We start from the raw sequence: 115,343 nt of genomic DNA on the forward strand, positions 1-115,343 counted from the left end.
GCGTTTGCCACCGGTTACGTGTCATCGGACTACGAGGACGTTTTCGCTTTTGCCCTGCTGGTCCTGATTCTTATCTTCAGGCCTGCCGGAATCATGGGCAAACAGCCCACGCAGAAAGTGTAGATAATCGCGCTGCCGCAAGGCGCGCAAGCAATACAAGGGATAAACCGTGAACAACAACGCAAAGGCTGACAAGGGCAGCCCCCTGGCCTTCTTCTCGGCCGGGTGTGACAGCGTGCCCCATGCGTTCAGGAGGTCCATCCTCGTGGCGCTGTGGTTCATGTTCCTGACGTTTCCACTCATGGTCATCAAGGTTGATACCATCAACAAGACCATTGAATGGCGTTGGATGAACCTGCTTTGGGTAGGCATCGGCTCGTTCGTGCTTTCATTTGTCTGGCGCTGGTTGCTCGAGCGCAAGGAAATGCAGAAGGATCAGGTAGCCACGGAAGGACCGGTGGAGCGTTTGCTTACGTCCGTCTCCACCATTCCGGCAGCCAGGTGGAGCCTGCTGGCCGTGATTGGTGCCGCAGCCGTGATATTTCCGCACATGGCGGGCATGTACCAGACCAACATCATGATTTCCTGCCTGACCTATGTTGCCTTGGGCCTCGGCCTGAACATCGTGGTGGGGCTGGCCGGCCTGCTGGACCTCGGCTATGTGGCTTTCTACGCGGTGGGCGCTTATGCCTATGCGCTCATGAACATGCATTTCGAGATCGGGTTCTGGACCATGCTGCCCATCGGTGCCCTCCTTGGAGCCATCTGCGGCATCCTGCTCGGTTTTCCGGTACTGCGCCTGCGCGGCGACTACCTGGCCATCGTGACCCTCGGTTTCGGGGAAATCATTCGGCTGGTGCTGGAAAACTGGGGCGATGTGACCATGGGGCCCAGCGGCATTTCCGGCATCGACCGGCCCATGCTCTTCGGCCACAAGTTCGGGGTCTTTGATTCCATCACCTTCATGTATTACATCATGCTCGGGTTGATGATCCTGACCATCTTCTTTGTGAACCGGTTGCAGAATTCGCGCATAGGGCGGGCATGGCTGGCCCTGCGCGAGGACGAGATCGCGTGTCAGGCCATGGGCATCGACCGCACCAAAACCAAGCTGATGGCCTTTGCCCTCGGCGCCACCTGGGCCGGCATGGCCGGCGTGGTGTTTGCGGCCAAGACCACATTCATCAACCCGGCCAGCTTCACGTTCTGGGAGTCGGCCATCATTTTGTCCGTGGTCGTCATCGGCGGCATGGGGTCCATTCGCGGCGTCATCCTCGGTGCTTTGGTGCTCATCCTGCTGCCGGAATACCTGCGGGCCTTTTCCGAATTCAGGATGCTCATTTTCGGAGCCACCATGGTTCTGGTCATGGTCTTCAGGCCGCAGGGTCTGATTCGGGCCAAACGCAAGGTCTATACCTATATGGGCAAGCAAACAGCGGGGGCGGAACATGGCTAGTCCCGTTCTCAATGTACAGGATATCTGCATGGACTTCGGGGGCATCCGTGCCCTCGACGAGGTCAATCTGGACGTGAACGCGGGCGAGATCGCTGCGCTCATCGGCCCCAACGGCGCGGGCAAGACCACCTTCTTCAACTGCATTACCGGCATTTACAAGCCCACGAGCGGCGACGTGCTGGTGGGGCGCGAAGGTGAAAAGCCCCGGCGCATCAACGGCATCAAACCGAATCTGGTGACCGAGATCGGCATGGCCCGTACGTTCCAGAACATTCGGCTTTTCCCGTCCATGACAACGCTGGAAAACGTGATGATCGGCACGCACTGCCGCACCAAATCCGGTATCTGGGGCGCTGTTTCCCACAACCGCAGAACACGGCGGGAAGAAACGGAAATCATCGAAAAGAGTTACCATCTGCTCGAGCTGGTGCACCTGAACGAATACGCCAACGAACTGGCCTGCAACCTGCCGTACGGCAAGCAGCGCAGGCTGGAGATTGCCCGGGCCATGGCCACGGACCCGTTTCTGCTGCTGCTGGACGAGCCCGCCGCGGGCATGAACCCGCAGGAGACCTCGGAGCTCAAGGATCTTGTTCTGGGCATTCGCGAGGAATACTCCATCTCCATCCTGCTTATCGAGCATGACATGAAGATGGTCATGAGCATGTCCGACCGCATCTTCGTGCTGGACTACGGCAGGCTCATCGCCCACGGCACGCCCAGGGAAGTCAGCGATGATCCCGCAGTGATCAAGGCGTATCTCGGAGAAGGGGACGACGATGTCTAGAATGCTCGAGTTGAAGAATATCGATACCTACTACGGCAACATCCAGGCCCTGTACGACGTCAATCTGTACATTGACCATGGCGAGATCATTACCCTGATAGGCGGCAACGGCGCAGGCAAGTCCACCACGCTCATGACCATCTGCGGGGTGCTCGATCCGCGCCGGGGCAGCGTGACCTACGAGGATATGGACATTACCGGCATGAGTGCGGAAAAGGTGGTCGCCCGGGGGATCTGCCAGGTACCGGAAGGTCGGCTCATCTTTCCGGAATTGACCATCTCCGAAAACCTGGACATGGGGGCCTTTCTGCGTTCGGACAAGGATGGCATCAAGCATGACCGGGAATATGCCTACGAGCTGTTCCCCATTCTGTATGAACGCCGCAGGCAGATGGGCGGCAACCTCTCGGGCGGCGAGCAGCAGATGCTGGCCATAGCCCGTGCGCTCATGGCCCGGCCCCGGCTTTTGCTGCTGGATGAACCATCCATGGGGCTGGCACCTTTAATTGTGCGTCAGATATTTGATATCATTACTAAAATTAATAAAGAATCGGGAACCACCATTTTTCTTGTTGAACAAAACGCCAACCTTGCGCTAAAGATCGGCCACCGAGGTTACGTAATGGAGAACGGAAAGATAGTGCTTACCGACACCTGCGACACATTGCTCGCCAACGAGGATGTGAAGCGCGCGTATCTCGGGCTCTAACGAACGAAGAACGGCCGGACGCAAGTCCGGCCTTAATCGTATGATAGGTTAAACAACCCGGAGGAACCAATGGAGAAGATTCTCGACAAGGCCCTTACATTTGATGACGTCCTCCTTCTTCCCGCCTATTCGGAAGTGCTGCCCGACTCCGTGGATACGTCCACGTACCTGACGCCTGAAATCAAGCTCAATATCCCGCTCATTTCCGCTGCCATGGATACCGTGACCGAAGCGCGCATGGCCATTGCCATGGCCCGACACGGCGGCGCGGGCGTGATCCACAAGAACATGTCCGTGCGCGAACAGGTCCGCGAAGTGGACAGGGTCAAGAAATCCGAATCCGGCATGATCCACAACCCCATTACCGTGCATCCCGACGATACGCTGGGCAAGGTCATGGACATCATGCAGGAATACCGCATTTCCGGCCTGCCCGTCGTGCGGGGCGAACATCTCGTGGGCATCATCACCAACCGCGACATCCGTTTCGTCTCCGAACGGGAGACCCCGGTCTCCGAGCTCATGACCTCGCGCGATCTGGTGACCGTGACCGAAGGAATTTCCACTGAAGATGCCAAGCGCAAATTGCACCAGAACCGTATTGAAAAGCTGCTGGTGGTGGACGATGATGACAACCTCAAGGGGCTGATCACCATCAAGGACATCAACAAGGTCAAGAAATACCCCAACGCGGTCAAGGACGGCTTCGGCCGCCTGATCTGCGGCGCGGCCATCGGCGTGGGCAAGGACTGCGAGGCACGGGCCGAGGCTCTGCTGCGGGCCGGTGCCGACTTTTTGGCACTCGATTCCGCACACGGCCATTCCCGCAACATTCTCGAGGCTGTAGCCATGATCCGCAGCTCGTTCCCGAAGGCCCAGATCGTGGGCGGCAACGTGGCCACCTACGGAGGCGCCAAGGCGCTTATCGAGGCGGGCGTGGATACGGTCAAGGTGGGTATCGGTCCCGGATCCATCTGCACCACCCGCGTGGTTGCCGGTGTGGGCGTGCCCCAGATCACCGCTGTCATGGAAGCTGCCCGCGCATGCCGTGAGGCCGACAAGTGCCTCATTGCCGACGGCGGCATCAAATATTCCGGCGACGTGGTCAAAGCGCTGGTTGTGGGAGCCAACTCCTGCATGATGGGTTCCCTCTTCGCAGGCACCGAGGAAAGCCCGGGCGAGACCATCCTGTACCAGGGCCGCACCTACAAGACCTACCGCGGCATGGGATCCATCGACGCCATGAAAAAAGGCAGCTCGGACCGTTACTTCCAGGAAAAATCCAAGAAGCTCGTGCCCGAAGGCATCGTGGGCCGGGTGCCGTATCGCGGACCGGTGGGCGAGTCCATCTACCAGCTCATTGGCGGACTTCGTTCCGGCATGGGCTATACCGGATGCCAGGAAATCGGAGAACTGTACGAAAAGGCCCAGATGGTGCAGATTTCACCTGCAGGCCTGCGCGAGTCCCATGTTCACGACGTGACCATCACCAAGGAATCCCCCAACTACAGGGTTGAGGGATCCTAGCCCAAAGGGTACGCTCTTTGCGGTAATCGGAGAAATATATCTATGCTGAATCAAGACAAGGTAGTCATTCTGGATTTCGGGTCCCAGTTTACCCAGCTCATTGCGCGGCGCATCCGCGAGGCGGGCGTGTACTCGGAAATCCACCCCTGCAATGTGGACCCGGCCAAGGTCAAGGCCCTCAATCCTCAGGCCCTGATCCTTTCGGGCGGCCCTTCCAGCGTGCTGGAGGGTGGTTGCCCGGATCTGGCTCCGGAATACCTCGAATGGAACCTGCCCACGCTGGGCATATGCTATGGCATGCAGTTGCTGGCCCACAAGCTGGGCGGCAAGGTGGTTTCGTCCAAGGACCGTGAATACGGCCGCGCCGAGTTCGAGGCCCTGAATGATAGCCCCCTGTTCGACGGCATTGAGAACAGCGACAAGCTGACCGTCTGGATGTCTCATGGCGACCGTGTGCAGTCCATTCCCGACGATTTCGAGATCATGGGCAAGACCGAGTCCATCGAATTCGCGGCCATGGGCAACCGGGAGCGCAAGATTTATGCGCTGCAGTTCCATCCGGAAGTGGCGCATACCGATCAGGGCGCACAGATCATCAACAACTTCCTGTTCAAGGTGGCCGACCTCAAGCCGTCGTGGTCCATGTCCTCGTTCGTGGAAACCTGCATCGAAGACCTCAAGCGGCAGGTGGGCGACGACAAGGTTGTGCTCGGCCTTTCCGGCGGCATCGACTCCACCGTGGCTGCCGTGCTGCTGCACAAGGCCATCGGCCGCAACCTGCACTGCATTTTCGTGGACAACGGTTTGCTGCGCATGGGCGAACGCGAGGAAGTCATCGGCTTTCTGGCCGAGCATTTCGACCTCAACGTCAAGGTCGTGGACGCAGCCGACGAATTCCTCGGCAAGCTCAAGGGCGTTACCGACCCGGAAAAGAAACGCAAGATCATCGGCTACACCTTCATCGACGTGTTCGATCGGGAGGCCAAGAATATCGATGGCGTCAAGTTCCTGGGACAGGGAACCCTGTACCCGGACGTGATCGAGTCCGAATCCTTCAAGGGGCCTTCGGCCGTGATCAAGAGCCACCACAACGTGGGCGGCCTGCCCGAGACCATGAATCTCGAACTGGTGGAACCACTGCGCGAACTTTTCAAGGACGAGGTTCGACGCGCGGCCTACGAATTGGGACTGCCCGAACACATCATCTGGCGCCATCCCTTCCCGGGTCCGGGTCTTTCCATCCGTATTCTCGGCGAGATCACCGAAGAGCGGCTGCAGATCCTGCGCCTTGCCGACCGCATCGTTCAGAACGAACTTATTGCCTCGGACTGGTATCGTAAGGTATGGCAGGGATTCGCGGTTCTTCTTCCCCTGAAGACCGTGGGCGTCATGGGCGACGGACGCACCTACGAAAACGTCATTGCATTGCGTATCGTGGACAGCATCGACGCCATGACAGCGGACTGGACCCGCCTGCCTTCCGAGGTGTTGGCGCGCATGTCCAATCGCATTATCAACGAGGTACAGGGTGTCAACCGTGTGGTTCTGGACATTTCGTCCAAACCGCCGAGCACCATCGAATGGGAATAAGCCGCACTCACTGCTTGCACAAGGAATTGATATGTTTGGAATTGGCGGACCTGAACTGCTGATCATCGTTGTTGTTGCCCTCATTGTCATCGGCCCGGCCAAGCTGCCGCAAATGATGCGCAGTCTCGGCAAGGGCATGGCGGAATTCAAGCGCATGAGCAATGACGTCAAGAGCACGCTCGATCAGGAAGTGCAGCAGGCCGAGGCTGATCTGCGCAAGAAAGAGGCCGAGAAGTCTCTTTCCGAGAAAAAATCGAAAGAGACCGCAGAGCCGCAGGAGGAACCCGCGAAGGATTCCGTTTCCGAGGCCGCGGAAAAGGCAGACACCGCAGTCAAGGCAGAAGCCGGTTCTGAAGAGCAGGGCAAGGAGAGCGCATGAGCGCGGATAATGAATTGACCCCCGGTTCCCCCGATCAGAAAGACAAGGATCAGGAAAACAGGAAACAGGACGAAACAACGCCTGTTTCCCCGGAATCGGAACAGGGCAATCCCGCAGAAGAGAATAACGGGGCCGGAGTCGAATCCGGCCCCGATTCCGTGTCTTCCGAAAACCCGGAAGGCACGGCATCCGGTGCCGATGCCGCTGATCACGCGGACGATGGTGATGATCCGCAGACGGAAGCCGCGGAGCCGGAATCCGGTGACGGTGGCGGAACCGATGGGCCGGACGAACCCGGCGACGGGGATGACGAACCGGACGAGGACGATTCCGAAGCCCAGGGCAGTGCCAGCATGGGACTGCTGGACCATCTGGGCGAGCTGCGCCAGCGTCTGGTGCGCAGCGTGCTGGCCACGGCCGTGGGCATGATCGCCTGCTACGGTTTTGCCGAAAAGCTGTTTGACATTCTGATGAAGCCCATGAAGGAAGTGCTGGACAAACATGCCGCCAGCCAGCTCCTTTTGCCCGAGGACTTCTTTGTCAACCTCCAGCAGTCGCTGGAGCAGGTGCTAAGAACCACGGATTTCAAGTATTTCGATCAGTTGCCCGTGTTCATGGGGGCGCTCAAGAAATCGCTCGGCCCCTTGGCCATGAGCGGCCATTTTCAGTACACCTATCCGGCGGAAGCGTTTTTCGCCCATATCAAGATTTCCATTGTGGCGGGCATTTTCCTTATGAGTCCCGTCATTTTCACACAGATATGGGGATTCATCGCCCCGGGCCTGTATGCGCACGAGCGCCGCTGGGTCATTCCCATGGCCATCGTGTCCGCCGTGTTTTTTGTTGCAGGTGGCGTTTTCGGATATTTCGTGGTTTTTCCGTTCGGCTTTGATTTCTTTGCCAGCTTCGCTTCCTCGGAAATCGCGTTTACCCCCAAGCTGAATGAATACCTGAGTTTTTGCCTCAAACTGTTGTTCGCCTTCGGTGTGGTCTTTGAATTGCCGCTGTTCATATTTTTCCTTGCGCGGCTTGGCGTGGTCACCTCCAAGGGATTGCGGAAGAAACGCAAGTATGCAATTTTGCTTGCATTTGTCACCTCGGCAGTGCTCACTCCCCCCGATCCCTTTACCCAGTGTCTCATGGCAGGGCCGCTGATCATTCTGTATGAGCTTGGCGTATGGGTGGCCTATTTCTTTGGCAAGAAGAAGCCCGCGCCCGAACCGGAGCCTGAAGACGATTCCGAATCCGGGCCCGCCGGGAACGACGACGCCGAGGAAGATGAGACCGTCGAAGACGATGGCAAGCCGGGCCAGACCGGAGATCAGGGGACGGAGACCAAGGACGAATAATAAGGCTCCGGGCCCGGCGAGTGGACTGCTCGGCGGGCCCGTGGCTTCGTAGCATATTTTCTTTTCTGGATTTTTCTTATATTGTCCACAAAAAGGAGGATACGGTGAGCAGCCGTGAAGCGTCCGTGAAGCGGACCACCAATGAAACCGATATCGACCTGCGGCTCGTTCTGGACGGGCAGGGCAGGGCTTCTGTGGGCACCGGGGTCGGGTTTGCCGACCACATGCTTGACCTCATGTGTTTCTGGGGCGGTTTCGACCTGGAACTGACCTGCAAGGGTGACCTTGAAATCGACAGCCATCATACCCTGGAGGACATTGCGCTCTGTCTTGGACAGGTGTTGTCCGAGGCCTTGGGAGACAAGCAGGGCATTGCCCGCGTAGGCTGGGCCAAGGTCCCCATGGACGAGGCGCTGGCCGAAGTCGTCGTCGATCTTTCCGGCCGACCGTATCTTGTTTACGAAGACGCCCTGTTGCCCGACGTGATTGCGGGAGACGAAAAGGACGTCTGGCGTGAATTTTTCAAATCGCTGGCGTACAGGGCAGGAATGAACCTGCATATCAAGTTTGAATACGGCCGCAACGGCCATCATCTTTTGGAGGCCGCGTTCAAGGCGCTCGGCAGGGCTCTCGGAGCAGCCGTGCGGCAGGAACGCCAAGGGGTTTCCAGTACAAAAGGGAGTCTTGACTGATGAAGCGACTCACAGCACGCGCCTGTATTCTGGTATTCGGCTTTAGCCTGTTGGTCATGGCCGGTTGCGGCAAGTCCCGGCCTGAAGTCACTGCCCCGCGCCCGCAGGGCAAGCTTGTGGTGGCCATGTTTACCAGCCCCACATCGTCCATGGATCTGCTGGCCGGATATCTGCCCGAGGAAGGCAAGCCGGTCGACCCCGAGGTGCTGGCCAAGCTGGACTCGGTTGTCCAGGGGGCGTTGAACGAACACGGAGTCATGAATTTCACGCCGGCGGCCGTTACACGGCAGTGTCAGAATGTGGTCGAGTTCAAGGATGCGGGTATTCCGCGCATGTCCGCATTCAACTATTGGGTCAACGTGGGCAAGTGCATGACCGCGGATTACATCCTCGTGCCGCAGGTTCTGTCCTGGCGTGAGCGCGAAGGCGGCGAAGGGGGCGTGAGAAGGCCTGCCTCCGTGACCATCGATCTTTACCTCATCAATGTGAAGGAGCGCACCATGTTGCGCGGCCACTACTCGGAGACCCAGCAAGCCCTGTCCGAAAACCTGCTGAATGCAGGTAAGTTCTTTGACCGGGGTGCCAAATGGGTCAGCGCGCTTGAGCTGGCCAAGGAAGGCATTGACGAAAAACTTATGGAAATCGGATTATGATTCTTTTCCCGGCTGTAGACATCAAGGACGGCCAGTGCGTGCGCCTTGCCCAAGGCAAGGAAGACCAGGTCACGGTTTTTTCTTCCGATCCCGTGGCTCAGGCGCGGCATTGGGCCGGACTCGGCTGCAAGTATCTGCATGTGGTGGACCTTGACGGTGCCTTTTCCGGCAAGCCCAAGAACTACCAGTTGATCAAGGATATCTGCGCGGCCATCGACATCCCGGTGCAATTGGGCGGCGGCATCCGCGACGTGGAAACCGCCAAGGCCTATGTGGAGGCCGGAGTGACCCGGCTGATCATCGGCACCATGGCTCTTGAAAGTCCGGAGTTGTTTGCCGAGCTTTGCGCGGCCCTGCCCGGACAGATAGGCGTTTCACTGGATGCCGTGGACGGTGCTCTCAAGAGCAAGGGTTGGGTCGAGGATGCGGGTCTGCGCATTGAGGATGTCCTTCCCCGGTTGGAGGAAAATGGCGTTTCCTTTCTCGTGTATACGGACATTGCACGGGACGGCATGCAGACCGGCGTGAACATCGACGCTCTGGAACGCCTGTGCTCCATGACCACCATTCCCGTCATTGCAGCGGGTGGCGTGCACACCATCAATGACATCACGAATCTGTATCCTTTGTGCAGCAAGGGCCTTGAAGGGGCCATTTCCGGTCGTGCCATATATGTCGGAACACTTGACGTGCGCGAGGCCAACAAGTGGATCGAAAGCAAATCCTGATCGTTTTATCCGTTCATGAAACAAGGCCCTGCATCGTGATGGTGCAGGGCCTTTTTGTGTTCTTGTGGTGTGTGCGATTCAGCGGCCCCAATCGCCTTTCTCTTCTATGCGAATATATTTCTGGAAGGTGTAGTAGAAGCCTGCCAGGGCGTTGCATAGCCCGGCCAGTCCGTCCAGAAAGCCGAGCTTGAGCAGGTAGAGTTTGAAAAAGCGTATTTTTGCGTGGGCCAGCGCGCGCACAAAGCCGCCCTTGCGTCCCTTTTCCCGCAGGGCCTTGGCACCTTCTTCGGCATAGTAGTTGATTTTTTCCATGTGTTCGAAAAAGGAATTATACGGATAGTGCAGGATGTCGCCGGAAAGCCTGTGCGTTTTCCCGATGGGTTCAAAATGGTAGTGTGCTCCGCTGGCCGTGACGTTCATGCGCCCGTTGCGGAATACGCGCAGCAGGTAATCCGGGTACCAGCCGGAATGTTTCATGAACCGGTTGAAATAGAAGGAGCTGCGTGGAGTGTAGTACCCGGCCACGTCTTCGTCTTTGTTTATTGCGGCGCGGATGCTGCTCCGGAGTTCGTCCGTAAGCATTTCATCCTGGTCAAGGCTGACGATCCAGTCGGAATCGATTTGCGCAAGGGCAAATTCGAACTGCTTGACCGGGCCGGGCCACGGACGGACTACCACTTCGGCGCCGCATTCTTCGGCTATGGCTGTGGTCTTGTCCGTGCTTTGGGAGTCCACGACCAGCAGGCGGTCGCAGAAATCGAGCGACTTCAGGCATTCCCTGAGCCAGCGTTCCCCATTATATGTCAGGACCAGACCGGTCACTGTTTTGTTCATGGTTTTCTCCTCAAAGGATTTGCGCGAAACAGTACAGATTTCCGCGTGAGGGGTCCAATATTGATTTGTGTGTTTGCCGGGGCGTTTGTATTTGTGGTACGCATTAATAATGAAAACCATTGTTTGTGCGGTCATTCTTCTTGCATGCCTTGCGATGCCGGTTCAGGCAAAGGCCGGGGGGCACCTCGTATTTGGTGTTTCCGAACAGATGGCTTTCAGCGACAACGCGCGCCAGCTTTTGCAACGCGTATATTCATCCCTCGGGTATACCTTGGAATTTCGTCCCATTCCCATGTTGCGTTCCCTGAAAGAAGCCAACAATGGCCGACTGGACGGGGAAATATGTCGCATGCAGGCGATTGCGTCACAGTATGCCAATCTTGTTCGGGTCGGGGTGCCGCTATGTACGATTCAGGTGGTTGCGGTTGCCGCACAGCCGCTGGAACTGTCCGGTTGGGAAGACTTTGCCGACCTTCGGGTTGCGCGTCGTCGAGGCGCTGTCGGGTTGAATTCCATGCTGCCGTCCGAAGCCACGGTCATGGTCGCCCCCGACGTGCAAAAGGCTTTGGATTTCGTTGCCGGAGGGCGTGTGGACGTTGCCCTTCTCGCCCGGTCCAACATCTACCCGTGGATGCACGCGTCCCAGTATAAGCAGCTGCATGTCATCCCCCTGCAGTTTGGCAGGATTAGCTTGTATCATTATCTGCACAAGGACCATGCCGATCTTGTCCCACGGGTCGAGTCCGCGCTTCGTGATCTTTTGTCCCAATGAGTTTTTTTTGTTGCTGTGGTTTTCCCAAGGCATGTGTTGTGGTATGCCATGCATGATCGTTGATTTGTCCAAGGAGGTAACATGATTCATAAGAGTAGAGCCTGGAGCCCGTATGTGGCCGGGGCCTTGAGCGGTCTTTTGAGCATCGCTTCGGTGTTGGTGGCGGGCAAGTATCTCGGGGCTTCCACGACTTTTGTACGGGCCGTGGGCATGATCGAGAGAACCGTTTCCGCCCCGTTGGTCGACACTCCCTATTTTCTCAAATACACGCTGGGCGTTGACTGGCAGTTCCTGTTCGTCACCGGAATCATTCTTGGGGCGTTCATTTCGTCGCGGCAGGACGGCTCCTTTCGCGTGCAACTGGTGCCGGACATGTGGCAGCGCAATTTCGGTCCGGGCGGGGTCTACCGGTCCATAATCGCGTTCGTGGGCGGCATGGTGGCCGTGTACGGCGCGCGGTTTGCGGGCGGCTGCCCCAGCGGTCATGGCCTTTCCGGGCTGACGCAGCTTTCGGTGAGCGGCTTTGTGGCTGCCGCGTGCTTTTTTGCGGGCGGCATTGTTTCCGCCAACATCATGTACGGGAGGGGACGCCGATGAAACCGCTGATAGGGCTTGTTACCGGAATCGTTTTCGGCTTTCTGCTCCAGAAGGCACGGGTGCTGCGCTATGACAAGCAGGTGGGCGCATTGCGACTCAAGGACATGACCATTGTCAAGTTCATGCTCGCGCACATCATGGTGGCCATGGTGGGCATCTATCTGTTGCAGGACATGGGGCTGGTCAAACTGTCGCCAAAGGCCACGGTGCTGGGCGCAAATATTTTTGGCGGCCTGATTTTCGGTCTTGGCTGGGGGCTGGTGGGCTATTGCCCGGGCACAGCGGCCGGGGCATTGGGCGAGGGACGCGTGGATGCGGTTTTCGCCATGCTGGGCATGCTCGTGGGCGCGTCATTGTTTGCCCATACCTATCCGTGGCTCAAGGCCACCGTGTATACATGGGGTGTTTTCGGCAAGGTCACGCTTCCGGTTGTGCTGGGCGTCAACCATTGGCTGGTCATCGCCGTGTTGCTGGTTTTGTATGCCGGGCTTTTGCGTTTTCTGGAGCGCAGAAACTTGTAGCCGTTTGCATCATCGGCAAAAAAAAACGGTCCGCATGTCGAAAGGCGTGCGGACCGTTTTTATTGTGAGATGAGGGATATTGTTTGAGCGTTCGGGAATTTTTGATGCATATTTTTTATCAAAAGACAGTTTGAATGTTTTCTGATGACGAATTGTGAAATTCAAACCGGTTTTTCTGGACCTTGTTTCCTGAAAGCGTTACGTGCATTGCGTTTTCGCAACGCACAACAAGGTTGAGAGCATTGAAGAATACGAACGCGAACCCTGTGGCCCTGGCCCCGCTGGGGCTTTTTCTCGTCATTTTTATTGGCACCGGTCTGTATCTCACTTCCCGCGGGACCGACATGGCCTTTTACCAGCTTTCCGCCACGGTAGCCATTCTGCCTGCCATCATCTGGGCCGTGGTCATGGGGCGCGGCAGGGTCTCCGAAAAGATCAACATTTTTCTTTCCGGTGTCGGTGACATCAATATTGTCACCATGTGCATGATCTACCTGCTGGCCGGGGGCTTTGCCTCGGTGGCCAAGTCCATCGGCGGCGTGGAGGCCACGGTCAATCTCGGGCTGTCCGTCATACCGGCCACCATGGTCCTGCCCGGGCTGTTCGTCATCGGCGGCTTTATTGCCACGGCCATGGGTACATCCATGGGAACCGTAGCGGCAATCGCACCTATTGCCGTGGGCGTGGCGGAAAAAACAGACCTCGGCCTGCCGTTGCTCATGGGCGCCGTTGTGGGGGGCGCCATGTTCGGCGACAACCTGTCCATGATTTCCGACACCACCATTGCGGCCACGCGTACGCAGGGCTGTGAAATGGGTGACAAGTTCAAGATGAATTTCATGCTGGCGCTTCCGGCCGCGTTGGTTACTGTCGGCATTCTGGCGTTTCTGGGTTCCGGTGGAGAAATTCTGGTGCACGGCAGCTATGAAATAGCCAAGGTCGTGCCGTATGTGGCTATTCTTATCATGGCCGTTGCCGGGGTGAACGTCTTCACCGTGCTTGTTTCCGGAATCGTGCTTTGCGGCATGGTCGGGATGACGTTGACCCCGGGATTCACTCCGTTGTTTTTTGCCCAGAGCATCTACGCCGGCTTTACCGGCATGCAGGAGATTCTTGTCCTGTCCATGCTCATTGGCGGGCTGGGTGAACTCATACGCCTGCACGGCGGTGTGGACTGGATCATTCAGTTCATAGGAAAGCTGACCTCGGGTAAAAAGAGCACCCGCTCCGGTGAGTTTTCCATTTCCTTTCTGGCGGTATTGGCGGATTTGTGCACGGCCAACAACACCGTGGCCATCATCCTCACGGGCAACATGGCCAAGGAGATTGCCAAGCGCGACAACGTGGACCCGCGCCGCAGCGCTTCGCTGCTGGATATCTTTTCCTGCATTGTGCAGGGGCTGATTCCCTATGGCGCACAGGTGCTTCTGGCCGGTTCCATTGCCAAGATATCGCCGCTTTCCGTGGCTGGTTCCATGTATTATTGCTTTGCCTTGGCCGTGTCTGCGGTGCTGGGTATTTTGCTGGGCTTTCCTCGGGCGAAATCCTAGCATATCAATGCCCTTCGGGCGGAACAGGGCGCAGCCCTGCACCCGCAAGGGACGTGTCCCTTGACCCTTTTCGGTTGCACATTCTGCGAATGCGCAACGGGTGGGTTCATGAGAAAAGGGTTGGAATGGCTCATAACGGTGTTGTTTTGTTGCAGTAAAATCAAACCGCCCCCGGCATCGGATGATGCCGGGGGCGGTTTGATTTGAAACGGTTGCTTCCTGTCAGTGCGGTACGCGTATGCGCGAAGCGAATCGCAGGACCGCACCGACAGCCAGCGTTTCCAAGGGGATAATCCTCTTTGGCGCCGGCGGCGTTTTCCTAGTGTTCCTGATCTTCATTGAACATGTGCACGTCCATCTGCGGGAAGGGGATGGAAACGCCCTGTTCGTCAAAGGTCATCTTGATTTTTTCCAGCAGGTCAAAGCGGATGGCCCAGTATTCCGATGTCTTGCACCATGGGCGCACCACGAAATTCACGCTGCTGTCGCCCAGTTCGGATACGGCCACCGTGGGCGCGGGCGTTTTCAGTATGCGTTCGTCCGCGGCCACGATGTCTTCCAGAATCTTTTTGGCCTTGGGTATCATGTCGCCGTAGCCGATGCCGATGACCAGATCGATGCGTCGGGTGTCGTTGGCGGTCACGTTGACGATGGTGCCGCTGAGGATCGATGCGTTGGGCACGATCACGCTCTGGTTGTCCGGCGTGGTCAGGTAGGTGTTGAAAATCTTGATGGCCTCGACGGTTCCCGAAATTCCGGCAACGGTCACATAGTCGCCCTTCTTGAAGAAGCGCAGCAGGATGATCATGACGCCCGCCGCAAAGTTGGACAGGGAATCCTTGAGTGCAAGACCGACGGCCAGACCGGCTGCGCCCAGCACGGCAAGGAAGGAAGTGATGTTCAGCCCCATCTGCCCGAGCGCGGCCACGATCACGGCGGCCAGCGCCGCGTAATAGGTGATGCTGCACAGGAAGGACGTCAGGGTTTCGTCCACGTTGCCCCTCAGCAGCGCCTTGCGCATCAGGGCCACCAGCCGTTTGGCAATCCAGCGGCCCAGTATGAATACGATCAGGGCCACGACAATGTTGACCCCGTTGATGCTCAGCCAGGTGATTGCTGTTTCCGTAAGTTCCCGAACGAATTCCGGATTCAGAATATTGTCCATGCACAGTCCTCCATTGTTTTCTTGAGTGCGTGTATAGCAGGAATCCGGGGCGGTTGTCTTTGAGAATGTGAAACGATGGGAAGGGCGGGGGATTTTTTAAGGCCGGAGAAATCGGGAGGAGCTGCCTCCTCCCGGTGGTGGTTGTCTAGAACGGCTGGCCGTTGTTGATTTGTACATAGCCAGCAGTATACAGAGAGGTGCCTGTTCGCTGATAGTAGCACACTGCTCCAATGAGGGCCTTGCCAATTTTGTCGTTGTTCGCCTTCCATTCAATAATAGCATATCCCATTACATGCCTTTGAGCCGATGTATCACTGAAGGCTACCCGACGTGTAGAATTTGCTGGGATTGAAAATGTAGACCCTGTAGAAAGATGCTTTGCTCGACTTGTATTGTATGCGCCTGTATAAATTTTGGCTTCATCACCGATATCATTACCATCGTGATCATAAAAACGAACAGTGCATTCTACCTCTTCACTAGTGATGTTTGATAAATATACTTGAGTAGCTATATATTTTAATTCCGCGTAGCAATAGTCTCTCATCGCTGGTACCAATGTACTACCGTGCGATTCTGCAAACGCGGTTGATGCACCGGCCATGACCATGAGCGCGGCAATCAGGAACATGAATTTTTTCATTAGAGAACTCCTTTGTGATTGAGTGTGAAGATGACCAGCATGTGCTGACCTGATAAAAATAAACAATATGATATTGTTTGTTATTATTCTTCGCAGCTTATGTAAAGGGTGCTCATGTGATCATATGAAAAAGATTGATGAATTGAGGGGTTTTCGCAGTGAACTCAAGCAATGAAAAAGGCCGCCGAGTCCGGGGGAAGGACTCGGCGGCCTGAGCATCCGGGTGTATGGAACGACGGGTTAATCGTTCTTGATGGTGCAGGGATCCTTTTCTTCGGGCAGCAGTTCGTGGGAGCTGCCGGGCAGAATCAGGTTCAGCACCACGCCCACGATACCGGCCAGGCCGATGCCGCCGAGGCGGAATTCACCGCCGAAGGGCAGGGACATGCCGCCCACGCCGAAGATGACGATGATGGCCACGATGGCGAGGTTGCGGGCCTGCATGAGATCGTTCCCGGCCTTGACCAGCGTGTTCATGCCCACCACCATGATGGCCCCGAAGAGCAGGATCATGATGCCGCCCATGACAGGTACGGGAATGGTGGACAAAAATGCGCCCAGCTTGCCCACGAAGGCCAGCAGGATTGCCGTGATGGCAGCCCAGGTCATGATGCCCGGGTTGAAAACACGGGTCAGGGCCACGGCGCCGGAGACTTCGGAATAGGTGGTGTTGGGCGGGCCGCCGAGCATGGAGGCCAGCGAAGTCGCCAGACCGTCGCCCAGCATGGTGCGGTGGATACCCGGGTCCTTGACGTAGTCCTTGCCCGTCACGCAGCCGATGGCCAGCACGTCGCCGAAGTGTTCGATGGCCGGGGCAATGGCCACGGGCACGATGAACAGAATGGCTTCCCACTTGAATTCGGGCATGACAAAGGCAGGGACTGCAAGCCACGGAGCTGCGCCGATGGCTGCGAAATCAACCACGCCCAGAACAAGGGAAATCACATAGCCGACCGCAATGCCGGAAAGAATGGGGATGAGCTTGAGCCAGCCCTTGCCCATGAGCGAAACCAGCACCGTGGTGACCAGCGCGGAAAGGGATATGGTCAGCGCCTTCCACTCCACCACCAGAACGGTTCCGTCTCCGGCCTTGCCCAGAGCCATGGTAACGGCCACGGGAGCCAGGATCAGGCCGATGACCATGATGACCGGACCGGTCACGATGGGCGGCAGCACCTTGCGCAGGGCTTCCACGCCAAAGGTCTTCACCAGTCCGCTGAGCACCACGTAGAACAGTCCTGCCGCGGCCAGCCCGGACATGGTGGCCGGGATGCCCCAGGTCTGCACGCCGTAGATGATGGGCGCGATGAACGCGAACGACGACGCCAGAAATACGGGCACGCGTCCCTTGGTCACGATCTGGAACAGCAATGTGCCCGCGCCGGCCGTGAACAGGGCCACGTTGGGGTTGAGCCCGGTCAGCAGCGGGACCAGAACCAGCGCCCCGAAGGCGACGAACAGCATTTGCGCGCCGAGAAACGCGTCCTTTGGTTTGAAACTGTACTCCGTGGAATGCACGTCATGCATCAGACAACCTCCTCCTTACCTCGCATGTTGATTGAAAGAAATCCCCCAAAAAAAGGGCACGCCCTTTAGCGTGCCCTACTTGGTGCCGAAAATCTTGTCCCCGGCGTCCCCGAGTCCGGGGAGAATGTACCCAACGTCATTGAGCCGTTCGTCAATGGCCGCCGTGTATATTTCCACATCCGGGTGTTTGCTCATGATGCGCTCGATGCCTTCGGGCGCACAGCACAGGAACAGGCCGCGGATTTGCGTGCAGCCGGCATCCTTGAGCAGTTCGATGGTGGCTTCCAGCGTGCCGCCGGTGGCCAGCATGGGGTCCAGAATCAGGGCCATGCGCTGCTCGATGTTGTTGGCGAGCTTCACATAGTATTCCACGGGCTGCAGGGTTTCCTCGTTGCGGTAAAAGCCCACGACGGAAACCTTGGCGCCGGGAACCATGTCGGTAACGCCGTCCATCATGCCCAGCCCTGCGCGCAGGATGGGAACAACGGTGATCTTCTTGCCCTTGATGTTGTCCACCTCGACCTCTCCGGCCCAGCCGGTGATGGTCACCTTTTCGGTTTCCAGGTCTTTGGTGGCTTCGTAAGTCAGCAGTCGCGAAATTTCCGTGGAAAGAGCGCGAAAGCGGCTCGTGGAGATGTCGTTCTGCCTCAAAAGGCCGATCTTATGCTTGATGAGCGGGTGCTCAACCAGATGTACCGCCACGTGTGCGCCTCCTTGGGAGTTTATATTTTCCGGGATTTATTGCGTTCAGATGCACAAAATTTCCCCCTTGTAAGATCAAGAGGCCGGGTCGGTCAAGAGGTGAAATGCATCTTACGTTTTTGTCATGATCTCCTGTTGTTTTACTTTCCAACTATTCCCGGTATATGCTGCCTGCATGATCAAAACGGGCCAAAAGCGGCACTGGCAAATACAGGCCGGAAACGAAGCATACGGCATGCGGCTGGACAAGTTCTGGGCCGGAGAACTCGCGGAACAGGGCGTTTCACGCGGGCGCGTGCGCGATTGGATAGAATCCGGCCATGCCCTTGTGGACGGTGCGGCGGAAACCAGGGGCAAGCGCAAGCTGGCCGGAACCGAACTGCTGGAACTGGCCGAGCCTGCAGACGCCGTGAACCCGGATGCGCCGCAGCCCGAATCCGGGCCGCTTCCGGTTCTTTTCGAGGATGACTGCCTGCTGGTCATCGACAAGCCTGCCGGTCTGACCACGCATCCGGCTCCCGGCTGCCCGGACAACACCTTGGTCAACCGCCTGCTGCACCACTGGCCGGACATCGGGGCGGACCGCTCGGGCATGGACCCGTCGCGTCCGGGCATCGTGCACCGGCTGGACAAGGGCACCTCCGGCCTCATTGCCGTGGCCCGCACCGAAGCCGCCCGCCTCACGCTGGCCTCGGATTTTGCCGAACGCCGGGTCAGCAAGGTGTATCTGGCCATCGTGCACGGGCGCCCCGAGCCGCCCGCAGCAGACATTGACGCACCCATGGGCAGGCATCCGTCCATCAAGACGCGCATGGCCGTTTTGCCCAAGGGCGGACGCGAGGCTCGCAGCCGCTACCGCACCCTGTGGACCGACCCGCTTGGCCGCGCCAGCCTCGTTGCCGTGCGCATCTTCACGGGGCGAACCCATCAGATTCGCGTACACATGGCCCATGTCGGGCATCCCCTGCTGGGCGATACCGTGTATGGCGATGCCACACGCATGGAAACCTTGGCCGAGACCATGCCGGATGTAACGGCAGAGCGGCAGATGCTGCATGCCTTCTGGCTGCGGATTGCCCATCCCGAATCCGGGGAGACCATGCGTTTTTTGTGCGAACCGCCCGAGGATTTCATGGGCGTGTTGCGTGGGCTGGGGCGCATATGCCTGCGTGTTGGGCTGGTGGGCATGCCCGGCTGCGGCAAGTCCACGGTGCTCGGCGTGTTGCGCTCCATGAGCATTGCGGTGTTCAGTGCGGACGAGTGCGTGGCGGAATTGTACGAGCCGGGGCATGACGGAGCGGAAATGATACGGGGCCGTTTTGGCGGACGGTATTCGCTGGAGAACGGCGGTGTGAACAAGCCCTCGCTGTTTGCGGCCATGCTCGAGGACGACGCTGTCCGGCGCGAGGTCATGGATATGGTGCATCCCATGGTCAAGCATGCCTGCGAGAAGTTTTTCGAGGACCATGCGCATGATTGTCTGGCCGTGGCCGAGGTACCCCTGCTGCTGGAGGGCGGCTGGCACGACGACGGCGTGGTGGACGAGGTTGTGTACGTTGATTGCCCGGACGAATTGCGCACCGGGCCGTTTCGCGAGTCTCGCGGGCTGGCTCCGGAAACGCTGGCCGCATTTGATTCATGGCAATGGCCCGCTGCTGACAAGCGTGCCTGCTGCGCGTGGGAGATCCGCAACCACGGCGACAGGGCGGTTCTGGAATCCGAAACGCGGCGCGTTGTGCGGGAACTGCGCGAGGCCGCGGCTGACAGGGGAGAAGCCCATGAACAGTGGCTGGAACGGTTGTGGCCGCAGTTGGCCGAAGAACTGGACGGTGAATCATGATTCCCCTGCATGACGACGTTCCCCGCGTGCACCCGCCTGTTGCGGTGGTGGTGCTTATTGTCATCAACGTCCTTGTCTTTTTGTACGAGGTCGGGCTGGACCCGCACTCCAAGGTGCGGCTTTTCCATTTCTTCGGCGTTGTTCCCAACCGTTTCCTGAATCCCGAGTGGGCTGCTTTCGCCGGTTATCCCGAGGCTTCGGTGGTTCCTTTTTTCAGCTACATGTTCCTGCACGGCGGCTGGCTGCACCTGATCCTGAATATGTGGATGCTCTGGATATTCGGCGACAACATCGAGGACGTGACCGGACACGGCTGGTTCGTGCTTTTCTATGTTCTCTGCGGGCTGGTGGCCGTGGGCGTGCATATCCTTTCGGATGCTTCATCCGCAGTGCCCGTGGTGGGCGCGTCCGGGGCCGTGGCCGGCGTCATGGGGGCCTATATGGTCCTGTATCCCCACGGCAAGGTGCAGGTGTTGGTGCCGGTGTTTTTCTTTCCGCTGTTCTTCAGGATTCCCTCCGTACTCTTTTTGGGCGTGTGGGGGGCGTCGCAGTTTTTGAGCGGGGTCTTGACCATTGCCAACGGCGCGGCCCAGTCCGTGGCCGTATGGGCGCATGTGGGTGGCTTTGTTGCCGGCATTGCACTCATAACGGTATTTCGCGTGCGCGAGCGCTGTTATTATTGTTATGACCCGGATTTCCGCGATTATGACAAGCCCACAGAACGCAGGTCATGATCTGGGTTTGGGTAGGGCGCATTATGATCTCGTAGCACCCGGCATCCTGTCCGGCCCCATGGCGTGGGCGATCAAGCCCGCGAACCTCTTCGCTTTTCCCTCCAGTGTGTACCGAAATTGCGCAGGCTTCCCTGTGGAAAAAATAATTTTTCTGTGGAAAACTTTGACAAAAAAGATGACCGACCGCTTGACTTGGGCGGTGCGCGGTTTATGCTATGATACTGGAACGAACCACCTATTTTCGTTCAAAAGGAGATTCTTTTCCCCATGAGTGTGCAATACAAGGATTACTACAAAATACTCGGTGTCACCCGCAGTTCCAGTCAGGACGATATTGCCAAGGCCTTCAAGAAGCTGGCCCGAAAGTATCATCCCGACCTGAACCCCAACAACAAGGGGGCCGAGGACAAGTTCAAGGAAATCAACGAGGCGTACGAGGTCCTCAAGGATCCTGAAAAGCGCAAGATGTATGACCAGTTCGGTTCCGACTGGGAACATGGTCAGAACTTCCAGCCCCCGCCGGGCTTCGAGAATATGCGATTCAACTTCGGCGGTGGCGGTGGTGGCGGCTTCGGTCAGGATCCCGGCGGGTTCAGCGACTTTTTCGAGACCATTTTCGGCGGTGGCGGCGGAGGCGATTTCCGGGGCGGTTTCGGCCGGGCAGGCGGTTTTCGCCAGCAGCCAAGGCGCGGCGCGGACTCCGAGGCCCTGTACGAGCTGAGTCTTGAAGAGGCCTATCAGGGCGGCAACAAGTCCATCACCCTGACCGAGCATGACCAGAGCGGCGTGCCCCGCACCCGCACGCTGGAAGTGCGCGTGCCCGCAGGAATCAAGGACGGGCAGCGCATCCGCCTGGCAGGGCAGGGCAATGCCGGCATGTCGGGCGGTCCGCGTGGTGACCTGTTCCTCAAGATCAGGCTGCTGCCGCATCACCGGTTTGCCGTGGACGGTGCCAACATCATCTATGAACTGCCCCTTGCTCCGTGGGAAGCCGCATTGGGCGCCACGGTTCGCGTTCCCACGCTGGACGGGCAGATCGACATGAACATTCCCGCGGGCATGGGGTCCGGCAAGAAGCTGCGCATACGCGGCAAGGGTCTTGGTGCCGGAGCGAAGCGGGGCGACCAGTTCGTGCGCGTCATGATACAGGTTCCGCCCAAGCTTTCGGACCGGGAAAAACAGCTCATGGAAGAGTTGGCTGAGGCCTCCTCGTTCAATCCCAGAGACAACCAGTAAGGAAGACCGTATGTCCACGACAAAAATCAAGCAGATGCTGCTCAAATTGCCGGGCCTGAACCTTCCGGAACGTTCGGAAAAAGTGGCTTGGGCCCAGATTGTGGAATTCACCGGCATCACCCCGTCCGGCATGGCCGAACTGATTGAACTGGGCTGGCTGGAACCGTCGCGCACCAGTGCGGACGAATATCTTTTCCCGTGCCGGGACGTGCTCCGCATCCAGAAGCTTTTGCGCCTGTGCAATGATCTTGAGATATCGGCCACGGGCGGCACCATTATCGTGGACCTGATGGAGCGGATCGAGGAATTGGAACGGGAAGTGGAAGAATTGCAACGACACTCGTAGGGCAAAGCGTTTGAGAATATTCCGATTCAGGAGGTAACGCATATGGACCCGAACAGATTTACACAAAAAACACAGGAAGCCGTTTCCGAGGCGCAGAACAAGGCCATACGGTCCGGCCAGCAGCAGATAGACTGCGAACACCTGCTTTTTGCCCTGGCAGCGCAGGAAAACGGCCTTGTGCCGCAGATATTGCGGAAACTGGGTGTGGAGCCTTCCGAATATTCCGGAGCCGTGGACGCCGAGATAGCTCGTCTGCCCAAGGTTTCCGGTCCCGGAGCCACTCCGGACCGCATCATGGTCACCGGCCGGTTGCAGACCGTGCTGGTCAAGGCCGACGACCACGCCAAGCGCATGAACGACGAGTTCGTGAGCGTTGAACATTTGTTCCTCGCGCTCATGGATGAACCCGCAGGCTCGGGCGTGGGCAAGGTCAACAGCCGTTTCGGCATCGACAAGGACAAGGTGCTTTCCGCACTGACTGAAGTGCGCGGCAACCAACGCGTGACCACGGACAATCCCGAGGCCACCTATGATTCGCTCAAGAAATACGGGCGTGACCTTGTGGACGAGGCCAAGTCCGGCAGGCTGGACCCGGTCATCGGCCGCGATGCCGAGATCCGCCGCGTGATCCGCATTCTTTCGCGCCGCACCAAGAACAACCCCGTGCTCATCGGCGAGGCGGGCGTGGGCAAGACCGCCATCGTGGAGGGGCTGGCCCAGCGCATCGTCAAGCAGGATGTGCCCGAGGGGCTCAAGGACAAGATAGTCTATTCGCTGGACATGGGCGCGCTCATTGCCGGGGCCAAGTACCGCGGCGAATTCGAGGAGCGGCTCAAGGCCGTGCTCAAGGAAGTGCAGGAATCCGCAGGCCGGATTCTCCTGTTCATCGACGAGCTGCACACCATCGTGGGCGCGGGCAAGACCGAAGGCTCCATGGACGCGGGCAACCTGCTCAAGCCCATGCTGGCCCGGGGCGAGCTGCATTGCATCGGCGCCACCACAACGGATGAGTACCGCAAGAATATTGAAAAGGACCCGGCTCTGGAACGCCGTTTCCAGACCGTCATGGTGGACGAGCCCACCGTGGAAGACACCATTTCCATTTTGCGCGGACTGCGCGAACGGTTCGAGGTGCACCACGGCGTGCGCATCTCCGACGGGGCCGTGGTCGAGGCTGCCGTGCTGTCCAATCGCTACATCTCCGACCGCCAGTTGCCGGACAAGGCCATCGACCTCATTGACGAGGCCGCTGCCCTGATTCGCACGGAAATCGATTCCCAGCCCTATGAGTTGGACAAGGCCAACCGCCAGATCATGCAGTTGGAGATTGAGCGAGAGGCCCTGAAGCGCGAAACCGACAAGGCTTCGCACGACCGGCTGGACAAGCTGGAGCGTGAGCTTGCGGATCTCAAGGAACAGCAGGCCCGGCTCATGACCCAGTGGCAGAATGAAAAGGGCGGCATTGAACGGTTGCGCACCATCAAGGCCGATATCGAGTCTGTGCGGCATCAGATCGAGGAGGCCAAGCGCGTCCACGACTACAACCGCGCCGCCGAACTGGAATACGGCCAGCTCAACGCGCTCATGAAGGAGCTGGAAGAGCGCAACAAGGCCATGGAAGAAGCGGGCGAGGGCCAGCGCATGGTCAAGGAGGAAGTCGGCCCGGACGACGTGGCGCAGGTCATTGCCCGCTGGACCGGCATCCCTGTTTCCAAGCTGCTGGAAGGCGAGCGCGAAAAGTTGCTCAAGCTCGGGGAGCAACTGCATGCCCGGGTCATCGGTCAGGATCAGGCCGTGCAGGCTGTTGCCGACGCCGTGCTCCGTGCCCGCGCCGGACTCAAGAATCCTTCGCGCCCCATCGGCTCGTTCATTTTCCTCGGTCCCACGGGCGTGGGCAAGACCGAGCTGTGCAAGACGCTGGCCCAGTCCCTGTTCGATTCCGAGGACAACATGATCCGCATCGACATGTCCGAATACATGGAGAAGCATACTGTGGCACGGCTCATCGGCGCGCCTCCGGGCTACGTGGGCTATGACGAGGGCGGCCAGCTTACCGAGGCCGTGCGCCGCAAGCCCTACAGCGTGGTGCTGTTCGACGAGATCGAAAAGGCGCACCACGACGTGTTCAACGTGCTGCTGCAGATATTGGACGACGGCAGGCTCACGGACAGCCATGGCCGCACTGTGGACTTCAAGAACACCATCATCATCATGACCTCCAACCTCGGTGCGCAGTACATGCTGGACGGCATTGCCGAAGACGGGGAGTTCAATCCCGGCGTGGAGGAACAGGTCATGGATACCCTGCGGCATCACTTCCGCCCGGAATTTCTGAACCGGGTGGACGAGAGCGTGCTGTTCCGGCCGCTGCTCATGGATCAGCTGACCATGATCGTGGAACTGTTGGTGCAGGGGTTGCGTTCGCGGCTTGAAGACCGCAACATCACGCTGGAGCTGAGCGACAAGGCCAAGGCGTTCATCGCCCAGTCCGCCTATGATCCGAGCTTTGGCGCGCGCCCGCTGCACCGTTATCTGCAGGCGCATCTGGAAACGCCGCTGGCCAAGCAGTTGATTGGCGGCGTGCTGGAAGACGGCATGAATGTCGTGGTGGATGAGCAGGACGGAGAACTGGTGTTCACGCACTGACTGTGTCCGCGCTTGGGAAATGCATGAAGATCACGGCCCCGCTTTCCGAGGAGAGCGGGGCCTTTTCATTGTGTGTTTTGCGGGCGGGAACCCGGTGTTCCCGCCCGGAGAGGAGGATTGCCGCCGTTGAGGGAGATCAGGCGGCAATCGCCTTGACCACGGGAAGCAGGGAATCGATGAGCGCGGCCACGCGGCCCCGTACCCCGGCAAGGTCGTCGCTGTTGGGACGGTCCTCGATGTTGCCCATCCTGCCCTGCGTGTTCATGAACTGCATGTTTTTGGGCACGAACGCGCCGGGCACGCACCATTCCGCGGCAATGGTCATGCCGAGATGATCGAAGAGCTGGCCCATGTATTTGACCGCCGGGACAGCCTCGGCCTCGCCCGTATGCGGTCCGGCATAGGTGCAATAGAGCGCCGCGAACTTGCCGGGAACGCGCGGGGAATTGGGCAGGATGCGTCCGGCCTTTTTGGCGGCTTCCATTTGCGCGTCCATCCATTTGAGCATGGCCTTGCCCGGCAGCCACGAGTACACGCCCGAACCCATGAATACGAGGTCGTATTCCAGCGGGTCGATTTCAGCATTGTCCGTGCGGATGTTCAGGGTGGTCACGGTGCATCCCGCATCTTGTGCGGCCTGGGTCACGGCGAGGGCGACCTTTTCGGTCTGTCCGTTCAGGGATGCGTATACGTTGAGTATCTTCATGGTTTTCCTTTGGTTGTTGCTTGTGATGCGCCGAAGCGCGGCCTCAGTCCTTATGGTATCGGACCAGATAATTGAACCCGAGGTCCGTGTAGCCTGTCCGCGAGAACCCGCAGGGCAGGGCCACGGCGTCCACGTCGCGCTCGGAAATGCGCATGGACAGGGGCGGTCCGAAATTCATTCTTTCCTTTTTGCATTCCAGCACGGCCACATGCCCCCCGGTTTTGAGTATGCGGTGCAGTTCCCGAAATAATGCCGGACCGTGGGTTTCGATGTCCATGCAGTGCAGGGATGTGGAGAGCAGGCACGTGTCCACGCATTGGTCGGGGAACGGCAGCGGCGCGCTCATGTCCTGCTCGTGGGTGGCAACGTTGGTTAGCCCGTGTTCCCGGCTTTGCTCCTCGACCACCCGGACCATGGCCGGATTCTGGTCCACGGCCAGCACAAGGCCGTCTTTGCCCACCTCCCGGGCCGCGCGCAGCGAATAGTCGCCCGGTCCGCACCCGAGGTCTGCGAAGGTCTGCCCGGGTTGCAGGGCCAATTCCCGGAAAACCTCGTCCGGGTCGTGCATGTGGTAGCTTGTGGGGCCTTTGCGTCCGTGTCCGTGCGTTTTTTTGCATGTCTGTCTGGTCATGGCGTGCTCCGTTGCCTACAGGTAGTGGATGAACGATTCGGTTCTGGTGGCGTCGTTTTCGTTTCTGTTGCCGTCAAAAGTCAGGGAAAGCAGCGGGGCATGTCCGTTGCCGTTCTGCGCGCCCCTTTGCAGGATACCCAGCGAGATGCCGGTGTTTTCATACATGGAGGACACGGCGATGACTCCCTGTGTGTCCGGCGGGCAGCAGCGGGCTTTGGCCGCCCGGTAGCGTCCGAACGAGCCCGCATAGTGGCCGAGTTGCGCGTCGGCCGCCGCAGCCAGTCGTTCATGGTCCGGCGCATAGGGGCTGGCTTCCTGCAAATGTTCGGACAAAACCTTCATTGCGTGGCGCAGTTCGTTCAGAAAGCGCAGGGCCTCCGGGGTGCGTCTGTCCTCTGTTTCCTGCGTGTAGTCGTTCCAGAAATGGTACAGGTTTTCTCCCAGCGGGGCCGAGGTCACGCGGTGCCCCTGCTCTTCCAGCCATTGCAACAGGCGGTCATTGAGCACGGAGTTGTAGAGCACCAGCGGCTCGCCGATGGCGAACAGTCGTTTGCCCTTTGCCGGGGCAGCCCGTTGCGTGCGGACTTCATTCGCCATATCGCACAGGGATTCCAAGGTCAGGGTCTGCTCGCGCACCATGGCCACAACGCGTTGAAGCATTTCATCGCGCACACTGGCCGGGGCCAGCAGCACCATGTCTCCGGCCAGCAGGCCGAGTTGCAGGGGGGTGGCCAGCGCAAGGGGCAGGCTCGGCGCGTCCTCAAGAAACGGCGAAAGCAGCTCCACGTGGCCCAAGCCCTGCTGGTCCAGTTTGGAGCGCAAAAAGCGGGCGTACTGTCCGTCCACTTCCGCGCCCTCGTTCTGGGGCAGCACCAGCACGGGGCGGCTGTCCGAAGCCATGGTGTTCACCGCCTGCTGCACGTCGCCCAGCAACGCGGCCATGGAAAAGTATTCGTTGGCCACGGTGTGTCTGCGTCCGGCCTCAATGGAGGCCGTGTCGGTTTCGGGCAGGATTTGCGTATCCCGGCCCGAGGCCGCAAGCTGTTCGCTGAATATTTGTGAATACGGATACAGGCGGGGCAGCAGCAGTTGTGCTTCCTGCGTCAGCGATTGCGGATCGGTCATGATGTTCACGAGCGGAGATTCGGGCAGGCCCGCAACGGTTTCGGGCGTGTTGCCGGAATTTGTTTCCAAACTGTTCACAAATGCTTCCACGCGGGTGATCACGCCCACGGCCGAGGAGTGCTCGTCCACCTCGATGGTCAGGTGGGGCTTGTCCTCCATGATGTCCCGGAAATAATGGCTCAGGACAGTGTCCGGACCGCAGCCGTGGTGGGTCAGGAATATGGCGTGCAGGTTGGGATGATGCCGCACCACTCTGGCGGCTTCCAGAATGTGCTGGCCAAAGGGCCAATACATGTTGGGGTGGTCGCGGAAGATATCCGCCTCCGGCGTGTCGAAAAACGGCAGGGTTTGATATCCCATTTCCGCCAGCCGGTCCGCTATGCCGAGATTCAGGGCCGGGTCGGCCACACCGTATATCTTGGAAATGAGCACGAAGGTTTTCTTTGTCGGATCCAGTGAAGCCATGGCTTCTTTCGCGCGCTGACCGATTCGCTGCTCAAAGGCGTGGTAGGATTCCATACCCTTTTGCAGGGCCTGCATGGTTTGCTCGGGCGTGCAGCCGAGTTGCGCGCCGAGGTCCATGAACATGGGGCGCATGAAGTCCGGCCCCAGATTGAAGGCGATGGTCGGGGCCAGCATCCTGATTCCCTTTTCCTCCAGCCGCATGGCCTTGTTGATGATCTTGAAGGCCAGCTGCATGTAGGCGCAACCATAGTTCTGGCGTGACTGGGAGCCGGGGTGCGCGACCGTGTACAGGTCCGGGAAGAACAGGTAGTCCACGTTTTTCTGCACGAGTTCGGCCGCGTGCCCGTTCATGAGCTTGACCGGGTAGCAGGTTTCGTCCAGCGAGTATTCCTGCGCCAATCGGATTGTCTTTTCGGATGTGGGTTCGGAAAGCACCACGTTGAGGCCGAGCGTCTTGAAAAAGGGGTAGAACATGGGGAACATGCCGTAGGTGAAGAGCGCCCGGGCCATGCCCACGGTTTTTTTGTTCGGGTCGGGTTCCTGTTCGTAGCCGTCGAAAATGAAGTCCTGAACGTCGCGGTTGAATGCGGATTCGGTTGCGGGCGTTTTTGCCTGTTCCTGATTGATGTGGGCGGTTTTTTCCTGCGGACTGAAGCCCTTGAACGCGGTCTTGGCTTCCTGCATCTGTTCGCGCGCGAGGATGGCCGCTCCGAACGCGCCGCTGACGCTGAAGAATTGCGGCACGATGACCGTTTTGTCCAGCACGGCCCGCAGCGCGTTGACCACGCCCTGATTATGGGCCACGCCGCCTTGAAACAGGATGGTTTTGCCGATGGGTTTCTGGCCCACCACGCGGTTCAGGTAGTTCTTGACGATGGAATAGCACAGGCCCGCGGCAAGGTCCTTGACCTCGGCCCCATGGGCAAGGTGTGCGGCAATGGCTGTTTCCATGAACACGGTGCAGCGTTCGCCCAAGGGAATCGGGTTTTGGCTTTCAAAGACCTTTTCACCGAGATCGTTGAGGTCGATGCCCAGTTTCTTTGCCTGTTCCTCGATGAAGGAACCGGTTCCTGCCGCACATATCTTGTTCATTTGGAAATCCGTGACAACGCCGTTGTTCAGGGCGATGAATTTGGAATCCTGCCCGCCGATCTCCATGACCGTGTCCACGTCCGGATTCAGGGCCAGTGCGCCCCGTGCCTGTGCCGTGATTTCGTCGCGCACAACGTCCGCGCCAACGAGCCTGCCGATCATGTACCGGCCCGACCCGGTGGTGGCCACGCCCGCTATGCGGATGGAATCCCGGAACTGGTCGTGCAGTTCACGCAGGCCCAGCTTGACCGCGGTGACCGGATCGCCCGAGGTGCGCAGATAGCGGTAGCCGATGATGCGGTTTTCCTGATCCGCCAGCACGAGGTTGGTGCTGGTGGAGCCGACATCGATGCCCAGCCAGCAATCGGTCAGTCCGGTGCCGTGAAGCTGCACGCAGTGGTGTTTGTTTTTTGCGTCATTGCTGCCGAAGCGGCCCAGCGGTTCAAGGGTCACGCCTTTTTCCGCGAGCAGGGGCAGCGGGGCGGTCGTTTCCAACGCTGCCAGCAGGGAATCCATGTCCAGCGCGAGCTGTTGCCGTGCCGCCAGCAGGGCGGTTCCCACGGCAGCAGCGGATTCACCATGGTTGGCCGTGACGAGTTGTTTTTCGTCAAGTTTGAGCACGAACCGCAACGCCTCTACCAGAACGCGGTTTTTGGAAACGCCGCCCGCGAACAGTATGGGAAGCGGCTTGTCCATGCCCCGCATGACCGCGCTCCGGTAGTTTTTTGCCACGGCATGGGCCAAGCCCAAAAGAATGTCGGGCACGGGAGTGCCTTCCTGCTGGTGGTGGATGATGTCCGTTTTGGCGAACACGCTGCACCTGCCCGCAATGCGCGGAACGTGCGTGCCCCGTGACGCCGTTGCCGCGTATTGTTCGATGTCTATGCTCAGCCGGGATGCCTGTTCTTCGAGAAAGGAGCCCGTGCCGGACGAGCAGCTCGAATTCATGGACACCTGCACTCCGGTTTTGTCGCTTTGGCTGAAATCCGTGACGTACTTGGCGCTTTGCCCGCCGATCTCAATGACGGATGCGCAGTTTGGGGCAAGCAGGAGCGCGCCTTCCACAAGGGCGGCCACTTCGTTGACCCCGGCGATGCCCTTGCCGCCCAGCATTTTCCGTCCGCTGCCCGTGATCGCGCCGTATTCGATGCGCTCCTTCCCGAGGGCTTCGCGGGCATCCGCGAGCAGAGCCTTGAGGGTTTGCCCGGCGTTGCCCCTGTGCAGTCTGTAGGCCGCGTGCCGGATGGTGCCGTTGGCGTCCGTGATCGCGATCTTGACCGAGGAATAGCCGATATCAATACCCATACTGAGCATGGTGCGCTCCTTGATTATTATAGTTAAGTTGCTAAACTGAAGTGCCAAAAAAAACGAATAGCATCAATGCACGGGGAGGCAGTGCGTCATGGCCGTTTTTGCCGACGTAAATGCACTGGTTGTCCGGCTTTGCAAATCGTCGGTGCCGTGTCAGGAGCCGAACAGTTCCTCCATGCGTTCATCCGCCACGCCTTCGATGACTGCCAGAATGGCCGAGACCGTGGCTATCTGCGGGTCGGAGAAATCTTCCAGTCTGCGGAACAAGGTACGCATGTGGCGTTCGTGAAATTTATCGTGCACCTTGAAGGCGTGCCATCCGGATTCCGTGAGAAATGCTTGGATTTCCTTGTTGTTGTCCGGCGCTTTTTCTCTGCGGGCGTAGCCTTTCTTTTCCAGCTTACCCACCATCTGCGACACGGCGCTTTTGGTTACGCCCAATGTGATGGCCAGGGTTTTCATGTTGCCGCCCTCGTTTTGGCCGATGGCCTGAAGGGTGTGGATTTCACGGGCCGTCAGCTCCACATCGTCGGCAATGCGTATGGGAAGTTCCTCAATACGGTCATGCTTGTTGATGATCCTGAGCAGCCTGCTGGTCATATGGCGAATGGCTTCTTCGTTATTGCTCATGGCTTGTTGATAAAGATGCTAAACGATGCTGTCAAGTTTGTTTTCATGTGACGTTTTCCGGGGTCAGAAGCTGTAGCGTATTGATGTATATATGTTAGAATTATTGGAGAATTGGCCGAAGAACGTTTCCGGGTGATTGCCAAAGAAAATGTTGGCACCCACGCTGGCCACGGTGGTGTCCGATATCTTGTATTCCGCGCTCGGGCGCAGGTAGGCGTCTTCGTCCGAGGGCGAGCAGTAGCCGTCCAGCGCGAGCGTCAGTGTCTGGTTCATGAACAGTTGGCTGAGCTGCACGGTGATCACGTGGCGGAATTCGTCCTTGGGCCTGCCCGTAGTCGTCCTGTCGCGGTATTCGCCATAGTCGAGCATCTGTTCTACGTAGTACTGCAGGTCAAGGGTGCAGTTTGCCCATACTTCCTGCCCATAGCCCACAACGTAGCGCATCTGCGAGTTGTGAACGTCCGCATTGGTGCCCCCGTTGCTTTGCGTGGAGTCGTAATAGGCGAATTCCGCATTGCCGATGCCCGGCCCGACCTGCCCGCGCACGCTGGCTCCGTAGGTATTCAGCTTGGGGAACGTGGCCGTGCCTTGGTCGTTTACGCCTTTGGGGTCTTTCCAATAGCCCCAGTAGCCGTACAGGGCCAGCTCGTAATTGTTGACGTTGCGGTAGACGCGCATGGCGAACTCGTCGTCCTCGAACCAGTCGTTCGGGGTGTCCACCTCCAGAATGTCGTCGTTGCCGAGCCGTTCGCCGTCCGCCGCGCTCCAATAGGATATGTATTCGCCGTTGATGTAGCGGTCCGGCTCGAACCGTGGCGTGTACACGAGGTCCACGTTGGCCAGATGGCTGAACAGCCCGACCTTGGCCGAGTTGCAGGGCGCCTTGAGGTATTCGGCGTCGCGGCCGATGAAAAACGACTGCCAGTCCTTGGGGAACATGTCGTTCAGGAACACAAGTCCGCCGGTTCCCCATGTGAGCACCTGCCGGCCGACTTTTATGTCGACGTTGTCGGACGGCCGGGAGAATATCCATGCCTCGCGGGTATCGAAAACCACGGATTCGGTCACGCCGTCCGTGCGCAGATCGCCCTTGAACTTGAAATCCGCCCAATCCGTATAGGTGAACATCTCCAGTTGCAGGGTGGCCTCGGCAACCGAGACGCCTTTTTCGTCCGGATCGTTGCGTGTGCGCATCCCGGCCCGCGTCTCCACGTAGCCGTTGATTTCCAGCGGGGGAAACCGTTCGGCCAGCCGGTCCAGCAGCGAGGGGGCGGATGTCTGCGCGGTTACGTTTTCCGTGATGCCGGTTGTCCCGGCAGCGGCCGGTGCGGCCAGGGCCATGATCAGCCCCAGCCACACGGCCGCGCAAATGGTTGCGCCTTGGTTCATCGCATCACTTCCCGGGGCGGCCTTCTCAGGTAGCGTTCCCCGAAGAGCTCGTCTTTCAGGGGGATGTCGTAGCGGATGTCCGAGTAGGTCATTGTGGTGGTGCTGCCGGTTTCGAGGTTACGCACCATGGAGTTGGTGACCGTGGGATAGACGTTTCCGTTGTCGGTTTTCACGTTTTCCACCTTGACCACTTCCATGATGCGGTACAATTGCCCGCCGGGCTTGTAGTATTCCACGAGCATGGGCAGGTAGGTCTTCTGGTCCACGTGGGCCACATAGTGGGAGAACTCCACACTCCCGGGATCGAGCGGCGTGTTCCTGATGACGAAGTTTCCGCTTTTTGTGTCCACGAGTTCGTGCCTGTCCTCGCTCAGGTTCCGTCCGGATATGTCTTCATAAAGGAAATCCGAGCCCGCGAAGCTGGTGCGTTTGTCCCCGGCCGCGATGCGTTTCACCAGATCAAGGCTCGGCATGTACAGCCAGCGCGAGTCGTCCTGTCCCGGTTCCGTGGTCTTGTGCACCAGAAAGACCATTTTGCGCACGTCTGCCGGAGCCTTGAAGTAGGTCAGGTACAGCTGGTCGCCGTCGTCCTGTCCGTTGTTTTTACGGATGATGTTCAGGGAGCGGTTGCGGACCCTGCCCTGGCTGTCCACGATTTTGAGCGCTACCGTGCCCTTGCAGGTGTCGCCTTGGTACAGGGCCGCGTGGTTGGCCCGTTTCACTATTTCATCCACTCCGGGACCGGCGTCCGGAACCGGATTCGCTGCGGCGGCAGGGGTTGCCGCAAAGGATATTTCCATCAGCAGCAGGGTGGAGGCGATGACCAGCGCCGCCATGAGCGTGATCAGAAAGGCCAGCGTTCCGAGCAGGAATGATTTCATCTTCATCTCTCCCTCCTCGGCCATTGCGGTGTTCATTGTTCTTGCGTGCATGTTTTCATCCTCCGTTTGTCAGGCGTTTTTTGCGGGAGAGCCGGAAAAGAAACGCCTGCTGGCAAGGGTTATGATTGCCGGCATGCCCACCAGCGTGAGCATCCCGGAGAGCAACATGATGGACGAGAGCAGCAGGCTGGTCGTCCGGTAGGGTACGAGCGAGGACAGCAGCATGGGCAGAAAGCCTATGGCGATGACCAGCACGTTGCGGCTGATGGCCCGCGCCGGCGCGTCGAACATCATGGGCACGGTTTCGCGCCACGAGCCGGTTTTTGCGTATATGGACCGGCTGCGCTCCACGAAATGGATGGCGAAGTCCACGGACATGCCCAGCGTGAGCACACCGAGAACGGCCACGGGCATGTCGTAGTCCTTGCCGATGATGCCGATAAATCCGTAGATGAACGCGATGGTCAGGGTCAGCGGCACCATGCACAGCAGGCCCCACTTCAGGGAGCGGAACAGGAATACGGCCATGATCAGGACAATGCCGAAGCTGCCGAGAAAGGAGCGGAGCATGCCCTGCACCATCTGGTTCTGCCAGGCAACGTTGATGTATGTCAGGCCCGCCCAGCTGTGATTCATGGGCGCGGGCGGCGGGTTGTTCTCAAAATAATCGTCCACGAAGTTCTCCACGGACTCCATGACTTTATTGTCTCCGCTGGAGAGCTGGACAACGGCGCAGGCATGGCCGAAGTCCGGGGTCACGAAATGCCACAGGTCGTGGGGCCGGTGCCCCTGCTGGAACTGCATGTAGCATTCGCCCACGCTTTGCAGCTTGCCCGGCACGCGGTAGTTGGCCGTGGAGCCGTCCAGCATTTCCTGGTTGATCTTGCTGACCACGTCGGCCGGAGACACGGCCTTGCCCACCAGCCCCTCACGTTCCAGTTCCTGTTGCAGGCCGGAAAGATATTGCAACACGTCCGGGCGTTTGAAGGTTTTGAGGCGTTCCTGTTCAAGGCTGAAGAAGCTCTTGAGTTCGTCATAGACATAGTAGTCGTCGTCGGACGACCGCTCTGCCCGTTCATCGGCCAGCGCAATGGCCGAATCCAGAAACGGTCTGTCCGGCTCCCCGGCCTCGGCCGTGTTCCAGATGTCCCTGAGCAGCCGGTCCGCCAGCTTTTTGGCATTGGGTGCGTGGGGCGACATCTTTTGCGCGAATTCCATGAATCGGCTGGAGACATCCTGCCGGAATTCCGGGCTGCTGGTGTTTGCCTCCTGTCCGTCCAGAATCAGGTAGGCCGGGTGCGTGCCCTTGAAGTGGGCGTTGAGCGCGGTGTCCGCTTTGCGGATGGGGTGCTCGGGCGCAAACCATTTGACCGGGTTGTCGTTGATCTGGATTTGCGAAATGCCCCAGAACGATACGCACAGCAGGATCACCAGCCCGGCAACGACGGGCTTTGCCTGCTTGTAGGCCGTGCGCCCTGTTGCCAGAAGCACCCTGCCCATGAGGGTGTGGCTGTCTTTTGCGTGCGCCTCGTAGCCGAAGTTGCGAAACGCGTTTTTGGGCAGGACCATGATGTAGGCGGGCACGAAGATGATGGTCAGCAGCCATGCAGCCATGATGCCGATGCCCACGAACACGCCGAAGACCTGCACGGGCGGGATCGGGGTGAGCGCAAGGGAGAAGAAACCGGCCGCCGAAGTCAGCGAGGTGTAGAGCATGGGCATGAACAGGGTGTCCAATACCTCGCGTATGGTCTGCTTGCGTCCCTTTTCCGGGCTGTAGCAGTCAAAGAATTCCGAAAGGATGTGAATGCAGTCCACCACGGCTATGGACATGAGGAATACCGGGATCATGGAGCTCATGATGTGTACGTCGAAACCGAGGCCGATCATCAGCCCCATGGCCATGACCACCGAGAACGTGGCGATGAGCATGGGCAGGATGGTCAGGGACAGCTTGCGGAAGAAATAGAAGAGCAGCAGGAAAATGGTTCCCATGGCCAAAGGCGAGGCCACCATCATTTCCGTGAACATTTCCACGCCGATGGCGTCCTGCGCAACGGGCAGCCCGGTGATGTGGAACTGGTCTCTGCCGTTCAGGGTCGCGATCTTCTCATTGAGCGCCGTATATACGCGGTAGCTGAAGCGTTTGTCCGTGAGCGGCAGGTACAGGCACAGGGCCTTGCCGTCCTCGGAGGCCATGCGTCCGGCCAGCATGGGGTTGGCCATGATCTTTTCGCGCACGGCCAGCGCCTGTTCCCGTGTTTCGGGAGGGGCGGGCATGAGCCAGTCAAAGGCGATGGTCCCGGGCCCGGCCTGACTGATGTGCTCCACCAGCGATGGGGCGATCATGTCCACTTCGATGACACCCTGTTCCCTGTCCGGATGGTCCGGGTCTTCCCAGCGCAAGGTCTTGGCAAATTGTGCCACCGTGTGAATGTTTTGCAGGGTTTGCGGAGTGAAGACTCCGTCCGGGTCGGTCTCGTTGACAATGCCCACCACCACGATTTCCGAAAGATCGAAGGTCTTTTTGGCCTGATTGTGAAAAAGGCGGGAGGCCTCGTTTTCCGGGAGCATGTGCTCGGGGTCCGTATCTATGTTCACCTGCGGGAAAAACGAACCCGTGATTGCGGTGGCCATCAGGATGAGCAGGATGGTGACCCAACTGCGGTGAATCGCGAAACCCACGAGGGCGTTTTTGATTGCTTTCATTGTTTTCTCCGTATTTTCTGCTTTTGGTAAAGCTGCTAAACTATATACTCAAAAAAAAGATGGTTCGCCTGACTTTTTTCCTCTTTCTGAGAGCGGATTACGCTTGATGGTTTAGCTTGTCAACAATAATTGTGTGAGGTGCGCGGCTGTTGTGGGTGCGCGAGATTTTATATTTTATTTTTTGATAACTGATTATTGGGTTTGTCTTGCAACCGAATGAACGGTCTTTTCGTGCTTGCGTGTTGTGGTTTATTTTAATTTAGCTTCTTAATTTTAAGAAGCGTATTCGTGCAGAAATGCCGTAGCGCGTTGTTCGGACCAGTATTGTCCGTCCGGGGCAAAGCGTACGAATCCGACGTGTCCGCCCGTGGCCGGTGTTTCCAGATGGAGATCGGGGTTGGCAAGGGCATGCTCCCGGGGAAAGCATGCCGGTGAAAGGAAGGGGTCGTTCAGGGCGTTCACCAGCAGGGTCGGCACGTTGATGTTTGGCAGGAACGCGAGGCAGGAACTCTGCGCATAGTAGTCTTCGGCATCGCGGAATCCGTGCATGGGTGCGGTGTAGCGGTCGTCAAATTCGCGGAAGGTGATCATGGCGTCGAGGCCGCTCAGGTCCAGCCGCCCCGGGAACTGTTCGTTTTTTACCCGGACACGCCGTCGCAGGTCGCGCATGAAGTATTCCATATAGATACGGCAGGAGGGGCGTTCCAGCATTGTGCTCGAGCCCGAAAGATCGCAGGGCACGGAAAAGGCCACGGCTCCGGCAACCTGTTCGGGAACGTTGTCCGGTGCTTCCCCGAGGTACTTGAGAGTCTGGTTGCCGCCCATGCTGAAGCCGATGAGCGCGGCGCGGGCGTAGCCGCCCGTTTTCAGCACGTGGGTCAGCACGGTGTGCAGGTCGTCGGTCACGCCGCTGTGGTAGGTGCGCATGGTCAGGTTGGGTTCGCCGGAGCATCCCCGGAAGTTCAGGCACACGGCGTCCCAGCCCGCCTGGTTCAGGGCTTTGGCCATGCCCAGTGGATATTTTTTGCGCGAGTTGCCTTCCAGTCCGTGGGAAATCACGGCCACATGGTCTGTGGGATGCGGTGCCGCGTGGTGGTCGATGTCGATGAAGTCGTTGTCCGGCGTGGCGATGCGTTCCCGACGCGGTGCGGTCTGCGGCGTGGGACGCAGCAGGGTCGGATACAGGGTCTGGACGTGACCGTTGCCGAAGGGAAAGGGTGCGCGGTAGTCGGATGCGGGCAGTATGGGCATGGTGGCTCCTGATTGTGTGCGGCTGATTCTGCACCGGCTCGCCTTGGCCGTCAATCGCGATTGCGTGAGTTTTGCGGGGCTATTGCGCGTTGCCCTGCGCGAGGCGAGCGTATAGGGTGACTGCAACAAGGAGGCCTGTCATCGGACCCTATTCGAGAACCGATCTGGAAAATTACGCCGAGGTCCTGCTCTGGGGCGTTGGGCAGTCGCGCGGGCGCGAACTGCAAAAGGGCGACGTGGTGGTCATTCGCTACGACCACCAGGCCATAGCTCTGGTGGAGAGCCTGTATTCCCTGTGCATGGACCGGCATTTCCGGCCCGTGCCCGTTGCCAAGCCCACGCCGATCATGGAAGTGGAACGGTACCTCAATTCCAGTTTTGCCCAGCTGACCTTTCAGCAGCCGGGCCGCATGGAGCTTTTCCAGGCCGCAGCCGGGTGCGTGAATCTGCTGGCTCCTGAGGATCTGGTGCACTTGCAGACCGTGGACCCGCACATCATTGCCGAGGCCAACCGGGCCGAACAGCCGCTCAGGCGCATGTTGGGGCGACGCAGGCAGTCGGGCGCGCTGGGCTGGACCATGGGCCTGTATCCCACCGAGGCACTGGCGCAGGCTTCGGGCATGAGCTTTGATGAATATGCGAAAAAGCTGCACCGCGCCTGCTGGCTGAACATGCCCGATCCCGTACGGGAGTGGCGGCGCATGCAGCGGGAGCTGCACGAATTGTGTTCATGGCTGGGAACCATGAACATCCGGTCCTTCAAGGTGGAGGGCGAACATCTTGACCTGCGGGTTCCGGTGGGCAGCAACAGGCGATTCAGAGCCCTGACCGGGTCCAATATTCCGGGCAGCGAACTATATGTGTCGCCGGACTGCCGGGGCGTTGAGGGCGTTTTTTACGCCAACCAGCCCAGTCTGCGCAACGGGCATCTGGTACATAACGTGACCCTTGAGTTTTTTGACGGCGTGACCACGCGCGTGGATGCGGACCGCGGGCTGGTTTTCCTGCAACGCCAGCTGTACACGGACGCGGGTGCGCGCAGGGTGGGTGAATTTTCGCTTACGGATCGTCGTTATTCGCGGGTGGACAGTTTCATGGCCCATACGCTGCTCGACGAAAACGTGGGTGGGGAATACGGCAACTGCCACATCGCGTTGGGCGGTTCCCTGGTGGAGTGCTTTGACGGGCCGCCCGAGGTTTTGACCCCGGAGCTGGAGGCTTCGCTCGGGTTCAATGTTTCGGACATCCACTGGGACATGGTCAACACCGAGCCGAAACGGGTCACGGCCATGCTGGCAGACGGCAAGCCCCGCCTCGTTTATGAAAATGGTGAGTTCAAGGTCTGATTTCTCCCGCAAAAGGGGCGATTTGCCTGTTGACAACCGCACACCGATGCTTACTTGTGTCTGCAATGCGCTTCTTTGTTGCGCGCGAAAGCCGAAATTCATTTGAGGACGGATACATATGCCCAAGGAAAAAGGAACGGACATCCCCATCAACGGGGTTGATCAGGACGATGTGAAACAGGAAGAGGAAAATTGCGCTTCGGCCGAGAATGCCGACGAGCTGTCCCTTTCCGAAGAGGAACTCACCGCTCTGTGCCGGGAGCACGTCTGCCCGGAATGCGACGTGATGCAAAAGGCCGAACAGGAACGCCTGCGCGCATTGGCCGACACCGAGAACGTCAAGAAACGGCTGCTGCGCGAAGCCGAGGAAATGAAGCGGTATGCCGGTGATTCCATACTGGGAGACCTGTTGCCCGTGCTGGACAATCTCGACCTTGCGCTGGCCCATGCCGACCACGCCGACGAAGCGTGCAAGAATTTCGTCATGGGCGTGGACATGACCAGGAAAATATTCCTGGACACGCTCAAGAACCACGGGCTGGAGTCTGTTGAAGCGGTGCCAGGCACAGAGTTCAATCCCGAGTTCCATGAGGCCGTGGGAATGGCTTCGGAAGATGATCTGGATGACAATGCCGTGGCCCAGATCGTTCAGGCCGGATACGTGCTCAAGGGACGTCTGTTGCGCCCTGCAAAGGTCATGGTCAACAAGAAGTCCTGAAAAAAAGAGCGGAATCGTCTTTACAAGCGAAACTGAGTGCTTAATTGAGAACCAGTGTTCGCCGAAATCAACAATAAATTACGATATCAATAGAATATGAGGAGGAACCGCAATGGGTAAGATCATTGGCATCGACCTCGGAACCACCAACTCCTGCGTATACGTCATGGAGGGCAAGGACCCGAAGTGTGTAACCAACCCCGAAGGCGGCCGTACCACGCCGTCCATCGTGGCCTTTACCGACAAGGAACGCCTGGTGGGCGAAATCGCCAAGCGTCAGGCTGTCACCAACCCCGAAAAGACCGTGTTCGCCATCAAGCGTCTCATGGGCCGCGAAGTCAGCGCGCCCGAAGTCGCCAAGTGGAAGGACCACTGCCCCTACAAGATCATCTCCGGCAACGGCAATGACGCGTGGGTGGAAGTGGACGGAAAGAAATACAGCCCGCCCGAAGTTTCCGCAATGATCCTTCAGAAGCTCAAGAAGGACGCGGAAGCCTATCTGGGCGAAACCGTTACCGAGGCCGTCATTACGGTCCCGGCATACTTCAACGACTCCCAGCGTCAGGCTACCAAGGACGCGGGCAAGATCGCCGGACTCGAAGTCAAGCGCATCATCAACGAGCCCACCGCGGCTTCGCTGGCCTACGGCTTTGACAAAAAAGCCAACGAGAAGATCGCGGTCTTCGACCTCGGCGGCGGCACCTTTGACGTCTCCATTCTCGAAGTGGGCGACAATGTCGTGGAAGTGCGCGCCACCAACGGTGACACCTTCCTCGGCGGCGAAGACTTCGACCAGCGCGTCATCGAATATCTCGTGGAAGAGTTCAAGAAGGAAAACGGCATCGACCTCGCACAGGACCGCATGGCCCTGCAGCGTCTCAAGGAAGCCGGAGAAAAGGCCAAGAAGGAACTTTCCTCTTCCATGGAGACCGAAGTCAACCTGCCGTTCATCACCGCCGACCAGAATGGTCCCAAGCACCTGATGGTCAAGATCAGCCGCGGCAAGCTGGAAAAGCTGGTGGACGACCTTGTGGACCGCACCGTGGAACCGTGCAAGAAAGCCCTGGCCGACGCCGGACTTTCCGCTTCGGACATCGACGAGATCATCCTCGTGGGCGGCATGACCCGCATGCCGCTGGTGCAGGAGAAGGTCAAGGCCTTCTTCGGCAAGGAGCCCAACCGTTCCGTGAACCCGGACGAAGTGGTGGCCATGGGCGCTTCCATTCAGGGCGGCATCCTTTCCGGTGACGTCAAGGACGTGCTGCTGCTGGACGTGACTCCGCTTTCCCTTGGCATCGAAACCATGGGCGGCGTGTTCACCAAGCTCATCGAGCGCAACACCACCATCCCGACCAAGAAGTCGCAGGTGTTTACCACGGCCTCGGAAAACCAGCCCTCCGTGTCCATCCGCGTGTTCCAGGGCGAACGCCCCATGTGCGCGGACAACATGCTGCTGGGCAATTTCGAGCTGACCGGCATTCCGGCGGCGCCGCGCGGCGTGCCGCAGATCGAGGTCACTTTCGACATCGACGCCAACGGCATCGTCAACGTGTCCGCCAAGGACATGGGTACCGGCAAGGAACAGTCCATCCAGATCACTGCTTCCTCGGGCCTGAGCGACGACGAGATCGACCGCATGGTCAAGGATGCCGAATCCCATGCGGACGAGGACAAGAAGAAGCAGGAGCTCATCGAGGTCCGCAACCAGGCCGACACCCTCATTTACACCACGGAAAAATCCCTCAGGGATATTGGTGAAAATGTGGAGCCTGAACTCAAGGCCGACATCGAAAGCAAGATTGAAGATTTGAAAAAGGCCTTGGAGGGCGACGATCACGACGCCATCAAGCAGGCCTCCGACGCTCTGGCCCAGTCTTCCCACAAGCTGGCCGAAAAACTGTATGCCCAGCAGGGGCAGGATCAGGGCGCGGCCGGCGGTCCCGAGGCACAGCCCGGACCGGACGCCGGAGCCGAGCAGCCCAAGCAGGATGACGACGATGTGGTCGACGCCGACTACACCGAGGTCAAGTAACCGGCTTGCAAACTCGGACCAAGCCACGTATAGCAATACCCGGCTCGCAATATGCGGGCCGGGTTTTTTCTGCGCTTTCCGGCAATGGAGAATACGGAACCGTCATCATGAATAACACACGTTTCGGACACACGGTCCGACTGAGTCTCGCGGCCCTTACCCTGCTTGCCGCCGTTGCGCTTTTCGGCTGTACGGCCGGAATGTCTTCGTGGACCCAACGGGCCATGAAGAGCGCGGACATGCTGTCCACGGCCGACCTCATGGTCGAGGCCGACAAGGCTTGGGCGGAAAAGGAATATCAGGCCGCCGAGCTGTATTACGGCAATGCGCTGGACAGGCAGGACCTTTCCGCGCCCTTGCGTACGCTTGCCCAGAGCCGGCTTGGCCTGAGCGCCTATCACAACGGCCATTACCATCAGGCCATGACCAGCCTGGAAAAGTGGGCCAACCTCGACATCAACGCGGTCAGCCGCTGGGACTGGCAGCAGGCCTATCTGGATACCGCCGATGCGCTTGGCAGGCACAAGCGGTTGGAGAATCACCGCGCGTGGGCTTTGGAGCAGACCGGTTTGCCGTGGCAGACCCGCCAGAACATGGCCCGGTGGTATTCGGATTATTACATGGCCGAACGGAATTGGGAAAAGGCCCTGAGCGTGCTGGACGCGTTCTATGCCAAGGCCCCGGACCGGATGGCGCGTGTGAACTTCGAACACGCCTACCTTGCCGGGCTCAAGGAATACGATCAGGGGCCGCTGTCCGCTTTGTCGCGGTATGTGACCGCTTCCAACCGCTACACGTTCCCCTATGCCCTGGTTTCGTTCGAGCGCTCCCTGCGCGAGGCCGACGACAAGAAAAAATGGGGCGCTGTGTGGCGTAACATGCATGGCATTGCGGCCAACGCCTCCCTTGAAGACCGCACCGGCCTGATCGAAACGCTTCAGGAACTGGAAGCTCGTTACGGGCTGCCGAGAATAGGCATCGCCCTTGCCCTGCCCATGACCGGCCCGTATGCCAAGGTGGGCACACGCATCCTGCGGGGCGCGGGGGTGGGCCAGTGGCGGCAGTCCGGCATCGGCGACGAAGTGGATATCCGGGTCATCAATACGGCTGCTCCGGGCTGGATCGAGCGTCTGGACGCTCTGCCTTCCCATTTTTCATTGGTGGGCGGCCCGTTGCGCGTGCAGGCATTCAAGGATCTGCTTGCTTCGGACAAGTGTGACTCCATCCTCAAGAAGCGGGCGTTTTTCACTTTTTTGCCCGGCCTTGGCGAAAAGGAAGAGGGGCGCATTGCGTGGCGTTTCTTCACCAGTCGCGAGGACGAGGTGCGCAGTCTGGTGCGTATGGCCGTGGACCGACTGGGTATCCGCGATTTCGCGGTGTTTTACCCGGAGGAAAAATTCGGTCGCGCCATGTCCAGAACGTTTTACAACGAGGCCGCGCCCCTTGGCGCGCATATTCGCGGTATGCAGTCATATCCCCCCCGGGAACTGACCTCGTGGAACCGCCATATTGCCAAACTGCTCAATGTGCCTGACAACTTCAGCGAGAATAAGGAAGCACCGCTGCCCATTCCGGATTTCGGCGCGGTGTTCATTCCGGACGGCTGGAGCCAGGCCCAGAACCTGTTGCCCAACTTCTTTTTTTACGAAGCCGAGCAACTGGTGTTCCTCGGTCCGGGGCTGTGGAGCCGTGCATTGGACCGTGCAAAAGGCATTGAAGAACAGTATTACAAGCTGGCCATCTGCCCGGGCGCATGGTGGAGCGGCAGCGATGGTGCATTGGCCCTGCAGGACGCCCTGACCGAAGAGGGTCTGGGCCGGGCTGATTTCTGGGTTGCGCTCGGTTTTGATTTCGTCCGTTTCGCTTCCCGCATGGGGGTTCTGCCCTCGGGATGGACTGCGGACAAGGTCAATGAGCGCATCGCACACGCCCAGACAATGGATTTCAGCATGGCGGCCCTTTCCTGGGACGGCGAAGGCATGGCGAGTCAGGAGCTTTTCCTGTTCAGCCCCACGCGTCATGGCAAGACCGTGTGCAATGTGGAGACCATCAAGGCCCGTGTGGAAAAGGCCACGGCCCGGCGTTTGCGGCGTGCCGAGATTTACGAGGAACGCCAGGCCGAAGAGAAGGCTGCGGCATCGGCCCAATAGCGTTTTTACGCATTCAAGGAGTTTGAATATATGAAAATCAGTCCAGAGGAAGTTGCCAAGGTGGCCGGACTGGCCCGCCTTGACCTTTCCGATGATAAAATAGAGCTTTTTTCCGGACAGTTGGACGATATCCTGAATTATATGGACAAGCTGGGTGAACTCGACACCAGCGACGTGGAGCCCATGTACAGCCCGGTGGAGCACACCACTGTGCTGCGGGCTGACGAACCGCGCAAGGACTACTCGCGCGACGAGGTGCTTTCCAACGCCCCGGAACAGGACGGCGCGTTTTTCATCGTTCCCAGAATCGTTTAGTATCGCCACAAGGTTAATTCATGTCAGATATGCATAGCATGACCCTTTCCGAGATCGCGGCAAAGTTGCAATCGCGGGAAATATCCGTTGAATATGTCGTCCAGTCCTGTCTCGACAGGATCGAATCCACCGAACCCCGCGTTGGCGCGCTTTTGAGCGTGCAGGCCGAGGAAGCCCTTGCCCGCGCCCACGCCATGGACCAGAGCGGACCGGAGGCGGACAAGCCGCTCTGGGGCGTGCCCATGGTGCTCAAGGATCTGCTGACCACCAAAGGCGTTCCCACTACCTGTGCCTCGAAGATACTCGAGAATTTTGTGCCGTTTTACGACGCCACCGTGGTAGAGCGTTTGCGCGATGCCGGAGCCGTGCTGCTGGGCAAGGCCAACATGGACGAATTCGCCATGGGATCGTCCACCGAGAACTCCGCATTCAAGAAGACCGCCAACCCGTGGGACCCGGAACGGGTTCCGGGCGGCTCGTCCGGCGGTTCGGGCGCAACCGTGGCCGCCTGCCAGTGCTATGGTGCGCTGGGCACGGACACGGGCGGTTCCATCCGTCTTCCTGCTTCCTTCTGCGGCGTTGTGGGGTTGAAGCCCACCTATGGCCGCGTTTCCCGTTTCGGCATGGTGGCCTACGGATCCTCGCTGGACCAGATCGGTCCCATGACCCGCAGCGTGGAAGACGCGGCGCGCGTGCTCCAGATCATTGCCGGGCACGACCCCAAGGATTCCACCTCGGTGAATTGCGAAGTTCCGGACTATTGCGCGGCGCTGGGCAAAGAGGACCTTTCCGGTGTGCGCATCGGCCTGCCCGAGGAATACTGGGGCGAGGGCCTTGCCCCGGAAGTGGAAACCGCCTGCCGTGAGGCCATTGCCAAGGCCGAATCGCTGGGCGCGCAGACCGTGCCGGTCAAGCTCTCACTGACCGACTACGCCATCGCCACCTATTACATCATCGCCATGGCCGAGGCGTCTTCCAACCTTTCGCGGTTTGACGGCGTACGCTACGGCTACCGCAACAAGGAAGCCGACGAGCTCATCGACATGTACACCCGCAGCCGCACCGAAGGGTTCGGCGACGAGGTGCAGCGCCGCATCATCATGGGCGCATACGTGCTTTCCAGCGGTTATTACGATGCCTATTATCGCAAGGCCGCACAGGTACGCCGCCTGATCCGCAAGGATTTCGAGCAGGCCTTTGAACAGTGCGACGTGATCGCCGGTCCGGTCTGCCCGACCACGGCGTTCCGTTCCGGCGAAAAGGCCGACCCCCTGCAGATGTACCTCATGGACATCTTCACCATTTCCCTGAACCTCGCAGGGCTGCCGGGTATGAGCTTGCCCGTGGGACTTGGCTCCGAGAGCCAGATGCCCGTGGGCCTGCAGCTCATGGGACCGGCGTTTTCCGAGGAACGGCTGCTTTCGGTTGCCGACACGCTGGAACGCGCCCTGCCGCCCATGCCCGTGCCGGAAATGTAGCCGGAGGCTCGTGGTGACGGACCGCGCAAGCGCATCATTCATTGCAATCATCAAGGCCCTGCTTCGCCCAACGGCGCGGCAGGGCTTTTGTTTACCGCACCGAACCACGCAGAACATACGGAGCGTGCCGTGAACACGTGGCAGGATTCCATACGCCGCACCGAGTGGCCGCGCATCCTGTTCGTTGAGCAGGATTATCTGGTGATACCGGAAATCATGTCCGCCCTGAAACGGCTGGGCGTGGAGCATGCCACTGTCCGTTTCCGGCAGGATACGGAATTCCTGCGTGAACTGTTCGATGCCATCGAGACGTTCCGGCCCGCGTTCATTTTGACGGTCAACCATGCGGGGCTGGACGCGCAAGGCGAGGTCCTGCGCCTTTTACGGCAGGCGGGCGTACCCCTTGCCAGCTGGTTCGTGGACCGGCATGAGATGTTCGTGCGTGATCGTGTGGCCGCCGATTCCCTGCTGGCCGTTTTCTCGTGGGACCCGGATGCGGTGTCGTCCCTTGCCGCCCAAGGTGTTGCCCATGCCGGGTATCTGCCGCTGGCAGCGGATGTGGACAGCTTTTGTTTTCCCAAACAAATGGACGAGCCGGTGCGGGACGTGGCCTTTGTGGGATCCTCATGGACGGACAAGACCGCGGACGCGATGCGGGCCGGGCAGTTCCCCGCCGCATTGACCGAGCGGCTTGATGCCTTGGCCCGGGCATGGGCCGCAAACCCGGCCGAACCTGTCTTTCGGGTGCTGCGCGCTGATTCGGATGCCTATGCCTGCTGGAAGGCGTTGACCGAAGAGCGGCGGCGTCTGTTTTTGCGTCTTGTGCAACTCCAGGCGTCCGGGTTGCATCGGGTGGCGTGCGTGCGTGAGTTGCTGCGGTTTGCGCCGCTGGTGGTAGGCGATGCCCATTGGAAGGATTTGCTCGGCAAAGACTCGTTTTCATGGCGCGGTCGTCTGGACTACCGAACCGAGTTGTCCGGTTTTTACGGCCAAAATGCCGTCAATTTCAATGTCAACAGCCTGCAATCCCGCCATGCGCAGAACCAGCGCGTGTTCGACGCGCCGTGTTGCGGGGCGTTTGTGCTTTCGCAGCAAGGAGCGGCCCTTGAGGAATTGTTCGACCCCGGCACCGAGATCGCCTGCTATGGGAATAAAGACGGTATCCGGGCTGCGGTGGAGCGTTGGCTGTCCGATCCCGCAGCGCGGGAAACCGTGGTTCAGGCCGCCCATCGACGGATCATGGCCCATCATACCTACATGCACCGGGTCAGCGAGATTGTCGCAGTGATGGAACGCACGTTCTGATTTTTTTGAGCGCAGCAGGTAGGCGGCCCGCCCGGAATCATCCGGACGGGCCGTTTTATTATTTCATGTCGTAGGTCGTGGGGCCTTGGCGGTAGTTGGTCTTGTCCAGCCATGTGGCGGGATAGCCCACCTCGATGGGCATGGTGCCCGGAGCAGGCTCCGAGTAACGACCGTTGGGCAGGTTGATGTAGCCGTCCGAGTATTTGGCGATGAGCATGTCGCCCAGGTCCCACCAGCGTTCCAGCATGCGGTTGGAATTGGCGGTTGCTTCCTTGCCCAGAATCAGCGGCGCGGATTTGGGCGGATTGACCATGAGTTTGTCCATGCGGGCCACGAATTCAAGCGATTCCTGTTCCAGCTGGCGTTGCAGGGGCAGGATGTCGTTTCGGGTCATGCGCTGGAAGTTCAGGCGCGAAAGGGAGTTCACGTAATCGAACGCCCACCATGCGGCCTTGCGGTCCAGCTTTTGGGGGCTGCCGCTGGAATAGGCCGGGTTCAGGTTGTTTGCCTTGGCAAAGAACGGGGCAAAGCAGGTGGTGTAGGAAACGTCCGGGCCGTGCCAGACCAGTCCCTTGGTCATGTCCGGGGCATCGGGACGCCACTGGCATACGAAGGTGTAGCCCTGATAGAAGACCGAAATGGCCCGTTCCCATGCTCCGGCCGGAGGCGTGGAACTGTCGCTGATGTCGTTTTGCGGGTTGTCGTAGGGGCCCACAAATCGGTGCGGGTCGCCGTAGGGACCTGCGGCCACGCCCTTGGTCAGGTCGAACTGCGTGCCTTCGTAGTGGTCGCGGTACAGGGCGAACACGTCGTGCGGTGTCAGTTTTTTCTTGGGGGCCACGGCAAAGGGGTAGGCCGTGGTGTAGCCGTCGCGCACCCACGGGCTCAGGCCGAGGTCGGGATTGACGCGGTCCAGCACGCGCCACACGCGGCGCAGGGAATAGTAGGGATGGTTGTATTCGCCGGGGCTGACAGCCTTGAGCCAGTCGAATTTTGTCTTGCCGTCCCAGTGCCCGGTCTGCATGCATCCTTTGGGCAGGTGTTTGGACCAGTAGAAATTCTTGTGTTCCTTGTCCTTGAAGTCCACGTTTCGGATGCGGAATTCGTTGGCCGCCACAAAGACCATGCCGTCGGGCACGCGCTGGGCCACCCATGCGGAATGGCGCGACTGGTCACCCAGTGCGCACATTTCAAAGACCCATGCCTCGTTCGGGTCCGCCACCAGCAGGGTTTCGCCCGTGGAGTAGAATCCGTACTTGTCGATGAGTCCGCCCATGAGGGTGATGGCTTCGCGCGCGGTCTTGCAGTTTTCCAGGGCAACGCGTGAGAGTTCCGAGCTGTAGAACAGGCGCATGGGGCCGGGCTTGTCGCCGTTGTTGGGCTTGGGTTCGTAATATGCGCCGTTGGTGCATTCGCCCAGCATGAGGTTGTGTTCGTTCATGATGCCGTATGCGCCGTCGTAATAGGCGTAGGACACCGGGACGCTGTGGCCAAGAATGGCCCAGATGTTTTTGTAGGGCAGTTCATAGAGCGGCTTGGTGTAGGGCGCGCCCGTGTCGTAGGCCGGACCGCGTTCCTTGGTGGAAATGCGTGGATAACGGTAATGCTCCGCGAAAATCTGGCGCTTTCCCTGCTGCGGGCGGGCCGGAACAAGTATGAAGCGCTGGTCGCCCAACTCGTCGTCGTCGGAGTGGGCCACCATCATGGAGCCGTCCGCGCTGGCCCCCTTGGTGATGATCATGGTGGTGCAGCACAGGGCAGTGGCTGTTGTGGCCAGCAGCAACAGCATGGTGGCGGCAAAGAGAGTGTTGAAACGTGTCATGGTTGTCCTCCGGTAGTCATGGCAATATGCGGTACCATACATGGTTTGGGGCTGTTTGTTCAGTGCCCGGATGTTATAGTTTTGCGGGCTTGCCTTGGCTCGTTGGTCCGTGCCATGGTGCGCCTTGTGAACGATTCAGGCAAAAACAGTGTGGCCGTAGGTGTGAGCGGCGGCATGGACAGTCTCTTGGCTTTGTGTCTGCTCAAGGAGCAGGGCAGGTCCGTGCTGGCCGTGCATGCCTATTTCCTGCGGCCCGGACCGCAGTGGGAAGCCGTCGGAGACGGTTTGCAGCAAGCCTGCGACACGCTTGGCGTAGCCTTGCACGTGGTAGACCTGCACCGGGAATTCGAGCAGAGCGTGGTGGACCGTTTTGTGGCCGATTACCGTGCGGGCCTGACCCCGAATCCATGCGCAGCCTGCAATCCTCTCATGAAATTCGGCAGCCTTTTCGACCATGTGCGCACGCTTGGAGCACAGCGTTTGGCCACGGGGCATTATGCGCGCATGCAGGACGTGGCTCCGTGGGGCTCCATGCTGGTGCGCGGCGCGGACCGTTCCAAGGACCAGAGCTATTTCCTTTCGCTCGTGCCCATTGAGCGTTTGCGGTGTGCGGAATTTCCCCTTGCGGACGTGCACAAGAAGGATGTGCCCGAAATCCTTTCCCGTCATGGCCTTGAACCGCCCCTGCCGTCCGAGAGCCAGGAAATCTGTTTTGTGCCGGACGACGATTATCAGGCTTTTCTCGTTGCGCGCGGCTCCATGCCCGGTCACGGAGCCATGGTGTTGCCCGACGGAACCCGCGTGGGCACGCATAAGGGGCTGTGGCGCTATACGCAGGGCCAGCGGCGTGGATTGGGCGTGGCATGGCAGCATCCGCTGTACGTTCTGGACAAGGACGTGGTCTCCAATACCCTGATCGTGGGGCCGAAAGAACTCCTGGAGTCGCCGGGGTGCGTGGTGGAGAGTCTGAACCTGATGACAGGCCCGGAAACATGGCCCCAACAGGTCTGGGTGCAGACCCGCTATCGCCAGCAGGCCAAGCCGAGCCGGTTTGCGATGCGTGACGGCAAGGTCTTGCTTCATTTCGTGGAACCGCACTCGCGCCCCACGCCCGGACAGGTGGCGGCGGTCTATACCGAAGACGGTGTTGTTCTTGGCGGTGGCATCATCACTGCGGCCCTGTAGTCGGCATCAGGGAAATCCGAACAGGTTTTCGCGTTTTTCGCGCATGCCTTCGCGGTATGCCTCGGCGCGGATGCGGCGCATGGTGGCCAGTATGTCGGGCACGGCAAGGTCGGGCTTTTTACTCAGGTAGCTCGCCCACCAGCGGGTTTCGGAGCTGAGACGAAACCGCAGCGGATCCCGAAACCGGGCCAGCAGGGCAAATCCCTTGTCGCGTTCGCCGGATGCCACAAGAGAAAGTCCGAGAAAATAAAGCGCGTCCGTGTTGCCGGGGTATTTAGCCAGTGTTTTGGCAAAGGCTGCGGCCGCAGCCTCGTAGCGTCCGTCCTTGAACAGCAACAGCGAACCCCGGTTTTGTGAATAGGCCGCTCCCGGGCCGTCATAGAGGAATTCCTGATGGATGGAGACCATCAGTCCGCCGCCTCCGGTTCCTGTGCCCACGCTTGCGCCCACTCCTGCGGATTGTGGCGTGCAGGCCAATAATGCCAGCAGCAGGCATATCACCGCGCCCCATGTTTGTGCATTTCCCTTCATTTTCTTGACCGCGTCCTGTTTTGAGAGTAGCCCCCATCATCAAGCCGTAAAGCAAAAAATGCGGCAAAGTCCATACGTCGTTCGGGACGATTTCATATCCATCCCGGGCGGGATAATGAGCGAACAAATCCGATATTGACAAACATACATGATACGCTTTTACACCGCCACCCTCGGGTGCAAGATCAATCAATACGAAACGCGCTCCATAGCGGAAGCATGGTGCGGGAATAGCGGCCGCGGTCGGTCCCCTGAAGCCATCGCGGAAAAGGCCGTGGAAGTGGATGATCCGTCATGTGCGGATGTGATCCTGGTCAACTCCTGTGCTGTGACCGCCAACGCCGTGAGCGACCTGCGCCAGAGCGTGCGTCGTTTTTATCGCGACAATCCCGAAGCGCGCATCATCATTACCGGGTGCGCGGCGCAGGTCATGGGTGATGACCTGGCCGAACTGCCCGGCGTTGTCCGCGTTGTTGCGCAGGAGAACAAGGCCGAGCTGCTGGCCGGACCGGACGCGGGTGGGGCAGCCTCCACGGCCGACCAGGGCTCCGATCCGGTTTTCATGCCCTTTCACATTTCCGAATATGACCGGGCCCGGCCTGTGGTCAAGGTGCAGGACGGGTGCTCCCACCGTTGCACCTTTTGTATCGTGCCCCTTGCGCGCGGCCGCAGTGTGAGCCGCCCTGTGGCCGAGATCGAAAACGAGGTAGGGCGCCTGCTGGCCGCCGGATTTCGGGAGATGATCCTTTCGGGCGTGAATCTTCGGCATTTCGGCAGGGATTTGCTGCCCCGGCAGGACTTCTGGTCCATGGTGGCGCACCTTGAGGCGACCTTTGCCGGCCAATGGGCCGGGCGCGCACGCTTTCGCATTTCCTCGCTGGAACCGGGCCAGTTGGACAACCACGCGCTGGATGTTCTGGCAGAATCCCGGCTGGTCTGCCCGCAGCTGCACGTTTCCCTGCAGAGCGGCGACCCGCAGGTGCTCAAACGCATGGGCCGGGGGCATTACAGCCCGGAACAGGCTCTGGATTTTTGCGACAAGCTGCGTGATATCTGGCCGGAATACGGGTTGGGAGCCGACCTGTTGGTGGGCTTTCCCGGCGAAACCGAAGAGCAGTTCGAAAATACCATGGACGTTTGCAGGCGGTTGCCCCTGACCTACGGGCACGTGTTTCCGTATTCGCAACGGCCCGGAACGCCGGCCGCCAAAATGACGGATCAGGTGGACGTGCCTGTGCGCAAGCAGCGCGCAGCCCGGTTGCGCGCTGTGGTCAACGAGAAGAAAAAAGCATTTCTGCAACATCTGGGAACCTTGCCCGAGCTTCTGGTTCTGGTGCAGGATGAGAGCGGAAAAGGCATTTGCGAATTTTACGCGCCGTGCCGTATTCAGGCCGGAGGGTGTACGCTCCGTCCCCGTTCGCTGGTTCGCTGTCGCCCGGTGGAGCTTTGCTCCGGGGTGTTGCAATGCGTGCCCGTGTAATGCGGGTGCCGCAGGCGCGTATATCTTGCGGCTGACAAAAAGGGTCGGCTCGTATACAACGTGCATAAAAACAGAAGGAAAAAGATATGCCTGTCAGCATGACCGGTTATGGCCGGTTTGAAACAACGGAAGATGCATGGTCCCATGTCTGGGAAGTCCGTAGCGTGAACGGCCGTTTTCTGGACGTGAAGTGGCGCCTTCCCCACAACCTTCGTTCGCTTGAAAACGGCTGGGAAAAGGTCGTGCGCACGTTTGCCTCCCGAGGCCGTGTGGATATTTCGCTCAATCTGGAAATGCTCAGTGCCGAGGCTCTGGGCGTGAGCTTCAACGAACCGCTGGCAAACGCCATGTTCCGCGAAATGGAAAAACAGGCTGAACGCTTCGGCGAAACATATACCCCGGATTTCAACAAGGTACTGAGCATGTCGTCGCTGTGGCGCGACAACAACAGCGAGCCCGATCCGGGCCTGGCCGACAGCCTGACCGCCGGACTCAGGGGAGCCTTGAAAAACTGGCGCGAATCGCGCCGGGTGGAAGGTGAAGCCATGGCCGAGGACCTGCTGACGCGCGTGGACGTGCTGCGGGGGCTTTCAGAGAGCATTGCCGAGCGCATCCCCCAGGTGTTGGAAACCCGCCGTGCCAATCTCAAGGATCGCATTCGCGAGATCATGGATTCGCTGGACGCGGAGTACAACGAAGACCGCATGCTGCAGGAAATAGCCATTTTGACCGATAAACTTGACGTTTCCGAAGAACTGACCCGTTTGTCCACGCATCTGGACCGCCTGCACGAAGCGCTTTCGTCCAAGGGCGAAGCGGGCAAGAAACTCGATTTTCTGCTTCAGGAAACATTCCGTGAAATCAACACCTGCGGCAACAAGGCGCAGGACACCGACGTGAGCGGCATGGTGGTGGATTTCAAGGCCGAACTGGAAAAGTGCCGCGAACAGGTTCAGAACATAGAGTAGGAGTCGACATATGCAGAAACAGGGACTTTTGAACATAGGTTTCGGTAATTTCGTGGTCAGCGGCAGGGTCGTGACCATCGTCAACCCCACGTCCGCACCCATGCGTCGTCTGCGCGAGGACGCCCGGCAGGAAGGACGGCTCATCGATGCCACGCAGGGCAGAAAGACCAGAGCCATCATCGTCACCGACTCCAACCACGTCATCCTCTCCGCCATTCAGGCAGAGACAATCGGCCAGCGCTTCAGCTCGGAAGAGGGGGAATAGATGGCGTCCGACCGAACTCCCCGGCGGGGGCTCATTCTGGTTATCTGCGCGCCGAGCGGCACGGGAAAGAGCACCCTGATCGCACGGCTCATGGAGGAGTTCCCGAATTTCGGGTTTTCCATATCCTACACCACCCGCGAACCGCGCGGTCAGGAACAGAACGGTCGGGAGTATCATTTTGTTTCCCGGGACTGCTTTGTGGCCATGCGTTCCCGCGGGGAATTCGCGGAATGGGCCGAAGTGCACGGTAATTATTACGGCACGGCAACGGCTCCGGTACAGGAGATGCTGGCCCAGGGCAGGGACGTGTTGTTCGATATTGACGTGCAGGGCGCCATGCAGCTTCGAAAGACTTTTGAAGACGGTGAGTTCGTATTTCTGCTGCCGCCTTCCCGCAGTGAACTGGAACGCCGCCTGCGCGACCGGGGCACGGATTCGGACGAGGCCATCGAGCGCAGGCTCGGCAATTCCATCGGCGAGTTGAAACAGGCCGATCGGTTTGACCATTGGGTCGTGAATGATGACCTGGACGAAGCGTATGCCGAGTTGCGGGCCGTGTACCTTGCCGGACGGACCAATCCCGCCTTGCGTCCCGGCATGGTGGAAACCCTTGTTGCGGGATGGGGGAAATAGCATGGCCGAACTGGTGGTAGCGCTTGATTATCAGGATGCCGGAGCCGCACTTGGAATGGCCCGAAAGCTGGAAGGGCTGGTTCCATGGGCCAAGGTGGGCATGGAATTGTTCACCGCCGAGGGGCCAGCCATTGTGGAAAGTCTCAAGAAAATGGAGTTCAAGGTCTTTCTTGATCTCAAATTTCACGATATTCCCAATACCGTGAAGGGCGCGGTGCGTTCTGCCACACACATGGGCGTGGACATGGTCAACATTCACGCGTTGGGCGGCAGGCGCATGGCCGAGGGAGCCCTTGAGGGCCGGGACATGGGGCTTGCTTCCGGGCAGGTTCCGCCCATTGTGCTGGCCGTGACCGTGCTTACCAGCGTGGGACCTGACGACCTGCCCCTGAAGAATGCTCCCGAGCCGGGGGTATTGGCGCTTGACCTGGCTGTGAAAGCCAAGCAATATGGCCTGAATGGAGTCGTTTGTTCTGCTTTGGAGGCCCGTGGAATCAAGGCATCCTGTGGCACCGGGTTCAGTTGCCTGACTCCCGGAATACGTCCCGCAGCCATGGCCGGGGATGATCAGCGCCGGGTGGTGACGCCAGCGCAGGCCGTTCGCAACGGTTCGGATTATCTTGTGGTCGGCCGGCCGGTAACCGGCGCGACGGATCCATGTGCGGCAGCACGGGATATTATGGACGAGATGGCTTTGGCCTTGTCATGAAGTGAGGGTATATGACCGATAACAGCGGCAGTCCGGAGCGGACCGAAAAGATTGAAGGACTTGGGGAAGACCGGATTCAAGGAGTCTTTTCCACACAGTCCGTGGTCAAGGTCGGCACCGGAACCACCCAGCGCAAGACCATCCAGAAGACATTCTGGTTTTGCAACGAGAATGATGCGGGCGATGTTGTCGTCCAGCCGCTGAACTTGAACTACGTGCCTTCCGGTCCCACTCGTGACGTGCCCCGTGATGATTTCCTCGGCAAGTTCAATCCTGAGCCGGAATTTTACGTCAGTACGGTCTTTCCCAAGATGCAGGAACTCAACGAAACAATCGTGCGCGGCGAAAAACACCGTTCGCGCGGAGCCGCATACAGTGCCGAGTTCGAGTTCAAGCAGGCCACCAACCTCGATGAAGAAAACGTTCGCGCCAATTTCGGCCTTGGCCTCACCTATCTCGACCGGGGTGAACAGACCAAGGCCAATGATATCTTCAAGCGGCTGGTCAAGCTGGAGGCTGCGTTTGAGGAGGAGCACAAGCACCTGTTCAACGATTTCGGCATCAACCTGCGCAAGAACAGCATGTTCGATCAGGCCCTGGAATACTACCTGCGCGCCGAGGAACTGGTGGAGGACGACGAAAACCTCTACCACAATATTGCCCGCGTCTATTATGAAAAGGGTGAGCTGGACGAGTGCATCAAGTATCTGAAGAAAAGCCTCGAATTGAATCCTCGCATGGAGGAAAGCCTGCAGTTCTTGGACTTTTTGAACAAGGAACAGCAGGGATCCGGCGGGGGCAGCACTGCTGCAGCGGATAAAGAGAGTTTGGATCTGTCGATGAAATAACCGGTTGCATGGTTCCCGCTGTGCCGTGGGGGGGGAAGGATGTATCAGGAGCGCGTTCAGGAATTTTTGCAGGAGCTGCCCGCCCTGCGTGAGGACTTGCCGTTTTCCCCGACCTTGTTCGGAAAGCTTTTCAAGCAGACCGGAGCCAACTCCATGTCGTCCCTTGAGGACATCGCCGAAACCATAAGTTCTGATCAGGGGCTGACCACGCGAGTCCTGAGCCTTGCCAATTCTGCCTACTACGGCCTGCAGGCCGAAGTTTCGTCCGTCAAGCGAGCAGCCGCCGTGCTCGGCCTGGCTGAAATCCGCAACATCGTGCTTTCTCTCGGCGTAAAGGGATTGACCGAAAAATACCCGTTGCCCGGCGGATTTGATTATGACGAATATTGGCGTCATCAGTTTCTGGTGGCTACGCTGGCCGAGCAGATTTGCCGCGAAGTGGACGAGGGGGTGCCCTCGATCATGTTTACGGCTGGCTTGCTGCACGACATCGGCAAGCTCATCGTGGCCATGCGCAGGCCCGAGGACTGGGAGGCAATCCAGGCCCTGCGCGAGGAGCGTGAATGTCCGGAAAGCGAGGCCGAGGACGAATACTGGGGCCTTGACCATGCCGTTGTGGGAGCCTTGGTGCTCAAGTATTGGGACCTGCCGCCGGAATTGGTTGAGCCGGTCAACTGGCACCATGTGCCTGCACTGGCTCCGGAACATCAGAGCGCGGCGGCCATCATCTGCCTTGCCAATGCGTTGGTTCATTGCATGGATGAAGGCGACGAGTGTTCGGACGAAGTGATCAACGCCTGCGGTGAATTTCGTCTTGACGTGGACGAGATCGTGGAGCTTGCGCAGGAGACCATGGAGTCCGATACGGTCGAACATTTTCTGGGCATGCTGTCCCGCTAGTTTTTTCCCGTTAACCGCAAGGAGTCGTTTTTTGCCCTGCCGCTGGATTATGCGCAGCGACGAGGAGGTTCCCTCCTCTGTTGCCGATTTTGCCGATAAACTGGAGATATCCCCGCTCATTGCCGAAATCTTGTGGAGCAGGGGGCTGCATTCCCGTGAGGAAATGGACAGGTTCCTTTCTCCGGGGTTGGCCAACCTCATGGATCCCACGCTGATTCCGGGGCTCGAACAGGCCGCACAGGTGGTGGCCCACGGTGTGCGTGAAGGCAGGAAAATCGGGATCTGGGGCGATTACGACGTGGACGGCATCACGTCAACGGCCGTGCTCAAGACGTTTTTTGCCGCCTGCGGCGTGCAGACCGAACACCACCTGCCCAACCGACTTGAGGAAGGGTACGGGTTGAACTCTGCGGGGATCGACGATCTGTTCGCGCAGGGTGTTGAACTGCTCATTACCGTGGACTGTGGTATCAGCGACGTGGCCCCGATTGCCCATGCCCGGGAAAAGGGAATGACCGTGGTGGTCACGGACCATCATCTGCCCGGCGAGACCTTGCCGGACGCCCATGCGGTCTGCGACCCGCGGCTGGACGATTCCTGTCCGCAAAGCCATGATCTGGCCGGGGTGGGCGTGGCCTTCATGCTGGTGGTGCGCCTGCGCCGCCTGCTGGAGTGCGACGACATCGACATCCGCACGCTGCTGGATTTTGTGGCGCTGGGAACCGTGGCGGACGTGGTGCCGCTCACGGGCCAGAACCGCATTCTGGTCAAGAACGGTTTGCTGTTCATCAAGGAGGCGGAGCGTCCGGGTATGGCGGCGTTGAAAATAGTCAGCGACTATGAGCGTCGCGCCGAACTGGGGGCCGGACAGATCGGCTTCAACCTTGCCCCCCGCATCAATGCGGCCGGAAGGCTGGGCGATCCGCAAAAGGCCCTTTCCATGCTGCTGGCGGAATCCGTGGACGAGGCCATGCCCTTTGCGCGTGAACTGGACATGGCCAACACCGAACGGCGCAGGCAGGAAGCGGAAATCGCGGAACAGGCCATGGAACAGGCCGAGCAGCAGTCGCACCGGCGTTCGCTGGTGCTCTATGCCGGGCACTGGCATCCGGGCATCATCGGCATCGTGGCTTCGCGGGTGGTGGAAAAGTATTACCGTCCCACGCTGATCCTGTGCGACGCCGGTGACGACGGAGTCATCAAGGGATCGGGCAGGAGTATTTCCGAGTTTGATCTGCACGGCGGTCTGACACGCGTGGCCGACATGTTGCTGACCTTCGGGGGGCATCGGCAGGCGGCCGGGCTTTCATTGCGCAAGGACGACCTTGAAACCCTGCGTGACCGATTCGAGGAAATCGTGGTGGAGGAAGTCGGACCGGAGCCGCTTGTGCCGTCCATCAAGGTGGACCGGTCACTGTCCTTTTCCGAGATCGATTACACTTTGCTGCGGGAATTGGAGATGTTGCAGCCGTTCGGGCTGGGCAACCCGGAGCCGGTGTTCATGTCGCCCCCGGCCGTGGTCAGGGATTGCCGGCTGTTCGGGCGGGAGCGCGAGCATGTGAAGCTTTCGCTGGCCGATGCTCAGAGCGGTGCCTGCCTTGCGGCCAAGGCCTGGCGCATGGGAGACAAGCTTACAAGGGATTGCAAGGGCAGCACCATGACTTTTGCCTTTACGCCCAAGATAGACCGGTTTACCGGTGTACCGCGTATCGAGTTGCGGGTTCGGGACTGGAACGAGTAGCCCTATTCGGCGCAGTCGACACAGAGGCGGGTCTCGGGCATTGCCAACAGCCGGGCCATGGGAATGGGCTCGTCACATTCCACACAGCGTCCGAAATCTTCATCCTCGTCCACATCTCTGAGGGCTTCTTCCAGCTTGCGCAGGCGTGTTTTGAGGTTGGAAAGCTGCTTTTTTGCCACGGACTGGTTCACGATGTTGTCCATTCGCGTGAGGCGTCCGAGGGACGCATCCGGGGCAATGGGTTCACATTGTTTTTCCAGCCGCGGTATTTCCGTCCGTATAATTTTCATTTCCTTGTGGACGGCTTCCTTGAACTGTTTTTTTTGTTTTTCGTCCATTTGTGATCTCGTTTTATCTGCTTATGGATCCGTAATTGGCGAAGAATGCCTCGGCGTGATCGCCCGGGGCCGCGGATCGTGTTTTTTTGTGAACCGGGAAAAAGAAAACGCCCGATAACGGGCATTCAGAGTTTGATCTTATCTGACTTTTTCAAAGAATGAAAGCCCACTCGCCGTTGAGCGGTATGGATATTTCCATGGTGTTGTGGGCTGCGCCCAAAGAGGGTGCGGGAATGACAACGTGTAAAAAGAAGAAAGAGTGATTGAAGATGGATATATCCAATATATTGAAACAATGGGGGATTGATTCCCTTTCCATTCGTTCGGACATATTTGTTCCGGGCAGTTCCGAGCGTTGCGTTCAGCGACATGTTCTGGAGGATGAAGATGGCGCGGTCTGGGTGCTGGAGCGGCTGTTTCCAAAGCAGCACGAACGCCGGGAACGCATCGGGCAGGCGCTGGAACGGTTGCGCGGGGCCGGATTGCCCGTGCTCTATTATCGGCGGTCTGCGCAGGGCGGTTTTGTGGCGCAGCTGGATGGCTACCATTGGCAGCTTGCGCCGCATGTGCCCGGAGACAGGTTGCCCCAGCCCGATTTTGTGGACGATGCGGAGCGTGGGCGCAGCCTCGGGGATTTTCTGGTGCGGCTGCACCGGGCCGGTGCGGCGGTCCATGAACTGGACGAAACACCGGATTTCGACCTGCCGGGATACGTGGACGAACTGCTGGAAACCGTGCGCACCCGCCAGCCCGGACTGCACGGTGCGCTGGTATCGGTGCGTCCGGCATTGACGCCGTTGTTCGAGGTGTGGGGCGATCTTCCCCGTTGCCTGTGCCATGGCGACTTCCATCCTTTGAACGTGATCTGGCGCGGCATGGACGTGGCTGCGGTCATCGATTGGGAGTTCGCGGGGCCGCGCCCGGTGCTGTATGACGCGGCCAACTGTCTGGGATGCGTGGGCATCGAAGACCCCGGCGCCCTCAATGCCGGGCTGGCTCCGGCCATGCTGGAATCCATGGGACAGGGCGGGATGCTGGACGGTGATGCCATGCGGTTTTTCCCGCACATGTTGCTGGGGATGCGCTTTGCGTGGATGTCCGAATGGCTGCGCCGCAACGACCGGGAAATGCAGAATCTTGAAAGCGACTACATGAACCTGTTGGCCCGCAATCTGGATGGGCTGTCGCGCATCTGGAGCCGATTTGGCAATTTTTGATTAATTTAGATTGACAAATGAGCCTCTTTTTCGCAACTTTGTTTTTCAAAGATTGACGAAAGCGGGGGCGAATTCATGATGCTGTTTTTTGCCGGGTGTGGCTTGGCACCCAAGGCAACAAGGCCGATCCGGGAGCCTGTGTTGTGCAACCTTGTGGGTTCGTGCGTGGCCGCCGGGTTCCCTTCACCCGCGGACGATTACATGGAGCGGCCGCTGGATCTGAACGAGCATCTGGTGCAACGGCCCGAGTCCACGTATTTCGTGCGCGTGACCGGCGATTCCATGATCGAAGCCGGAATTCACGACGGCGACCTGCTGGTGGTGGACCGTTCCCGCACGCCGGTGGCCGGGGATGTGGTCATCGCCTGTGTGGACGGGGAGTTCTTGGTCAAGCGTCTGGCCCGGAGCGCGGAAGGGCAGGTCGTGCTGCTGCCGGAGAATTCCGGGTATGCGCCCTTGGCCGTGCCGCCGGAAGCGGACTTTTCCCTGTGGGGCGTTGCCGTGCACGTCATTCATTCCCTGTAGGCTGTCATGGCCTCCCTGTTCGCGTTGGTGGACTGCAACTCGTTCTATGCCTCCTGCGAGCGCGTATTCCGTCCGGACCTGCAGTCGCGTCCCGTGGTCGTGCTTTCCAACAACGACGGATGCATCATCGCCCGTTCGGCCGAGGCCAAGGCCCTTGGCATCCCCATGGGCGCGCCATACTTCAAGCATCGAAATATGCTCCGGCGCAATGGGGTGGCCGTGTTTTCCTCCAACTACGCATTGTATGGCGATCTTTCCGCCCGGGTCATGAACGTGCTGGGGCGGTTTTCGCCGCGCATGGAAGTGTATTCCATTGACGAGGCGTTTCTGGAGCTTTCCGGTATGCCGGGTGGAGCGGAACGCCATGCCCGGCGTTTGCGGGCCACGGTGCTGCGCTGGACCGGCATCCCGGTTTCCGTGGGGTTGGGCAGCACGCGGACGCTGGCCAAGATCGCCAACCGGTTTGCCAAGCAACAGGAGCGTTGCCGCGGGGTATTTGATCTGGATAATTCGCTCCGGCCCGAGCTTGTGCTGAACAGCATGCCGGTGCGGGACATCTGGGGCATCGGCCGCCGCCATGCCCGGCGGCTGGAGGCGCACGGCGTTCACACCGCGCTGGATTTCAGGAACATGGACCGCAACTGGGTCAAGCGGCGCATGGGTGTGACCGGACTGCACACGCTGTTGGAATTGCGCGGCATTTCGTGTTTCGGCTGGGAGCGGAATCCCGGAATGCGCAAGAGCATCCTTTCGTCGCGCTCCTTTGGCAGGCCCGTGGAATGTTTTGCCCAGATGCGCGAGGCTGTTGCCTGCCACGCGGAGCGGGTAGCGGAGAAATTGCGGCGGCAGGGTTCCGTGGCCTCCGGGGTCACGGTGTTCGTGGAAACCAACCGCTTTGCGCCGGGCCTGCCCCAGTATGCGAATTCCGGTTTTGCGGCCGTGCACCCGGCCACCCTGCATACGCCCACCGTACTCGGCGCGGCGTTGAGTCTGCTGGAGCGCCTGTTTCGGGAAGGGTATCAATACAAGAAGTGCGGGGTCATGCTTTCCGGGTTGGAACAGGAGCAGGGGCGTTGGCTGAGCCTGCTGGACCCGGTGCCCGGCGATCATTGCGAACAGTCGCGGCTGATGCGGGCCGTGGACGGCATCAACGAACGCTGGGGGCGCGACACCGTGCGTTTTGCCGCGTCCGGTCTGGAGCGGGTATGGACCATGCGGCAGGACATGCGCTCGCCCCGGTATACGTCCGCATGGGCGGAGTTGCCGGTGGTGCGGGCCGGATGACCCGCAGGAGCTACTTGCCTGCCTTGTCGGCCATGGCCGAGAGCCGGGCACGGATGTAGGAAGAGGCCAGATCACCCATTTCATCCGAGCCGGTCATTTTCTGCCCGTATTCGGCGAGGTCTTCGTCGATCTGTTTTTCCATGCGTTCGGATTCGAGGAACATGATGTAGGCCAGCACCAGCGCGGCGCTGTTCTCCTCGGTGCCGTCGCAGAGCATTTCCACGGCGTTGCGCGGCGCGGTCTCCAGTAGCCGGTCCGTGAACATGCCGATCCATTTTTCATACAGGTCGTGTACGATGGGCGGAACCATGGTGGCCACGGACTGCATGGTCTCCTCGCGCGGGGCCACGCCGGTCACGGCCATGAATTCGGCAAGGGCTTCGGCGCGTTTGTCCTGATCCTGTTCCTCGACCCTGTTCAATATGGTGGTGCGGATGTGCTCCCGCAGAATGCTTTCGCTCATGATGCCTGCTCCTTGGCTTGTGGTGCCGGGCACGGTAACGGATTGCGGCCCGGCGGGCAAGGGGCATGCCTTCGGTAACGAAAAACGGTGTTTCATTTTTTTGCAAAGTGTCGTACTTGGCTCAAAATACTATTTGATTGGAGAATCAATCATGGACCTGTTTGCCTCTTCCCTGCCGTTTCTCAAGGTCATTGCCGCTTTCGCCATCATGCTGGCCGGAATCCGTTTCAGGATCGGGCTGGGCATTTCCATTCTTTCCGGCAGCCTTGCGCTGGCCCTGTTGTTCGGCATGGCTCCGCAGAAATGGGCCCTTGTCGGGATCGAGGCGCTCGGGCAGGAGAAGTTCCTGCTGCTGGCGGCCATCGTCATGTCCATTCTGATCTTGTCCGATGCCATGGAACGGTCCGGCCAGTCCCGGCGGCTCATGGATTCCCTGTCCGGCTACCTGACCAATCCCCGGCTGCGGCTGGCGTTTTTTCCCGCACTCATCGGGCTGTTGCCCATGCCGGGCGGCGCTGTTTTTTCCGCACCCATGGTTCGCACCGTGGCCGAAAGGATGCCCATGGAGGATTGCGACAGGGTGTTGCTGAACTACTGGTTCCGGCATATCTGGGAGCTTGGCTGGCCCCTGTATCCGGGCATGATTCTGGCCGCTGCCCTGGCCGATATTCCCATTTTGACACTGATCCTGCACACCGGTATCGGCGTTCTGGTCATGACGGTTCTTGGCTGGATTTTCTTTTTGCGGCCGGGCGTGTTGCCTGCCGACATGATTGAGTCCGGCAGTGCCGAGCCCGTTGGCGACTGCCGCTGGCGTTCCGCGGTGTTTCACGGACTGCCGCTGATCATCGCCATTGTGGGCGGACTTGGGCTGGAGGGCGTCATCGCCGCCACCCTGCCTTCCGTGCCGTTCGAGCTGGGCGTGATCGCGGCTCTTGTGGTGGGTATCGGATGCGTCATGGTGCAGAACGGGCTGGGCATGCGGTTCCTGCGCGATGTGCTGGGCAAAAAGAGCCTATGGACCATGCTTGCGGTGATCGTGGCCATTTTCGTGTTCAAGGATGTGATGGGCGCGGCCCATGTGGTTCAGGCCATGGCCGAAGTTGCCGGAGGAAAGGCTACGCTGGTGACCTCGGCCGTTTTCCTGCCGTTTCTGGTGGGGGCCATTTCCGGCATTAACGTCGCCTTTGTGGGCGCCACGTTCCCGTTGATGTTGGGTGTTTTGTCCACGCTGGGCATGCAGGATCAGGTTGTCCCCTATGTGGTGCTTGGTTCGTTTTGCGGGTTTGCCGGGGTCATGATTTCCCCCATTCACATCTGCTTTTTGCTGACCTGCCAGTTCTTCAAGGTGGAAATGGCGCAGGCGTGGCGCCGGGTCGCATGGCCGTGCATGTTGCTGGCCCTCTCCGGCGTGGGCTGGTTTTTCGTTTTGCAGGGCTAGCGATTCGGCGGTCTGATCAGGCCAGTTCGTCCACCTTCAGGGGGGCGCCTTTTTCCGGTGCCAGATTGAGCGAGAGTGCATCCTTGGGACATTTGCTGACGCACACGCCGCAGCCCATGCAGCGGTTTTCGCGGATGACCGCCGTGCGTTCGCGGATGGTAATGGCCTTGAACTGGCAATACTGCACACATTGGCCGCAACCCACGCAGGTCTCTTCATCCACTGCGGCCAGATATCCGGAAGAACAGAGCATGGTGCAACCGGCCCGCTGGGCCTTCATGGCGCCGCAACAGCACGAGCAGCAGTTGCACAGGGCATAGAATCGGCCCATGATCACGTCCTTGAAAAAGGCGTGCGTCACGTTGCCGCGCGCATTGCAGGCCTTGAGTATGCTTTCGGCCTCATTTGCGTCGATTTCGCGGGATTTGTCCGGATGGTGTTCCAGCACGAAGGAGGCCATGGGATCGCCGATGATCAGACACACGTCCAGCGGCAGGCAGGGATTTTTCGCCGTGGTGCGGCAGGGGCAGTCCATGACCACGATGCGCGCCTTGCTTTCGAGCACCAGCCTGCGCGCCCGGGAGTAGGGCACCACCTGTTCGGGCAGCTCCGTGTCCACCGGACGATCCAGATGCACCAGTTTGATCGCTTCCTCCAGCGGCACGGCCTTGCCGTGGTATGTGTCCGCAAAGGTCAAGCGCTTGTCCAACGGCACGTCATAGCCCTTCTTGCCGGGCCGGAACGGGGCGTGCCGGTTGTAGAGCAGCAGAATGGGTGCCACGAGGATTTGCAGCCACTTGTGTTTGTCGTGGGCCATGCCGATGTAGTGGTATGCCCAGCGTCCATAAACGTAGCCGTGCAGAATTTGCCAGAAGCCCAGACCGGATTCCCGTCCCTTGCGCCAGAAGTCTTTGGTGGATTGCTTGATCAGCGGCATGCGTGCCTTTCGGGGTTGGGGTTATGTTTTCCGGTCAGTGTATTGCATCGTTTGCCGATGTCAATCTCCTGTGGTAATTGCCAAATCCATGACAGAGCATGAACAGCAACTGGATTTGACCGTGGAATTGGCGCGGGAGCGCACCCGGCTTGCCAACCGCAGGACTTTTCTGGCCTGGGCGCGCACTGCGCTGGCTGTCATGACCTTTGGGTTCCTGCTGGAGAAGGTGGACGCGTTTTTGGGCACGGCACATGTTTCCGCGCAGGATTTGCGCGATTTGCAGGGGCTTGGATTGGCCGGGTTCATTGTCGGCCCGCTCATGCTGCTCACCGCGGGCTATCGCCATGTACGGCTGGAGTTGTCCCTTGGCGGAAACGGCTGGTCCTTTCTGCTGGTTCCTGAACTGGTCCTGTTCGTGGCCGTAGTGGGAGCGGCCCTGTTCATCAGTTTTTCCTGACGTGGAATTTTTCGGAAAAAAGCGGGGCACGTCTTCGGACATGCCCCGTTTTTCATCAGCTTTGATCAGCCTTTCTTTTTCCATTCATCGTAATAGTATTTGAGTACGGAGCGCATGGCTGCGGCAATGTCCGTGCAGTCCTGTTCGCCGATGTTGGCCAAGGCCACGCGGGCGGACCATTCCGGGCCTGCGAATCCGGCCCCGGGCAGGCAGACAACGTGTTCGCGCCGGGCAAGGTCGAAGGTGAATTCCAGATAGTGATGGTCCTTGGGCAGGGACGCGGCAAAGTCCTTGCCATGGTACTGTTCGGCAAGGTCCTGCACATTGAGCAGGGCATAGTAGCGCGTCAGGTCCGGCCCGTCCGGGGCTTTTTGCTTCAGGCCCGTGAACAGGGCGTCCCAGCGTTTTTTGAGGATGCCCATGATCTTGCCCTTGTACACGTTTTCGGTGTCGGCCAGTTCAAAGAGCGAGAAGAGCACCATGGCCACCTGCTGCGGGCAGGACAATCCGCCCGTGTGTGCCAGCGCCACCTGACGGCTGTCCATTTCCAGCCGTTGCATGAAGGTCAGGGTGGCCGGGTCTGTGCTGGTGGCGGTGTAGCGTTCGGCCAGCTGTTTCTTTTCGGTTTTGGAGAGTCTGGCGATGATATTGTTCACGATGCAGTTTTCGCTGATCATGACCACGCCCAGACGCCAGCCTGTGACGCCGAAGTACTTGGAGTAGGAATACACGCCCAGACAATTGTCCGGGATGTAGCTGCACAAAGTGTGGAATTCGTCCACGAAGCTGGCGTAGACCGTGTCGGAAATGACCACCAGATTCGGATTTTTGGTCTGCACCGTCTTGGCAATACGCATCACGGTCTGTTTGTCCAGCGACATGGACGTGGGGTTGGTGGGGTTGACCAGATAGAGCGCCTTGACCTCGGATTTGGCAAGGGTCTGCAGCTCCGGGCCGTCCTCGGCCCACGGCTTGCCGCGCTCATAGTGCAGGTTCACGGTCTTGAGGCCGTAGTCGCGCAGTACCGGCAGTTCCAGATAGGGCGAGAAGATCGGGGTGACGATGGCCACCGTGTCGTTTTCCTTGAGTACGAAATTTTCCTTGAGGGAGTTGAACAGGTAGATCATGGCCCCGGTGGCGCCTTCCGTGGCAAAGAGCTTGTATTTGGCATGCTTCTGGTTTTGGAAGACGATTTTGGAAACATACTGGTTCACGGCTGCTTCGGTCACGGGCAGGATGCGCGGCGGGTCCGGGTAGAAGTCTCCCTGTATGGCGTCCACAAGCTGGAACACGGCGGTGTCCTGGTCCATGCCCAGCCCGGTCTCCACATGGTCCATGGCTTTTTTCAAAAAAGCCGCGCCCGGTTCGTCGGCGTGTTTTTTGAGAAAGGCGTCCAGTTCCGCGGCCAGACCGGCCTTGCTGCGGCGAAAGCCCACGTCCGTCTGTTTCGAGTCTTTTTCCGCGGCTTCAGCCGCAAAGAGCATGAACAGGGAAAGCCCTTTGCGTGCCGTGGTGTTCAGGAAATTCGGGTTGCCGCGTCCGGCGTTGATGTAGTTGCAGCCCGCCCCGCAATCCTTTTGTGCCAGTTCGATGAGCAGGTTTTTGATTTCGAACGGGCTTTCTTCGGCCAGCTTGTCCCAATCAAAGTCGACGGCTGCCTCGGCTTCGGTGGGAGAAAGGCCCAACATGTTTCCGGCCATGGAGATACTCAGGCCGAAAACAGCGGCCATGCGCAGGAAATCCCGGCGGCTCAGTTCGCCGTCCTTTGTTTCCTGTGCACGCCTGTTCATGAATCGTGAAATGGGTGAAGTGCGTTCGGACATTGTGCCTCCGGTAGACGAAAGTATTTTGGTTTATCAAATATACCTACATCCCGAGGCGCGGTATGTGTCAATGGTTGGCGACAGGTAATAATCCTCTTCGTGCCCGTCTACGCGCTTTGCGTATGGTTGGATGATTTGGGAAGGGAGATAAACACAAGCAGAAAGGGACCCTCTTGAAAAAAAGGGTCCCTTTCTTGTGTCGCCAAAGGCGAAAGATTCACGCGCGACAGGCGCGAATGCGTTATTACGCGTTCTTTTTCTTCTTGCCTTCCATGCGGTGCCGTTTTTGGGCGGAAAGTTCCACCTTGCGCAGGCGGATGGACTTGGGCGTGACTTCCACGAGTTCGTCATCGCGGATGAAGTTCAGGGCGCGCTCCAGAGTCATGGGCTTGACCGGCGTGAGGATGACGGCCTCGTCCTTGCCGGAGGCGCGCATGTTGGTGAGCTTCTTTTCCTTGCTCGGATTGACGTTGATGTCGTTGTCGCGGTTGTGCTCGCCCACGATCATGCCTTCATACAGGGGGTCGCCGGGCACGATGAACATCTGGCCGCGCGGTTCGAGGTTGAAGATGCCGTAGGCAACACCCTTGCCTGCGCGGTCCGCCACGATGGAGCCGGTGTAGCGGGACGGGAATTCGCCCCGGTATTCGCCGTATCCCTCGAGGTAGGAGTTCATGATGCCGGTTCCCTTGGTGTCGGTCAGGAACTCGTCGCGGTAGCCGATGAGCGAGCGGGAGGGTACCGAGAACTCGATGCGCACGCGGCCGGTGCCGTGGTTGGTCATGTTGGTCATGCGGGCCTTGCGGGCCGAGAGCTTTTCCGTGACCACGCCCATGAACGCCTCGTCGCAATCCACGTAGAGGTGTTCGATGGGTTCGAGCTTTTTGCCGCCTTCGTTCTTGTAGATGACCTCGGGACGGCCGACAGCGATTTCAAATCCTTCACGGCGCATGGTTTCCACGAGAATGGCCATCTGGAATTCGCCGCGTCCTTTGACCAGAAACGCCTCGCGGTTTTCCGTGTCTTCTACCTGAATGGCCACGTTGAGCAGGGTCTCGCGGTGCAGGCGTTCACGGATTTTGGTTCCCTGCACCAGCTTGCCTTCGGTGCCTGCAAGGGGCGAGGTGTTGATGGAAAATTTCATGGAGACCGTAGGTTCGTCCACGGTGATGCGCGGCAGGGCCTTGGGTTCTTCCTTGTTGCAGATGGTGTCGCCGATCTTGACGTCCTCGATGCCTGCCAGCACAACGATGTCGCCGGGATCGGCGGAAGTGGCCGGAACCATGGTCAGGCCGTCGTAGGTCTGAAGCTTGGTGACCTTGAGCTGGCGGGGTTCGTTGTCCTCGCCGATGCACACCAGCGAATCGTGGTCCCTGACCGAGCCGTGATACACCTTGCCGATGGCCAGACGGCCCACGTAGTCGGAATAGCTCAGGTCCGAGACCAGCATCTGGAACGGCTCATTCTCGTCATGGGCGGGACCGGGGATCTTGTCCACGATCATGTCCAGCAGGATGTGCAGGTTTTCGCCGCGTTCGTCCGGGGACGTCATGGCGATGCCGTCGCGGCCGATGGCGTAGAGCAGCGGGAAGTCGAGCTGTTCTTCGGAGGCGTCCAGATCGATGAACAGGTCGTATATTTCGTCGAGCACCTCGTCCGGGCGCGCGTCCTGACGGTCCACCTTGTTGATGATCACGGCCAGGGTCAGGCCCTGGTCCAGTGCCTTCTTGAGCACGAAGCGGGTCTGGGGCAGGGGACCTTCGGAAGCGTCCACCAGCAGGATCGCTCCGTCCGCCATGGACAGGGAACGCTCAACCTCGCCGCCGAAGTCGGCGTGACCCGGCGTGTCGATGATATTGATCTTGATGTCTTTCCATATCACCGAGCAGTTCTTGGCCGCGATGGTGATGCCGCGCTCGCGTTCGAGGTCCATGGAATCCATGATGCGGTCGTCCACTTCCTGTCCTTCGCGGAACAGGCCGGACTGTTTGAACATGGCGTCCACCAGCGTGGTTTTTCCATGGTCGACGTGGGCTATGATGGCAATGTTTCTGAGTTTTTGATTGCGGGCCAATTCTTTCATTGTTGTCTCCGGTTTGATGCAGTGTGCCGAACGGCGTGGAAAGCGGATATCCGAAACAATGCATACAGGCAAGAAAAGATTGCGTAACGGAAATATACGGGTTTGCCTTGTTTGCCGTTTGCGTTAGCATCACCCCGGATTGACGGATGTTTTATCGAGGGGAATGCAATGGCTTCAAATCCCGGCGTATCAACGGGGGCCGTCGTGATGACGGCATTGATGGTGACGGGCAACATGGTCGGCGCGGGGATTCTCGCCCTGCCGGTGAACTTGGGGCCGTCCGGGCTGTATCCTGCAATAGCGGGCACGGTGTGCATGTGGCTGCTCATGACCACCACGGCCATGATTTATTCGCGCCAGAAGGCCCTTGTGGAAGGCGAAGGAGCGGATTTGCCCACGTTTTTCGGTTGCGAACTGGGCAGAACCGGCAAATGGATCAGCGTTGTCGCCAACATGGTCATTTTGTATGGATTGCTGACCGCCTATTTGGCTGGCGTGGGGTCCATCGTGGTCAACCTGTTCGACCTGTCCATCCCCGAATGGGCGGCTTTGCTTGCGTATTTCATTCCCGCGACCCTGCTGACGTCGTTCGGCGCGGAGGTCATGCGCCGGGGCAACACACTTTTGATGCTGTGCATGTGGGGCGCGTTTGCGGTTCTTGTTGCCTTGACCGTGCCGCACATGAGTTTTGCACGGGCTTCCATGCATGATTGGGGCTTTTTCCCGTCTGCGTTGCCCGTGCTGCTTACGGCTTTTCATTTTCACAATATCATTCCCACCATCTGCCGCACCTTGAAGCAGGATCGTGCGGCAATAACAAAAACCATCTGGATCGGCACGAGTCTCGGCCTGTGCATGAATATCGTCTGGATCGTGGTGGTCGTTTGCGCGTTGCCCATGAGCGGGTCCGGTGCCAACATCATCAATGCCTTTGAGGCCAACCAACCCGCAACGGTGCCGCTGGCCCGCGTCATCGGCGGTTCGACGTTCATGGATGTGGCGCTGCTCTTTTCCATTGTGGCAATGACTACGTCGTTCATGGCCAACGGCATTGCCCTGTTGAGTTTCATCGGCGACCTTGCCAGCCCGTTGGCGGGCCGGTTGCGCAACGTCGTTGTTTGGCCTGCGGCATTCCTGCCGCCGCTTTTCGTGGGCATTGTCTACCCGGATATCTTTCTTTCCGCTCTCGATGTCGCCGGGGGCGTCGGCATCAACATTCTTTTCGGCATTTTACCCGGCGTGCTTTTGATCAAGTATGCCAACGGCCGTGCCATGCACCGCTGGTTCGGCATGGTGCTGGTGGCGTTGTTTTCCATTGTTCTTGTCATCGAGCTGGGGCAGGAGATGGGCCTGTTGCACATTTCCCCGGATGTGGAGTACTGGACCGCAAAATATTAGCATGAACCCAAACGAAATTACGGAGTGAACCATGGGCAATGAATGCCGTTTGGAGCGGGATTGCGTTGGTGAACTGGAAGTGCCCGGTGATGCCTATTACGGCTGCCAGACGCTGCGGGCCATGAACAATTATCACATCACCGGGATTCCCATATCCCATTATCCGCGTCTGCTGGTCGCATTGGCCTACATCAAGATGGCCGCGGCGCAGGCCAATGCATCGCTCGGTCTGCTGGATGAGACAATAGCCCGGGCAATATGCCGGGCCTGCGAAGAGATCGTGGATGGCAAGCTCCACGACCATTTCGTTGTGGACGTGATTCAGGGGGGAGCCGGAACCTCCACAAACATGAACGCCAACGAGGTCATTGCCAACCGTGCGCTGGAGATCATGGGCCATGAAAAAGGCTGTTATGATGTCATTTCACCCAACACGCACGTGAATATGTCTCAATCCACCAACGACGTGTATCCCACGGCCTTGCGCATCGCCCTGATTCTGGAGATTCGCGAACTGATCGATGCGGTGGTCTATCTGCGCGAAGCATTTGAGGCCAAAGGGGTTGAATTTGCGGACATCATCAAGATGGGTCGCACCCAGCTGCAGGACGCCGTGCCCATGACTCTCGGTCAGGAGTTTCAGGCATGGGCGGTGATGGTGGGCGAGGACGAGCACCGTCTCATGGAGGCGCAGGGGCTTGTTCACGAAATCAACATGGGAGCAACGGCCATCGGCACCGGGTTGAATGCTCATCCGGACTATGCTCGCGCCGTGACCGAAAAGCTGGTGGAGCTGACCACGCTGCCGCTGGTGTTGTCTCCCAACCTTGTGGAGGCCACGCAGGACACCGGTGCCTATGTACAGCTTTCGGGTGTGCTCAAGCGCTTGACCGTGAAGTTGTCGAAGATATGCAACGATTTGCGCCTGCTTTCCAGCGGACCGCGTTGCGGGCTGAACGAAATCAATCTGCCGCCCATGGCTCCGGGCTCGTCCATCATGCCGGGCAAGGTCAATCCGGTGATTCCCGAGGTGGTCAATCAGGTGGCATTCAAGGTCATCGGCAACGATCTGACCGTGACCATGGCTGCGGAGGGCGGGCAGCTGGAGCTCAACGTCATGGAGCCCGTGTTGGGGCAGAGCCTGTTCGAATCCATAAACATCCTGCGGCGTGGCTGCCTGACCCTTGCAGACAAATGCGTGCGCGGCATTACCGCCAATGCCGACCGCTGTCGTGAACTGGTGGAAAATTCCATCGGGCTGGTCACGGCGCTTAATCCGTACATCGGTTATGAGCGATCCACGGAAATAGCCAAGGCCGCCATCGAAAGCGGCCGTTCGGTCTATGACATCGTGCTTGAGAAGGGGTATCTGACCAGCGAAGAATTGGAGGACATCCTCAAACCGGAGAACATGACCCAGCCGAGGTTTTTCCATCGCTGACGCTGGTCTGGATCAACGGTATTTTTCAAGGATGGCCTGGAAACGGCCATCCTTTTTCATTGCGGCCAGCTCACTGTTGAAGAGGGCAATGAACCGTTCCCATCTCTTTGTACGCGAGAATGCGAAAGCGTATGGCGCCGTGCCCAGCGGTTTTTCCGAAAATTCAAAATCATTTCTATTCAGTTCGAACGTGGTTCCCATCAGCCAGAGCGCCACGTTTTTGTTGGCCACTGCGGCTTCTGTGCGTCCGCGGGCAAGCATGAGCAGCATCGCCTTGGAGTTGGGTGCATTGGCCCGTTTGAGCTTTTGCGACGCAAAGAACGGTTCCAGCTTCGGATAGCGGTACCCGAAAACGCATCCGATTCTTTTTTCGTTGCGTTCGTGCGGCTGGCTGAAGTCCCATGTCTTGCCTTTTCGAAAGATCAGTACATCCTGCGAGTTCAGCACCGGGTCAGTCCACAGGTAATCGGCGGGATCGGTGACCCAGTCCCTGGACTTGGGATAGGCATCCACAGTGCCGTCACACAGGCGCATCAGGGCTCTTTTGTCGGGGTAGTTGATGAATTGGATTTCGAGATTGGCCGTAGCCGCGATTTGACGCATGACGTCAACCATTATTCCCCGCGGTGTTTTTTCGGCAATGATGTATGGAGGCCAGCCTTTGGCGGGAATGGCCATGACCATGGAATCGTCTTTGGCAATGGCCGGACCGGCAATGAGGAAACAGGTTGCAGCGAGCGCCAGCAGGAGCTGGCAGCGGGCCGGCCCGAAAGGGTGCATTTTGTTTGGGCAAAGCATGTTTTGGCTGATATCATGGGGATAGCCTATCAGAACAGCATTAATTGCACGCAGGGTGGGGCATGTGCAAATAGTGGTTTTGTCAATTTGTTGAACGCTGTTTATCGGCCTTTTAAATCTTATATTACAATGGGTTAATCGTAATATGTTGAAATGGCACGAGTTTTGAAAGATTAAGAGCCAGATTGCTTGTTTTGACAGTATTTTGGCTCGCCGGGGAGGAGGAGAACGACTCGGCGTGACCCTGAAAGGTTCACGAGGAGGACGACATGCACCGCATCAGTTTGATCATAGCTTTGCTGGCCATCGTGCTCATGTCCGGTTGTTCGGTCATGAACAAGGTCAACCCTTTCCCGCAGCATATTTATTCTTCTGCTCCGTCCACATCGGGCAGCGATTCTGCCACCCGGGCTTATGCGCCCAAGACCAAGCCGTATCGCGTGATGGGCGTGACGTATTACCCGCTCAAGTCTGCCAGGGGCTACGATGAAGTGGGCATGGCGTCCTGGTACGGCAGCGATTTTCATGGCAAGAAGACCGCAACCGGCGAGCGGTACAACATGTACGGCCTGAGTGCTGCACACAAGACCCTGCCGTTGGGCACCAAGGTTCGCGTGACCAATCTTTCCAACGGCCGCAGCGTATACCTGACCATCAACGACCGCGGCCCGTTCGTGCGCGGCCGGATAATCGACCTTTCCTATGGCGCGGCGCGCAAGCTCGGTTCCGTGAACCAGGGCGTAATTCGTGTGCGCATCACTGCCGTGGGCTCCTCGCCCGCTCCCCGCACATCCACCACAGTGGTTGCTACCCGTGCGGATCGTTTTCATGTCCGCGTGGGAGCATTTGCCAATCGTGACAACGCGGCCAAGATGTACCGTCAACTCAGGGCGGCAGGATATGAACAATCGCGCATCAGCATCGTCAACAGCAACGGTCGCAGGCTGCATGTGGTCCAGGCCGGCACCTATGCCAGCCGGGAGCAGGCTCGCCGCGTCCTTGACAGGCTCAAGAGGATGTTCCCCTCCAGCTACATAACCACCTAGCTTTGTGGTCCGGAACCTTTCGGAACAGCAATCGGAAAATGAAAAAGACCGCTCTGCCTGGCAGAGCGGTCTTTTTCTTGCGAATCGTCCGGGTTATTGTTTGAGTCGCCATTCCCCGTTTTCATCCCTGTAGGCCTTGGCCATGACCTTTTCTCCGTTGGGACCGTTCTCCGAGATGACCACGTCGCGATACACCCGGTTTTCCTGCATGTAGGGGGCGGAAGGCGTTGCCGTGTAGCTTTTGCCCGTGTCCGGGTTGGTCCAGGCATGGGCCTGATCCGAGCGGCCGGTTTCCAGCGTGTTCTGGATCTGGGATTCGTCATGCTTGTCCCATTCGTTGCCCACGATGTAGCCCATGAGCAGCCCCACGCCGGCGCCGATGGCCGCACCGGAAAGTTTGTTCTTGAACGTGAGCGCGCCGATTGTGGCACCGGCCAGGGCACCGATCCCGGCTCCCTGCTGGGCCTTGTTGGCGCAACCGTATCCCGTACCCAAGAATGCTGCCAACACAAGAAGTGTTATGATTTTTTTCATGTCATTCCTCCAGAAAACGGATTAATGTTTCGTGTATTTCATGCCAGAACCGAAGGGCTCTGTACAGCCGGTTTCGGGGCATAAGGCCTGATTTTTGCATTTGTCAGCTTCTGTTGGTATCGCCTTGAGCGTCATTCAAACACGGGAAATCGTTCATGAGAAATTATATATTTATTTTGGTCGTCTTGCTCCTGTTGCCTGCGCAGGCAGCATGGGCGCAGAAGCCCAAGAAAAAAGTTTTGTATCTGAACTCTTACCATCATGGATATGCCTGGTCGGACGAAATCCGCAAGGGGATAATATCGGTTTTGAACGATAGCGAGTTCACGCTTGAGGTTCAGACCGAATATATGGATGCCAAGAAATACAATTACAACTACATCACCAACAAGCTCGTCACCCTGTATCGCGACAAGTTCGCCGGGGAGAAATTCGACGCCATCATCGTTTCCGACAATGACGCCTTCAGTTTCGTCCGCCAACACCGTGCCGAACTTTTTCCAGGTGTTCCCATTGTCTTCTGCGGCGTGAACATGTCCCGAGATCCATTGGAAGTCGGTATCACCGGGGTTGTTGAGCGGCCTTCCATCATCGACACTCTGAACGTGGCGCTTTCCTTCCACCCCGGAGTAAAACGGTTGGTGGTGGTAGGCGATGAATCCACGACGGGCCGGTATATCCGCCAGCAGATCGAAAACGTCATGTCGGTCTTTGAAAAACGTTTGGCGTTCGAATACTGGACCAATATGGGCATGGGGGAAATGCTGACGCGAGTCAGGGAACTGCCTGACGACACGATACTTTTCTTCATTCCCATGTATCAGGAAGTTGACGGCCGGTTTTATACCGCTGAAGAGGTCATGGAGGAAATATCCAAGTACAGCACCGTCCCTCTCTACAGTTCGTGGCGATTCCTGCTTGGTCACGGCAGTGTGGGTGGCAAGCTGTTGTCCGGCCAGGACCAGGGGGCGCAGGCGGCCGAGATGGCCCTTGAGGTGCTGCGGGGAACACCGGTTTCCTCGATACCCATTGTGGACAAGCCGTCCGGGGAATACTGGTTCGACTACAAGGTTCTGAAGCGCCTGCATATTCCCGAAGACATGCTGCCCAAGGGCAGCAAGCTGATCAACACGCCCAAGGCTTTTTACGAATTGCCCAAGGAACTGTTCTGGACCATTATCGTCAGCCTCGGAATCTTGCTGGTGATCACCGTGTTTTTGGTCACCAACATTCATGAGCGCAAAAAGGGCGAAAAAAAGATCATGGACCAGCTTTCCTTTCTGGAAATCCTCATGGACACCATTCCGCAATTGGTGTGCTGGAAAGATGAAAATCAGCGATATCTCGGAGCCAACAGGGCCTTTACCAGCTTTTTCGGTCTGGAGCGGCCAAGCTCCATTGTCTCCAAGAGCGATCTGGCCCTGCTGGATCATACCCGCGAGTATGCCGAATGGGCCAATTCGCTGGACAGGGAGGTTTTTCGGACCCGCAAGTCCGTAACCAAGGCCCGTACCAAGGTGCAGGACCTTTTGGGCAATACCGTATGGCTGGAGATAACCAAGGTTCCCCTGTTCGACAGGTTGGGGCAGGTGGTGGGGACTCTGAGTACGGCCGAGAACATCACCAAGCAGCTCAGTCTTGAGAAACAGCTTTTGCAATCCCAGAAAATGGAAGCCATCGGGACGTTGGCAGGAGGGATTGCCCATGATTTCAACAATATTCTGACATCAATCATCAACTCGACCGAGCTTGCGATCAGTGATGTGACCGAGAACTCCGTGACCCAGAAGGATTTGAATCGTGTGCTCAAGGCTGCCCAGCGTGGCGGCAACGTGGTCAAGCAGATTCTGGCTTTCAGCCGTCCTTCGCAAGAGGGCTTCCGCCCTACGGATATGGGTGAGCTTTTGTACGAGGTGCTCGGGTTGGTCAAGGCTTCCCTGCCCAGGAATATCGATATCCGGACCGATATCCAGACGGGGTTGAACAGTGTGAATGCTGATCCGACACAGTTGCATCAGGTCGTTCTCAACCTGTGCACCAATTCGTTTCAGGCACTTCGCGCTTCGGGTGGCGTGCTCAAGGTGGAACTGGCCGAGGTCGAACTCGGGCTCGATGATGCCCGCATGCTCAACCTGCGGCCCGATACCTATCTCAAGCTGAGCATCAGCGACAACGGTCCCGGTATTCCGATGGATATTCTGGACAAGATATTCGATCCCTTTTTCACCACAAAGGACAAGACAGAAGGGACAGGGCTGGGGCTGGCCGTTGTCCACGGTATCGTCAAGGGCCACAACGGCGCCATCACGGTTTCCAGTTCCCCCTGGGACAATACGCGTTTCGACATATACCTGCCCAGCAACGAGAAGCTGGATGAAAGTGGTTCCATTCCCTTGCACAAGCTGGCCCCGGGCGTGGGACGGATTCTCTTTGTGGAGGACGATGAGGACCAGCTGCAGACGACGCCGCGCATTCTGGAAAGTCTCGGATACGACGTGGTTGCCACAAGCGATCCCATGGAGGTCATCGGCATGGTCGCTCGCGATCCCTACGTGTTTGATCTGGTGATTACGGATTTTGACATGCCCGATACCAACGGCGTGGAGCTGGCCCTGAGCCTTCAGGATACGGCCCCGCACCTTCCGGTCATGCTGGTGTCCGGCAGGGAAGACGCGGCCACCGCGGCCTCCCGATTGAAAAACATCAAACGCGTTGTTATCAAGCCCTACAACAAGAACATAATTGCCGAAGCCATTGATTCCGTGCTCGGCAGCTGACGGAGTGAGACAAGTGTCCAAGGTTCTGATTATCGATGACGACCATGAGGTGTGCGAAACCATAGAAAGTCTGGTGTCCAGGCTTTCTCACGAGGCGGTTTCCGCACACACCCTGACTGACGGGCTGGCCCGACTTGAAGACGGCGGAATTGATGTCGTTTTTCTGGACGTGCGCCTCCCGGACGGCAGCGGCATGGATATATTGCCTCACATCGCGGCCCACGCCGATGCTCCCGAAGTGATCATACTTACGGGCAGGGGCGATCCGGATGGCGCGGAGCTGGCCATCCAGCAGGGTGTATGGGACTACCTTCTCAAACCTTCCTCGGTGCGTGAAATCACGCTGACGCTCGGGCGGGCCCTCAAGTACCATGACCAGAAGCTGGGTCAGGCCGCGCAACAGAAGCTGAATCTGAGCGGACTTGTGGGCGAGGGGCCGGCCTTCAAGGCGATGCTCCGGCTTGCGGCGCAGGCCGCGGGCAGTGATTCCGCGGTGCTTATTACCGGCGAAACCGGTACGGGCAAGGAACTCATGGCCCGAATTATTCATCAGAACAGTTCCAGGTCCCAGGATAATTTCGTGGTCGTGGATTGCGCATCGTTGACCGAGTCCTTGGTCGAATCCACGCTTTTCGGCCACAAGAAAGGAGCCTTTACCGGAGCCCAGACCGACCGGACCGGGCTGATCCGCATGGCGGACGGCGGAACCCTGTTTCTTGACGAAGTGGGCGAAATGCCGCTTTCGTTGCAGAAGTCGTTTTTGCGTGTTCTGCAGGAGCGTACTTTCCGGCCTGTGGGCGAAACCCGGGAACAGACAAGTAATTTCAGGCTGCTCTCCGCCACCAACAAGGATCTTGAAGCTTTGGTGGAACAAGGAGAGTTTCGTAGCGATCTTCTTTTTCGGCTCAAGACGTTTTCCATGCACCTGCCGCCATTGCGGCAACGGCTGGACGATTTGAGGCCGTTGAGCCTGTTTCGGGTGGCCACGCTTTGCAAACGCTACGGGGTTGCGGAAAAAGGATTCGGTTCCGATTTCTTTCTGACGCTTGAAAGTTATGACTGGCCGGGGAACATTCGGGAACTGTTCAATATCCTCGAGCGGGCTGTGGTCAGCTCCGGGGAAGAAAAAACATTGTATTCCATGCATCTGCCGAGGGACCTGCGCATCAAGGTGGCCAGAAAACAGGTGCGCAGGTTTACGGGGTCGGATGTGGATTCCGATGCGCCGGAAGAGGCGGTTTCCGAAGGCGTCCGAAAAATCGGACACGACCTTTTCAGCGAGATATACGAACAGCCTCTGCCCACCCTGCGGGAGTTTAAGTCCATGGCAGAAAGGGTATATTTGAGTGAGTTGATCCGTCGGTGCGAGGGGGATTCCGCTCAGGTGCTGAAATTGTCCGGTCTTTCCCGTTCGCATTTTTACGCGCTTTTGAAGAAGTATGACATAACCATGTAAGCCCGATTTACCACAGCCTGTCTGGCCGCCTTCTTTGGAGGGCGGCTTTTTTTTATCCGATTGTAACGGAAATTTGTGGGGTCTGATTTTTCAGACAGAAAGGTGGTCCTTTTATATCAGGTGGTTATGAAAATCTTGTTGGCGTTGCGTGTCATTTCTGCCGTGCGTGATGAAGGTCTGCCTTTTTTGCTGTCTGAAAAAAAAGACAACATGAAGGCAGATTATCATGAGAATACGTGTAGAATTATGTTAATAGCTGAAATTACATCTATTTTTCAAACTCATCTACTTTGGCACATATTTTGTTCTAGGTCTGTCCTGAATCCAGAGAAATTAAAGGTCGTGTTCAACCGATACTGTTCTGTCGCATTTGCGTCGAACGTTTCTTTCGTAAGGAGAAGACAATGGCGAAAAAAATGAAAACCATGGACGGCAACACCGCTGCCGCACATGTATCCTACGCCCTGAGCGAATGTGCGGCGATCTACCCGATCACGCCTTCCTCCAATATGGGCGAAATTGCCGACGACTGGGCCGCCCAGGGTCGCAAAAACATTTTCGGACAGACCGTCAAGGTTCGCCAGCTGCAGTCCGAAGCCGGTGCAGCCGGTGCCGTGCACGGTTCCCTGTCTGCCGGCGCGTTGACCACCACGTTCACCGCGTCCCAGGGACTGCTGCTGATGATTCCGAACATGTACAAGATCGCCGGTGAATTGCTGCCCGGCGTTTTTCATGTTTCGGCCCGTGCCGTTGCCGGTCATGCGCTTTCCATTTTCGGCGACCATCAGGACGTCATGGCCTGCCGCCAGACCGGATTCGCCATGCTGGCTGCCGCGTCCGTGCAGGAAGTGATGGACCTTTCGCTGGTGGCGCACCTGTCCACCATCGAATCCAGCGTGCCGTTCCTGCATTTCTTTGACGGTTTCCGCACCTCCCATGAAATCCAGAAGATCGAGACCATCGATTATGATGATATGGCCGGTCTGGTGAACATGGAAAAGGTTGAGGCCTTCCGTGCCCGGTCCATGAACCCCGAGCATCCGCAGATCCGCGGCACCGCACAAAACCCGGATATCTACTTCCAGGGCCGTGAAGCCGCCAACCCCTACTACGACAAGCTCACTGACATCGTTGTGGCTGAGATGGAAAAGGTCAGCAAGTTGACCGGCCGTCCCTACAAGCCGTTCGACTATGTGGGCGCTCCTGACGCTGATCGTATTGTCGTGGCCATGGGCTCCGGCTGCGAGGCCATCGAAGAAGTGGTCAACCACATGGTTGCCGCGGGCGAAAAGGTCGGCCTGGTCAAGGTCCGCCTGTATCGTCCGTTCTCCATCGAACATTTCCTGAACGTCCTCCCGGCATCCGTTGCCCGCATCACCGTGCTGGACCGCACCAAGGAGCCTGGCGCTCTCGGCGATCCCCTGTATCAGGACATCTGCACCGTGTTCGCGGAAAAGGGCAATGCCCCGGAAGTCATCCCCGGTCGTTACGGTCTGGGCTCCAAGGAGTTCACCCCGGCAATGATCAAGTCCGTGTACGACAACATGGGCGAGGATGCTCCCAAGACCCACTTTGTGGTGGGCATCGAGGACGACGTCACCAATACCTCCCTTGTTGTGGCCGAGGCCCTGGATACAACCCCGCAAGGCACTGTACAGTGCAAGTTCTGGGGCCTCGGTTCCGACGGTACCGTCGGCGCCAACAAGCAGGCCATCAAAATCATCGGCGACAACACCGACATGTACGCTCAGGGATACTTTGCCTACGACTCCAAGAAGTCCGGCGGCATCACCGTCTCCCACCTGCGTTTCGGTGAAAAGCCCATCCAGTCCACCTACCTTGTGGCCGCGGCCGACTACGTGGCCTGCCACAAGTCCAGCTATGTTCGCCAGTACGACGTTCTGGACGGCATCAAGGACGGCGGCGTGTTCGTGCTGAACTCCGCCTGGAGCGCCGAGGACATGGAGCGCAAGCTGCCCGCGTCCATGAAGCGCGCCATCGCCGAAAAGGGACTGAAGTTCTACAATGTGGATGCCGTGAAGATCGCCACCGAGGTGGGTCTGGGCAACCGCATCAACATGGTCATGCAGACCGTGTTCTTCAAACTTGCAGACGTGATCCCCTTCGAGCAGGCAGTTGATCTGCTCAAGGACTCCATCCAGAAGGCTTACGGCAAGAAGGGCGACCACATCGTCAAGATGAACGTGGACGCCGTTGACAAGGCCGTTGACGCCCTGACGGAGATTCCGGTGCCTGCCTCCTGGAAGGATGCCGTGGATACCGACACCCCCGAGAACAACGATCCCGAATTCATTCGCGACGTTGTTCGTCCCATCCTGGCTCAGAAGGGCGACAACCTTCCGGTTTCCTCCTTCAGCGCCGACGGCATCTTCCCGGTGGCCACCTCCAAGTTCGAAAAGCGCGGCGTGGCCATCATGGTACCCGAATGGATTGCCGACAACTGCATCCAGTGCAACCAGTGCGCGTTCGTTTGCCCGCACAGCGCCCTGCGCCCGGTGCTGGTCAACGATGACGAGGCTGCCAAAGCTCCGGAGAGCTTTGCAACCCTGGACGCCAAGGGCAAGCAGTTCAAGGGCCTCAAGTATCGTATGCAGGTCAACACCATGGACTGCCTGGGCTGCGGCAACTGCGCCGACATCTGCCCGGCCAAGGACAAGGCTCTGGTCATGAAGCCTCTGGCTACCCAGGTGGAAGCCGAGGTTCCCAACTTCGATTTCAGCGAGACCGTTTCCTACAAGGATGACCTCGCTGCCCGCAACACGGTCAAAGGCAGCCAGTTCCAGCAGTCTCTGCTGGAATTCTCCGGCGCCTGTGCCGGGTGCGGCGAAACCCCGTACGTCAAGGTGCTGACCCAGATGTTCGGCGAACGCATGGTCATCTCCAACGCCACGGGTTGTTCCTCCATCTGGGGTGCTTCCGCTCCCACCACGCCGTACTGCGTGAACAAGGACGGACACGGCCCGACCTGGGGCAACTCCCTGTTCGAGGACGCTGCCGAATACGGTTACGGCATGAACATGGCCGTGGAACAGCGCCGTGCACGCCTGGCCGACAAGGTCGAGGCTGCTCTGGCCGATGCTTCCGGCGAACTGGCCGAAGCCATGCAGGGCTGGCTGGACAACCGTGACGATTCCGTCAAGTCCCGCGAATACGGCGACGCCATGAAGGCGCTGCTCAAGGGTGAAACCGAAGGCCTGCTGGGCGAGATCGCCGGTATGTCCGACCTGTACACCAAGAAGTCCGTCTGGGTCTTCGGTGGTGACGGCTGGGCCTACGACATCGGTTTCGGCGGCGTGGACCATGTGCTCGCTTCCGGCGAGGATGTGAACATTCTGGTCATGGATACCGAGGTCTACTCCAACACCGGCGGTCAGTCCTCCAAGGCAACCCCGCTGGGTTCCATCGCCAAGTTCGCTGCCGCAGGCAAGCGCACCGGCAAGAAGGATCTGGCCCGCATGGCCATGACCTACGGCTACGTGTACGTGGCTTCCGTGGCCATGGGCGCGGACAAGGCCCAGATGATGAAGGCATTCCAGGAGGCCGAAGCCTACCCCGGACCGTCCCTGATCATCTGCTACGCACCGTGCATCAACCAGGGCATCCGCAAGGGCATGGGCAAGACGCAGGAAGAGCAGAAGCTGGCCGTCAAGTCCGGTTACTGGCCCCTGTATCGCTACAACCCGCAGCTGGCCGATCAGGGCAAGAACCCGTTCCTGCTGGAGTCCAAGGACCCCGACGGAACCCTGCAGGAATTCCTCTCCGGCGAAAACCGCTATGCCATGCTGGAACGCTTCTATCCCGAAGCTTCCGAGGCCCTGCGCGCCAAGATCGAAGAGGACTACAACGCTCGTTACGAAACCCTGAAGCACATGGCGTCGGCTGATCATTTTGCGGCTGCCGATTCCGCTGAAGGCGAAGAATAATAGGCCGAACCCGCCGGGCATCTCGGTGCCCGGCGGTTACGGGACCTGCCTTCGGGCGGGTCTACATATAGATCATTCATGCTGCCGCAAACGGGTCGGGGCAAGTGCGGTATGCCCCGGCCCTGCGGCTCCATGGAACTCAGGCAGAGGATGACGTAGTTTCAATCAATTTTTGAGGAGGAGTTTGGAATGTCCATTGAAGTGCTCGCTTTGGTTGCACTGCTGCCTATTTTGGTAGCACTTATACTCATGGTGGGAATGCGCTGGCCTGCCACCAAAGCCATGCCCCTGGCATGGCTCACGGCCGCAGCCGGTGCAATCGCCGTTTGGGGGCTTCCCGCCAAATACGTTGCAGCCCTGACCCTTCAGGGGTTTGTAACCGCCATCGGCATTCTGATTATTGTTTTTGGTGCGATTCTCATTCTGCGCACCTTGCAGCAGTCCGGCGGGATGGAGACCATCCAGTACGGAATGCAGAACATCACGGGTGACCGCCGCATCCAGGCCATTATTATCGGCTACATGTTTGCCGCGTTCCTGGAAGGCGCCGCCGGCTTCGGTACCCCCGCAGCTCTGGCCGCTCCGATCCTGCTGTCCCTCGGGTTCCCCCCGTTGGCAGCGGCCATCATCTGTCTGGTGTTCAACTCGTTCCCGGTTACTTTCGGTGCGGTCGGAACCCCGGTCGTGCTCGGCCTCAAATTCCTGGCCCCGGCCGTCGATCAGGCTGTGAGTTCCGGTGCTGCCGTGAACTTCCAGAACATGGGTGACTTCAACATGCTGATCGGTCAGTGGGCCACGGTCATGAACATCGGCATGATCTTCATCCTGCCCATCTTCATGCTCGGCTTCATCACCCGTTTCTTCGGTCCCGAGCGCAGCTGGAAGCCCGGTCTGGCCGCCTGGAAGTTCTGCGTGTTCGCCGCTGTTTCCTTCCTGGTGCCTTACCTGTTCTTCGCCTGGAACGTGGGTCCGGAATTCCCGTCCCTCATCGGTGGTCTGGTCGGTCTCGGCGTGATCATCGCCGGTGCCAAGGCCGGTTTCTGCGTGCCCAAGGAAAGCTGGGACTTCGGTCCCGCCGACAAGTGGGATCCGGAATGGACTGGTTCCGTTTCCAACGACGGTGCCGAGTTCAAGGCGCACATGAGCCAGTTCAAGGCTTGGCTGCCGTACATCCTCATCGGTCTGATCCTCGTGGTCACCCGTATTCCCGAACTGGGTCTCAAGGGCTTCCTCGCCTCCAAGGCCATCTCCTTCAAAAGCATTCTCGGTTTTGACAGCGTCAATGCCTCCATCAAGTACCTCTACCTGCCCGGCACCATTCCGTTCGTGCTGGTCGCCCTGCTGACCGTGCTCATCCACGGCATGCCCGGCGGCAAGGTCAAGGCTGCCTGGGGACAGGCCATCGCCACCATGAAGAACCCCACCATCGCCCTGTTCGCAGCGGTCGCACTGGTGTCCATCTTCCGTGGGTCCGGCATTGCCGATGCAGCCCTGAACCCGAACAACTATCCGTCCATGCCGTTGGCCATGGCCAAGGCCGTTGCCGCCATTACCGGTAACGCATGGCCCATGTTCGCCTCCTTCGTGGGTGGTTTGGGCGCGTTCATCACCGGCTCCAACACCGTGTCCGACCTCCTGTTCGCCGAGTTCCAGTGGGGCGTAGCCTCGCAGCTCGACCTGCCCCGTCAGATCATCGTGGCCGCACAGGCTGTAGGTGGCGGCATGGGCAACATGATCTGCATTCACAACATCGTCGCTGCCTGCGCCGTTGTGGGACTCTCCGGCATGGAAGGACAGATTCTCAAGAAGACCGTATGGCCCTTCCTGCTGTACGGACTGGTTGTCGGCGTTGTCGCCAGCCTGATGAGTTTCGTGTTCCTGCCGCACCTGTACTAGGGTATACTGGGGGAGCGGAGTGCCGCTCCCCCGTCTTGAGCCCTCCGGGTTTTGTGTTCGTGTAGTTAACGCAACAAACTGATGAATATTTTTGAGGAGTCTGTGATGACTAAAGATGCCATCATCAAGGATTTTGAGGCAATTGTCGGTTCCGACAATGTCATGACCAGCGAAACCGATCGCCACACCTATTCATATGATGCGGCTGTGCTGGATTCCGTCATGCCCGCTCTGGTGGTCCGCCCCACCAATAGCGAAGAATTGGGCAAGACCGTCAAGCTCTGCAACGACAACGGCCTTCCCCTGACCGTTCGCGGCGCAGGCACCAACCTTTCCGGCGGAACCATTCCGCATCCGGGCGGCGTGGTCGTGCTGACCAACGGCCTGAACCGTATTCTGGAAATCAACGAGCAGGACATGTACGCCGTGGTCGAACCCGGTGTTGTCACTGCCAAGTTTGCGGCCGAAGTCGCTTCCAAGGGTCTTTTTTATCCCCCGGATCCGGGTAGCCAGACCGTTTCCACTCTCGGCGGCAACGTTGCCGAAAACGCCGGTGGCCTGCGCGGCCTCAAGTACGGCGTGACCAAGGACTACGTCATGGGCGTGGACTTCTGGGACGTGGACGGCAACCTGATCAAATCCGGCTCCCGCACGGTCAAGTGTGTGACCGGCTACAACCTCGCCGGCCTCATGGTCGCCTCCGAAGGCACGCTGGGCGTGTTCGACAAGCTGATCCTGAAGCTGGTTCCGCCCGTGCTGGCCGCCAAGTCCATGATGGCCGTGTTCCCCTCCATGAAGGCCGCATCCGAAACCGTTGCCGCCATCATCGCCAACAAGATCGTTCCGGCCACCCTGGAAATCATGGACAACTTCACCATCCGTACGGTGGAGAACTTCCGCAAGGCCGGACTGCCCACCGATGCAGCCGCAATGCTGCTCATTGAAGTGGACGGCCATCCCGCACAGGTCGAGGACGAGGCCGCCAAGGTCGAGGAAATCTGCAAGCAGAATTCCGCTTCCGAAATCAAGATCGCCAATGACGCCGCCGAACGTGACGCCGTGTGGCAGGCCCGCCGCGACGCGCTGCCCGCACTGGCCAACCTCAAGCCCACCTGCGTGCTTGAAGACGCCACCGTGCCCCGGTCCCAGATCCCGGCCATGATCGCCGCACTGGACGAAATCAGCAACAAGTACAACCTGACCATCGGTACCTTCGGTCATGCCGGTGACGGTAACCTGCATCCGACCATCCTTACCGACAAGCGCGATACCAAGGAGTGGCAGCGTGTCGAGGAAGCCATTGAAATGATCTTTGATCGTGCACTGGCTTTGGGTGGTACGCTTTCCGGCGAACACGGCATCGGCCTTGCCAAGTCCAAGTTCATCGAGTCTGAAACCAGCCCCGGTACCCTTGCCTATTCCCGCCGCATGAAGTCCGTGCTCGATCCCAAGGGCATCCTGAACCCCCACAAGATCATAGGCTAGGGAGGACAATCATGGCTGATATTCATCAACTCGCGACTATGCTCAAGGAGCTGGACGACCAGTTGGTCGGCTGCATGCGTTGCGGCATGTGCCAGGCCGTCTGTCCGCTCTTTGCCCAGACCGGTAAGGAATCCGACGTCACCCGCGGCAAGCTGGCCCTTTTGGACGGGCTTGCCTCGGAGATGCTCAAGGACCCGGAAGGGGTCAACGAAAAACTCAACCGCTGCCTTTTGTGCGGCACCTGCCAGGCCAACTGTCCGAGCGGCGTGAAGATTCTGGACATCTTCATCAAGGCCCGCGCCATCATGACCGGCTACTTCGGTCTTTCTCCCGTGAAGAAGGCCATTTTCCGAGGCATGCTGGTGAACCCGAAGCTGTTCAACCACCTGTTGTCGTTCGGTTCCAAGTTCCAGGGACTGTTCACCAAGAAGGCGGACGACATGCTCGGTTCTTCCTGTGCCCGGTTCCAGGCTCCCGTCATCGGCGATCGCCACTTCAAGGGACTGGCCAGCAAGCCCCTGCACAAGATCGTTCCCGAGCTGGACACCCCGGCAGGCAAGAGCGGCAAGAAAGTGGCCATCTTCGTTGGTTGCGTCATCGACAAGATCTATCCCAACGTGGGCGAGGCCACCCTCAAGGTGCTGGAGCACCACGGCGTGGGCGTGTTCATGCCTGCAGGCCAGGCCTGCTGCGGCATCCCCACCATCTCCAGTGGTGACACCTCGTCCTTTGACAAGTTGGTCGAGGAAAACCTGGCCCTTTTTGAAAAGGGCGAGTTCGACTATCTGATCACGTCGTGTGCAACCTGTACGTCCACCATCAAGGAACTCTGGCCGAGCATGTATCAGGGCAGTTCCGCCAATCGCATGAAGCTTCGCGATCTGGCCGCCCGGACCATGGACATCAGTGAGTTCCTCGTGGACGTGCTGGGTGTCGAGCCCGCCAAGGTGGGCGGCAACAAGACCGTGACCTATCACGACCCTTGTCACCTCAAGAACTCCCTGGGCGTCACTGCACAGCCCAGAACGATAATCAAGGCAAGCTCCGGCTGCGAGTACAAGGAAATGGCGGAAGCGGGCACATGCTGCGGCAGTGGCGGCAGCTTCAACATCGCCCACTACGACCTGTCCAAGAAGATCGGTGACCGCAAGGCGGAAAACATCGTCAACTCGGGCGCTTCCGTCGTGGCCACCAGTTGTCCTGCCTGCATGATGCAGATCACGGACATGCTCTCGCAGAAAAAGGCCGGAGTTAATGTGAAACATGTCATGGAGCTATACGCCGAAGGCCTCCGCTAGCCACGGCGTTTGCTACTGACGAACCGTCAACAGGAATGGCAATGTCCACCAATTTGTACATTACGGCGACAGAAGAGAGAAGCGGCAAGTCCGCTATAGTTCTCGGTGTCATGCAGTTGCTTTTGCGCGAAGTGCGCAAGGCGGCGTTCTTCCGCCCGATCATCAATGATCCGGGCGACGGCCACCGGGACCACGACATCAATCTGATACTCAGCGAATATCAGCTCGATATTCCCTACGAGGACACTTACGCCTACACGCTGAAAGAGGCGCGCGAACTGATCAATTCCGGCCAGCACGCGCTTCTTTTGGAGAATATTCTCAAGAAGTACAAGCAGCTGGAAGCAAAGTACAATTTCGTGCTCTGCGAAGGCACCGATTTCCAGGGCAAGGACTCGGCATTCGAGTTCGACCTCAACGCCGATATCGCCGCCAACCTCGGCGCGCCGGTGATGGTGGTTGCCTCGGGCCGCAAGAAGGCCTCAGACGAAATCGTGAGCCTGACCCAGCTGACTGTTGATGCTCTTGAAGAGAAGGGCCTTGATGTCGTCGCCGCAGTCATCAACCGCGTGAGCCACGAACAGGACACGCAGGACATTGTCTCCAGAATACAGAGCAAGGCGCAATGCGCCGAGTTGCTCGTCTATGCCATCGCCGAAGACGAAAGCCTCGGCAATCCGAGCATGGGCGACGTGTGCCGCTGGCTTGACGGCCAGATCCTCTACGGCCACGGCCGCATGGACACTCTTGTGGACAACTACATCATTGCAGCCATGCAGATCGGCAACTTCCTCGAATACATCGATGAAGGCAGTCTGATCATCACTCCCGGGGACCGCTCGGACATCACCCTTGCATCCCTTGCGTCCCGCCTGTCCAGCTCATACCCCAATATTGCCGGGGTGGTGCTGACCGGGGGCATTGAACCGTCACCTACCGTACACAGACTGATCGAGGGCTGGACCGGCGTCCCGGTGCCCATTGTCTCCGTTCAGGGGCATACGTATCAGGCCACCCAGAAGCTCAACGAGCTTTACGGCCGGATCCAGCCCGACGATCAGAAGAAGATTGCCTCCGCGTTGGGGCTTTTTGAATCCAGCGTGAACGTTCGCGAACTGCGCGAACGCGTGGTGGAGCGCAAGTCCACCAAGATCACGCCCAAGATGTTCGAGTACAGCCTTGTTGAAAAGGCCGCCTCGGACCGTCAGCGCATCGTGCTGCCCGAAGGTACGGGCGAGCGCGTCCTGCGTGCCACGGACATTTTGTTGCGCCGTGCCGTCGCGGACATAACCCTGCTCGGACCGGTGGACGAGATCCTGAACAAGGCCAATGGATTGGGACTTGACCTTTCCGCTGCCCAGATCATTGATCCGGTCCAGTCCGAGATGTTCGGGGACTACAAGCAGACCTACATGGAGCTGCGCAAGAAAAAGGGCGTGACCGAAGACATCGCCCATGACCGCATGGCCGACCCGACCTATTTCGGGACCATGATGGTCTTCAAGGGAGCGGCTGACGGCATGGTTTCCGGTTCGGTCAATACCACTGCCCACACAATTCGCCCGGCGTTCGAGTTCATCAAGACCAAGCCCGGCGCAAGCATTGTTTCCTCGGTTTTCCTGATGTGCCTCAAGGACAGGGTGCTGGTATTCGGTGACTGCGCCGTGAACCCCAACCCTGGCGCTCCCCAGCTTGCTGAAATCGCCATTTCCTCGGCCCATACTGCACGCATTTTCGGCGTTGAACCTCGTGTGGCCATGCTCAGCTATTCCACGGGTTCCTCCGGGGCGGGCGCGGACGTTGAAAAGATCATCGAAGCCACCGACCTGGCCCGCAAGCGCGCCCAGGAGTGCTGCCCGGACCTGCCCATCGAAGGCCCGCTGCAGTACGACGCGGCCATTGACCCGGCCGTGGCCGCCACCAAGCTGCCCGGCAGTGACGTGGCCGGACGCGCCACCGTGTTCGTTTTCCCGGATCTGAATGCCGGGAACAACACCTACAAGGCTGTTCAGCGTGCCGCACAGGCCGTGGCCATCGGCCCTGTGCTTCAGGGCCTGAACAAGCCCGTCAACGACTTGTCCCGCGGTTGCACCGTGCCCGATATCGTCAACACCGTGGCCATTACCGCCATTCAGGCCCAGGCCGAGAAGGAATAGAAAATATGAAGATTCTTGTACTCAATTCAGGCAGTTCCTCCATCAAGTACCAGCTCATCGACATGGAGGACGAGTCTGTCCTTTGCAGCGGACTGGTGGAGCGCATTGGCCTTGAAGGCGGTGTCGTCGTCTACAAGAAGGCACCCGATACCGACGCCGAGACCAAGACCTCCATCGACATGGAGGTTCCCTCCCATAACGAGGGGCTGCTCAAGGTCATCGAACTGATCACCACTGGCGAAACCGCCGTGATCAAGGACAAATCGGAAATCGGCGCTCTGGGACACCGCGTCGTCCATGGCGGTGAGTACTTCAGCGAACCCACCGTGGTCGATGACGAGGTGATCAAGGGCATCGAAGCCTGCATCCCGCTGGCTCCGCTGCACAACGCGGCCCACCTTGCCGGAATCCGGGTCGGAGCCGACCTGTTCCCCGGCGTTCCCCAGGTGGTCGTGTTCGATACCGCCTTTCATCAGACCCTGCCCGAGCATGCATACATGTATGCATTGCCGTATGAACTCTATACGGAAAACAAGATTCGCCGTTACGGAGCTCATGGCACGTCCCATAAGTTCGTTGCGGGCGAAATGGCCAGGATTTTGGAAAAGCCGCTTGAAGACTGCAACATCATCACCGTGCACCTTGGCAACGGCAGTTCCATGTCGGCCGTGAAGAACGGCAAGTGCGTGGACACGTCCATGGGCCTGACCCCCCTGGCGGGTCTGGTCATGGGGACCCGCTGCGGCGATATCGACCCGGCCGTGGTGGCCTACCTGGCTCGCAACAAGGGCATGAGCGTGGATGAGATCGACACACTGCTCAACAAGAAGTCCGGCCTTGAAGGCATGTGCGGCATGTCCGACATGCGCGACATTCATGCCGCCGCGGACAAGGGTGACAAGCGCGCTGCCATGGCTGTGGCCGTGCAGACCTATCGCAACAAGAAGTACATCGGTTCCTACATGGCCGCCCTCGGTCGTGTGGATGCCATCGTCTTTACCGCAGGCATCGGCGAAAACGACGACATCGTCCGTTTGGAGAGCCTGCGCGGAATGGAAAATCTCGGTATCGTTGTGGACGAAGCCGCAAACGCGGAACGTTCCAGTGAGCCGAAAAAAATAAGTGCCGACAACAGTGTTGTCGACGTGTGGGTTATTCCCACCAACGAGGAACTGGCCATCGCACGGGAAACGCGGGACGTTCTCGCTTCCTAGTTTTTGGTCGGTCCAATACGAATTCCCTCTTTGTGCGGGGGCGGCCCTTGGGCCGCCCTGAGGGAGAAATGTGAGGAGCTATGACAAATCAAGAATGTGTTGCTTTGTTTACGGAGAAGGCGACAGCGGTTTCGGCCGTGGTCACCGAGATCAAGAAGCCGGTCGACGCATTGAATTACGTGGTCGAGCTTTGCGACAAGAAGGAAGCCTGCCAGTTGATGCCCGTCGGGTGTGAGCAGGCCCTCTCCGATGAGGCCGAGGCTGTCTGCGAGACCAAGCAGGGCAAGATCGTTGCCGCGCCGGGTCTTGATTCGAAAACCTTCAAGATGCTCAAGACCCGTTGTGAAAAGGCCGGTCTGGAGCTCATTGATTCCGGCATGCGCGATCATCTGGCCGGAATCGACATCGGCTTCACCGAGGTCCAGCATGGCATTGCCGAAACCGGCACGCTGGTTCTGGCCTCCAAAAAGGAAGAAGTGCGTTTGGCCACCATGGTCAGCGAGATTCATGTGGCGCTGCTGCCCAAGTCCAAGATCGTGGAAACTTCCTATGACGTTGAAAAGCATCTTCTCGACGCCATGAAGGACACTCCCGACTACCACGCCTTCATCACAGGCGCGAGCCGGACCGCCGACATCGAGCGCGTTCTTGCTCTCGGTGTCCACGGCCCCCTGGAACTTCACATCCTGCTCTTGGAGGACTAGCATGCAGAAAGCCGACAATCTCAAGGAATATCGTGAAGAGCTGCATGAGTCTCTGGATAACGACTTTCTGCGGACTTCACTCGATAATTTTGCCGTGGCCTACAGGGCCGGACGCGCCAATGCCTTCAAGGGCATGGACGTCAAGGGCCTGATTCGCAAGGTTGCGGATTCCAAGGACTACGCTGCCCAGCATCTCGATGAACTGTATGAACAGTTCAAGGAAAATGCCGAGGCCGCCGGCGTCAAGGTTCATTTCGCCAAGGACGCAGACGAAGCCAACAGTATCATCAGCCGCATCGCCCTGGATTCCAACTGCAAGAAAATCGTCAAATCCAAGTCCATGACCGCAGAGGAAACCCTGCTCAACCACGCGTTGGAAGACCATGGCCTCGAGGTCACGGAAACCGACCTTGGAGAATGGATCATCCAGCTTCGCCACGAAGGGCCGAGCCACATGGTCATGCCCGCCATTCACCTTTCCCGGTATCAGGTCAAGGACCTCTTTTCCAAGGTCACGGGCAAGGATCAGGATTCGGACATTGAAAAGCTGGTCAAGGTTGCTCGCCGCGAGCTTCGCCGCAAGTATGCCGAGGCCGACATGGGCATTTCCGGCGCCAACTTCGCTGTTGCCGAAACCGGTGGCATCGGGCTGGTGACCAACGAGGGCAACGCCCGTCTTGTGACCACGCTGCCCCGCGTGCACGTTGCGCTCATGGGTATGGACAAGCTGGTTCCGACCCTGCACGACGCCCTGCGTACCATCAAGGTGCTGCCGCGCAACGCCACCGGACAGGCCATCACTTCCTACGTGACCTGGATCACCGGTGCCAACGAATGCGCGCCCGGTCCGGACGGCAAAAAGGAAATTCATTTTGTTGTTCTGGACAACGGACGCCGCGAACTGGCCAAGGACCCGCTGTTCTCGCAGGTCCTGCGCTGTGTCCGCTGCGGAGCATGCGCCAACGTCTGCCCGGTGTACCGCCTTGTGGGCGGCCACAAGATGGGGCACATCTACATCGGCGCCATCGGTCTGATTCTGACCTATTTCTTCCATGGCAAGGAAAAGGCCAAGAACCTGGTCCAGAACTGCATCAACTGTGAAGCCTGCAAGGATATCTGCGCGGGCGGCATTGATCTGCCGCGGCTCATCAAGGAAATTCACGCACGCATTCAGGACGAGGACGGCCACCCGCTGCCCAGCCTGCTGCTCGGCAAACTGCTGCGCAACCGCCGTCTGTTCCACACGCTGTTGCGTACTGCCAAGTATGCCCAGAAGCCCATGGAAGAGGGCGAAGGCTACCTGCGCCATCTGCCCATGATGTTCAGCAACCAGAACTTCCGCGCACTGCCCACCATTGCGGAGAAACCGTTCCGCGACATGTGGAAGGACATCCGTCCCGAGGTCAAGAACCCGCAGTACCGGGTGGGCCTGTTCTCCGGTTGTGTTCAGGACTTTGTCTACCCCGAGCAGATGAAGGCCTGTGTCAAGATTCTTGGCGACAATCAGGTCGAGATGGAATTCCCGGACAAGCAGTCCTGTTGCGGCCTGCCCGTACAGATGATGGGCGAGAAAAAGGCTGCCCGGGATGTGGCCATCCAGAACCTGCGCGCCTTCCAGAAAGGCAATTACGACTATGTCGTGACCCTGTGCGCCTCCTGCGCATCGCACCTGAAGCACAGCTATCCCAAGCTGGTGGCCGGCGATCCGCAACTGGAGTCCCTGGCCATGGAATTCAGCCGCAAGGTCATCGACTACAGTTCGTTCGTCCACGACGTGCTCAGGGTCTCCGACGACGCGTTCCGCAAGAGCAACGAGTCCGCCACGTACCATGCTCCGTGCCACCTGTGCCGGGGACTGGACGTGCACGACGCGCCGCGGGATCTGATCAAGACCGCAGGTCTGGAGTATCGCGAGTGCGACGAAGAGGAAGTCTGCTGTGGATTTGGCGGAACCTTCTCCATGAAGTTCCCCGAACTTTCCAGCGAATTGCTCAGGAAGAAGCTCGACAACGTTGAAGCGACCGGTGCCGACATCCTGCTGACCGACTGCCCCGGCTGCATCATGCAGCTGCGAGGTGGACTGCGTCGTCGCGGTTCCAAGGTTCAGGTCAAGCACGTTGCCGAGGTCATGGCGGAAAACAAGAAATAACCAATCATGCATGAGGCCCGGGGGCGGTTGGACCGCAATCCCTCGAAGTGACGCCACGCTTACTCCGTACTCCGGGCCTTTTCCGGGCCTTCCGTTTTGCGGCGGAAGGCCCTTTAAAAGAATTTCACACTGTTTTGGCAATACATTTTTTCGCCTCCGGGGGGCTGGCGATGTTTGGAGGGTGGTATGAAGAATGAAGTTTCCGAATCGGCATTAGCCACTCCCGTGGTGGCGCTTGCCGTCTATCTGGGCGTGTTCGGCCTATGTGCAGCGGCAGTGTATGTGTTGCATGTGATGCAGATGGGCTGGATGCTCATGAGCGTTGCCATCGGCGCCGTCGCAGTTTTGGGTGCAGTGCTGCTGTATGTGTTTTTGGTCCGGCGGGTAAGCAGGCCTGCTGCTGCGGTGCAGGGATATCTGCACGACGTGGCCGAAGGCCGCTACTCGGTAGCGCTGGACCAGGCGTTTCCCGGCGAGTTCCTGGGCCTTGGCCACGCCGCCCGCGAACTGGTCGGTTGTTACAAGGATCGTCTCGGCTATGCCCAGGGCATTCTGGACGGATTGCCGGTTCCCACCTGTGTGGTGGATACGGACCAACGCATCACGTTCCTGAACAAGGAGTGCATGGACATGATGGATTCGGACCGCAATCCCGAAGATTATTACGGGAAAAAGATTTCGCAGATTTTTTACAAGGATGACCGTGACGCTCTGATCGGCGACTGCATGCGCAAGGACTACAAGGCGCATCACCGCCCGGCCGTGTTCCGCACGGACAAGGCGCGCGACATATCGGTTTTGGCCAATCTTTCCCCGTTGGCGGATTTGGAAGGGAAGATCATCGGCGGGTTCTGCATGTATCTGGACGTGACCGAACTCAAGGATCGCGAACAGCAGATATCCGATCAGAACCGGCAGATATCCCAAGCTGCTGAGGAAGCCGGAGACATTTCTGCCCGCCTTGCCGCGGCGGCCGAGCAATTGAGCCGCTCCGTGGTTTCGGCCCGGTCCGGCGCCGCCACCCAGCGGGACAGGACCACGGAAACAGCCACGGCAATGGAAGAGATGAACGCCACAGTGGCCGAGGTGGCCCAGCATGCCGTGGCCGCGGCCGAGAGCGCGGAACAGGCCAAGGATGAAGCCACTGAAGGTTCGGCCGTTGTCGCCGAGGTGATTTCCGCCATCGATGAAGTGGATAACCGCGCAGGCGAATTGCGTGTGTCCATGGAGTCGCTTGGCGGCAAGGCCGAGGAAATTGGCAAGGTGCTGGTCGTGATCGAAGACATTGCCGACCAGACCAACCTGCTGGCGCTCAACGCTGCCATTGAGGCGGCCCGGGCCGGTGAGGCCGGACGCGGATTTGCCGTAGTTGCGGACGAGGTCCGCAAGCTTGCGGAGAAAACCATGCAGGCCACTTCCGAGGTCGGGGTTGCCGTTGGCAGTATTCAGGACGGAGCCAGCCAAAACGTGCAGGCCACGGAAGTGGCGGTGGAATCCGTGCAAAAAAGTACGGCGCTGGCCAAACGGTCCGGCGAGGCTCTGGAGCGGATCGTGGCGGAATCCGACGCAACTGCGGATCGAGTGCGCAGCATTGCCGCAGCGGCGGAGCAGCAATCCGCGGCCAGCGAGGAGATCAATCAGGCCACGCTGGAAGTGAGCCGGATTTCGGAACAGACCGATGGGGAAATGGAAGCTGCGTCCGCAGCCGTGGAAGAGCTTTCATTGTTGGCCGAAAATCTGGTTGGGCTGATTTCCTCCATGGGCGGCGGATCTCAAAGCGACGCCGAGCAGCAATAGCCTGTGTTGCCGCAGGTTGGCACAAGCAAACGCATGTGTGCGCATGTTTCTGTCAGCGGGTGCAACAAGCGAACCCCCGGAGCTGTTTTAGACCGGTTATAGATGGCGGCTATCGGGTGACAATGCCGCAGGAGTTGTTATTTTGTATGTAAGGCGGGAAGTGTTGGTTTTCTGGCCCGCTAATTGCTTAATTGAATGGAAACGAACTGAACAACATAAGGATATACGGCAATGATCAAGCATATTGTAATGTGGAAACTCAAGGACAACGCCGAAGGCGCGGAAGCCTCTGCCAACGCTGTAAAAATGAAGGAAATGCTTGAAGGACTTCGTGGCCGGATTCCCGGTCTCGTGAATATCGAAGTCGGAATCGAAATGGTGGAGAGCGTGCCCGAGTGTGATGTTGTGCTGTACTCGGAAATCGAAACCCGGGAGGCCCTTGAGGCGTATCAGATTCACCCCGAGCATCAGGCTTGCGTGGCGTTCATCAAGAACGTGGTCAGCGAGCGCAGGGTGGTGGATTACGAAATATAGGCCGGCCGGACTGGAAAACGGTGGAACACCCGCCAGAGCCTGGCCTGAAACGCATGCCGTGACGGCGTGCGGCCATGAAAGGAGGACGTATCATGACGGTGCGATTCGACCAAAGCAGACGCAGGTTCATCTGCCGCTGGCAGGAACCGACCCAGATCACCATTGACAAAAAGACCGGAACCATCAACCGGACCCGGATGATCAGCATCAAGGTCAGCGAGACCGGAAAGCTGAACAAGAGGGATTGTTCCCGCCACGAGGGACACCCCATGTATCCGCATATCAACAGGTTCAACCGCAAGCTCAACCAGATGAACTATTTCCCTCGCAAATCGCAGGGACACAAGTGCGTGTGCTGCGGCACGGAGGAGGATGTGAGTCCTCATTACGACATTGAGAGCAAATCGGTTCTCTGGCTGTGCAGGAAGCATCAGTTCGGTTGTCCCATGTCGGATGCCTGATTCGCTGTTTTTGCGACATCACAAACAAGGCCCTATCGAAATTTTTCGATAGGGCCTTGTTCATGTGGAGGAGTTAAGGGTTGGTAGGAGGCTATGTCGTTTGTATTCATTGAAGCAAGGCGTGTGCCAGAATTTCATGCGAGTGTGATTTTTCCAATATACCAATTATTTCAAAGTGTTATTTTTTCGAGCCTTTCGGGCTGTCATGTGGGTGGTGTCGTATTTTTTCAAAAATGCACAAGAATGTGAACGAAAAGCGTTTGTTTTTGCATATTTTGTAGATTTTTCAGTGTTTAGATTTTTTGTGCAGTTCAGGACAAGGACCCTCAATTGGTATACACTACTATGAGTTGAAAAATGCAATGGTTGTGCGGGGTGGTACCATGACAGATGACAGACCTCTTTTTTCCGATGCTGATGCATCGTCCGGATTTCGCAAGAGCGAACCCTTGGCGGCGGGTTCGACATGGAAGCTCATGATTGTGGACGACCAGGAGGATGTTCATTCCATGACGCGTCTGGTGCTGGACGATTTTACTTTTGAAGGTCGCGGGCTGACGTTTTTGAGCGCTTTTTCCGGTGCGGAAGCAAGGCAGCAGATCATGGAACATCCGGACACGGCCGTGGTTCTTCTGGATGTGGTCATGGAGAGCAACCAGGCCGGGCTTGATGTGGCCCGTTTCATACGTAACGAGGCCTGCAATCAGTTGACGCGCATCATCCTCCGAACCGGGCAGCCCGGGCAGGCTCCCGAGCGTACGGTGGTTACCGAGCTGGATATCAATGATTACAAGCAGAAAACAGAGCTCACGGTGCAGAAACTGTTCACTACCGTGACAACGGCCATTCGCTCGTATCGGGATCTTCTTTTCATTGAGGAAGGACGCCGGAGCATGCACCTGTTGGCATTGTCCGTTGCGCATCAGGTTCGCAACCGTACGGTTGCCATTGCGGGGTTTGCCAATCTTTTACTCAGGAAGGCCCGGGACAAAGGTTCCGTGGACACGTACATCCGGACGATTCTGGATGAGTCCGTGCGTCTGGAAGAGATGGTGACCGCGGTCAACGACTATGCACGCATCGAGGCTCCACGACCGGAACCGCTTCGGCTCGACGAACTGTTGGAAGAGGCTCGTCAAAAAGCGGAACAGCGTGCCCGACATCTTGAAAAAGAACTTGAATGGCAGGCCGATGTGTTGCCGTTGCAGGTAATGGCGGATCCGGTCCAGTTTACCCGGTTGCTGGATGCTCTTGTGGACAACGCCATTGATTTCTGCAGGGATGGCCGGGCGGTGGTCCGTATCCACGTGTTCAGCCATGGCGAGGGGTGCGGCTTTGTGGTCGAGGATCAGGGAACCGGGATTCCCGATGACGATCTGCCACATATCTTTGATCCGTTTTTTACTCGCAAGTCCAATGGTGCCGGCATGGGACTGAGCATTGCGCGCAAGGTGGCGGAAGAGCACCAGTGGGATATCCGTGTGGACAATGCCCCGGAGGGCGGTGTCCGTGTGGAGGTGCTCATGCCTGCGCATTGCGGCGAGCCAACGCCGGCTGCGGATGTTGGGAACGCGTAATCCGGTTGGTTTATCGCCAGTGGGGTATGCGTAGGTCCAACAACTGGCAGAGATGCCGTTCCAGTGAAGGATCCCCGGCATCGGCATAGGAATAATTGGCCCGGACCATGGGCACGTCCAGTTCCATGATCCTCGATATGTTCGCCGGGGTGGCCAGCAGCACCGCGTCACAGTCGCAGGCCTCGATGCTGGCCTTCAGGTCCCCGACCTGTTCCTCGCTGTAACCCATGGCCGGAAGCACGGGACCGAGGTGCGGGTATTTTCGGTACACGTCCCTGATCAGTCCCCTGGCGCAGGAGCGCGGGTCCACCAGTTCTGCGGCACCATATTCCTTGGCGGCAACGGTTCCCGCGCCAAAGGGCATCTCTCCGTGCGTGACCGTTGGGCCGTCTTCCACCACCAGCACGCGCTTGTCGCGCACCAGTTCCGGTTGGTCTACCACGACCGGGGATTCCGCATAAATGATCTGAGCTTTGGGATTGAACCGTTTGATGTTGGTCTGAACCACGTCCACGTTGTCGGAGTCCGCGGTGTCCATCTTGTTGATGACCGCAATGTCGGCCAGCAGCATGTTGGTCTCGCCCGGGTGGTACAGACGTTCATGCCCGGGCCGGTGCGGATCGAAGACCGTTATGGCTACATCGGGCTTGAAAAAGGGCGTATCGTTGTTGCCGCCGTCCCATATAACCACGTCCGCCTCCTGTTCGGCATCACGCAGGATGGCCTCGTAGTCGATGCCTGCATACACCACGCCTCCGAGATCGATGATCGGTTCGTATTCCTCGCGTTCCTCAATGGTGCATTGATGCCGGTCCATGTCGTCATATGATGCGAACCGCTGCACCTTTTGCCGGGAGAGGTCGCCGTAGGGCATGGGATGCCGCACCACCACGGCCTGTTTGCCCTGATCGCGCAGGATTTGCAGGACCTTGCGCGAGGTTTGCGATTTGCCGCAGCCCGTACGGACCGCGCAGACCGAGATGACGGGCTTGGTGGATTCGATCATGGTGTACTGCGCACCGATGAGCAGAAAATCCGCACCCATTGATTGCACTTTGGCGGCTTTGTGCATGACGTAGGAGTGGGGCACGTCCGAATAGGAGAAGACAACGAGATCGACCTTATAATGGCTGATTACGTATGTCAGGTCGGATTCGTGGTGGATGGGGATGCCTTCCGGATAGCCTTCTCCGCACAGTTCGGACGGATAGCGGCGTCCCTCAATGCCGTCTATCTGGTTGGCCGTGAAGGCCATGACCCGGTAGCGCGGATTGTTCCGGAAGTATACGTTGAAATTGTGAAAATCCCTGCCGGCCGCGCCCATGATGATGACTTTTTCCTGCATTGCAGCCTCCGTGCCCGTATTCGGTGGTTACATGTGCCAGTTGGGAGATTGGTCTTCAATTACGATATTTGGCGGATAAATGGAAGAGGGAGACCCCCAGCAGGGTGAAGAGTTTCTGTTGTGCGTGTTGGAGTTTCGGTCGTGTGGCCGGTTTTGGCGTTGCTCAACCAACGATGGCGAGCCGGTGATGCGATTCCGTTTCGGCAAGGCAGGGCGCGTATGTGCCCTGCGGCGTGCGAACGCTCTGATGATTTTGTCCTTTCTGACAAACGAAAAAGGGTTGCAGCAGCTGTTGCAACCCTTTTGATTTCGTGGTGCCGAAGAGAAGACTCGAACTTCCACGCCCGTGAAGGCACATGGTCCTGAACCATGCGTGTCTACCAATTCCACCACTTCGGCTCGCGGATGATTCTTTTAGCCATGGCGCCTTGCTTTGGCAAGCTTTTTTTTATTTTTTGCCGCGTTCATTCATGCTTACGTAGGGACGTCTGCATTCGCCCGTGTATATCTGACGCGGACGGTGGATTTTTTCCTGTCCGGCGCTGTAGGCCTCGTACCAGTGGGCGATCCAGCCGGGCATGCGGCCGATGGCGAACATGACCGGGAACATGTCTACCGGGATGTTCAGGGCGCGCAGGATGATGCCGGAATAGAAGTCCACATTGGGGTAGAGTTTCCGGGAGACAAAGTAATCGTCTGCCATGGCTTTTTCCGCCAGTTCCATGGCCAGTTCCAGCAGGTCGTCGTCCGTACCCAGGGTTCCAAGCAGGTCTGTTGCGGCCTTGCGCAGGATGCGGGCCCGCGGGTCGAAGCTTTTGTAGACACGGTGGCCGAAGCCCATGAGCCGGAATTCCTTGTTCTTGACCCGTTCAAGATAGCTGTCGATGGTCATTTCGTTGTTGCGGATTTCATGCAGCATGCGGATGACGCCCGCGTTGGCCCCGCCATGCAGTTTGCCCCACAGGGCGCAAATGCCGGCCGATACCGATGCAAACAGGTTGGCCTGTGTGGACTGGACCATGCGTACGGTGGAACAGGAGCAGTTTTGCTCGTGGTCCGCATGCAAAAGGAAAAACAGGCTCAACGCCCGGGTTTCTTCCTTGCTGGGTTCGTAGAGGCGGTAAGGCTCCGAGAACATCATGTGCAGGAAATTCTGGCAGTAGCTGAGCGACGGGTTCGGGTACATGAAGGGCAGGCCCTGCGACTTGCGGTAAGACCATGCTGCAACGGTGCGTACCTTGCTGATGACCTTGGCCGCGGCCTGTATGAATTCTTCTTCGGTCTGGATTTCCAGCAGGTCCGGGTGGTAGCAGCCCATGGCGTTGACCACGGCGGAGAGGATGGCCATGGGATGCCCTTTGGACGGAAAACCTTCGAAATGGTGGCGCAGATCTTCATGGAGCAGTTCATTGTCCGTGAGCATCTGGCGAAATTCCTGGCGTTCCTCATGGTTTGGCAGCTTGCCGAATATGAGCAGCCATGCTGTTTCGATGAACGAGCCGTGCTTGTCGGCGATTTCCTCGATGGGATAGCCCCGGTAGTGCAGGGCACCTTCCTCGCCGTTGACATATGTTATGGCGCTGGAGCACGAACCGGTGTTAGCATATCCTGGATCATAGGTGATGTGGCCGGTTTCGTTGCGGAGTTTGGTGATGTCGATGGCGTGTTCGTTTTCGGTACCCACCATTACCGGCAGTTCATAGGTGGTTCCGTCGAGGATCAGGTAGGCGGTTTTGGTTGTGGCGTCGGCCTGTTTTTTCAGCATGAAGAGTCCTCATTGGTAAACGGTTGCGGACGCAGTACGTCCGGGGGCGCGAATGAATGCCGCTATGGGATGTAGGTTCGGCCCAAAAGGATGAAGTGAACCGCATTGCGTGCCCGGAAAGGGGCATCTGCAAATGGATAAGTCTGGTGTGTGATGCTTGAGAATATATACTCGGATGAGGATTGATTGTCCAGTCAAAAACGTCTGTCCTTGACGTTTTTGTGAAAATATCAACCGTTTCCGGGCGCTTGTCAGCCGAATAATATTCGGTGTGTGGTCAGGGTCAGGACATGGACGGCATGAATGTGTATCGTGACAGTGTGGTCGAGTGAACCATTACAAGCAGGATGAATGGGTATGACTGAACATGTGAGCCGAAGAGGGTTCCTCAAGGTATTGGGGCTTGGTGGCGCAGGACTTTTTCTGCCCGGTACGGTGGAGGCGGCGCAACGTGGCGAGGAGCTTGCCACTCTGCTGGATATTTCGAGGTGTGTCGGGTGCGGCGAATGTGTGTATGCCTGCCGCGAATCCAACGGCCACAAGTATCCCCGGCCGGAAAAGCCGTTTCCGCCCATGTACCCAAAGCGGGTCAAGGTGTCGGACTGGTCTGACCGGCAGGACGTGGACGATCGGCTGACCCCGTACAACTGGCTGTTTATCCAGAACGCGGAAGTGGAACACGAGGGCGAGGTGCATGACCTGAACATTCCCCGCCGCTGCATGCATTGCCAGAATCCTCCCTGCGCCAACCTGTGCCCGTGGGGCGCATGTTCCCGAGAAGAGAACGGCATCGTGCGTATCAACGACGACATCTGTCTTGGCGGCTCCAAGTGCAAGAGCGTCTGCCCGTGGGACATTCCGCAACGCCAGACCGGGGTCGGGTTGTACAAGAAGCTTTTGCCGCGTTTTGCAGGCAACGGCGTCATGTACAAGTGCGACCGCTGTTTCGAGCGCGTGGCCCAGGGCGAGCTCCCTGCGTGCATCGAAGTTTGTCCGGAAGGCGTCCAGACCATCGGCCCGAGGGACGCCATCGTGAAAAAGGCCCATGAGCTGGCTGAATCCATGAACGGGTTCATTTACGGCGAGCATGAAAACGGCGGGACCAATACCCTGTATGTGTCTCCGGTTCCCTTCGACAAACTGGACAAGGCCGTGGAAAAGGGACCGGGAAGGCCCGGTCTGGAACTGGTGCCGGACATGATGAACGATGAGGAAAATCTGGCCATGGCCGCTGTGCTGGCACCGGTGGCCGGTCTTGCGGCCGGTGTTCTGGGGCTGGGCGCGGCGTTGACCAAGGAGGATGACGATGCAGAATAAGACTCCGGTTTCCGCATGGTTCACGCGCGTCTTTGTTGTCTGCGCTTCGTTGCTGGCCGTTTCCGGGCTGGCCCAGATGCCCATATTCAAGCGCTACTATGTGGCGGACATTCCGGGGTTGGGCTGGCTTGCGGATTTCTATTTCACGCACAAGATGCATTACGTGCTGGCGGCCCTGCTGTTGGCTCTGTTGGCACAGGTGCTTGTGCTCTGGTTCACTCGTTGGCGGCATGTCCTGCGGATGACTCCGGGCGGGGTTGTGCGGGCCGGACTGCTGGCCGGGATCGTGCTGACCGGCATAATGCGCATGATCAAGAACCAGCCGGGCATGTCGTTTTCGCCGGAGTTGACCATGGTGGTGGATTGGACCCATCTCGGGCTGGTCTTGTTGCTGGGCATGGTGTCGCTGGCCTTGGCATTGCTGCGGCGGCGGGCCTATACCGTGTATCGGAAATGACGGGATGCATGATTGCGCACCGGGCATAAATGTGCTGGACTGCCTGTTTCAATGGCAAGGAGAAAACATGCAGACCATAGAGTGGAGCGATTTCGAGAAGGTGGAGTTGCGCACCGGCACTATTGTGCGTGTCGAGGAGTTTCCCGAAGCCCGCAAACCGGCCTACAAGTTGTGGGTCGATTTCGGCGAGGAGATCGGGGTGCTCAAGTCCAGCGCACAGATAACCGATTTGTATTCTTTTGAAGAGTTGCAAGGCAAACAGGTCGTGGGCGTGGTCAACTTTCCGCCGCGCCAGATCGGCCCGGTGCGTTCGCAATGCCTTGTGACCGGCTTTGCGGACAAGGGCGGCGTGGTGCTGGCCGTGCCGGACCGCGCGGTCCCCAACGGACTCAAGTTGTGCTGAGTTTTACAACAGGGAAGGGCCGCAGACGCGGCCCTTTTTTTTAGTTTTTGGGTTGCAGTCCGTCGCCGGGCTGCATGATGCGGCCGGTGAGCGTCGTTTCATAGCCGCCCAGCTCCTTGATGCGGTCCTGGGTGGCATCCATGCCGATGCATTCCCGCAGGGCCGCAATGCGCGGGTCATCCATGAATCGGGTCGGAATGACCAGATCATAGCGTTCCCGCGCCAGCGGAACAAAGTCCAGCCCCAGCGCCGTGGCCGCGGCCCGGATGCCAAGGCCGCAGTCCGCGGCTCCGGTGCGCACGTTGACCGCCACGGCCATGTGCGTGAATTCCTCCTGATCATAGCCACGTACCGTGCGTGGATTGATTGTGGCCTCGGTCAGGTGATGGTCCAGCAGAATGCGCGTTCCCGCACCGCGCTGGCGGTTGATGAAACGCACGTCTTCGCGGGCAAGGTCCGCAACGGACCGGATACCTTTGGGGTTTCCAGGAGCGACCATGAGGCCCTGATGCCGTATGGCCAGATTGACCACGGTCAGGTCCATGTTCTTGAGATACCGGGTGATGAACGGGAAATTGAAGTCGCCGGATTCAGGATCGAACAGGTGGCAGCCCGCAAACAGGGCCGATTCTGCCTTGAGCGCGTTCAGCCCGCCCATGCTGCCCACATGCCCGGAAACCAGCCGCACCGGACACGGACGCCCCATGAGTTCGTTGGCCAGCAGGTCCAGCGTGTTGTCGTGGCTGCCCACGTGCATGAGCACGGAGTCCAGTTGCCGGGGATGGGTCAAGAGCCGTGCGCGCACGGTTTCGCCCTGGTCGATGCCCTCGCGGTCCGCGGGAATCACGGTCGTTGCCTGTGCCTTGATCATGGACGTCAGCAGCCCGGCGCCGCGTCCGAGCGGAGTCGCCACGATCCGTTCCCCGACGCGGCCCACGGCCAGCCGGAGCATTTCGGCCATGCCCGGACGCGACGGCACCTTGGTGGTCAGGGTCACATCCACTTCATGGGCGGCAGGAACCGGCTTGCGGGCCAGCCATGCGGCCAGCGGGGCGATCAGTTCGTCAAAGCAGACCACGGCGCTGACCGGGTAGCCCGGTGCGCCAACCAACAATCTGCCTGGATGGCCGGAGCGTTCGTCCGTGACCGCCAGCAGGGACGGCTTGCCCGGCATCACGGCTATGCCGTGAACCAGCACCTGTCCCAGTTCCTCGAATACGGGCCGCGTGAAATCCTTGCTGCCTGCCGAGGAACCCGCGCCTACCACGACCACGTGGCTGCCGCTGTCCAGAGCCTTTCGCACCGCATCGGTCAGCGCGTCCTTGCGGTCGGGGATCGTGGGCACGCTCTCGGCGTCCATGCCCATTCCGCGTGCGGAGGCCAGAAAGACCTGTGAATTGGATTCGATGACCTGACCCGGCTTTGGGGCAGGGCGGTCGCGGAAGTCCAGCACCTCGTCCCCGGTGGGGATGAACGTGGTCCGCACGTTTTCGTGCACCTCGACTTCGAATATGCCGGCGGAAAGCAGCGCGCCCACGTCATAGGGGGAAAGCTCGGTGTTCTGCGGGATGAGCAGTTCCGTGGCCACGATGTCTTCGCCGATGCGGCGCACGTGTTGCCACGGTGCGGCAGGCGCGTCGATGCTCACCGTGTCTGCGTCCTGCTCCACCACGTTCTCGACCATGATGACCGTATTGAATCCTTGCGGAAGCGGATTGCCCGTATTTACCGGGAGGTAATCCTTTTCCCTGCAAAGCGTCAGGGGCTGGTCTTCGCGGGCCGCAAAAGTATCCTGTGCCCGCACGGCAATGCCGTCCATGGCCGCGGCGTGAAACGTGGGTGACGAGCAACGGGCAAAGACCGGTGCCGCCGTGACCCGGCCGCACGCCTGCTGGCTCGGTACGGTTTCGGTGTGCATGAGCCGGTCGCGGTCAATGGCCTGCATGGCGGCCTGCACCGCTTGGTCCGGAGGGACTGTCTTGAGGTATATATTCCTTGTATTCATGGTGGTTGCCGGATTATTGCTGGAATTCTCCATTTTCATATATCAGTACGGTGCTGCCGTCCTTCAGGGTCGCGGTCACGGTCTTGGGTTCGGTATTCACCAGATCCCAGTGCAGGGCCGAGTCATTGAATCCCAGTTCCTGTTTTTTGGCTTCATCCAATGCGTTTTGGTCCCCGGCATAGGTGTCGGCATAGGAGGCGCCCACGGCCACGTGGCAGTTGCCGTATTCGCCGCCGAAGTTTTCATCGAACAGGGTGTTGGCCATGAAACGGTCGATTTGCGAAAAGCGCCGGTCCGTAAGGGAAAATTCCCCGAGGCGGCAGGCGCCTTCGTCCATGGCCAGTTGCTTGCGCACGAATTCGGCTCCTTCCTTGGCGTCGGATTCGACCACCTTGCCGTTTTCGAATTGCAGGCGCACGCCTTCCACGTAGTTGCCGGAGCGGAAGGATGGCTGGTCCGCGTAGTAGGTTCCGGTGGTGCCGCGCCAGTCCGGGGAGAGGAAAATCTCGAAGCTGGGGATGTTGTGGCCGGAAACGCCGAGCCAGCGGCGGTCCTTGCCCGGGGTCACGGTCAGGTCCATGCTCTCGGAAGTGAGGTGCAGGGTCTCGACGTCCAGCCCGTTGAGCCAGCTTTTGACTTTTTCGGCCTCGTTGAAAATGGACACCCAGCGTTCAAAGGGCTTGTCTTCGTTCAAGAAGCAGGCCTTGACCACCTGTTGTTTGAATTCCTCGATGCTCATGCCCGCGGCTTCTGCGTATGCCTTGGTGGGGTATACGCACAGGGTCCAGCCGAAGTCGCCGGAGATTTCGCGTTTTTCCATGATGTCTCGCAGGAATTTGCGGGCCACGGCGGCCTGTCCGATGCGCGCCGGGTTGACCTCCTTGAGGTGGGTGAGGGAGGAAGGCGCAATGAGCGAGATCAGGCCGTTGAGGTTCTGCATGAGTTCTTCGTCGCCCGGGGCGACCACGGTGAGCTGGTCGTCGTTTGCCTTGCCATAAAAGCCTTTTTCCATGGTGGTGCTCATGTTCAACCGCATGACCGGGTTGATCTTTTTCTCCAGCAGGAGTTCGAACACTGCTTCGGCAAGGGGCAGTGCTTCAAGGTCGAAGCGAACCAGAACGAAGTCACCGGGTTCAAAGGATTTCGTGCGGGCGGTTTCCAGCCCCCACCAAAGAGTTTCCGCATACTTTTTCAATTCTTCGTTGCTGAACATATGATTGTGATTCCTGCGTTTTGGGTTGTGTGTGAAATCATTGAGTACAGGAATGTAATCGACATGGCCGCGGAGCACAACCGCACCATGTCCGGGGCGTTTTTTTACGGTAGTGGTTGTCTGGCGCAATCCTGTCTTGACACGCTCATTTCATGAAGATATCAGCAGTCGAAGCCCGGCTCTGCCGGGTCCCTGGTAATGTCTTGATTGTTGTTGCGCTGTCTGGCGGGTGATGCTACATCCTGCCAAGCAGCTTACCGGACCGGAAGTCCCGGGATTCGGTGAAAATAAAACAAATCTGGAGGATACAATGGGCTACACAATCACCATTGATGTTGAAAAGTGTGTGGGCGACGGCGAATGTGTTGATGTTTGTCCCGTCGAAGTTTACGAACTGCAGGACGGCAAGGCTGTTGCCGTGAACGAAGACGAATGTCTCGGTTGTGAATCCTGCGTTGAAGTTTGTGAGCAGGATGCCATCGAAATCGAAGAGAACTAGTTTCGATATTCCATGCATGTCCGGAAGTGGTAAACCCGCTTCCGGACATTTTTCATTACCCTGTCGATTCCGTTTCGAATCAGGCCAGTTGTCCGCCCCGTCAGGGCGGTTTTTTTTAGATGCCTGCAGACACCGTGTTCGAAATTGTTTTTCGGGTTGACGAACGGTAATGGGGACTTATCTATTGGGGCATCGCGGGTGGCTGGTGGAGGCGTAAAGTCCCGGGACGTTCAAGGAGCAAATAATGGCATTGGATTTTACTGAATATTTCAAAAAATATGAAGAACTTGTTGCAGAGGTGGATAATCTTTTCGCCCGGTTCGAGAAGGATTTTCCCGACAAGGTGAAATGTGAAAAGGGTTGTTGCGACTGCTGTTACGCGCTGTTTGACCTTTCGCTGGTCGAATCGCTGTATATCAACCATCATTTCACCAAGACATTCAGCGGCATGGGCCGTACCGGCATCATGGACGCCTCGGACAAGTACGACAGGCAGGTTTTCAAGCTCAAGCGCAAGCTGTTCAAATCCAGCCAGAAGGGGCTTACTCCGCAGGAAGTCATGGAGGAAGTGGCCCGAACACGAATTCGCTGCCCCTTGTTGGGCGAAGGCGATCTGTGCGTCATGTACGACAAACGTCCGCTGACCTGTCGCCTGTACGGTGTGCCCACGGCCATTGCCGGCCAGGGACACACCTGTGCCAAGTCCGGCTTTGTGGCCGGGGAGAAATATCCCACGGTGCAGATGGACGCACTGCATGACCGCCTGCTGGCCATCAGCCAGGAGATCGCGGACAGCATCAGCACCCGCTATGCCCAGTTGGGCGATATGCTCATGCCCGTGTCCACAGCCCTCATGACCGAGTTTTCGGATTCGTTTCTGGGTGTGCGGACCGGAACACCCAAGCAGGCGCCGCAGGCCGAACAGCCCGAGTCTGTTGCCCCGGCTTCTTCGGCCCCGGCTTCCGAGGCGTGCGCATCATGCACCGAAGACAAGTCCAAGTGCCAGACCTGCTCCGAAAATTCGTTCAGCGTCGTTCTGGGCGGCAAGGGCGACGGCAAGGAATAATGGTCATGGAAGACAAGCTGACGTTCACGCAGATGGAAGAACAGAAACGGGTTATCTATGAAAAGATGAATCCGCGCAGGCGAAAGTTCGTGGACCGCATGGGGTACGACAAGTGGGACCCGTTCGCCAAGCCGTTCGACCCCATTGATATTCGTACCGATGCCACCGGGCATACCGCTCACGAGTTGACCCGCCTGTTCATGAAGAGCATGGAAGCCCAGCCTAATGACGAGTATCTTGAAGCGGTCAATGAATTCAACGTCATGCTGGTCATGAATTTTGAAAAGGTGAGGCCCCTGTACGAGTATTGCCTGTGGTATCAGAAGCTGTGCAGGGAACGGGGCGTGGAGCCTTAACCAAACAAGGGATTTGACATGGAACAATTTGACAACATCGAAGACTATATCGCCGACCTCAAGCAGAAGCTCGACAAGAGCCCGACGTGTGCAAACACCATGTACAACCTGGGTGTGGCGTACCTTTCCAAGCGGGAATTCATGGATGCCGAGCGCTATTTCCTCGACGCCGTGGCCAATTCCCCGAGCATGGCCGAGGCTTACGTGCAGCTGGGCGGGATCGCCATGCAGCGCGAAGATCTTGAGGGCTGCCTGAACTACAATGTGCAGGCATCCAAGGCCCGCCCGTTCTTTGCGGTGCCCTGGGGCAACATCGGCTTTGTCCAGTTGCAGCTGGGCGAGACCGAAAAGGCCCTGCAGAGCCTGAAACGCGCTATCAAGTACGACCCCAATTTCGCGCAGGCCCTGGCCACCATGGGCAGTGCGTATATTGCGATTGGCGACTACGAAGAAGCCGAAAAGGTGTTGCAGAAGGCCGTGGACCTGCAGCCCATGTTCGGCCCGGCCTGGAATAATCTGGCCATTGTCGCTGCAAACAAGGAAGATTGGTCCAAGGCCGCGGAATTTGCTGCCAAGGCCAAGGAGTCCCGTTTCGACGTGCCGGAAGATTTTCTCAAGGAAATCGAAGCCAACACGTAGCGGTCGCCGGACCGTTTCTTTCCGGCGAAAGGAGGCGTCATGTCTCGATTCCGCAGGACCAAGAAGGATGTTCGTGTCATTCTGGCCGCATCTGATTGGCGGCAACGCCTTGCCGAGCTGGAGCAATGGGAGCCGGGCAGCCTCGTTGCCCCGTTGTTTTCCCTTCGGCTGGACGCGGACGAAGATGTCCGTTGGCGAACCGTCGTGGCCTTCGGCCTTGTGGCCGGGCGCATTGCCGAAGCCAATATGGAAAAGGCCCGTGTGCTCATGCGTACGTTCATGTGGCACATGAACGAGGAGTCTGGAAATCTGGGCTGGGGTATCCCCGAGGCCATGGCCGAAGCCATGGTCAACAATGCCCGGATTGCGGATGAGTTCTCGTCCATTCTCGCGTCGTATATTTATTGTGACAGTGAATGCGACGGAAACTATCTCGATCATCCCGACCTCAGGCGCGGCGTGTTCTGGGGGCTGGGAAGACTGGCCTCGGTCCGGCCTGAGCTGGTGGCTCCGTCCGTCCGGTTTCTGAGAGCCGGGCTCGAGGATGAAGACGCCCACAACCGCGGCCTGGCCGCGCGGGCACTGGGGATCCTCCGGGATGAAGAGGCCGCGGAGCCGCTGCAGTCCCTGTTGCAGGATGCCTCATCCGTGCGCGTATTTCAGGATGATGCGATGCGGGAGACCACGGTGGCTGTTATGGCCCGGGAGGCCATGGACGCCATTGGCGTGGCCCCGGAATAAAAAAAACTGAAAAAAGTGATGCGAAGCCGCTTGACAACGTGGCGAGGTCAATATAGAAATTCGTCCTCGTCGCGGCAATGCGGCGAACTGAAGGCGCGTAGCTCAGGGGGAGAGCACTTGCTTGACACGCAAGGGGTCAGCAGTTCAAATCTGCTCGTGCCTACCAGATAATCCCCGGAAGGGAGGCCCAGGGGCCTCCCTTCTTTTGCTTTGAACCCAAACGCCTCGCAGGAGATGTCGCCATGCAGATAGAAGTGGCTGGTAAGCGGGTTGATGTTGAAGACGGTTCGCCGTGTGGCGACGTCCTCAAAGAAGGGCTGTCCAAGAAGCAGTTCAAGAAGGTCGTGGTCGCCAAATGTGGCGAGACCATGCTCGACCTTACCGCGCCCGTGCCCACTACCTGCGAGACTCTGGAGCCGATCTTCGCCGATTCGCCCGAGGGTCTCGACATCATTCGTCACTCCACGGCGCACCTCATGGCCGAGGCGGTCAAGAAGCTGTTTCCGTCCGCCAAGGTTACCATCGGCCCGTCCGTTGAAAACGGCTTCTATTACGATTTTGATTTCGAGCGTCCGTTCACGCCCGAGGACCTGGAGGCCATTGAAAAGGAAATGGCCAGCTCCGTTGGCGCGGACAAGCCGTTTTCCTGCCGCACCATGAGCGCGGACGAGGCCCGTTCGTTTTTTGTGGAGCAGGGCGAGGACTACAAGCTGGAACTCATCGACGACCTCGGTGAGGACAAATATTCCATATATACGCACGGCGATTTCGCGGACCTGTGCCGCGGACCCCATGTTGCGCGCACGGGGATGCTCAAGGCCTTCAAGCTGTTGAGCGTGGCCGGTGCCTATTGGCGCGGCGACGAGAACAACAAGCAGTTGCAGCGTATCTACGGCACGGCATGGCAGGACCCCAAGGCGCTCAAGAAGCATCTGCACCAGCTTGAGGAAGCCAAGAAACGCGACCATCGCAAGCTGGGGACCCAGCTCGACCTGTTCAGCTTTCAGGAAGCGGGCGGGGCGGGCATGGCCTACTGGCATCCCAAGGGCGCGCTGGTTCGTACCATCCTTGAGGATTTCGTGACCAAGGAACAGCTCAAGCGCGGTTATGAACTTGTGCGCGGACCGCAGATTCTCAAGCGCGACCTTTGGGAAACGTCCGGTCATTACGAGAACTATCGCGAAAACATGTATTTCACGGAAATTGATGAGCAGGCCTACGGGGTCAAGCCCATGAACTGTCTGGCCCATATGCTCATCTACAACCGCAAGCTCATGAGCTATCGCGACCTGCCCCAGCGTTATTTCGAGTTGGGCGTTGTGCACCGTCACGAGAAGTCCGGCGTTCTGCACGGCCTGCTCAGGGTCCGCAGCTTTACGCAGGACGACGCTCACATCATCTGCAGCCCGGACCAGCTGCAGGAAGAGATCAAGGGCGTGGTCAAGTGGGTGCAGGATCTCATGGGCCTTTTCGATTTTACGTATTCCATGGAGCTGTCCACGCGTCCGGAAAAGTCCATCGGTTCTGACGAGGACTGGGACCGTGCCACAGTGGCCCTTGAGGAAGCCATGAAGGATTTGGGGCTTCCGTATGACATCAATGAGGGCGATGGTGCCTTCTACGGCCCCAAGATTGACGTCAAAGTGCGTGACTGCCTTGGTCGCGAATGGCAATGTTCCACAATTCAGGTGGATTTCACCTTGCCTGATCGCTTTGATTTGAGTTACATCGGCGACGATGGTGAACGTCACCGCCCCGTCATGGTGCATCGCGCCATAATGGGATCGGTGGAACGTTTCCTTGGTATTTTGATAGAGCATTATGCCGGAGCCTTCCCTGTTTGGTTCGCTCCGGTTCAGGCCAAGATCCTGACAGTTACCGACTCTCAGCGGGAATTTGCTGAAAAAGTCTTGCAATTTTTCCGTGAAAAAGGCATCCGCGTCGAAGCGGACCTTCGAAATGAGAAGCTCGGATACAAAGTTCGGGAGGCCCAGGTTGAGAAGATCCCCTACATGCTGGTGATCGGAGACAAGGAAGTTGAGGCTGGAAGCGTCAACGTCCGGAGCAGAGACGGGGAAGATCCTGGGTTGCTGTCGCTGGAGGAGGCGGTCGAGATGGTTTCGGCCGCGGCACGGGAACCTTTCAAACGCGGAGGAATGAGCTATAGCTTTTCGACGACATGACCGCTCCCGCGGACGGCGGGATGACGGCGTTCGACGCAACGAACGGATCAGAGTTCCTAAGGTAAGGGTTGTTGACGACAACGGTGAACAGTTGGGCGTTCTGGACACTCGCGAAGCTTTTCGTATTGCCCAGGAAAAAGGCCTTGACCTTGTCGAGGTCGCTGCCAATGCCGATCCGCCCGTTTGCAAGATCATGGATTACGGCAAGTTCAAGTATCAGCAGAAAAAGCGCCAGCAAGAGGCGAAAAAGAACCAAACCGTAATTCAGATCAAGGAAGTCAAGTTCCGTCCCAAGACGGACGATCATGACTACCAAACGAAGCTCAAGCATATTTACAGGTTCCTTGAGGGCGGAGACCGCTGCAAGGTTACTGTATTTTTCCGCGGACGGGAGATCGTGCACAAGGACCGTGGGCTCATGGTTCTTGAACGAGTTCAGGAAGATACAAAGGAAATCGCCAAGGTAGAGAGCAGGCCCACGAGTGAGGGACGCACCATGACCATGATGCTTTCCCCGGTCAAGAAGGCCTGAGTCAATCGCCCGGAGCGGTTTGCGAATATTTTTCCGGCCTAGCCGGATAGAATCCCTAGGAGGACTTCATGCCCAAGATTAAGACGAGAAGGTGTGCCGCAAAGCGTTTTGCGACCACCGGAAGCGGCAAATTCAAGCGCCGCAGGAAAAACCTCAGGCATATCCTGACCAAGAAGAATGCCAAGAGAAAGCGTCGTCTGGGCCAGGCAACAACCGTGGACAAGACCAACGAAAAGGCTGTCCGCCGGATGCTGCCGTACGCCTAGCACGTGTCTGACCCGGGCGGGTTTTTGTCCGTCCGTTTCGACATGGCGCTGAGTTTCAAACCTTTTAACCCCATTCCGCCCTGCCGGGAGCTTCGGCCCATCCGGAGGGTAGTAAGCGATGGAGGTATGACATGAGAGTCAAACGTGGAGTGACCGCCCGCAGGCGTCACAAAAAGTATCTGAAGCTTGCCAAAGGCTATCGTGGAGCAGGCAGCCGACTTTACCGCACCGCTCGTGAGCGTGTGGAAAAGGCCTTGTGCAAAGCCTACCGCGACCGCAAACGCAAGAAACGCGAGTTCCGTAAGCTGTGGATCATGCGCATCAACGCCGCTGCTCGTATACACGGCCTTTCCTACAGCCGCTTCATGAACGGTCTTTCCAAGGCCGGCATCGAACTGAACCGCAAAGTCCTGGCTGACATGGCCGTCCGCGACAAGGACGCGTTCGCCAAGATCGCCGAGGCTGCCAAAGTACAGGTTGGCTAACCGTGAGTGACGAACTCAAGACCTTCCTGGAAGGTCTCGACAGCCTGGCCCGTGAGTGCGAAGCATGCAAGGGCCAGGCTGCTTCATTGAATGAACTTGAGGAAATCCGGGTCGAGTATCTGGGCCGCAAGGGCAAGCTCGCCAAGAGCATGGGCGCCCTTGGCAAGATGCCCAACGAGCATAAGCCCGAGGCTGGCCGAAAGGCCAACGAGGTCAAGCAGTTTCTGACCTCGCTCATCGACGGGTGGCAGGCTGAATTGGTCCGCGCCCAGGATGAGGCCCGGTTGAGCCGTTTCGATCCTTCCATGCCTGGTCGCAAGCCGTGGGCCGGATCGTTGCATCCCGTGACGCTGGTCATGGATGAAATCAGCGAGATTCTGGTGGGACTCGGTTTCGAGCATGCCACCGGTCCGGAAGTTGAAAACGACTGGCACAACTTCGAAGCCCTGAACATTCCGCCCGAGCATCCCGCGCGGGATATGCAGGATACCCTGTATGTTTCCGAAAACATCGTGTTGCGTACTCACACCTCCCCGGTGCAGGTCCGCAGCATGCTGGGCAAGAAGCCGCCCCTGGCGGTCATTTGTCCGGGCAAGGTTTACCGCCGCGACTCCGACCTGACGCACACGCCCATGTTTCATCAGATCGAAGGCCTGCTTGTGGACCATGAGGTTTCCATGAGCGATCTTCGTGGAACCCTGACCGCGTTTGTGCGCCAGCTGTTTGGTAAGAAGACCGAGGTGCGTTTCCGTCCGAGCTTCTTCCCCTTTACCGAGCCGAGTGCAGAGGTGGACATCTCCTGCGTCATGTGCGGCGGCAAGGGCCACAAGGACGGCAGCACCTGTCGCGTGTGCAAGGGAACCGGCTGGGTCGAGATCCTCGGCTGCGGCATGGTTGATCCCAATGTATTCAAGTCCGTTGGATATGATCCCGAGGTCTACACCGGGTTCGCCTTCGGGCTGGGCGTCGAGCGGGTGGCCATGCTCAAGTACGGCATCGGCGACCTGCGCATGTTCTTCGAAAACGACGTTCGTTTCCTCGAACAGTTCGCCTAGATTTTTCGTGCAGGCCGGAGGCTCCTTTTTTGCGGGGCCTCCGGCTTTGCGCGAATTGCCGGCGGCTTTCGAGGCGATGTAATCATATATTTCACAGACCCAACCCTTTGCGTATTCCTGCGGGAAGGGCTGAGGGGCGGAGGCACCATCAATGCTTGTCAGTTTCAATTGGTTGCGCGAATTTGTGCCCTTTGAGGGCGAGGCTCAGGAGTTGGGCGACCGCCTGACCATGCTCGGGCTCGAACTCGAATCCATTGATGATCCGTTTGAATCGGTCAAGGATCTTGTTGTCGGGTACGTTGTCGAGTGCGTGAAGCACCCGGAGGCCGAAAAGCTGTCCGTTTGCACCGTTGACGTGGGCGACGAAGTCGTGGAGATCGTTTGCGGCGCTCCCAACGTGGCAAAAGGGCAGAAAGTGCCCGTTGCCAAGGTCGGCACAGTCATGCCCGACGGCATGAAAATCAAGAAGGCCAAGCTGCGCGGCGTCAAGTCGTTCGGCATGATCTGTTCGGAACGCGAACTCGGTTTTTCCGAAGATCATGAAGGCATCTGGGTATTGCCGGAAGACCTGACTGTGGGCGACAAGTTGGTGGATGCCTTGAATCTTGAACGCACGGTGCTCGATTTCGACATTACGCCCAACAGGGCCGATGCCTTGTCCATGCTGGGATTTGCCCGCGAGACAGCATTGGCCTTCGACCTGCCTCTGACCATGCCCAAGTTCAATCTCGTCGAAGCCGGAGGCAATGCCTCGGATGATATTTCCATCATTATCGACGATTCCGAGTTGTGCCCGCTATATCAGGCCCGGGTCATTCGCGAGGTGCAGACCCGCAAGTCGCCGGACTGGATGCGGTTCAAGTTGCTTTCCGTTGGTCAGCGGCCCATCAGCAACGTTGTGGATGTGACCAACTACATCATGTTCGAGTTGGGGCAGCCCCTGCATGCCTTTGATCTGGACCGCATCGAAAAAGCCACCATCCGTGTTGCTCCGGCACAGGACGGCATGAAGTTCACCACCCTGGACGACATGGAGCGCACGTTGACCGCGCGTGACCTGCTGATCTGGGACGGCGTCAAGCCCGTGGCCCTTGCCGGCGTCATGGGCGGGCTCAACTCTGAAATGACGGCAACCAGTTCCAATGTGTTGCTGGAGTCCGCCGTGTTCCGGCCCGGCACCGTCCGCAAGACCGCCCGCAGGCTTTCCCTGCCCAGCGAGGCGTCGTATCGCTTTGAGCGCGGGGTGGATCAGGTCATGAACACTTTTGCCCTGAATCGGGCCGCCCAACTCATGGCCGAGACTTCCGGCGGAAAGGTGACCTCCGGCATTGCCAAGAATGAACCGACCCCGTGGCAGGACCGCAACCACATTTACCGCCATGACCGTTGCATGAAATTGCTCGGTCTGGACCTTGAGCCGGAATTTGCCAAGAAGGTCTTTGTGCTCGAAGGCTGTACGGTGGACGATTCGAACAAAGACGAGTGGAAAGTTTCATCGCCTTCACATCGTCTTGATCTGGAACGTGAGGTCGACCTGTATGAAGAGGTGGGCCGGGTTCACGGCCTGGACAGGATTCCCGCAGTGCTTCCGCGTGTTTCCAAATCCCTTGAAGGCGGCTGCGTGACCGCGGAAACCGAATACGGTTTTGTGCGTTCACTCAAGCGTTGGGGGATGGGGGCCGGACTCAACGAGGCCATCAACTACAGTTTTGTGGGGGACGACGATCTCGATCGCCTGAACCTTCCCGAGGAAGGCCGGGTGCCCATAGCCAACCCGCTTTCTGAAGATCAGAATGTCATGCGCATGGATATTACTCCGGGCCTTCTGAATACGCTCAAGAACAACCTTGCTCAGGGTAATGGTCATATTCGCATTTTCGAGGTAGCCAAGAAATTTGTGGCCGACACCGCGTCCGACACGGAAACCGCCGAGCACCTGCGGCTCGGCATGTTGCTGTATGGCCCGCGCCATGCCGCAGACTGGCCGTGGCCCCAGGAAGATGCCGATTATCTGGATATCAAGGGCCATGTCGAACATCTGCTTGAGGACCATCTCAAACTGGATGAACCGGATTGCGTGTTGGTCAAGGATCACCCCTACCTTGAGCCGTGCATCAACGTCATGATCGGCGACGAACTGGTGGGCGTCATGGGGCAGGTTCGGCCCGACATTGCGGATTTCTA

At 58.5% G+C, this 115,343-nt stretch carries 98 protein-coding genes and 2 tRNA genes (2 of these 100 running past the window's edge); 73 read left to right on the top strand and 27 right to left on the bottom strand.

The genetic code is table 11. The annotated features are described in order from the left end of the window. From F8A88_RS03100 to hisA, 11 genes are all read left to right on the top strand, one after another. Positions 1-123, top strand: partial view of a branched-chain amino acid ABC transporter permease gene (locus F8A88_RS03100; RefSeq protein WP_151149600.1) — the end only. It extends 777 nt beyond the left edge of the window; the window shows 123 of its 900 coding nt (coding positions 778-900); its start codon lies off the left edge, out of view; it ends in the stop codon at positions 121-123. 157 nt (positions 124-280) lie between these two features. Further along, a complete protein-coding gene (locus tag F8A88_RS03105; protein WP_151150240.1) occupies positions 281-1,456 on the top strand; it encodes an ABC transporter permease subunit in 1,176 nt (391 codons plus the stop codon). Beyond that, entirely contained in the window at positions 1,449-2,243 is a 795-nt protein-coding gene (locus F8A88_RS03110) for an ABC transporter ATP-binding protein (protein WP_151149601.1), read from the top strand. The genes F8A88_RS03105 and F8A88_RS03110 overlap by 8 nt, the downstream gene beginning before the upstream one ends. A 1-nt stretch (position 2,244) precedes the next feature. Beyond that, on the top strand, positions 2,245-2,952 hold the full coding sequence (locus tag F8A88_RS03115) for an ABC transporter ATP-binding protein (protein ID WP_151150241.1): 708 nt from the start codon (positions 2,245-2,247) through the stop codon (positions 2,950-2,952). A gap of 69 nt (positions 2,953-3,021) precedes the next feature. Then, entirely contained in the window at positions 3,022-4,479 is a 1,458-nt protein-coding gene (guaB, locus tag F8A88_RS03120; RefSeq protein ID WP_151149602.1) for an IMP dehydrogenase, read from the top strand. A gap of 42 nt (positions 4,480-4,521) precedes the next feature. After that, positions 4,522-6,069, top strand: a complete 1,548-nt coding sequence (gene guaA / locus F8A88_RS03125; RefSeq protein WP_151149603.1) for a glutamine-hydrolyzing GMP synthase — start codon at positions 4,522-4,524, stop codon at positions 6,067-6,069. Between the two features lie 31 nt (positions 6,070-6,100). Then, positions 6,101-6,448, top strand: coding sequence for a Sec-independent protein translocase protein TatB (gene tatB, locus F8A88_RS03130; RefSeq protein ID WP_151149604.1), 348 nt, complete (start codon positions 6,101-6,103; stop codon positions 6,446-6,448). Then, positions 6,445-7,797: a twin-arginine translocase subunit TatC gene (gene tatC / locus F8A88_RS03135; protein WP_151149605.1), complete on the top strand. Its 1,353-nt coding sequence runs from the start codon at positions 6,445-6,447 to the stop codon at positions 7,795-7,797. The genes tatB and tatC overlap by 4 nt, the downstream gene beginning before the upstream one ends. Before the next feature lie 104 nt (positions 7,798-7,901). Further along, complete coding sequence (gene hisB, locus F8A88_RS03140; protein ID WP_151149606.1) at positions 7,902-8,489, top strand: imidazoleglycerol-phosphate dehydratase HisB; 588 nt, start codon at positions 7,902-7,904, stop codon at positions 8,487-8,489. After that, the gene (locus F8A88_RS03145) at positions 8,489-9,142 is read left to right on the top strand and encodes a hypothetical protein (protein WP_151149607.1); all 654 of its coding nucleotides are present in this window, start codon (positions 8,489-8,491) and stop codon (positions 9,140-9,142) included. The genes hisB and F8A88_RS03145 overlap by 1 nt, the downstream gene beginning before the upstream one ends. Further along, positions 9,139-9,870 (top strand): 1-(5-phosphoribosyl)-5-[(5-phosphoribosylamino)methylideneamino]imidazole-4-carboxamide isomerase, encoded by a 732-nt coding sequence (hisA, locus tag F8A88_RS03150; protein ID WP_151149608.1) that lies wholly within the window; start codon positions 9,139-9,141, stop codon positions 9,868-9,870. The genes F8A88_RS03145 and hisA overlap by 4 nt, the downstream gene beginning before the upstream one ends. 78 nt (positions 9,871-9,948) lie before the next feature. On the opposite strand, the gene F8A88_RS03155 is transcribed toward hisA, so the two are convergent. Beyond that, a complete protein-coding gene (locus F8A88_RS03155; RefSeq protein ID WP_151149609.1) occupies positions 9,949-10,704 on the bottom strand; it encodes a glycosyltransferase family 2 protein in 756 nt (251 codons plus the stop codon). Positions 10,705-10,813: 109 nt separating this feature from the next. Here F8A88_RS03155 and F8A88_RS03160 point away from each other — a divergent pair, with 109 nt between their 5' ends. From F8A88_RS03160 to F8A88_RS03175, 4 genes are all read left to right on the top strand, one after another. Next, the gene (locus F8A88_RS03160; RefSeq protein ID WP_151149610.1) at positions 10,814-11,476 is read left to right on the top strand and encodes a substrate-binding periplasmic protein; all 663 of its coding nucleotides are present in this window, start codon (positions 10,814-10,816) and stop codon (positions 11,474-11,476) included. 84 nt (positions 11,477-11,560) lie between these two features. Continuing rightward, complete coding sequence (locus tag F8A88_RS03165) at positions 11,561-12,073, top strand: YeeE/YedE thiosulfate transporter family protein (protein ID WP_241667366.1); 513 nt, start codon at positions 11,561-11,563, stop codon at positions 12,071-12,073. Next, entirely contained in the window at positions 12,070-12,594 is a 525-nt protein-coding gene (locus F8A88_RS03170) for a DUF6691 family protein (protein WP_151149612.1), read from the top strand. The genes F8A88_RS03165 and F8A88_RS03170 overlap by 4 nt, the downstream gene beginning before the upstream one ends. A 242-nt stretch (positions 12,595-12,836) precedes the next feature. After that, positions 12,837-14,144, top strand: a complete 1,308-nt coding sequence (locus F8A88_RS03175) for a Na+/H+ antiporter NhaC family protein (RefSeq protein ID WP_241667322.1) — start codon at positions 12,837-12,839, stop codon at positions 14,142-14,144. A 319-nt stretch (positions 14,145-14,463) separates the two neighbouring features. Here F8A88_RS03175 and F8A88_RS03180 read toward each other — a convergent pair whose 3' ends face one another. The 4 genes from F8A88_RS03180 to upp form a co-directional block, all read right to left on the bottom strand. Next, entirely contained in the window at positions 14,464-15,309 is an 846-nt protein-coding gene (locus F8A88_RS03180; protein ID WP_151149613.1) for a mechanosensitive ion channel family protein, read from the bottom strand. A 145-nt stretch (positions 15,310-15,454) separates the two neighbouring features. After that, complete coding sequence (locus F8A88_RS03185) at positions 15,455-15,952, bottom strand: hypothetical protein (RefSeq protein WP_151149614.1); 498 nt, start codon at positions 15,950-15,952, stop codon at positions 15,455-15,457. A 240-nt stretch (positions 15,953-16,192) separates the two neighbouring features. Then, positions 16,193-17,479, bottom strand: a complete 1,287-nt coding sequence (locus tag F8A88_RS03190) for a uracil-xanthine permease family protein (RefSeq protein WP_151149615.1) — start codon at positions 17,477-17,479, stop codon at positions 16,193-16,195. 75 nt (positions 17,480-17,554) lie between these two features. Next, on the bottom strand, positions 17,555-18,181 hold the full coding sequence (gene upp, locus F8A88_RS03195) for a uracil phosphoribosyltransferase (RefSeq protein WP_151149616.1): 627 nt from the start codon (positions 18,179-18,181) through the stop codon (positions 17,555-17,557). A 175-nt stretch (positions 18,182-18,356) separates the two neighbouring features. Here upp and F8A88_RS03200 point away from each other — a divergent pair, with 175 nt between their 5' ends. From F8A88_RS03200 to clpB, 5 genes are all read left to right on the top strand, one after another. Beyond that, positions 18,357-20,021 carry a dephospho-CoA kinase gene (locus F8A88_RS03200; RefSeq protein ID WP_151149617.1) on the top strand — a complete coding sequence of 555 codons (1,665 nt, stop codon included), beginning with the start codon at positions 18,357-18,359 and terminating at the stop codon, positions 20,019-20,021. Beyond that, positions 20,018-20,755 carry a rhomboid family intramembrane serine protease gene (locus F8A88_RS03205; RefSeq protein WP_151149618.1) on the top strand — a complete coding sequence of 246 codons (738 nt, stop codon included), beginning with the start codon at positions 20,018-20,020 and terminating at the stop codon, positions 20,753-20,755. Before F8A88_RS03200 ends, F8A88_RS03205 begins: the two co-directional genes overlap by 4 nt. Positions 20,756-21,022: 267 nt before the next feature. Continuing rightward, positions 21,023-21,991: a DnaJ C-terminal domain-containing protein gene (locus F8A88_RS03210; protein ID WP_151149619.1), complete on the top strand. Its 969-nt coding sequence runs from the start codon at positions 21,023-21,025 to the stop codon at positions 21,989-21,991. A gap of 10 nt (positions 21,992-22,001) precedes the next feature. After that, positions 22,002-22,337, top strand: a complete 336-nt coding sequence (locus F8A88_RS03215) for a chaperone modulator CbpM (protein ID WP_151149620.1) — start codon at positions 22,002-22,004, stop codon at positions 22,335-22,337. 42 nt (positions 22,338-22,379) lie between these two features. Beyond that, positions 22,380-24,983: an ATP-dependent chaperone ClpB gene (clpB, locus tag F8A88_RS03220; RefSeq protein WP_151149621.1), complete on the top strand. Its 2,604-nt coding sequence runs from the start codon at positions 22,380-22,382 to the stop codon at positions 24,981-24,983. A 136-nt stretch (positions 24,984-25,119) separates the two neighbouring features. Here clpB and F8A88_RS03225 read toward each other — a convergent pair whose 3' ends face one another. From F8A88_RS03225 to F8A88_RS03260, 8 genes are all read right to left on the bottom strand, one after another. Beyond that, positions 25,120-25,689 carry an NADPH-dependent FMN reductase family protein gene (locus tag F8A88_RS03225; protein WP_151149622.1) on the bottom strand — a complete coding sequence of 190 codons (570 nt, stop codon included), beginning with the start codon at positions 25,687-25,689 and terminating at the stop codon, positions 25,120-25,122. Positions 25,690-25,732: 43 nt separating this feature from the next. After that, positions 25,733-26,320 (bottom strand): class I SAM-dependent methyltransferase, encoded by a 588-nt coding sequence (locus tag F8A88_RS03230; protein ID WP_151149623.1) that lies wholly within the window; start codon positions 26,318-26,320, stop codon positions 25,733-25,735. A gap of 15 nt (positions 26,321-26,335) precedes the next feature. Then, complete coding sequence (locus F8A88_RS03235) at positions 26,336-30,316, bottom strand: acyl-CoA dehydratase activase (RefSeq protein ID WP_151149624.1); 3,981 nt, start codon at positions 30,314-30,316, stop codon at positions 26,336-26,338. A gap of 150 nt (positions 30,317-30,466) precedes the next feature. Beyond that, entirely contained in the window at positions 30,467-30,943 is a 477-nt protein-coding gene (locus F8A88_RS03240) for a MarR family winged helix-turn-helix transcriptional regulator (RefSeq protein WP_151149625.1), read from the bottom strand. Between the two features lie 63 nt (positions 30,944-31,006). After that, complete coding sequence (locus tag F8A88_RS03245) at positions 31,007-32,332, bottom strand: hypothetical protein (RefSeq protein WP_151149626.1); 1,326 nt, start codon at positions 32,330-32,332, stop codon at positions 31,007-31,009. Continuing rightward, the gene (locus F8A88_RS03250) at positions 32,329-33,219 is read right to left on the bottom strand and encodes an outer membrane lipoprotein-sorting protein (RefSeq protein ID WP_241667323.1); all 891 of its coding nucleotides are present in this window, start codon (positions 33,217-33,219) and stop codon (positions 32,329-32,331) included. Before F8A88_RS03250 ends, F8A88_RS03245 begins: the two co-directional genes overlap by 4 nt. Before the next feature lie 63 nt (positions 33,220-33,282). Continuing rightward, on the bottom strand, positions 33,283-35,922 hold the full coding sequence (locus F8A88_RS03255; RefSeq protein ID WP_151149627.1) for an efflux RND transporter permease subunit: 2,640 nt from the start codon (positions 35,920-35,922) through the stop codon (positions 33,283-33,285). Between the two features lie 273 nt (positions 35,923-36,195). Further along, positions 36,196-37,173, bottom strand: coding sequence for a YheT family hydrolase (locus F8A88_RS03260; RefSeq protein WP_151149628.1), 978 nt, complete (start codon positions 37,171-37,173; stop codon positions 36,196-36,198). A gap of 116 nt (positions 37,174-37,289) precedes the next feature. Between F8A88_RS03260 and F8A88_RS03265 the strand changes: the two genes are divergently transcribed. The 7 genes from F8A88_RS03265 to F8A88_RS03295 all read left to right on the top strand — a co-directional run bounded on the left by F8A88_RS03265 (position 37,290) and on the right by F8A88_RS03295 (position 46,517). Continuing rightward, positions 37,290-38,519 (top strand): aminopeptidase, encoded by a 1,230-nt coding sequence (locus F8A88_RS03265; RefSeq protein WP_241667324.1) that lies wholly within the window; start codon positions 37,290-37,292, stop codon positions 38,517-38,519. Positions 38,520-38,637: 118 nt separating this feature from the next. After that, the gene (locus F8A88_RS03270) at positions 38,638-39,237 is read left to right on the top strand and encodes a nucleotide exchange factor GrpE (RefSeq protein ID WP_151149629.1); all 600 of its coding nucleotides are present in this window, start codon (positions 38,638-38,640) and stop codon (positions 39,235-39,237) included. A 112-nt stretch (positions 39,238-39,349) separates the two neighbouring features. Continuing rightward, the gene (gene dnaK / locus F8A88_RS03275) at positions 39,350-41,269 is read left to right on the top strand and encodes a molecular chaperone DnaK (protein ID WP_151149630.1); all 1,920 of its coding nucleotides are present in this window, start codon (positions 39,350-39,352) and stop codon (positions 41,267-41,269) included. A 107-nt stretch (positions 41,270-41,376) separates the two neighbouring features. Beyond that, positions 41,377-43,419, top strand: a complete 2,043-nt coding sequence (locus F8A88_RS03280) for a type 1 periplasmic-binding domain-containing protein (RefSeq protein ID WP_151149631.1) — start codon at positions 41,377-41,379, stop codon at positions 43,417-43,419. A gap of 30 nt (positions 43,420-43,449) precedes the next feature. Then, positions 43,450-43,734 carry an Asp-tRNA(Asn)/Glu-tRNA(Gln) amidotransferase subunit GatC gene (gene gatC, locus F8A88_RS03285; RefSeq protein ID WP_151149632.1) on the top strand — a complete coding sequence of 95 codons (285 nt, stop codon included), beginning with the start codon at positions 43,450-43,452 and terminating at the stop codon, positions 43,732-43,734. 20 nt (positions 43,735-43,754) lie between these two features. Further along, positions 43,755-45,212, top strand: coding sequence for an Asp-tRNA(Asn)/Glu-tRNA(Gln) amidotransferase subunit GatA (gene gatA, locus F8A88_RS03290; RefSeq protein ID WP_151149633.1), 1,458 nt, complete (start codon positions 43,755-43,757; stop codon positions 45,210-45,212). Between the two features lie 129 nt (positions 45,213-45,341). Beyond that, complete coding sequence (locus F8A88_RS03295; protein WP_151149634.1) at positions 45,342-46,517, top strand: CgeB family protein; 1,176 nt, start codon at positions 45,342-45,344, stop codon at positions 46,515-46,517. A 58-nt stretch (positions 46,518-46,575) separates the two neighbouring features. On the opposite strand, the gene F8A88_RS03300 is transcribed toward F8A88_RS03295, so the two are convergent. Beyond that, positions 46,576-48,339: a dipeptidase gene (locus tag F8A88_RS03300; protein ID WP_206666390.1), complete on the bottom strand. Its 1,764-nt coding sequence runs from the start codon at positions 48,337-48,339 to the stop codon at positions 46,576-46,578. 114 nt (positions 48,340-48,453) lie between these two features. Between F8A88_RS03300 and mnmA the strand changes: the two genes are divergently transcribed. Then, entirely contained in the window at positions 48,454-49,524 is a 1,071-nt protein-coding gene (gene mnmA / locus F8A88_RS03305; RefSeq protein ID WP_151150245.1) for a tRNA 2-thiouridine(34) synthase MnmA, read from the top strand. Positions 49,525-49,530: 6 nt separating this feature from the next. On the opposite strand, the gene F8A88_RS03310 is transcribed toward mnmA, so the two are convergent. Next, positions 49,531-50,055 carry a tetratricopeptide repeat protein gene (locus F8A88_RS03310; protein ID WP_151149635.1) on the bottom strand — a complete coding sequence of 175 codons (525 nt, stop codon included), beginning with the start codon at positions 50,053-50,055 and terminating at the stop codon, positions 49,531-49,533. A gap of 148 nt (positions 50,056-50,203) precedes the next feature. On the opposite strand from F8A88_RS03310, the gene F8A88_RS03315 reads away from it, so the two are divergent. From F8A88_RS03315 to recJ, 8 genes are all read left to right on the top strand, one after another. After that, positions 50,204-51,535 (top strand): MiaB/RimO family radical SAM methylthiotransferase, encoded by a 1,332-nt coding sequence (locus tag F8A88_RS03315; protein ID WP_151149636.1) that lies wholly within the window; start codon positions 50,204-50,206, stop codon positions 51,533-51,535. Positions 51,536-51,621: 86 nt separating this feature from the next. Then, positions 51,622-52,503 (top strand): YicC/YloC family endoribonuclease, encoded by an 882-nt coding sequence (locus tag F8A88_RS03320; protein ID WP_151149637.1) that lies wholly within the window; start codon positions 51,622-51,624, stop codon positions 52,501-52,503. A gap of 10 nt (positions 52,504-52,513) precedes the next feature. Next, positions 52,514-52,768 carry a DUF370 domain-containing protein gene (locus tag F8A88_RS03325; protein WP_151149638.1) on the top strand — a complete coding sequence of 85 codons (255 nt, stop codon included), beginning with the start codon at positions 52,514-52,516 and terminating at the stop codon, positions 52,766-52,768. Continuing rightward, entirely contained in the window at positions 52,769-53,401 is a 633-nt protein-coding gene (gmk, locus tag F8A88_RS03330; RefSeq protein WP_151149639.1) for a guanylate kinase, read from the top strand. A 1-nt stretch (position 53,402) separates the two neighbouring features. Further along, complete coding sequence (pyrF, locus tag F8A88_RS03335) at positions 53,403-54,110, top strand: orotidine-5'-phosphate decarboxylase (RefSeq protein WP_151149641.1); 708 nt, start codon at positions 53,403-53,405, stop codon at positions 54,108-54,110. A gap of 11 nt (positions 54,111-54,121) precedes the next feature. Next, positions 54,122-54,958: a tetratricopeptide repeat protein gene (locus F8A88_RS03340; protein ID WP_151149643.1), complete on the top strand. Its 837-nt coding sequence runs from the start codon at positions 54,122-54,124 to the stop codon at positions 54,956-54,958. Between the two features lie 39 nt (positions 54,959-54,997). Then, entirely contained in the window at positions 54,998-55,858 is an 861-nt protein-coding gene (locus F8A88_RS03345) for an HDOD domain-containing protein (RefSeq protein ID WP_151149645.1), read from the top strand. Positions 55,859-55,889: 31 nt separating this feature from the next. Next, positions 55,890-57,599: a single-stranded-DNA-specific exonuclease RecJ gene (gene recJ, locus F8A88_RS03350; RefSeq protein ID WP_421958068.1), complete on the top strand. Its 1,710-nt coding sequence runs from the start codon at positions 55,890-55,892 to the stop codon at positions 57,597-57,599. Positions 57,600-57,601: 2 nt separating this feature from the next. Here the strand turns inward: recJ and F8A88_RS03355 are convergent, their stop codons facing one another. Next, positions 57,602-57,937, bottom strand: coding sequence for a TraR/DksA family transcriptional regulator (locus tag F8A88_RS03355; RefSeq protein ID WP_151149647.1), 336 nt, complete (start codon positions 57,935-57,937; stop codon positions 57,602-57,604). 269 nt (positions 57,938-58,206) lie between these two features. Here F8A88_RS03355 and F8A88_RS03360 point away from each other — a divergent pair, with 269 nt between their 5' ends. The 3 genes from F8A88_RS03360 to F8A88_RS03370 all read left to right on the top strand — a co-directional run bounded on the left by F8A88_RS03360 (position 58,207) and on the right by F8A88_RS03370 (position 60,963). Continuing rightward, a complete protein-coding gene (locus tag F8A88_RS03360) occupies positions 58,207-59,154 on the top strand; it encodes a phosphotransferase enzyme family protein (protein WP_151149648.1) in 948 nt (315 codons plus the stop codon). 75 nt (positions 59,155-59,229) lie between these two features. Next, positions 59,230-59,679, top strand: a complete 450-nt coding sequence (locus F8A88_RS03365) for a LexA family protein (protein ID WP_206666391.1) — start codon at positions 59,230-59,232, stop codon at positions 59,677-59,679. 6 nt (positions 59,680-59,685) lie between these two features. Beyond that, a complete protein-coding gene (locus tag F8A88_RS03370; RefSeq protein ID WP_151149649.1) occupies positions 59,686-60,963 on the top strand; it encodes a Y-family DNA polymerase in 1,278 nt (425 codons plus the stop codon). Between the two features lie 10 nt (positions 60,964-60,973). Here the strand turns inward: F8A88_RS03370 and F8A88_RS03375 are convergent, their stop codons facing one another. Continuing rightward, complete coding sequence (locus F8A88_RS03375; protein ID WP_151149650.1) at positions 60,974-61,426, bottom strand: hypothetical protein; 453 nt, start codon at positions 61,424-61,426, stop codon at positions 60,974-60,976. Between the two features lie 151 nt (positions 61,427-61,577). On the opposite strand from F8A88_RS03375, the gene F8A88_RS03380 reads away from it, so the two are divergent. Continuing rightward, complete coding sequence (locus F8A88_RS03380; protein ID WP_151149652.1) at positions 61,578-62,867, top strand: DUF401 family protein; 1,290 nt, start codon at positions 61,578-61,580, stop codon at positions 62,865-62,867. Between the two features lie 16 nt (positions 62,868-62,883). Here the strand turns inward: F8A88_RS03380 and F8A88_RS03385 are convergent, their stop codons facing one another. Then, positions 62,884-63,804 (bottom strand): 4Fe-4S dicluster domain-containing protein, encoded by a 921-nt coding sequence (locus F8A88_RS03385; RefSeq protein WP_151149654.1) that lies wholly within the window; start codon positions 63,802-63,804, stop codon positions 62,884-62,886. An 88-nt stretch (positions 63,805-63,892) separates the two neighbouring features. Between F8A88_RS03385 and F8A88_RS03390 the strand changes: the two genes are divergently transcribed. After that, on the top strand, positions 63,893-64,261 hold the full coding sequence (locus tag F8A88_RS03390) for a YidH family protein (RefSeq protein WP_161598328.1): 369 nt from the start codon (positions 63,893-63,895) through the stop codon (positions 64,259-64,261). A 65-nt stretch (positions 64,262-64,326) separates the two neighbouring features. On the opposite strand, the gene F8A88_RS03395 is transcribed toward F8A88_RS03390, so the two are convergent. Then, complete coding sequence (locus F8A88_RS03395; RefSeq protein WP_151149658.1) at positions 64,327-66,084, bottom strand: bifunctional aspartate transaminase/aspartate 4-decarboxylase; 1,758 nt, start codon at positions 66,082-66,084, stop codon at positions 64,327-64,329. Positions 66,085-66,328: 244 nt separating this feature from the next. Continuing rightward, the gene (gene typA, locus F8A88_RS03400) at positions 66,329-68,167 is read right to left on the bottom strand and encodes a translational GTPase TypA (protein ID WP_151149659.1); all 1,839 of its coding nucleotides are present in this window, start codon (positions 68,165-68,167) and stop codon (positions 66,329-66,331) included. Between the two features lie 207 nt (positions 68,168-68,374). Between typA and F8A88_RS03405 the strand changes: the two genes are divergently transcribed. Beyond that, positions 68,375-69,565 (top strand): aromatic amino acid transport family protein, encoded by a 1,191-nt coding sequence (locus F8A88_RS03405; protein WP_241667367.1) that lies wholly within the window; start codon positions 68,375-68,377, stop codon positions 69,563-69,565. A 31-nt stretch (positions 69,566-69,596) separates the two neighbouring features. Continuing rightward, positions 69,597-71,006 (top strand): aspartate ammonia-lyase, encoded by a 1,410-nt coding sequence (aspA, locus tag F8A88_RS03410; protein WP_151149662.1) that lies wholly within the window; start codon positions 69,597-69,599, stop codon positions 71,004-71,006. Positions 71,007-71,018: 12 nt separating this feature from the next. On the opposite strand, the gene F8A88_RS03415 is transcribed toward aspA, so the two are convergent. Continuing rightward, positions 71,019-71,786, bottom strand: coding sequence for a substrate-binding periplasmic protein (locus F8A88_RS03415; protein ID WP_161598329.1), 768 nt, complete (start codon positions 71,784-71,786; stop codon positions 71,019-71,021). Between the two features lie 287 nt (positions 71,787-72,073). Here F8A88_RS03415 and F8A88_RS03420 point away from each other — a divergent pair, with 287 nt between their 5' ends. Then, positions 72,074-72,850 (top strand): septal ring lytic transglycosylase RlpA family protein, encoded by a 777-nt coding sequence (locus F8A88_RS03420; protein ID WP_151149666.1) that lies wholly within the window; start codon positions 72,074-72,076, stop codon positions 72,848-72,850. 93 nt (positions 72,851-72,943) lie between these two features. Here the strand turns inward: F8A88_RS03420 and F8A88_RS03425 are convergent, their stop codons facing one another. Next, the gene (locus tag F8A88_RS03425; protein ID WP_151149667.1) at positions 72,944-73,384 is read right to left on the bottom strand and encodes a YMGG-like glycine zipper-containing protein; all 441 of its coding nucleotides are present in this window, start codon (positions 73,382-73,384) and stop codon (positions 72,944-72,946) included. Positions 73,385-73,539: 155 nt separating this feature from the next. Here F8A88_RS03425 and F8A88_RS03430 point away from each other — a divergent pair, with 155 nt between their 5' ends. The 14 genes from F8A88_RS03430 to F8A88_RS15735 all read left to right on the top strand — a co-directional run bounded on the left by F8A88_RS03430 (position 73,540) and on the right by F8A88_RS15735 (position 96,832). Further along, positions 73,540-76,161 carry a hybrid sensor histidine kinase/response regulator gene (locus F8A88_RS03430; protein WP_151149669.1) on the top strand — a complete coding sequence of 874 codons (2,622 nt, stop codon included), beginning with the start codon at positions 73,540-73,542 and terminating at the stop codon, positions 76,159-76,161. Between the two features lie 13 nt (positions 76,162-76,174). Continuing rightward, on the top strand, positions 76,175-77,617 hold the full coding sequence (locus F8A88_RS03435; protein WP_151149671.1) for a sigma-54-dependent transcriptional regulator: 1,443 nt from the start codon (positions 76,175-76,177) through the stop codon (positions 77,615-77,617). Positions 77,618-78,021: 404 nt separating this feature from the next. Beyond that, positions 78,022-81,561, top strand: a complete 3,540-nt coding sequence (gene nifJ, locus F8A88_RS03440) for a pyruvate:ferredoxin (flavodoxin) oxidoreductase (RefSeq protein ID WP_151149672.1) — start codon at positions 78,022-78,024, stop codon at positions 81,559-81,561. A 189-nt stretch (positions 81,562-81,750) separates the two neighbouring features. Beyond that, the gene (locus F8A88_RS03445) at positions 81,751-83,457 is read left to right on the top strand and encodes an L-lactate permease (RefSeq protein WP_151149673.1); all 1,707 of its coding nucleotides are present in this window, start codon (positions 81,751-81,753) and stop codon (positions 83,455-83,457) included. Positions 83,458-83,562: 105 nt separating this feature from the next. Further along, complete coding sequence (locus F8A88_RS03450; protein WP_151149675.1) at positions 83,563-84,942, top strand: FAD-binding oxidoreductase; 1,380 nt, start codon at positions 83,563-83,565, stop codon at positions 84,940-84,942. Between the two features lie 11 nt (positions 84,943-84,953). Continuing rightward, positions 84,954-86,240 (top strand): (Fe-S)-binding protein, encoded by a 1,287-nt coding sequence (locus tag F8A88_RS03455; protein ID WP_151149676.1) that lies wholly within the window; start codon positions 84,954-84,956, stop codon positions 86,238-86,240. A 41-nt stretch (positions 86,241-86,281) separates the two neighbouring features. After that, positions 86,282-88,396 carry a phosphate acetyltransferase gene (gene pta, locus F8A88_RS03460; RefSeq protein WP_151149677.1) on the top strand — a complete coding sequence of 705 codons (2,115 nt, stop codon included), beginning with the start codon at positions 86,282-86,284 and terminating at the stop codon, positions 88,394-88,396. A 5-nt stretch (positions 88,397-88,401) separates the two neighbouring features. After that, a complete protein-coding gene (locus F8A88_RS03465) occupies positions 88,402-89,610 on the top strand; it encodes an acetate/propionate family kinase (RefSeq protein ID WP_151149679.1) in 1,209 nt (402 codons plus the stop codon). Positions 89,611-89,690: 80 nt separating this feature from the next. After that, on the top strand, positions 89,691-90,314 hold the full coding sequence (locus tag F8A88_RS03470) for a LutC/YkgG family protein (RefSeq protein ID WP_151149680.1): 624 nt from the start codon (positions 89,691-89,693) through the stop codon (positions 90,312-90,314). A gap of 1 nt (position 90,315) precedes the next feature. Next, on the top strand, positions 90,316-92,463 hold the full coding sequence (gene ldhH, locus F8A88_RS03475) for an L-lactate dehydrogenase (quinone) large subunit LdhH (protein ID WP_151149681.1): 2,148 nt from the start codon (positions 90,316-90,318) through the stop codon (positions 92,461-92,463). 186 nt (positions 92,464-92,649) lie between these two features. Continuing rightward, positions 92,650-94,260, top strand: a complete 1,611-nt coding sequence (locus F8A88_RS03480; RefSeq protein ID WP_151149683.1) for a methyl-accepting chemotaxis protein — start codon at positions 92,650-92,652, stop codon at positions 94,258-94,260. Positions 94,261-94,491: 231 nt separating this feature from the next. Next, a complete protein-coding gene (locus F8A88_RS03485) occupies positions 94,492-94,794 on the top strand; it encodes a Dabb family protein (protein ID WP_151149685.1) in 303 nt (100 codons plus the stop codon). Positions 94,795-94,886: 92 nt separating this feature from the next. After that, positions 94,887-95,255: a hypothetical protein gene (locus F8A88_RS03490; protein WP_151149687.1), complete on the top strand. Its 369-nt coding sequence runs from the start codon at positions 94,887-94,889 to the stop codon at positions 95,253-95,255. 383 nt (positions 95,256-95,638) lie between these two features. Then, a complete protein-coding gene (locus F8A88_RS15735; RefSeq protein WP_161598330.1) occupies positions 95,639-96,832 on the top strand; it encodes an ATP-binding response regulator in 1,194 nt (397 codons plus the stop codon). A 10-nt stretch (positions 96,833-96,842) separates the two neighbouring features. Here F8A88_RS15735 and F8A88_RS03500 read toward each other — a convergent pair whose 3' ends face one another. The 3 genes from F8A88_RS03500 to F8A88_RS03510 form a co-directional block, all read right to left on the bottom strand. Further along, positions 96,843-98,177 (bottom strand): cyclic 2,3-diphosphoglycerate synthase, encoded by a 1,335-nt coding sequence (locus F8A88_RS03500; RefSeq protein ID WP_151149688.1) that lies wholly within the window; start codon positions 98,175-98,177, stop codon positions 96,843-96,845. Positions 98,178-98,489: 312 nt separating this feature from the next. Next, positions 98,490-98,576, bottom strand: a tRNA-Leu gene (locus F8A88_RS03505). Positions 98,577-98,625: 49 nt separating this feature from the next. Further along, positions 98,626-99,942 (bottom strand): citrate synthase, encoded by a 1,317-nt coding sequence (locus F8A88_RS03510; protein WP_151149690.1) that lies wholly within the window; start codon positions 99,940-99,942, stop codon positions 98,626-98,628. Positions 99,943-100,299: 357 nt separating this feature from the next. On the opposite strand from F8A88_RS03510, the gene F8A88_RS03515 reads away from it, so the two are divergent. From F8A88_RS03515 to F8A88_RS03525, 3 genes are all read left to right on the top strand, one after another. Next, positions 100,300-101,259, top strand: coding sequence for a 4Fe-4S dicluster domain-containing protein (locus tag F8A88_RS03515; protein ID WP_151150248.1), 960 nt, complete (start codon positions 100,300-100,302; stop codon positions 101,257-101,259). Continuing rightward, positions 101,249-101,716: a hypothetical protein gene (locus F8A88_RS03520; protein WP_151149691.1), complete on the top strand. Its 468-nt coding sequence runs from the start codon at positions 101,249-101,251 to the stop codon at positions 101,714-101,716. The genes F8A88_RS03515 and F8A88_RS03520 overlap by 11 nt, the downstream gene beginning before the upstream one ends. Before the next feature lie 67 nt (positions 101,717-101,783). Beyond that, complete coding sequence (locus F8A88_RS03525) at positions 101,784-102,119, top strand: tRNA-binding protein (RefSeq protein ID WP_151149692.1); 336 nt, start codon at positions 101,784-101,786, stop codon at positions 102,117-102,119. Positions 102,120-102,159: 40 nt separating this feature from the next. Here the strand turns inward: F8A88_RS03525 and F8A88_RS03530 are convergent, their stop codons facing one another. Beyond that, entirely contained in the window at positions 102,160-104,124 is a 1,965-nt protein-coding gene (locus F8A88_RS03530; protein ID WP_151150249.1) for a molybdopterin biosynthesis protein, read from the bottom strand. A 13-nt stretch (positions 104,125-104,137) separates the two neighbouring features. Then, entirely contained in the window at positions 104,138-105,337 is a 1,200-nt protein-coding gene (locus tag F8A88_RS03535; RefSeq protein WP_151149694.1) for an aminopeptidase, read from the bottom strand. Positions 105,338-105,647: 310 nt separating this feature from the next. On the opposite strand from F8A88_RS03535, the gene F8A88_RS03540 reads away from it, so the two are divergent. The 12 genes from F8A88_RS03540 to pheT all read left to right on the top strand — a co-directional run. Beyond that, positions 105,648-105,836 (top strand): ferredoxin, encoded by a 189-nt coding sequence (locus tag F8A88_RS03540; RefSeq protein ID WP_151149695.1) that lies wholly within the window; start codon positions 105,648-105,650, stop codon positions 105,834-105,836. A 244-nt stretch (positions 105,837-106,080) separates the two neighbouring features. Next, positions 106,081-106,902: a YkgJ family cysteine cluster protein gene (locus F8A88_RS03545; RefSeq protein WP_151149697.1), complete on the top strand. Its 822-nt coding sequence runs from the start codon at positions 106,081-106,083 to the stop codon at positions 106,900-106,902. Positions 106,903-106,907: 5 nt separating this feature from the next. Further along, positions 106,908-107,258: a hypothetical protein gene (locus F8A88_RS03550; protein ID WP_338325276.1), complete on the top strand. Its 351-nt coding sequence runs from the start codon at positions 106,908-106,910 to the stop codon at positions 107,256-107,258. An 18-nt stretch (positions 107,259-107,276) separates the two neighbouring features. Next, positions 107,277-107,897, top strand: a complete 621-nt coding sequence (locus F8A88_RS03555) for a tetratricopeptide repeat protein (protein ID WP_151149700.1) — start codon at positions 107,277-107,279, stop codon at positions 107,895-107,897. A gap of 39 nt (positions 107,898-107,936) precedes the next feature. Beyond that, a complete protein-coding gene (locus tag F8A88_RS03560) occupies positions 107,937-108,638 on the top strand; it encodes a DVU0298 family protein (RefSeq protein WP_151149701.1) in 702 nt (233 codons plus the stop codon). Between the two features lie 91 nt (positions 108,639-108,729). After that, positions 108,730-108,804, top strand: a tRNA-Val gene (locus tag F8A88_RS03565). 76 nt (positions 108,805-108,880) lie between these two features. Next, positions 108,881-110,821 carry a threonine--tRNA ligase gene (thrS, locus tag F8A88_RS03570; protein WP_151149703.1) on the top strand — a complete coding sequence of 647 codons (1,941 nt, stop codon included), beginning with the start codon at positions 108,881-108,883 and terminating at the stop codon, positions 110,819-110,821. Further along, on the top strand, positions 110,802-111,353 hold the full coding sequence (gene infC, locus F8A88_RS03575) for a translation initiation factor IF-3 (RefSeq protein ID WP_151149705.1): 552 nt from the start codon (positions 110,802-110,804) through the stop codon (positions 111,351-111,353). Before thrS ends, infC begins: the two co-directional genes overlap by 20 nt. A gap of 68 nt (positions 111,354-111,421) precedes the next feature. After that, positions 111,422-111,619, top strand: a complete 198-nt coding sequence (gene rpmI / locus F8A88_RS03580; protein WP_151149707.1) for a 50S ribosomal protein L35 — start codon at positions 111,422-111,424, stop codon at positions 111,617-111,619. 131 nt (positions 111,620-111,750) lie between these two features. Continuing rightward, the gene (gene rplT / locus F8A88_RS03585) at positions 111,751-112,104 is read left to right on the top strand and encodes a 50S ribosomal protein L20 (protein WP_151149708.1); all 354 of its coding nucleotides are present in this window, start codon (positions 111,751-111,753) and stop codon (positions 112,102-112,104) included. 2 nt (positions 112,105-112,106) lie between these two features. Beyond that, a complete protein-coding gene (gene pheS / locus F8A88_RS03590) occupies positions 112,107-113,159 on the top strand; it encodes a phenylalanine--tRNA ligase subunit alpha (protein ID WP_151149709.1) in 1,053 nt (350 codons plus the stop codon). A 151-nt stretch (positions 113,160-113,310) separates the two neighbouring features. Continuing rightward, positions 113,311-115,343: the 5' portion of a phenylalanine--tRNA ligase subunit beta gene (gene pheT, locus F8A88_RS03595; protein WP_151149711.1), read on the top strand. 370 nt of this gene lie beyond the right edge of the window; only the first 2,033 of its 2,403 coding nucleotides appear in the window; its start codon is at positions 113,311-113,313; the stop codon falls past the right edge of the window.

This window comes from Pseudodesulfovibrio senegalensis (assembly GCF_008830225.1).
Classification (GTDB): Bacteria; Desulfobacterota; Desulfovibrionia; order Desulfovibrionales; family Desulfovibrionaceae; genus Pseudodesulfovibrio; species Pseudodesulfovibrio senegalensis.

Bases quoted from the DNA above. Each gene is read 5' to 3' on its own strand.
- F8A88_RS03105 (WP_151150240.1), top strand. From the start codon at position 281: ATGTTCCTGACGTTTCCACTCATGGTCATCAAGGTTGATACCATCAAC.
- F8A88_RS03110 (WP_151149601.1), top strand. From the start codon at position 1,449: ATGGCTAGTCCCGTTCTCAATGTACAGGATATCTGCATGGACTTCGGG.
- F8A88_RS03115 (WP_151150241.1), top strand. From the start codon at position 2,245: ATGCTCGAGTTGAAGAATATCGATACCTACTACGGCAACATCCAGGCC.
- guaB (WP_151149602.1), top strand. From the start codon at position 3,022: ATGGAGAAGATTCTCGACAAGGCCCTTACATTTGATGACGTCCTCCTT.
- guaA (WP_151149603.1), top strand. From the start codon at position 4,522: ATGCTGAATCAAGACAAGGTAGTCATTCTGGATTTCGGGTCCCAGTTT.
- tatB (WP_151149604.1), top strand. From the start codon at position 6,101: ATGTTTGGAATTGGCGGACCTGAACTGCTGATCATCGTTGTTGTTGCC.
- tatC (WP_151149605.1), top strand. From the start codon at position 6,445: ATGAGCGCGGATAATGAATTGACCCCCGGTTCCCCCGATCAGAAAGAC.
- F8A88_RS03145 (WP_151149607.1), top strand. From the start codon at position 8,489: ATGAAGCGACTCACAGCACGCGCCTGTATTCTGGTATTCGGCTTTAGC.
- hisA (WP_151149608.1), top strand. From the start codon at position 9,139: ATGATTCTTTTCCCGGCTGTAGACATCAAGGACGGCCAGTGCGTGCGC.
- F8A88_RS03155 (WP_151149609.1), bottom strand. From the start codon at position 10,704: ATGAACAAAACAGTGACCGGTCTGGTCCTGACATATAATGGGGAACGC.
- F8A88_RS03160 (WP_151149610.1), top strand. From the start codon at position 10,814: ATGAAAACCATTGTTTGTGCGGTCATTCTTCTTGCATGCCTTGCGATG.
- F8A88_RS03170 (WP_151149612.1), top strand. From the start codon at position 12,070: ATGAAACCGCTGATAGGGCTTGTTACCGGAATCGTTTTCGGCTTTCTG.
- F8A88_RS03180 (WP_151149613.1), bottom strand. From the start codon at position 15,309: ATGGACAATATTCTGAATCCGGAATTCGTTCGGGAACTTACGGAAACA.
- F8A88_RS03185 (WP_151149614.1), bottom strand. From the start codon at position 15,952: ATGAAAAAATTCATGTTCCTGATTGCCGCGCTCATGGTCATGGCCGGT.
- F8A88_RS03190 (WP_151149615.1), bottom strand. From the start codon at position 17,479: ATGCATGACGTGCATTCCACGGAGTACAGTTTCAAACCAAAGGACGCG.
- F8A88_RS03200 (WP_151149617.1), top strand. From the start codon at position 18,357: ATGATCAAAACGGGCCAAAAGCGGCACTGGCAAATACAGGCCGGAAAC.
- F8A88_RS03205 (WP_151149618.1), top strand. From the start codon at position 20,018: ATGATTCCCCTGCATGACGACGTTCCCCGCGTGCACCCGCCTGTTGCG.
- F8A88_RS03210 (WP_151149619.1), top strand. From the start codon at position 21,023: ATGAGTGTGCAATACAAGGATTACTACAAAATACTCGGTGTCACCCGC.
- F8A88_RS03215 (WP_151149620.1), top strand. From the start codon at position 22,002: ATGTCCACGACAAAAATCAAGCAGATGCTGCTCAAATTGCCGGGCCTG.
- clpB (WP_151149621.1), top strand. From the start codon at position 22,380: ATGGACCCGAACAGATTTACACAAAAAACACAGGAAGCCGTTTCCGAG.
- F8A88_RS03225 (WP_151149622.1), bottom strand. From the start codon at position 25,689: ATGAAGATACTCAACGTATACGCATCCCTGAACGGACAGACCGAAAAG.
- F8A88_RS03230 (WP_151149623.1), bottom strand. From the start codon at position 26,320: ATGACCAGACAGACATGCAAAAAAACGCACGGACACGGACGCAAAGGC.
- F8A88_RS03235 (WP_151149624.1), bottom strand. From the start codon at position 30,316: ATGCTCAGTATGGGTATTGATATCGGCTATTCCTCGGTCAAGATCGCG.
- F8A88_RS03240 (WP_151149625.1), bottom strand. From the start codon at position 30,943: ATGAGCAATAACGAAGAAGCCATTCGCCATATGACCAGCAGGCTGCTC.
- F8A88_RS03245 (WP_151149626.1), bottom strand. From the start codon at position 32,332: ATGAACCAAGGCGCAACCATTTGCGCGGCCGTGTGGCTGGGGCTGATC.
- F8A88_RS03250 (WP_241667323.1), bottom strand. From the start codon at position 33,219: ATGAAGATGAAATCATTCCTGCTCGGAACGCTGGCCTTTCTGATCACG.
- F8A88_RS03255 (WP_151149627.1), bottom strand. From the start codon at position 35,922: ATGAAAGCAATCAAAAACGCCCTCGTGGGTTTCGCGATTCACCGCAGT.
- F8A88_RS03260 (WP_151149628.1), bottom strand. From the start codon at position 37,173: ATGCCCATACTGCCCGCATCCGACTACCGCGCACCCTTTCCCTTCGGC.
- F8A88_RS03270 (WP_151149629.1), top strand. From the start codon at position 38,638: ATGCCCAAGGAAAAAGGAACGGACATCCCCATCAACGGGGTTGATCAG.
- dnaK (WP_151149630.1), top strand. From the start codon at position 39,350: ATGGGTAAGATCATTGGCATCGACCTCGGAACCACCAACTCCTGCGTA.
- F8A88_RS03280 (WP_151149631.1), top strand. From the start codon at position 41,377: ATGAATAACACACGTTTCGGACACACGGTCCGACTGAGTCTCGCGGCC.
- gatC (WP_151149632.1), top strand. From the start codon at position 43,450: ATGAAAATCAGTCCAGAGGAAGTTGCCAAGGTGGCCGGACTGGCCCGC.
- gatA (WP_151149633.1), top strand. From the start codon at position 43,755: ATGTCAGATATGCATAGCATGACCCTTTCCGAGATCGCGGCAAAGTTG.
- F8A88_RS03300 (WP_206666390.1), bottom strand. From the start codon at position 48,339: ATGACACGTTTCAACACTCTCTTTGCCGCCACCATGCTGTTGCTGCTG.
- mnmA (WP_151150245.1), top strand. From the start codon at position 48,454: ATGGTGCGCCTTGTGAACGATTCAGGCAAAAACAGTGTGGCCGTAGGT.
- F8A88_RS03310 (WP_151149635.1), bottom strand. From the start codon at position 50,055: ATGAAGGGAAATGCACAAACATGGGGCGCGGTGATATGCCTGCTGCTG.
- F8A88_RS03315 (WP_151149636.1), top strand. From the start codon at position 50,204: ATGATACGCTTTTACACCGCCACCCTCGGGTGCAAGATCAATCAATAC.
- F8A88_RS03320 (WP_151149637.1), top strand. From the start codon at position 51,622: ATGCCTGTCAGCATGACCGGTTATGGCCGGTTTGAAACAACGGAAGAT.
- F8A88_RS03325 (WP_151149638.1), top strand. From the start codon at position 52,514: ATGCAGAAACAGGGACTTTTGAACATAGGTTTCGGTAATTTCGTGGTC.
- gmk (WP_151149639.1), top strand. From the start codon at position 52,769: ATGGCGTCCGACCGAACTCCCCGGCGGGGGCTCATTCTGGTTATCTGC.
- pyrF (WP_151149641.1), top strand. From the start codon at position 53,403: ATGGCCGAACTGGTGGTAGCGCTTGATTATCAGGATGCCGGAGCCGCA.
- F8A88_RS03340 (WP_151149643.1), top strand. From the start codon at position 54,122: ATGACCGATAACAGCGGCAGTCCGGAGCGGACCGAAAAGATTGAAGGA.
- F8A88_RS03345 (WP_151149645.1), top strand. From the start codon at position 54,998: ATGTATCAGGAGCGCGTTCAGGAATTTTTGCAGGAGCTGCCCGCCCTG.
- F8A88_RS03355 (WP_151149647.1), bottom strand. From the start codon at position 57,937: ATGGACGAAAAACAAAAAAAACAGTTCAAGGAAGCCGTCCACAAGGAA.
- F8A88_RS03360 (WP_151149648.1), top strand. From the start codon at position 58,207: ATGGATATATCCAATATATTGAAACAATGGGGGATTGATTCCCTTTCC.
- F8A88_RS03365 (WP_206666391.1), top strand. From the start codon at position 59,230: ATGATGCTGTTTTTTGCCGGGTGTGGCTTGGCACCCAAGGCAACAAGG.
- F8A88_RS03370 (WP_151149649.1), top strand. From the start codon at position 59,686: ATGGCCTCCCTGTTCGCGTTGGTGGACTGCAACTCGTTCTATGCCTCC.
- F8A88_RS03375 (WP_151149650.1), bottom strand. From the start codon at position 61,426: ATGAGCGAAAGCATTCTGCGGGAGCACATCCGCACCACCATATTGAAC.
- F8A88_RS03380 (WP_151149652.1), top strand. From the start codon at position 61,578: ATGGACCTGTTTGCCTCTTCCCTGCCGTTTCTCAAGGTCATTGCCGCT.
- F8A88_RS03385 (WP_151149654.1), bottom strand. From the start codon at position 63,804: ATGCCGCTGATCAAGCAATCCACCAAAGACTTCTGGCGCAAGGGACGG.
- F8A88_RS03390 (WP_161598328.1), top strand. From the start codon at position 63,893: ATGACAGAGCATGAACAGCAACTGGATTTGACCGTGGAATTGGCGCGG.
- F8A88_RS03395 (WP_151149658.1), bottom strand. From the start codon at position 66,084: ATGTCCGAACGCACTTCACCCATTTCACGATTCATGAACAGGCGTGCA.
- typA (WP_151149659.1), bottom strand. From the start codon at position 68,167: ATGAAAGAATTGGCCCGCAATCAAAAACTCAGAAACATTGCCATCATA.
- F8A88_RS03405 (WP_241667367.1), top strand. From the start codon at position 68,375: ATGACGGCATTGATGGTGACGGGCAACATGGTCGGCGCGGGGATTCTC.
- aspA (WP_151149662.1), top strand. From the start codon at position 69,597: ATGGGCAATGAATGCCGTTTGGAGCGGGATTGCGTTGGTGAACTGGAA.
- F8A88_RS03415 (WP_161598329.1), bottom strand. From the start codon at position 71,786: ATGCACCCTTTCGGGCCGGCCCGCTGCCAGCTCCTGCTGGCGCTCGCT.
- F8A88_RS03420 (WP_151149666.1), top strand. From the start codon at position 72,074: ATGCACCGCATCAGTTTGATCATAGCTTTGCTGGCCATCGTGCTCATG.
- F8A88_RS03425 (WP_151149667.1), bottom strand. From the start codon at position 73,384: ATGAAAAAAATCATAACACTTCTTGTGTTGGCAGCATTCTTGGGTACG.
- F8A88_RS03430 (WP_151149669.1), top strand. From the start codon at position 73,540: ATGAGAAATTATATATTTATTTTGGTCGTCTTGCTCCTGTTGCCTGCG.
- nifJ (WP_151149672.1), top strand. From the start codon at position 78,022: ATGGCGAAAAAAATGAAAACCATGGACGGCAACACCGCTGCCGCACAT.
- F8A88_RS03445 (WP_151149673.1), top strand. From the start codon at position 81,751: ATGTCCATTGAAGTGCTCGCTTTGGTTGCACTGCTGCCTATTTTGGTA.
- F8A88_RS03450 (WP_151149675.1), top strand. From the start codon at position 83,563: ATGACTAAAGATGCCATCATCAAGGATTTTGAGGCAATTGTCGGTTCC.
- F8A88_RS03455 (WP_151149676.1), top strand. From the start codon at position 84,954: ATGGCTGATATTCATCAACTCGCGACTATGCTCAAGGAGCTGGACGAC.
- pta (WP_151149677.1), top strand. From the start codon at position 86,282: ATGTCCACCAATTTGTACATTACGGCGACAGAAGAGAGAAGCGGCAAG.
- F8A88_RS03465 (WP_151149679.1), top strand. From the start codon at position 88,402: ATGAAGATTCTTGTACTCAATTCAGGCAGTTCCTCCATCAAGTACCAG.
- F8A88_RS03470 (WP_151149680.1), top strand. From the start codon at position 89,691: ATGACAAATCAAGAATGTGTTGCTTTGTTTACGGAGAAGGCGACAGCG.
- ldhH (WP_151149681.1), top strand. From the start codon at position 90,316: ATGCAGAAAGCCGACAATCTCAAGGAATATCGTGAAGAGCTGCATGAG.
- F8A88_RS03480 (WP_151149683.1), top strand. From the start codon at position 92,650: ATGAAGAATGAAGTTTCCGAATCGGCATTAGCCACTCCCGTGGTGGCG.
- F8A88_RS03485 (WP_151149685.1), top strand. From the start codon at position 94,492: ATGATCAAGCATATTGTAATGTGGAAACTCAAGGACAACGCCGAAGGC.
- F8A88_RS03490 (WP_151149687.1), top strand. From the start codon at position 94,887: ATGACGGTGCGATTCGACCAAAGCAGACGCAGGTTCATCTGCCGCTGG.
- F8A88_RS15735 (WP_161598330.1), top strand. From the start codon at position 95,639: ATGACAGATGACAGACCTCTTTTTTCCGATGCTGATGCATCGTCCGGA.
- F8A88_RS03500 (WP_151149688.1), bottom strand. From the start codon at position 98,177: ATGCAGGAAAAAGTCATCATCATGGGCGCGGCCGGCAGGGATTTTCAC.
- F8A88_RS03510 (WP_151149690.1), bottom strand. From the start codon at position 99,942: ATGCTGAAAAAACAGGCCGACGCCACAACCAAAACCGCCTACCTGATC.
- F8A88_RS03515 (WP_151150248.1), top strand. From the start codon at position 100,300: ATGACTGAACATGTGAGCCGAAGAGGGTTCCTCAAGGTATTGGGGCTT.
- F8A88_RS03520 (WP_151149691.1), top strand. From the start codon at position 101,249: ATGCAGAATAAGACTCCGGTTTCCGCATGGTTCACGCGCGTCTTTGTT.
- F8A88_RS03525 (WP_151149692.1), top strand. From the start codon at position 101,784: ATGCAGACCATAGAGTGGAGCGATTTCGAGAAGGTGGAGTTGCGCACC.
- F8A88_RS03530 (WP_151150249.1), bottom strand. From the start codon at position 104,124: ATGAATACAAGGAATATATACCTCAAGACAGTCCCTCCGGACCAAGCG.
- F8A88_RS03535 (WP_151149694.1), bottom strand. From the start codon at position 105,337: ATGTTCAGCAACGAAGAATTGAAAAAGTATGCGGAAACTCTTTGGTGG.
- F8A88_RS03540 (WP_151149695.1), top strand. From the start codon at position 105,648: ATGGGCTACACAATCACCATTGATGTTGAAAAGTGTGTGGGCGACGGC.
- F8A88_RS03545 (WP_151149697.1), top strand. From the start codon at position 106,081: ATGGCATTGGATTTTACTGAATATTTCAAAAAATATGAAGAACTTGTT.
- F8A88_RS03550 (WP_338325276.1), top strand. From the start codon at position 106,908: ATGGAAGACAAGCTGACGTTCACGCAGATGGAAGAACAGAAACGGGTT.
- F8A88_RS03555 (WP_151149700.1), top strand. From the start codon at position 107,277: ATGGAACAATTTGACAACATCGAAGACTATATCGCCGACCTCAAGCAG.
- F8A88_RS03560 (WP_151149701.1), top strand. From the start codon at position 107,937: ATGTCTCGATTCCGCAGGACCAAGAAGGATGTTCGTGTCATTCTGGCC.
- thrS (WP_151149703.1), top strand. From the start codon at position 108,881: ATGCAGATAGAAGTGGCTGGTAAGCGGGTTGATGTTGAAGACGGTTCG.
- rpmI (WP_151149707.1), top strand. From the start codon at position 111,422: ATGCCCAAGATTAAGACGAGAAGGTGTGCCGCAAAGCGTTTTGCGACC.
- rplT (WP_151149708.1), top strand. From the start codon at position 111,751: ATGAGAGTCAAACGTGGAGTGACCGCCCGCAGGCGTCACAAAAAGTAT.